Consider the following 115,343-nt stretch of genomic DNA (forward strand, 5'->3'; position numbering starts at 1 on the left):
CGACTACTACTACAACTACGACTCAAGAGCCGACTACTACTACAACTACGACTCAAGAGCCGACTACTACTACAACTACGACTCAAGAGCCGACTACTACTACAACTACGACTCAAGAGCCGACTACCACAACCACTACGACTCAAGAGCCGACTACCACAACCACTACGACTCAAGAGCCGACTACCACAACCACTACGACTCAAGAGCCGACTACTACTACAACTACGACTCAAGAGCCGACTACCACAACCACTACGACTCAAGAGCCGACTACCACAACCACTACGACTCAAGAGCCGACTACCACAACCACTACGACTCAAGAGCCGACTACTACTACAACTACGACTCAAGAGCCTAAGACTACTGTAACTACAACACCTGAGACTCCTCCTACTACAACACCAGAGGAACCAGAAAATCATAATAGTAGTGAGGAAGATACAACAACCACTACGACTACAACTGTAGAACCTAAGACTTCTTCATCTACAACAGAAAATCCAAATAAACCTAGTTATTCTGGTACCACAACGACACCAAATGCGCCTGGTTCAAATGGTGGAAACAATGGTGGAGGTCGCAAACCACTTCTTCCAAATACAGGTGAAGTTGTTGCATCTGGACTTGTCTTCTCAGGAATTCTTGTCTTAGCAGGTGCTGTTGGAATCAAACGGAAATTGACTCGTCAATAATTTCTCAATTAAAAATAGTCAATCTTCTAACGAAATAGACTTTCAATGCATTTTAAAAAATAGTTCAACTAACAAAGAGAGATCCTTTTGGCTCTCTCAGATTGAGAAAAGACCCTAGAATACAAGATTCTAGGGTCTTTTCTTTGTGTAAGCCCTATAAAGATTTGGCTTACACCGGTTCGCCTTCATCTTAAAACATTGGTGAAATAATTAACGAATATCCCTTTTTATTTTCTCTAAATCAGGTTTTTGTATGGAATATCAGATGATAACGAAAATAGTTTCGAAAATACAAAAAGACAAACGTCCAAATGTGACGTCTGTCTTCAAGCTTTTTTCTTTGTTTATGGTAAGATGGCAATGGCACGAACCGGTGAACCAGTTGCCTTGTCCCAATGAGGGAAAGCAATCGAAATCAAGGCACCTACAGCTGGGACTTGATCCAAGTGGTTCAAGACTTCAACTTGGTAGATGTTTTGTTCCAAGAGGTAGTATTCATTGACCAAGCCATGCTCTGCTGCTGGAATACCCGCATCGGTATCAAAGGTTTCATGCCCCACAGCCTTGACATGGCGTTCATGAATCAAGAATTCCAGAGCTTCACGGCTCCATCCTGGGCTTTGTTGAACCCCATTTTCATCAAGGTTGCGCATAGCATCTTGATCCGGCCAACGTTTTGACCAATCACTACGGAAGGCCACAAAGGCCCCTTCTTCAATTTGTCCATACTCTGCTTCAAAGTCTAAGATATCTTGTTTGCTCAAGATAAAGTTTGGATTCACAGCAACTTCTTTAGACTTGTCGATAACATAGAGTGGCAAGAGGAGATCTTTAAGGGCAATCTCATCTAACCAACGTCCACCTTCTACAAAGTGAATTGGTGCATCGATATGCGTACCGTATTGACCAACCACTGTAAATTTTTGAACATGAAAACCATCTTTTAGTGTGAAGAGATCTTCTTGTTGTAAAGCAGGAAGGGCTGGGAAGTGTGGACTTTCCGCATTGATCTGATGACTCAAATCCACCCATTTTTTAGCTTGCAATTCTTTATAAATACTTAGTAAATCTGACATGTTTCTTCCTCCTTATTCGCCCCAAACTTCAGCGACAATTTCTTTAATCAAACCTATTTTTTTCCATTGGTCTTCTTCTGTCAAAATGTTTCCTTCTTCTGTTGAAGCAAATCCACACTGAGTAGACAGGTAAAGATTTTCTAAAGGTACATACTGACTCGCTTCTTTAATACGAGCGATGACTTCATCCTTGTTCTCCAGTTGACCACTCTTAGATGTCAAGAGGCCTAACACCACTCCTTTTCCAGGGGTCACTTCTGCAAGTGGTTCAAAACCACCAGCACGATCGGTATCAAACTCAAGGAAGTACGCATTGACCGCTTCTTCTCCAAGGAGTTCTTTGGCAATCGGTGCATAGCCACCTGATGAAGCCCAGGTGGAATGGAAGTTCCCACGACAAACGTGTGTATTGACGGTCAAACCAGCTGGAACATTTTGGTAGACATCGTTGTTAAAGGTCAAGAAGAGATCAGCGAGTTCCCGGCGAACCTCATCTTTTGACTTGCCTTGAGCTGCTCCCCAAGCCGTCAAGAAATGATCATCTACCAAGACACCCCACGTACAGTCATCCACTTGAAGAGTCCGAAGTCCTGCATCATACAAATCTTGAATCACTTGAAGATAGGCTTGCTTGATGTCTTCACGAACAGCCGCAAAATCAGGATAGATGGTATTCAATTGCTCTACATGTTCTGCATCACGGATCAATTCAAAATAGAATTGCGCAGGTGCTGGAATGGTATATTTAGCCTCTACACCATCTACATCTGCTACAAGATCACGCAAGAACTTGTAATGCTCTACAAATGGATGATTGGCTCCTGTAATTTTTCCAACGACAAGTGCTGAGTCCGCCTTGGTTGTTTCATCATGGAATTGATAGCCTTGAGCAGCTTGGACATGATCAATACCCCCAAAGCCCCAGAAGAAATCCAAATGCCAATAAGCACGGCGGAATTCTCCATCTGTTACTGACTTCAGACCAGCAGCAATTTCTTTTTCAACGAGGTCACGAATCTCCTGATCTTCTACTTTTGTTAAGTCAGCCTGACTGATTTTTCCAGCTGCGAAATCTTCACGAGCTTGAACCAAAACGGCTGGACGAAGAAATGAACCAACATGGTCTACGCGATAAGGTGCATGTGTAGGTGTCAATATGAATTCCTCTTTCCTATAAATTTTACATTAATTCATCAATGCAACCATTATAGCAGTCTAACACTTGATAAACAAGGGTTTGGGATAATCTAATATCTTTGACATCTATATAGTCTTAGACTATAACAAAAAAAGAAGTCCTTGAAGGACCTCTTTTTATTTTAATTTTTAAATGCATCGAGCATAACTTGAAACTCTTCGTTCGTGAGTGTAATGCCTTTCCCCATCTTTGTATGGTCGGGACTCCAGGTCCGGATATCATACTTAGCTGGAGCACCGTTAAAACTTACACGGTTCAATTCCTTGGTCCAACCCTTGTCATTTTCTGACAAGACCAGTAAATGTTCTTCGATTTGGAATGAAAATTCTGCCATTTCACGACTCCTTTCTTGCCTTCTCATCTCTATTATTCGTAAATCATTTACAAAATCGTTGAAATTATCTATAATATATTGTATCAAGTTATGGAGAATTTAGCTATGAAAAAATTTCTCGAGATCGTTAAAGACCGAGCAAATGAATTTTTCAATGGAAAAGTCAGTACCCCTGCCCCATTAGAAGATGAGAGAATTATTGAAATCATTCAACAAGCTTTGCGAAAAAAACAAGGGGTTCATGTTATTTTTTCAAACAAGAGTTTTACAGGTGATATTGTCAAGTATGACCAAGAACGCCGACAACTGATCGTGAAAAATTTTAAAAAGAGTATGTCCACGATTATTCGGATTTCTGAGATCCAGAAAATCAGTTTGGTCCCCAATAATATTCGCATCGCCCAACAAAAAGGAGAGGTTTAACCCTCTCTTTTATATTGAAGACAAACGTCATTTTTGGCGTTTGTTTTTATTACTTTCAATCTCATTTCTATATTTATTAGAGTATCAAAAAAATTCCAGTACATACTACTAGTATTGACGTTGCCTTGATTAAAAAGGTTACCAAATCTTTCGTAATTACATTATCTATTTATAGAAAAATATTAGTAATAAATTACGTAAATTCAATCTAATCTCTAATCACCATAAGTTTGCTCCCATTTTTTCATTTCTTCAACGATACTTCTTAGAGCAATACCTTTTTTTGTCATTTTATATTCAACCTGTGGAGGCGATGTCGGTAAAACTTTTCTTGATAAAATACCTTCTTGCTCGAAATCATGTAACCGTTGAGCTAATATTCTAGGATTAATACCTTCTACACTACGCAAAAGACTACTATAATGTATATTACCATCAATAATTTCAGATAAGATCTCAAGAGTAAATTTACCTTTTAGTAAATTCAAGACCCTTCTTGCTGGACAAATTGATTTTTTCAAAGATTGCTTCATGCAAGTCTCCATTCGTTTCCTCCTTTTTTGATAGTTACTATACTTTTTTTCCCTTCTTGTTTCAGAAATAATTACATGATAAGCTAATTATATCATTTGAAAGGGGAAATTACTATGGATATTATAACTAAGTTTGACCGTATCAAAGATATTCTCGGTTGCGCTGATGGAAGATACTTTGGCACTGGATATACTCAAGTAAAATGTTTTCAGAAAGTTAAATATATTGCTTTTGATTGATAAATGAAAATTGGTTTGATGAAATAACGGAGGAAGCTTGATGAAAAAAACAAATACAAAAGCGCCAGCTTATCTACTTTTTATTCTTTCACTAGGATACATTATGGCGGTCCTAGATACAACCGGAGTGGTTCTTGCTGTTCCCCATATTGAAACAGCTATGAGCGTCTCATTAGAGCAATCCATTTGGATTATTAACGCCTATACACTAGCTTTAGGGTCTTTACTCCTACTTTCAGGAAATCTAACAACAAAATATGGTTCTAAACGAATTTTATTATTTGGAATGACAATTTTTACACTTGCCTCATTTGGGTGCTCTTTTTCACCAAATATTGAAACATTAATTATACTTAGATTCATTCAAGGTTTCGGTGCTTCTTTGTTTATGCCTAGTTCATTAGCACTTTTATTCATTTCATACCCTGATTCTACTAAAAGAGCACGTATGTTAGGAATTTGGACAGCAATTATTTCTGTTGCAACCGGTACTGGTTCTTTTATTGGTGGACTAATTATTAACTACTTCGGATGGAGGGGTATTTTCTTAATCAATATTCCATTGGGAATTTTGACAGTAATTTCTATATTACTTCTCGTGAAAAACAATATTGCCAATCCAAAGACCAGAATTGACATTTTCAGTAATATCTTTCTTGTTGCAACTATCGGAAGTCTAGTTATTTACCTTGTTGAAGGGAATCAATATGGCTATACTAACCTAAATCTTTTATTGTTTCTTCTCCTGTTTTTATTATTTGCTATTGGTTTAGTAGTCCACGATAAAAAAAGTAAAGCACCTATTGTTCCCCACCAACTATTAAAAAATGCTAAGTTTATTGTCTCTAATCTGTTGGGCTTAGTGGTTAATATTTCATTATATGGTATCGTTTTGGTGCTAGGTCTTTATTTTCAAACTTATTTAAACCTCTCCTCAATGATTTCTGGACTCCTCATTCTACCAGGAATGATTGTCTTAATTATTGGTAATTTATTTTATGCACGTGCTGTAAAACGATTTTCCGTGGGGAGCCTAGCTACTGTCTCAATTATTTTTGCCATTGTAGGAGCAGCAGGAATTTTTGGAATGGGAGTCTTTTTTCATGAAATTCAACTATACATCCTAATTCCTTTATTTTCTTTAATGAGTCTAGGTATCGGTGTTTTAACTCCAGCGACTACAACCATTCTTATGGAAGCTGCTGGTCAAGAATTATCTGGAATTGCAGGTGCAACTCTAAACGCTAACAAACAAATTGGTGGACTTTTTGGTACAACAATTATGGGGATTATAACTACTAATTTATCCCATGATTGGAATATGGCCATCATTGTCGCATTTCTTGTTAACGTGATAATGTATATTGCTACTTGGTTAATTGCTAGTCGTTACCTTTATGGAAAAGAATAAAACTAAACAGAATGCATTCAATTTAAAAGTTGATTATACAGAAAAAAACTCTTACAAATGCTATTATGTAGGGATTCAAAGAGTTTTCACTATATGGTAACCAAACTCTATAGGAGAAGTTTTTCTTTTCCTGATAGGATTTGTCTACATTCTGAGAGAGGTTTAACCCTCTCTTTTTTTGTTATACTCGAACAGTTTTACTTGCGCCATCTTTTGAGTAGAGATTGATCAAACCTTCTTGACAAGAACGAATCATATCTCCCGGTTTCACTTCTTGTGGGACAGTGATCGTGAGAAGTTCCATCGGATTTGGTGCGCGATCAATCTTCACTCCATCCTTATCATGTAAGTCTTGGATCTGGCATTCAAAATGTCGGAAGCCTGGTCCGTAGAATTCCACTTGGTCCCCTTCATTGATCACATTCCGTTGACGAATCGTCGCGGTCATGGTAGATGGATCAAAGTCTACTACTTCTCCTACAAATTTGTATTGAGGAATCTTACGACGTGCCCCAAACAATTGTTCATTTTCAGTCGGTGTTTGGTAGTAGAATCCAGTTGCCAATTCACGTTGAGCAACTTTCCACAATTCATTGATCAAATCATCCTTGATGGCATAAAAGGCTTCTGGACTTTCCATATAAGCATCGCAAGCAGCCTTGTAACAGTTGGCAACTGTTGATACGTAATGGACAGATTTCATTCGGCCTTCAATCTTCAAGCTATCAACCCCATTGTCAATCATGTCTGGAATATTCTCGATCATACACATGTCAACGGCTGACATAGAGTATTCTTCTGGGACTTGCCCTTTGATACTCTTACGTTCTTGGCCGAATGGCATGTCGTAAAGGTCGTATTTCCAACGGCAAGATTGAGAACAGCCACCACGGTTGGCATCCCGGTCAGACATGTGGTTAGAAAGGGTACAACGTCCGGAGTAGGAAATACACATCGCTCCATGAACGAAGGCTTCGATCTCAAGATCGGTACGCTTACGAATCTCTGCCAACTCTTCCATGGATACCTCGCGGGCCAAGACGACACGGGTCAAACCATATTCTTTCCAGAAATGGAAGGTCTCCACATTGGTTGCAGAAGCTTGCGTAGACAAGTGAATATTGAGTCCAGGTGCATAAGTTGCACAGATTTCAATCAAGGCAGGGTCTGAGACGATCACGGCATCAAGGCCCATATCCCGTAATTCACGGAACCATTCACCAGCCCCTTGTTCATTTCCCTCATGGGTCACCATGTTTGAAGCAACGTGCACATCTACTCCACGGGCATGAGCATACTCAATTCCTTCACGAAGCTCATCCATGGTGAAGTTTCCGGCACGGCTACGCAAACCATAGGCTTGTCCACCAACAAACACAGCGTCTGCCCCATAATTAACGGCAACTTTTAATTTTTCTAATGTTCCAGCAGGTACCAAAACCTCTGGACGTTTTTTTGTATTTGTCATGTTTTCTCCAATTTACAAGATTGTCGATATGATGAATAGCCTCTTCGTTCCCTGAAAAAGGAAAACTCACAAACGAAGAAGCCCTAGTATTATTTGTTATTTTACACGATCTGGTTCATAATCATAGAAACCAGTATCCAAACCACGATTAGCTGGATGTAATTTGCGGATTTCTTCATCAAACAGATAGGCTTGATCCTGTGTAAATGTTCCTTTTTGAATCAAATCACGGGCCTTGACAAAGTACTCTGTAATCTTGACAAAGTTTTCACCCGGACAGTAGACACCATCGAGTTTCCAATGATCAAAGCCATGTTCTACCAACTCAGACAATTTGGTCATCATATTCAAGTCATTATTTGAGAAGATATGGGTTCCATGTTTGTCCTCATAGACTGAATAATGAGAATTTGGATCTCCTGGTTCTGCTAAGAACAGATCGCGATCTTTGGTCACAGATTCTTCTGTCTTGATGAAGTTGTAATAATTCTGAAGAAGAGGTCGTTTTGAATGGTGAATAATGCTAGCACCATAGACCAATACTTCTGCTGGAATCTGAAGATTCTCAGCCATTACGAATAATTCGGCAGATGGAATCTCACGAGCCAAAACAGCTTCAGAAGCTCCTGCTTGTTTTCCCCAGAAGTTGATCTGGCGGCTAGAAGTGACCATGGTTGAGGCATCGTAAATCGTTTTGAATGGATAGCCATCTCGTTTCAAGACATAAAAAACGCCCGCATCTCCGACAGTAATATAATCAGCCTGAATTTCTTTCAAAAAGTCTAAGAAAGGCTTGATTGAATCCATCATCGATTGGTGCATGAGTGCATTTACAGCCACTGTCAATTCTTTGCCAGCAGCATGGACTAGTTGAGCAATTCGATTTATTTCGTCATAGCTTAAAGTTTGAGGCAATCGTAATCCGTAATCTTTTTCACCGACATAGATTCGGTCAACCCCTGCATCAATCAGGGCTTGCGCTTGCTCAACACTCTCTGCTGTTGCTGTAATAATAATATTTTTCATAGAACCATTATAACAAAAATTCCGATATTCTAGAAAAATTTATTCATTTTGTAAAATTTGTAACATTTTTGTAACATTTATATAGCTGAATTCATGATAGAATAATAGAGTACTGTTAGGAGAGAGAAAATGCCCGTAAGAAATTTAAGACACTATGATGAAGAATTCGATTATATCGAATTAACCAAACAAACCCAAGAAACCCCTATTCAGGACTATGCTCCTGAAGTTGAACCCACACCCCAATTAAGTGAATTGCTATATTTTTTAAATATCGCTGTTTTCTGTGTGTTGACGGTTGTATTTAGTTTTATCTTTTTAGCAACAAAAATGAATACCTTCTTTGCGTTTGCTTTAGCGATTGGTTCTAGCTTTGCTAGTATTCAAGGATTCCGAATTTACTACAATAAACGAAAAAAATAAAAATCAGGTTTTCCTGATTTTTTTATTTACTCGAATTTTTTTAATTGGAATAACAATTGGAAGACAAAACTTAACTGCCAATTGCCATCTTACCTTCCATAAAAAATGAGGCTCACTGAGCCTCATTTTTTTATACTTCTTTTGTTTCTTCTTCAGCTGCTTCTTCAGAATCTTTTTCATCCAAGTCTAACACGATGTCTTCAGATTCTGTTTGTTTGCGAATGGATTGAACCAAGTCATTGCCACTTAGATTTTCTTTTTGAAGTTTATCCTTAAATGAGTGATAGACTTCTTGAGATTTTTCAACCACATCTTGCGTTTTTTCTTTGACAGATTCCAAAACACTTCCTGTCGTAATTTCTCCAGAACCAACTTTTTCTTTGGTTTGTTGGATCACTTCTGCTGCTTGTTTTGAAACATCCTTAGCAGTTTGTTTCACCGATTCATGTACTTCTTGAGGATCTTCTTGATAATCTTTTACGAAGCGCACCACTTTTTTAGTGACTTTCTTTCCTTGCTCTGTTGATAAATAGTAGGCTGCTGAAGCACCTGAAATCACACCAATTAATAAACTAGATAAACGTCCCATATTCTTCCTCGATTCTATTTAAATAATTTTGAAGCCATCTTAATCGCTTTTAATCCGATAGAGGCTTTCACTGTTTTTCCACCAGCTGATACAGCTTTGGAACCTAATTGACGGGCTTGATCATTCAAATCTGAAACAGACTCTGAAAGATCTGCTACAGCTGTAAACAAGGGGTCGATCGTTGCCACTTTTTGATTCAAATCATCCGTTAAAACATTGACTTTTGCCAATAGATCATTGGTCTGATGCAAGGTGACATTGACATCCGATGTTAAGACTTGGATGGTCTTTTGCGTCTCATCTACGACTTTTCCAATCTTTGAGAGGAAGAAAATCAGGTAAATGACTAACGCTACTAAAGCAAGGCCTAAGAGACCGTATGCGATTTCAATAAACATATGTTACTCCTTTTCTTCTACATAATAGGGGGCTTTTTTGTGACGTTGGTAAACGATAATGGCGAGTCCAACTAGAATCAGGATCATCGATAGCCACTGGGAAACACGTAAACCCGCAAACATCAAGCTATCCGTCCGCATTCCCTCGATAATCATTCGCCCAAAACCATACCAAATGAGGTAAAAGGCTGTGATTTCACCTTGCCTCAAAAAATGAGGTTTTCTACGAAAAAGCAAGATCAAGAGAAATCCTAACAGATTCCAACTGGATTCATATAAGAAAGTTGGCTGACGATAACTGCCATCTATATACATTTGGTCTCGAATAAAAGAGGGCAGGTAGTTGAGACTCTTAACAGTAGCTCCATAAGCTTCCTGGTTGAAGAAGTTCCCCCAGCGACCAATGCTCTGGGCAATCATGACGCTTGGGGCCGCAATATCTAAAAAGTCGATCGGTTCAATCAAACGTCTACGAGAGAAAAGATAAAGAACTAAAGCACCCGTTAAGAGACCACCATAAATCGCGATTCCTCCGTTCCAAATAGCAAAAATCTCACCAAGGTGCTGGCTATAATAGCCCCATTCGAAAGTAACGTAATAGAGTCTGGCACCCACAATCGCAAGAGGAAAAGCAATCAGAATGAAATCAATGATGGCATCTGGATCAATTTTCTTACGTGGCGCTTCTTTCATGGAAAGATAAACAGCTAGAATCAAACCAGAGACAATACAAATTGCGTACCAACGAATACTGAACGGACCTAATTGAAGGGCTACTGGATTCATTCCTTCACCTCATTTTGACTAATCAACTGGGACAAACGTTCTTCAAAGGTTTTAGTGGCATCATAGCCCATTTGTTTGGCACGAACATTCATGGCTGCTGCTTCAATCACGACCGAAATATTTCGACCTGTCTTCACTGGAATGCGAATACGAGGAATGGTGACTCCACCGATTTCTAACTCTTCTGCGTTGTTACCAAGACGATCATAAGTTTGGTCCTTAGCATAATTTTCCAGGTAAACGTCGATTTGAACTTGTGAAGAATCCTTCACAGCACTCGCACCGTATAGACTCATGACATCGATAATCCCGACACCACGGATTTCTAGTAGGTGACGTAGGATTTCAGCAGGCTCTCCCCAAAGGGTCATCTCATCTCTCGCATAGATATCGACTCGGTCATCCGCTACGAGACGGTGACCCCGCTTGACAAGTTCCAAAGCTGTCTCGCTCTTACCGATCCCGCTATCTCCTTGGATCAAGACCCCCATCCCATAAATATCCATCAAAACACCATGAACACTGGTACGTTCTGCCAAGCGGCTATCCAAATAACTGGATAACTCACCAGACAAACGGCTCGTCGCAACATTGCTCTTTAAAATAGCCAGCTGCTTCTCTTCCGCAGCCCGTAACATTTCTTCTGGAATGTCCAAATTCCGCGCGACAATGATGACAGGTGTCTCTGGCTGGAACATCTTGCGTAAAACTTGATGTCGGTTGTGAGAGCTCATCTTCACCAGGTAGGACCATTCTTTCATTCCTACAAGCTGAATCCGCTCAGGTGTGTAATAGTCAAAATAGCCCGTCATTTCAAGACCTGGACGTGAGATGTCCGCAGTCGTAATTTCCTTGCTTAAGAGGTTATCATCCCCATAAACAACTGACAGACGAAGCTTTTCCTGTATATCGCGAACAGTAACTGCCATATCATTCTCCCTTTTAAAATTCTCTCTCTATTATAGCAGATTTTCTCTTCAGACGAGAGACTGAAGTGTCATTTGAATGATCCATTTTCAACTCCTTTTTAATGCGACTAAAAAGAGGCCAAGACAAATGTCTCTAACCTCTAGGAAATGATGGTAACATCTGAAGAATGCTCCAGCCTTCAGCCTTGCAAGAAATCTTTAATCATGGATTTGATTCCAGTCGAGACAGCATAGACCACCGCATTTGAAGGAAATGCGATCAAGCCGAGCATAAAGGCGGTAGGTCCTCCCCCCAACAAGGACAAAACCAGGCACAACATCGGCAGAAATAAAATCGAAAACCGATAAATTTGTGGCTTTCTAGCCATTTCTGTTGACAGAAACAAGAGGTAGAAGAGACTATTCCAAATGCCCAGTGGATAAAGGGCCATTCCGATAAAAACTGTTCCAACTCCTTCACCAAAAACACGATTTAAAATGAAAAACTGTCCTATAAAACTGAAGAAGAGATATAGAATAAAAGCAAGGTAATAGAACTTCTGCTTCATCCGGATCTCCTTTTAGAAAAACGGACTATCATTCTGATCATGAATGGGTTCGGCCTCTTTTCTCCGACGAGGTCGAGGGCCATCGTCAAATATTTCCTGCTCCTCTTCGTCCTTATAAGGTAAGGTCGTATCTAACAGCAAGTAGATAATTACACCGATAAAGGCATGAGAGACCGTAAAAAGAATAAACAAGAAGCGTAGCAGCGTTACACTCAGATCAAATTTATCAGCCAGCCCAGCTAGCACACCTGAAACCAGGCGGTGGCGTTTTGATTTGTAAAATGATGATGTCATTTGATTTTCCTCTTTCTAGTTAGACCTATTTTAGCAGAGTCTAACTAGAAAGAGATCCGCCTAAAGACCGATTCTCATTCCTGTCTCATTTCAAGGAGTTGCAGACGACCGTGACAGCGACCGCAAGCATATTTCTTCAGATCGATTTTTCGCTTTCGCCTATACTCTTGTCTACAATGAGAACATCGGTAGAGATAAACTCGCTTTTTTCTCGATTTTTCTGGTAGCGGTGGTGTGAATCGAAGTCCATCCACTTGCTGAAGGAGCTGTTTAAAGGCTAGATCTTTGTGGCGATAGCCTTTTCCTTGGTCGTAAAGATGGTAATGGCAGAGCTCATGGCGGACGATTTTCCGAAAGGTCTCTAATCCGAAAGTCTGGTAAATCTTGGGGTTGAAATCAAGATGCCGATCCTTAGGAAAGAAACGGCCTCCTGTGGTTTGCAGACGCGGATTCCACACTGCTTGATGGCGGAATTCCCTACCAAAATCTTCCAGAGATACCTGGCGTACATAGTCAGTCAGATTCATTCGGTGCTACCAAACTGAGGTTGACTTTTTCACGTTCCACGTCGATCTTCTTCACCCAGACCGTCACTACATCTCCTACAGAGACGACTTGGCTTGGATGCTTGATAAATTGATTGCTCATATGGGAGATATGAATCAAGCCATCCTCGTGAATGCCAATATCGACAAAGGCTCCGAAATCAACCACATTGCGCACAACCCCTTCTAATTTTTGACCAATGTGGAGATCTTTAATATCCAAGACATCCTGACGGAGCACTGGTGCATCAAAGGAATCTCGCAAATCACGACCTGGTTTTAGGAGATCAGCAATGATATCTTTCAGGGTTTCCGGCCCCAGTTCTAGCTGGGTCGACATTTCCTCTATCTTGACAGCTTTTAATTTTTCTTGAGCAGATTCATCCAGTTCGGTAATCCCAAGGAGTTCAAAAAGTTTTTCAACTTCCTTGTAACTTTCAGGGTGGACGCCAGTATTGTCCAAGATGTTTTTACTTTCAGGAATGCGTAAGAATCCCGCTGCCTGCTCGAAAGCCTTGGCTCCGAGACGAGGGACTTTTTTAATCTGCGCGCGTGAAAGGATCATTCCTTCTTCTTCCCGGTATTTCACGATATTTTCAGAGATGGTCTTATTAAGCCCTGCTACATGCGCTAAGAGAGAGGGACTAGCGGTATTGATATTAACCCCAACTTGGTTGACGACCGTATCTACCACGAAATCCAAACTTTCCGTCAATTTTTTCTGATTGACATCGTGCTGGTATTGACCGACACCGATGGATTTGGCATCGATTTTCACCAATTCTGCTAAGGGATCTTGCAGACGACGGGCAATGGAGATGGCCGAGCGTTTTTCAACGGTTAATTCTGGGAACTCATGACGGGCCAACTCACTAGCTGAGTAGATAGAAGCTCCGCTTTCATTGACAATGACATAGCGAACCCCTGGATGGTCATGAAGCACTTCAGCGACGAAGGCCTCACTTTCACGGCTAGCGGTTCCATTCCCGATTGCAATAATCTCTACGTCAAACTCCTTGATCAAGGAGGACAAATCTTTCTTGGCCTGCTCGATCTGAGCTGGTTTTGCAGGGGCAACCGGATAGATAACCTGGGTGGCAAGCATTTTGCCTGTCTCATCGACAACCGCTAATTTGGCACCGGTCCGAAAAGCTGGGTCAAATCCAAGGACCACGCGCCCTTTTAATGGAGGGATAAGCAATAGATTCCGTAGATTTTCAGAGAACAATTGAATGGCACCGTCTTCTGCCACCTCTGTCAACTCTGTCCGAATTCGACGTTCAATCGCAGGTACGATTTTTTTCTTAACCGCTTGCTGAATAACGTCATCGACATAGGCATTTTTGCTTTTAAAACGGGCTTCAAAGATGCGAATGATTCGATCCAGATGGTGCTCAAATCCGACTTTAAGAACCCCCAATTTTTCCCCACGATTGAGAGCCAGGGTCCGGTAGCCCTGCATACTCTTAATCTTCTCAGAAAAATCATAGTAGATTTCAAAGGTTCTCTTAGGATCTAAGCTTTCATCCTTCAAGGTTGACGTCATGAGGGAATGACCATGAATTTCTTGATAGGTAAGGGCCCGCAATTGGGTATCCTCTGAAATAGCCTCTACCAGAATATCCACTGCACCAGTTAAAGCAGCGGTTTCAGTTGGGAAGGTCTCACAGGTAAATTTCTGTGCCTCTACTTCCAAGTTTGGACTATTTTGTAGGATGAGACGTGCCAAGGGGAAAAGTCCTGCTTCTCGGGCAATCGTGGCCTTGGTCCGCCGTTTTTCCTTATAAGGTAGATAAAGCTCTTCGACATCTGCTAATTTCTCAGCAGCTTCAATGGCCTGCTTGAGCGCCTCTGTCAGTTTGCCTTGTTCCTCAATCTTAGCAAGGACGGTTTCCTTTCGTTCAGCTAGAGCTGTTAAGGATTTGTCCCGATCAAAAATAGCCTTGATCGCTACTTCATCTAAATTTCCCGTCATATCTTTTCGATAGCGAGCAATGAAGGGAATGGTTGAGCCTTCTGCGGTCAGACTCAATACGGTATCGATTTGTTTTAAGCTAACACCCAATTCTTGGGCTATTTTTTCATATTTATCCATAGCTTCTATTATAGCATATTTTACCGTAGCCAAGGCTTCTAGCCACCTATTTGCTAGGGTTTTGTAGAAGTTTCCTCCTTGTCTTTTATGCTCTATTTCCCCCTTGATCTTTCCTTTTTGTTATAATGATAGAAAACGAAAAAGGAGGCCCAAAAATGGCTATTAAATTTTCTAAGACAGATGATCTTGATAAAATGTTTGAAAACTTTGCAAGTTTTCCAGATCTAGAAAAAACAGTTGAATTCCCCGAAGAAAAAAAGAAAGCAGAAACGGCTGCTAAAGATGCAAAGAAGGCTAAGTAATGACATTCTTTCAACACTTTCCCTCTAGCGTCTTGCAGGCTGGGGCTATTTTTCTCTCGATTATCATCGAGGCCCTGCCCTTTGTCCTGATCGGAAGTATCATTTCAGGAATGATTGAGGTTTATGTCACACCTGAGAAGGTTTACCGTTTTCTTCCCAAAAATAAATTTGGGCGAATCTTCTTTGGGACCTTTATCGGCTTTATCTTTCCTTCCTGTGAATGCGGAATTGTTCCCATTATCAATCGCTTTCTAGAAAAGAAAGTTCCAAGTTATACTGCTGTTCCCTTTCTGGTGACAGCACCTGTCATCAATCCCATCGTTCTCTTTGCGACCTATTCAGCCTTTGGGAATTCTATTAAGATGGCCCTCTATCGAGCCCTTGGTTCCCTACTGGTCGCAACGGTACTAGGGATCTTCCTTGGCTTTATTCAGACAGATTCAATCCAAAAAGAACATCGCAAGCCTGTGCATGAACATGATTTTAGCGATTTAAGCAAAGGCCAAAAGCTCTTTCAAGTCTTGGTGCAGGCAATTGATGAATTCTTTGATACAGGACGCTACTTGGTATTCGGTTGTCTTTTTGCAAGCTTCGTCCAAGTCTATGTCCCAACACGTATCCTCACTTCAATCAGTGCGACACCGGTTATTGCTATTCTCCTCCTTATGGCCTTGTCCTTCCTCCTCTCACTTTGTAGCGAGGCAGACGCCTTTATCGGCTCCTCTCTTCTGAGTAGTTTTGGAGTAGCGCCGGTGCTGGCCTTTCTGGTGATTGGACCCATGCTTGATGTCAAGAATCTCCTCATGATGAAAAATTATCTCAAGACCCGTTTTATCTGGCAATTTATCGGAATTGTCTGTGGAGTTGTGCTCCTATACTCTTGGATTGTGGGGGTAGCTTTATGATACGATTTTTGATCTTAGCAGGTTATTTTGAGCTCACCATGTATCTTCAATTATCCGGTAAGCTCAATCAATACATCAACTTACACTATTCTTACTTGGCTTATATTTCCATGTTTTTGTCCTTCGTTTTAGCTCTTGTGCAGCTGATTATCTGGGTCAAACAAATGAAAATCCATAGTCATCTATCCGGCTTATGGGCAAAAGTGGCGAGTATCTTCTTGCTCTGTATTCCTTTATTTGTCGGCTTATTTTTCCCAACAGTGACGCTGGATTCTCAAACTGTCTCTGCCAAAGGCTATCACTTCCCAGTGGCAGCAGGTTCTTCCAAAGAAATTCAACAGGATGAAGGGACAACAACCCAGTATCTCAAACCGGATACCAGTAGCTATTTCACTAAGTCCGCCTATGAGTCAGAGATGAAGCAGGCAGCTAAGAAATATGTTGATAAAAAAGTGATCCAGGTGACCACTGAAAATTATATGGAAGTCATGGAAGTCATTTATGATTATCCAGACCAATTTGCGGGAAAGACTATCGAGTTGACCGGTTTTGTTTACAATGACCCTAATAACAAAGACAGTCAATTCCTCTTTCGATTTGGGATCATCCACTGTATCGCAGACTCGGGTGTCTACGGTCTTTTAACAACCGGTGCTCCTCAACATTTTGACAACAATACCTGGATCCATGCAAAAGGAACCTTGTCCATTGAATACCACAAACAGCTCAAGCAAAGCTTGCCTGTCCTCCACATTACGGATTGTCAAACCATTACAAAACCGTCTAATCCTTATGTCTACCGCGTATTCTGATGGAGCTGCCGTTGTAGATCCAAACATCTTATAACTGTTCAAGCTAGAATTCACATTGGTTCTAGCTTTTAGAACGTTGAAAAACTTTATTTGTAAAATGAGTTAAGTGATTTTATTAAGAAAGAAAAATTAGTTCTATTTTTTAATGATCAAGAAAATACTGAAACTTTCCGCCGTGAGAAAAGTGCTTGAACCATTACCATTTCAAGCACTCGGGAGTTTTGAGACCTTAGGCTCAAAACTAAGTCATGGAACTTCGAAGAAGTTCGCTGACGTCCGTACTCACTTAAGGAAAGTTTTTTAATACTTTGTTTTCAACATGAAAGCTAGAACTTACCTGTGTTCTAGCTTTTTCTTTCACCGAGTCACACTCAATTAGAAATTGTGAGGAACTTAGTTTCTGTATAGGAAATCTTGTAGATTTTATGGTAAAATATGGTTAATAAAATAGGAAATAGGTACTTAAATGTCTTCAAAAGTTATTGTAACCATTTTCGGGGCCAGTGGAGATTTAGCCAATCGCAAACTCTACCCATCCCTTTTTAGACTCTATAAATCAGGAAATCTATCTGAACACTTTGCGGTTATCGGAACAGCCCGTAGACCATGGAGCAAAGAATATTTTGAATCAGTCGTGGTAGAATCCATCACAGACCTCGCAGATAGCCCTCAACAAGCCCAAGAATTCGCCAGTCATTTCTACTATCAAAGTCATGATGTCAATGATACCGAACATTACATCGCTCTGCGTGAATTGCAAAATAGCTTGGATGAAAAATACCAAACAGAACACAACAAGGTCTTCTTCTTGTCCATGGCCCCTCAATTTTTTGGAACTATTGCCAAACACCTGAAATCAGAAGGGATTGTCGATGGACAAGGTTTTGAGCGACTGATTGTTGAAAAACCTTTTGGTACAGACCTAGAAACGGCTAGTCAGCTCAACAAGGAATTGGAAGAAACCTTTGATGAGGAACAAATCTTCCGAATTGACCACTACCTTGGAAAAGAAATGATCCAAAACATCTTTGCTATCCGTTTCGGCAATCTCATTTTTGATAACCTATGGAACCGAGACTTTATTGACAATATCCAAATCACCTTTGCTGAACGCTTGGGTGTTGAAGAACGCGGTGGCTACTATGATCACTCAGGTGCCCTCCGGGATATGGTGCAAAACCACACTCTTCAGCTTTTGTCTTTGCTTGCCATGGATAAACCAGCTACCTTTACCAAGGATGCGATTCGAGCTGAAAAAGTTAAAGTTTTTGAGCAATTGCACAATCCAACAGATGAAGAATTAAAGAAATTCTTTATCCGTGGTCAATACCATTCAGGGACCATCGAAGGGAAAAAAGACATCTCTTATCGCAGTGAGCCCAATGTCGACCCTGAATCTACTACGGAGACCTATGCTTCTGGGGCATTCTTTGTTGATAGCGATCGCTTCCGTGGTGTGCCTTTCTTCTTCCGTACCGGAAAACGCTTGACGCAAAAAGGAACCATGGTCAATGTGGTCTTCAAGCAAACCGACTCCATCTTTGGACATAGCTTGCAACCAAATGTCTTGACAATTTATATCCAACCAAATGAAGGTTTCTCATTGAGCATCAACGGAAAAGAGGTCGGAGAAAAATTCAGCATCGCACCAATTTCCTTTGATTATGAAACAGATGCGACTGCAACTGGGGCTTCACCAGAGCCTTATGAAAAATTAATTTTCGACGTTTTGAACAATGACTCAACCAATTACAGCCACTGGCACGAAGTCCGTGCTTCATGGCAATTGATTGACCGGATTGAAAAACTATGGGCCGAAAATGGAGCACCGCTCTATGAATACAAGTCTGGATCCATGGGACCAACTGCATCCGATGATCTCCTTGCAGAATACGGAGCCGAATGGGTTTGGAAACCTGAACCTAAGAATTAAGGAAAGCCACCTTCGGGTGGTTTTTTTGATAGCGCAAGGAAACAAAAAGACAAATTGTCTTTTAAACAATTTGTCTTTTTCTATTTGACTCTTAAATCAAGCCTTCCAAGAGACCTCTCATGAAGTTTTCTGAATGGAATGGTCCGATGTCATCAATCTTTTCTCCAAATCCAATCAACTTCACCGGGATGTCCAATTCTTCACGGATCGCAAGAACAACCCCACCTCGAGCCGTTCCATCGATCTTGGTCAAGACAATCCCTGTCACAGGCGTAATTTTTGAAAACTCTTTGGCTTGCACCAAGGCATTTTGACCAGTTGAAGCATCAAGAGCCAGCAAGGTTTCATGCGGTGCATCAGGCACCACTCGCTTGATAATCCGGCCGATTTTTTCAAGCTCGGCCATGAGGTTATCCTTGTTTTGCAGACGACCTGCCGTATCAATCATCAGAACATCGATATTTTCAGCAATCGCGCGTTCCATTCCATCGAAGACGACACTAGCAGGATCTGATTTTTCAGGACCTGTCACAACTGGAACATCTACTCGGCGCCCCCATTCTGCCAGTTGAGCCACTGCTCCTGCACGGAAGGTATCTGCTGCAACCAACATGACTTTCTTGCCTTCTTGTTTGTATCGGTGGGCTAACTTCCCGATAGAGGTTGTTTTACCAACTCCATTTACTCCGACAAAGAGCATAACCGTGAGGCCATCTTGAAAACGAATGGCTTCATTAAATTGGCCATCCTTTTCATACAAGTCTACCAATTTTTCGATAATCACGCGCTTGAGAGCATCTGGTTTTTTAGCATTTTCCAAACGGGCCTCATAGCGCAACTCTTCGGTTAAATTAGAGGCAACTTGAACCCCAACGTCACTCATGATCAAGAGTTCTTCCAATTCTTCAAAGAATTCTTCATCGACTGAACGGAAATTCGCAAAGAAGGCATTGAGACGTGCGCCAAATCCAGTCCGTGTCTTTTTCAAGCTACGATCATATTTTTCCTGAATAGTTTCTTGCTGAGGTGCGACCTCGTCTTGAATCGGCTCCTCTGCCTCTTCAACAATTCTTTCCTCAACGGCTGATGCAGCTTCTCCTTCAGGAAGTCTGGACTCGGCTTCCGCTACTTCTGAAGTTTCCTCTACTTGAGCGATCGCTTCTGATGCTTCCGGTTCTGGAACCTTCACTTCTGTCGTGCTCACTTCTACTGGCTCAGCGTCAGGTGATGGTGACTCTTCTTCCAGTTTTATAACATCAATCTCATCTGCTTCTTCAACATGTTCAGTTTCTTCCGCTTCAGATTTCACTTCTTCAAGAGGCTCAGTTTCCGTTTCATCAGCTACAGGTGAAGCTTCTTCAGGAGTTTCTTGTGTTTGAGCAGGTTCAAAGACAACCGGAGACTCCTCTACAGGTGCTTGGTCTTCATAAGTCTCTGAAGTTCCAATTTCTTCAACAAGAGGCTCCTCTGATGGCTCTTCTTGAGTGACCTGATGAGTAGCTGCAATTCGCGCTTTGAGCTCTTGGTAATAAGCCTCCATATCAGCGATTTTTTGCTCTTCCTTGTCATTTAAGGTAGCCACTGGCTCCTCTTTGACAGTTTCTTCAACCTCATTACTTTCCGTCACTTCTTCAGAAGACGGAAGCACTTTTTCAGCTTCTTCTTTCTTTCCAAATAATCGATCAAATAATCCCATTTATTCACTCTCCTTTAACACATAATTTTCAATCGCCCATGCGACAGCATCTTGGTCATTGGTCACGGGTGCAACAAGTGCCGCCACCTCTTTCACTGCCGGGACCGCATTACCCATAGCAACCCCTAGTCCAGCCCACTGGATCATTGACAGGTCATTGGCTTCATCTCCACAGGCCATGACTTGATCTGCCTCAAGACCCAAAATAGAAGCCAGTGCCTCTAAGCCCGTTGCCTTATGAACATTTTTGGGGCACCATTCCAACAACATTTCCCTAGATTTAAAAATTTCATAGTCTTGAAATAAGTCCGGCCTGATCTGCTTGATCACCGTATCTAAAAAGTCTTGATCAACGGCTGTCACACACTTGTTGTAGGATAACGTAGATGGCAGGTCTTTAAAATCTGTATCAATAAAGTTCAGGTAGGGATTGTAAAGGGAATAGAGAGACTTTCGCTCTGAATGAATCTCATAAACCGTTCCCTCACTGATCGCATCCAGCGGAAGGCCGAGACGAGCTGTTTCATCATGAATGGTTGCAACATCTTCTGCTGCCAAGACAACTTTTGAGAGGATCTCTCCATTATTTCTCTGCACCAAGCCACCGTTGAAAGTAATTGTATACTCTTCTTTGAGGCCTGCTGTTCCCAATTCTTCCAAAAGAAAATCCATAGCTTTCAAGGGGCGACCAGTGGTTAGAACCACCTTGACACCTTTGGCCTGTGCAGCAGAAAGGGCTGCTCTATTGCGAGGAGAGATCTTTTTTTCAGAATTGAGAAGGGTCCCATCTAAATCCAGCGCAATCAAGGCAATCTGACTCATAGGATTTCCTCCATATAGCGTAGGACAGAACCCGTCTCATGGTGGCCGATGACTGTTTCAGCAATCGCTAAGATTTCAGGACGTGCATTTTCTGGCGCTACAGGATGGCCCACGACTTGCATCATATGGAGGTCATTTAGGTTATCCCCAAAAGCCATCACCTGATCCATCGTGATCCCTAGTTTATCCGCTAAGGCAGTAATCGCCACTCCCTTATCGACATAATCGAGGACAATATCAATCGATTCAAAGCCTGTCGTCATCGCTTTGACACCTGGGACATTCTCAGTGACCCATTGCTCTCCTTCAAGAACAAGAGCTGCATCGAAGTTGGTGGTCATTTTGAAGATTTCATCTTGAATATCGACTAAACTCTTCACTTTTTGAATATTTTCATTATAGTGTTGACTCAAGGCAAGATAGTCAGGATCCACTGTTTCTAGGACATAGCTCCCTTTTTTCCCTGTCAAAAGCAATTTATTGGGGTCTGCATAAGGGGAAGATTTTAGAGCTTCAAAAACACCCAAATAAAAGTCTTTGGACATGGTCGCTTCGTAGAGATCTTCTCCATGAAATTCTACCACACTACCATTTTCAGCAATGAAAATCATTTGGTCCTCAAATCCTTTAAAGAGGGATTTGAGAGAAAGGAGGGCACGGCCACTCGCAGCAGCAAAATAAATGCCTTTTTCTTTGCAGCTGGCTAATACCTTTCCTAATCGTTCTTGATCGTACTGATGTTGGTCATTTAGAAAGGTTCCATCCATGTCCGTAGCAATCAATTTAATATCATTATTCTTCATTTTCTAAGTCTTTCAATTTTACTGAGACGATTTTAGAAACCCCAGATTCCTGCATAGTCACCCCATAGATAGAATCTGCAGCTGACATGGTTCCCTTCCGGTGCGTCACGACGATAAATTGGCTTTCCTTATCAAAGCGGTTGAGGTAGTCTCCAAAACGCTTGACATTGGCTTCATCCAGGGCTGCCTCTACCTCATCCAGAATGACAAATGGAATAGTCTTGACACGAATAATCGAGAACAAGAGGGCCAAGGCAGACAAGGCCTTTTCTCCACCACTCATGAGGTTTAAGGATTGGATCTTTTTACCAGGTGGCTGCACAGAAATCTCAACACCAGCTGTCAGAAGATCCTGCTCTGTCAGAATCAAATCAGCAGAACCCCCACCAAACATTTGACGGAAAGTGACTTTAAAGGATTCACGAATGGCTTCAAAGGTTGATTTAAAGCGTTCCTTGACTTCGTCATTCATATCGTTGATGGTCGACAGAAGCATGTTTTTCGCAGCCAAGACATCCTCCCGCTGGCTAGAAAGGAAATCAAAGCGCCCTTTCACCTCATCGTACTGCTCGATCGCATCCACATTGACTGGTCCCAGTGCCTTAATATCTTTTTCGATGCTCTTGAGCTGACTTTCAGCTGCTGCAAGATTTTCAACAGGTTTGGCCTGCTCTTTGGCTTGGTCAAAGCTTTGCATAAATTCATCGGTAATTTGCGTTAAGAGCTTGTTCAAGCGATCCGCATGCTTTTCACGTGTTGCTTCAGCCTTGGCTTGTTGGCGAATCCACTCTTCGTTTTTCTTGCGCGCTTGTTCCATCTGTTCTGCCACATCTTCGGCCTGGCCTTCCAAATCATCCAGCTCAAAACGTTTCCGAATGACTCCTTGTTCCAAATCTGTCTTCTTGGCTTGCGCTTGTGTCAATTGATTGGATAGCTGCTCCACATCCACTGTCTGAACTTGGGCATCGCCTTGTTCAATCAGTAATTGCAACTGATGCTCTTCTACTTCCAACTGGGAGATCGTTTCTTCCAAGCGACGAGCATCTGTTTGTTCGTAGCTTTGTTGGCTCTTATATTCCGTCTGTTGGAGTCGCAATTCTGCCAATTGTTCTTGCAGGTTTTGTACCTTTTGTTGCAGAACATCTTTGTCCGACTTCATGGTTTCAATGTCGCGGTTCAAGTTTTCTTTATGAAGCTCAATCGCTGCCAATTGCTCAGTAAGGGACTCCAGCTCTTCTTGGAGAGTTTGGGTCGCATCTGTTGCCAATTCTGACTTCAAAGCTTCCAAGAGTTCCTGAATTTCTTGCAGTTGTTCTTGGCTTTGTTGGTAAGCCAATTGGGCCCTCTGTTGCTCCAGACGCGCTTGCTCACCCTGGCTTTGAATAGAGGCCAAGTATTCTTGCGCTTGCTTAAGCAGATTGTCCTTGGTCTCGACCTCCTGCTCTGCTTCTCTCAAACGAGCATCCAGAGCTTGCATTTCCTGTTTTAAACTATCTAATTCTGGTTTGACAAAGACCGTATTTTGGGAGCGATTGGCACCACCGGCATACGATCCTCCGGTCCGCAATTCGGTCCCATCCAGGGTTACCATCCGAACTTGATAGTTGACTGTACGAGCCGCCTCACGCGCATGTTCTGTCGTGTCAAAGATGGCCGTTACTCCAAGCAAGTTTTGAAAAATCTGTTCAAAACGATGCTCATAGGTCACCAAGTCACTCGCAATTCCTAGAAATCCTGGACTGGTTTGAATCAACTCCAGATTACGAGGAGAAAGTTGACGAGCTTTGATTGTCGTTAGCGGGAGGAAAGTTGCCCGTCCCAAACGATTGCGTTTCAAGAAGTCAATCGCTCGCGTTGCCGCCTTTTCATCCTCGACAATGATCTGTTGGCTACTAGCCCCCAGAGCAATTTCAAGCGCTGTCTGGTAGTCTTTTGAGAAGCTCAAATTCTCACTAACAGCCCCACAGATGCCTCCTAGACGTTCTGCTTCTTGTAAGACGCTCTTGACGCCTGCATAGAAGTTACTATGGTTCTTCTGAATGGCTTCCAAGCTATTGATCCGTGCCCGTTTGTTTTTGCTCTCATCCATCAAGTCAAACATAGCCGTTTGAGCCTCTTGGTAGGCAGCTTTGGCCTGATCCACTTTTACCAATTGATCTTGGTATTCTGTTAATAGACCTTTGACCGTCGCTTGTGCCTGATCCAACTCTTCCAATTGTCGAACTTCTTTTTCCTTGGCAGCTTCAAAATTGGATTGCGCCTTGATCAAGTCCTCTTGACGATGACTAGATTCTTGTAGGAGCGCTTGAATTCGGCTCTCAATCGCTGTCCGCTCATTAGATTTTTCGGCTTCTGTCTGTAAGAGCTTCACATACTGCTCACGTAGATGCTCAATGACTTGTTCCGGATCTTCTTCATAGTTGGCTAATTCTTTTTCCAACTCTTCTTGTTGCTGACGGTTCTCTATCAGTCTTTGTTGAAGAGTTGCTAGCGTCTCTTGCTTTTGAGCCAGCTCTTCTTTCGCTTCTTCCAGACGGGCCAAAACAGCATCCAGTCGCTCTAGATTTTCCTTGCGACTATGGGCTGCCTGACTCGATTGCAACTTAGCGACTTCGATTTGCTTTTCCAAATCACTGATCAAACGAGTGACCTCTAGCAAGCTCGCCTGGTCCTCAGCCAAGCTCGCATCCAACTGATGGCGGGCTTTCTTAATACGGAGGTTATCTTCTTCTAAAATCTGACGACGTTGGTAATAAGAGGCCAACTGTTCTTGAATGGCTTTCTCTTCTTGGTCAGCCTTTTCATAAAGGTCCTTTGTCAGATCGACTTGAGCGACCAAAACGTTCAGTAAGAGAACCTGGCGTTCTTGGTCTAATTCCAAGAAACGACGAGCAACCGTCGCTTGCTTTTCAAGAGGTTGGATTTGTCCTTCTAATTCATAGAGGATGTCCTCTAGACGGTCCAAATTCTCCTGGGTTTGGTTGAGTTTGGTCTCGGTTTCCTTGCGCCGTGTCTTAAATTTCAAGACACCAGCAGCTTCTTCAAAGATAGCCCTGCGTTCTTCCGGTTTGGAGTTAAAGATCTCCTCTACCCGACCTTGGGAGATAATAGAGAAGGAATCCCGTCCCAATCCCGTATCCATGAACAAATCATGCACATCTCTGAGACGCACCTTCTTACCATCGATCTTATACTCGCTGTCTCCCGAGCGATAAATATGGCGTTCGACCCGAATTTCTTTACCTGCCTGTTGGATAAAACCACCCTGGTTATCCAAGACAACCGTTACACAAGCATAATTCAGAGGTTTACGCGATTCTGTCCCTGCAAAGATGACATCGGGCATCTTGCCCCCACGCAGACTCTTGACACTGGATTCTCCTAAGGCCCAGCGCAAGCTCTCCGTGATATTTGATTTTCCAGATCCATTAGGCCCTACAACAGCAGTAACCCCTTTGTCAAATACGACTTTTGTCTTATCCGCAAAGGATTTAAAGCCTTGGATTTCAATCTCTTTTAGATACATGGCCCATCATTCCTCGTTTCAACTGCATTGCGGGCTGCTTCCTGTTCCGCTAATTTCTTGGAGCGACCATGGCCGTGCCCTAGGGTTTTACCGTTCACGAACACTTCCACTTCAAACTCCTTTGCATGAGCAGGGCCGGACTCGCTGACCACTTGGTACTGGATCTCCACATCCCCGTGAACCTGCAACAGTTCTTGCAAACGGGTCTTGTAGTCAATAACTTGGGAAAATTGACCCGTTTCCACCTTGGGAATCATAACCTGATAGACAAAGCGCTTGACCGCTTCCACACCTTGATCTAAGAGCAAGGCACCTAAAAAGGCTTCAAATAAATCGCCAAGAATCGTATCGCGGTCCCGACCGCCTGATTTTTCTTCGCCTTTGCCTAGTTTGATATAACGATCAAATTGGCAATCCCGAGAAAAACCAGCCAAACTTTCTTCACGGACAATCATGGAACGGAATTTAGACAAATCTCCCTCAGGTCTGTTTGGGTGTTCCTTGTACAAATATTCGGAAATAACTAATTGAAGAACAGCGTCTCCTAAAAATTCCAAACGTTCGTTATGTGAAATTTTTAAGAGACGGTGCTCATTTGCATAAGAGGTGTGTGTGAAAGCTGTATCTAATAAACTGCTATCTGAAAAAACGATCTGAAACCGTTCCGATAACAGGGCTTGTAATTTCTCCATAGGAAGCCTACTTTCTAATAAATTCATACCTTTAAGTATACCAAAAAAGAAGCACGAACGCACTTCTTTTCCTAGTTCTATGGCCTGATTTCTCCATTTTTAATCAGGATCTTCGTCTGTTTGATTTTCCGGCTTATTGGGGATCACTTTTAAGAGATAAAAGGTGATAAAAATCGTCAAAGCCCCTAAAGCAAGCTTCACCCAAATAATCGGTGCTAGATAAATGGAAATGCCCATCAGAATGTAGATCTGAAGAAGGATCCATTTTTTCCGTTCTTTGGCAATCGATTTGGTCTCTCGATAATCCGCTACATAGGTTTGATAAAGCTTGGTTTGGTAAAGCCAAGTTTCAAAGCGTTTGGAACTTTTGGCAAAGCAAGCCATAGATAAGAGTAAAAAGGGTGTTGTCGGTAAAATAGGCAAAGGAATCCCAATAATTCCTAGTCCCAATGATATAAAACCAATCGTAAGATAAACAAGGCGCATTTTCTTCTCCTTTGTATGTTTCTTTTTTCGTAATCACTCTACAGCGTTCACATCTGACATTTGAAGTGTCATCTTAGAGGGGTCTGACATTCCATCGACAATCGCCATTTGCTCCTCGTTCAATGGTAATAATATCATAGTTGCTGTATGAGAGGGTAATTCTCCACTATCTTTGATGAAATAGCTAACCTTTTGATTCTTAAAAATAGTCTTGCCATCATAAGACCACGTAATTGAAAAATTTAAATCTTTCTTGATATTTACATCTGTCTTATTGACCAACATGAGCGCTGCTCTTCCTTCAGAAATAGCTCCCGTGAAGTAGAGCGCCATATTACCTTCACTTCCGAGTTCAGGATGTTCCTTGACCAATTTTTTTCCTAACTCAATTAGCTCAGATGTTTTACCTTCATACTGAGGTGCAACCACAAATTTCAATTCTTTTTCTTCTTTAGAAGACTCTGATACTTTAGTTTCCTTCGCCGTTTGAGTGGAGGTTGACTCTTTCGTATCTTGCTTAGACTGACTACAAGCTGTTAAAGCAACTAAACTTGCCAGTAATAACATCATCTTTTTCATTTTTCATTTCTCCACTTCTTTGATTGTACAAAACGTGACTCTCATTCAGAATTCGCTCTTTCTTATCATACACAAATTTAGGGCAAAGAGCAAATTCATTAGTAGATGAAGGGATTTTAATCAGAAATAAAAAAAACCACCCGCAGGTGGTTCTCTATCTTATATCTTCGTCAAAGGGGTCGCGGTGTCTGGTGATGTATCCAGCACCTCAAAATCATGACCGACTGCTAGATCTGCTCTGGCCAGTTGGTTCTCCATGGTCATATGGGCCAATTCTTTGATATTGTTCTCCTTTGACAAATGCCCCAGATAAATCTTCTTGGTGCGATTTCCCAAGGTCCGGATCATGGCATCTGCCCCATCTTCATTAGAAAGGTGGCCTAGGTCAGACAAGATCCTTTGCTTCAAACGCCAAGCATACGATCCTGCTCGAAGAATTTCTACATCATGGTTGGACTCAATCAGATAGCCATCTGCATCTGCGACGATTCCTGCTAAGCGATCACTCACATAGCCCGTATCCGTCAGCATAACAAAGCTCTTGCCATCCTTCATAAAGCGATAGAATTGAGGGGCAGCTGCATCGTGACTAACCCCAAAACTTTCGATATCGATATCACCAAATGTCTTGGTTTTGCCCATCTCAAAGATATGTTTTTGAGCATCATCGACCTTGCCTAGATACTTGGTGCCTTCCATGGCCTTCCAAGTGGCTTCATTAGCATAGAGATCCATCCCATATTTCCGCGCTAAAACACCCACACCATGGATATGGTCTGAGTGTTCGTGCGTAATCAGAATGGCATCTAAATCTTCTGGTTTGCGATCAATTTCAGCCAATAGTCCCGTAATCTTTTTCCCTGATAGCCCTGCATCAATGAGCAGTTTTTTCTTTGGTGTCTCAAGGTAGAAAGAATTTCCACTAGAACCTGAAGCTAAAATACTGTACTTAAATCCCTCTTCTGTCATTGACTCCTTATTCTTCCTCTTCTGTATCCCAGTCGTCTTTAATCGCATCTTTGTCGTACGGCAAGACAATGGTAAAGGTAGATCCCTTACCATATTCACTCTTGGCCCAAATAAAGCCTTTGTGTTGCTTAACGATCTCCTTAGCAATGGCTAAGCCCAGACCAGTCCCACCTTGGGCCCGGCTACGTGCCTTATCCACTCGGTAAAAGCGATCAAAAATGCGAGGCAAGTCTTTCTTTGGAATCCCCAAGCCCTCATCTGAGATGGAGATAATCAACTGGGCATCTGTCGTTTTCATCCCTACCTTGATCTTTCCACCGTCAGGTGAGTACTTGATGGCATTGTTCAAGATATTGTCGATCACCTGGGTCATTTTATCCGTATCAATTTCAACCCAGATCGGGGTGATCGGGTATTCCCGGATCAGTTCATACTTCTTAGTATCTTCTTGCGATTGACTCTTGATCTTATCAAACCGGTTTAAAATAAAGGTAATAAAGGCCGTAAAGTTGGTCAACTCGATGTCCAACTGACTGGTTTCATTATCGATTCGTGACAAGCTCAAAAGATCTGTGACCATGCGCATCATGCGGTTGGTTTCATTGAGTGAAACCTTGACAAAATCTGGTGCCACCGGCTCTGACAAAGCGCCATCATCTAGGGCTTCCAGATAGGATTTCACACTGGTCAAAGGTGTTCGCAGTTCATGACTCACATTGGAGACAAAGAGGCGACGTTCCCGTTCTTCCTTGTCCTGTTCTGTCGTATCGTGCAAGACAGCTACCAGACCAGAGATAAAACCTGATTCGCGACGAATCAAGGCAAAGCGCACACGAAGGCTTAAGTACTCCCCATTTTCATCCTGGGAATCGATGGTTAACTCTGGTACTTCAGTAATCAAGCTTCGCAAATCATAGTCGTCTCCAAGCGAAAGCAAATCAAGAATACTGGTATTGAGAACCTCGTCCGGATTGACATTCAATTGCTTGGCTGCCATTTCATTGACCATGATGATCTGACCCCGTCTATTGGTCGCAAGCACTCCATCTGTCATATAGGCTAGAATACTAGTCAGCCGCTTGGTTTCCTGCTCTAAGTTTTCATGCGTCAGACGAATGACCTCAGATAGATCATTGATACTGTTGGTCATATCGGTCAGCTCTGGACTTCCTTGCATGTCAACCACTTCAGAGTAATCCCCAGCAATCAGATCTTTAATTTTGGCGTTTAGTTGTCGGAGCTTGATATTGTCCCTACGGTTTTCTAGGAGAAGCAAGGCAACCACAATGATAAACCCAACCGTAATCAGAACAAAGACAAAGTTCGACGACATGACAAATTGTTTTATTAGATCAATCATTGTTTCTCATATAATATCCGACACCACGGCGGGTCAAGATATATTCTGGACGTCCCGGTGTGTCCTCGATTTTTTCACGCAAACGACGAACCGTCACATCCACCGTCCGAACATCACCAAAGTAATCATAGCCCCACACCGTCTCAAGAAGGTGCTCACGGGTCATGACTTGACCGACATGGGTCGCAAGGTGATAGAGCAATTCAAACTCACGATGGGTCAAGTCCAATTCTTTGTTGGCCTTTTGAACCAAGAAAGCATCTGGAAGAATGTGAAGATCACCAATGATAATTTCCGTATCGGCCTCATTTTCAAGCTGAGGATCAGCCGCAAACTCGGAACGACGTAACAAGGCTTTCACACGCGCTTGCAATTCCCGATTAGAGAAGGGTTTGGTTACATAGTCATCTGCCCCAATTTCAAGACCGATCACCTTATCAAATTCCGTATCTTTAGCAGATAGGACAATGATGGGCACATTGCTGGTCTTGCGAATGGTACGCGCCACTTCCAGACCATCAATCTCTGGCAACATCAAATCTAGAATAATAATATCCGGATTCTCAGCCGCAAAGACTTCCAAAGCTTCCCGGCCATCAAAGGCTGTCAAGACTTCATAGCCCTCTTTTGCCATGTTAAATTTGATAATATCTGAAATTGGTTTTTCATCATCAACTACTAATATTTTTTTCATCTTACATACCTGTTTCTAATGCTTCTTTTCCTAATCAATCTCTATTTTCTTATTATATCAAACTTATGAAGAAATGTGGAGCCTCAATTGCTGGACTTTCCAATAAGAAAGGGTAAAACAGACCGAGAAGTTAAAATCTCAGTCTCAGAAAAAACGAATGTTATGTAGAAGATAAAATCACTTGAGTGATTCTAAAAAAAGTTAATTTCCTACTTGCTAGAAGGAATGAATCATTTATTAAAAACTTTCCGTCGTGAGAAAAATGAGAGTGGGACAGAAATCGGTCATTCGTTAGAATTCGATTTCGTCGTCCCACCTCCGCACAGTTGAGTAGGGCTGTAAAAGCTGATGAAATCAGCGTAGTAGAGCCCACTCAACCACTGCGTCTTGCTCGATAATCCAAAGACAATTGAGAGACTAAAACTTCTGTCCCACTCTCACTCGGGAGTTTTGGAACTTCATAGAAGTTCGCTGACGTTCTTACTCACCTAAGGAAGGTTTTTTAGATTGTTTTATCCTCAATCTTTTTATTTTTTCATTATTTCTCAACACGTGATTTGTTGGCGATATTAGCTAGGATTGCTGCTACAAACTCATCATGTTTAAACATTAAAACGGTATCTACTTTCAGAGGAGATATCGTTTTTCTTCTTCGGATAAGGATACAAAAATTTCTTCCTTGAAAGATCGTAAAATTCTTGATATAGTATGTTGGATGGACTGATGGATATTTAAAGGATAATCTTCAATAGAATGACAGATGAGGATTAAAAATATGTAAGATTGGAAAAAAGTCTCTCTACCATCATCCATGCAGAAACAAAATTATATGAAATAAAAGGAGTAACCAATGACCGGAAACTATTCAACAAGGGAATACCGTGAGAAATTATATGATGACCTTCATGTTCGATTAAGTAATATATTGATTTTAATGTGTTCGATTTTTATTGCCTCTATAGGCCTAAATATGAATTCAACAGCTGTCGTTATTGGAGCTATGCTGATTTCCCCTCTTATGACACCGATTGCTGGACTGGGGTTTGGTTTAGCTATTTTTGATACGCGTTTAATCGAGCAATCTCTAAAGGTTTTATTTACTCAAGTATTGGTCAGTTTGCTTGTATCGGCTCTGTATTTCTGGATTTCTCCCTTATCTTATGCAAGTAGCCAGTTGATTGCACGAACCTCTCCAACCATTTGGGATGTTCTCATTGCTATTGCGGGTGGGATAGCAGGTGTCATTGGTTCAAGGAAAAAAGAAGCAAACAATATCGTACCAGGAGTAGCCATCGCAACAGCTCTGATGCCACCTATCTGCACTGCGGGTTATGGCTTAGCTAGTGGAAATGTACGATTTTTATTTGGGGCTCTTTATCTTTTTTCGATCAACTGTGTCTTTATCATGCTAACCAACATTGTTGGAACAAAAATTATGATGAAAAAATCTGCCTTAAGTTCATTTAAAGAGCTAAACATTAAAATGAAAATTGGCTTGATATCCTTGATTGTATTATTGGTTCTTCCAGCCAGCTATTCAGCAGTCACTCTGACGATGAATGAAAAACGAAAACAAGAGATCAAACAGTTCGTAGGAAAAGAGTTCTCCAATTATACGGTCATTAATCAAGTTTACAAGTCAAAGAAAAATGAATTGGTCTTGACGGTTGTTGGAGATCCGATTTCAGAAGAAGAATTAGAAACCATTCGCCAAAAACAAGCCTCTTACGGTATTGAATCTGTTCAATTGAAAGTCAATCAAGTCCATAATTCGCAAAAATTAGATAGTGAGATGACCAAGGAATTTTATGAAAACATTGACAAGTATATCGATCAAAAACTCTCTGAAAAAGATTCACAAGATGACCTCGTAAAAGAAAATGAAGCAGACAAGGATTGAGGATAGTCAACTTATCTAACTCATGGAAGTAAATCTTGGGAAGAGATCTTATATCCAAAAGTTGGTGGATAGAAACGGATGTTGATGAAAATTCCATTTGTGGTGGTTTGACCAATTACGATACTAGCTCAGGTTAAATAAAATATAAAAAAGCAACAACTGAAATAGTTGTTGCTTTTTCTTACTGAAAAATGTTTCCCAGACTGTGATCGTTTTATTTCTCAACACGAGATTTATTTGCAATATCTGTAAGAATCAATTCTACAAATGCATCTACCGGCATGGTTTCTGTTTCTTTTTGACCATAACGGCGAACGTTTACAGCCTGCTCTTCCATTTCCTTGTCCCCAACGATCAATTGGTAAGGAATTTTTTGAGTTTGAGAAGCACGAATCTTGAACTGCATTTTTTCATTGCGTTCATCCACATCAGCACGAACCCCACGGTCACGGAGTTTCTTAGCCACTTCCCAAGCATAGTCCACGTGTTTTTCGTTAGATACTGGGATGAGAGTTACTTGGTGTGGCGCAAGCCAGGTTGGGAAAGCTCCCTTGTAGTTTTCAATCAAGATCGCAGTAAAGCGTTCCATGGTTGAGATTACCCCACGGTGGATCATGACTGGACGGTGTTCTTCCCCGTCTGCTCCAATGTAATGAAGATCAAATCGTTCTGGAAGCAAGAAGTCCAATTGGATAGTTGAAAGAGTTTCTTCTTTACCAAGAGCTGTTTTCACTTGGATATCCAATTTTGGTCCGTAGAAGGCTGCTTCCCCTTCAGCTTCATAGTACTCAACACCCATATCATCAACGGCTGCTTTCAACATGCGTTGAGCATTTTCCCACATTTCATCGTTATCAAAGTATTTGTGTTTGTCTTCAGGATCACGGTAAGACAAGCGGAAACGGTAATCTGTCAAGTTAAAATCTTCATACACATCGATGATCAATTGAAGGATCTTCTTGAATTCTTCCTCGATTTGTTCTGGAGCCACAAAGGTATGACCATCATTCAGAGACATTTCACGCACACGTTGAAGTCCTGTAAGGGCACCAGATTTTTCATAACGGTGCATCATACCGATTTCAGCGATACGGATTGGCAATTCGCGGTAAGAGTGAACATGGTGTTTGTAAACTTCGATGTGGTGAGGACAGTTCATTGGACGAAGAACAAACTCTTCTCCATCCCCCATATCCATTGGTGGGAACATGTCTTCACGGTAGTGATCCCAGTGACCTGACGTCTTATAAAGTTCTACAGAAGCAATTGGTGGAGTGTAGACGTGTTGGTAGCCCGCAGCGACTTCCTTGTCTACGATGTAGCGTTCCAACTCACGACGGATGGTCGCACCATTTGGCAACCAGAAGGGAAGCCCTTGACCAACTTCTTGAGAAATCATGAACAAATCAAGCTCTTTCCCAAGTTTACGGTGGTCACGCTCTTTAGCTTCTTCACGCATTTGAAGGTAGTTCTTCAAGTCTTTCTTGTCGAACCAAGCAGTACCGTAGATCCGTTGCATCATCGCATTGTCGCTATTTCCACGCCAGTACGCACCTGCCACATTCAAAAGGTGGAAGATTTGGATACGACCAGTTGATGGGACGTGTGGGCCACGGCAAAGGTCAACGTATTCACCTTGACGGTAGATGGTCAAACCACCTTCATCTTCAGAGTGTTCTTCGATCAATTCCAATTTGTATGGATCATTTTTAAAGATTTCACGCGCTTCATCTTTAGTCACTTCTTCACGAATAGATGGGAAGTTTTCTTTAACGATTTTCTTCATTTCTTCTTCGATACGAGGAAGGTCTTCGTTAGAGATTTGACCAGCTTGGTTGTCTGTATCGTAGTAGAAACCATCTTCGATGGCTGGACCGACACCCAAGTGAATATCAGGGAAGAGGCGACGAGCTGCTTGAGCGAACAAGTGAGCTGCTGAGTGACGCAAGATTGGAAGAGCATCTTCGTGATCAGGTGTCACAATTTCGATGCTTCCATCTTCAGTGATAGCACGAGTGGTGTCAATCAATTTGCCGTTGAATTTACCAGCAAGAGCTTTTTTAGCCAAAGAATTGCTGATGGATTGAGCAATGTCAAAAGTTGTAACGCCAGATTCGAATTCACGAACAGCGCCATCTGGGAAAGTAATTTGAATCATGATTTTCTCCTTATAAAGTTTTTAGTAGCTAAATGGCTGAGAGGTGTCTTTGAACATTGGAATCGTCACCCCTTTAGATTTCTTGATCAAGAAATCAAAAAAGCGACCTCCTCGAAAGGACGTCGCAACGTGGTTCCACCTTCATTTATGTTCCTCAAAAAAGAGGGACACCTCTGATTGGCTCTAACGTAGCCACCGTTTTATGTTTGCATAAAAAGTATCTCGAGTAGTCCCAAATCTATCCTCTACGCGATTTCCAGCTCCACGCGCTCTCTATCAGATTTCCTAGATTTGATATGTCTCTGTCAGTTATTATAGCACGATTGAAAAATTTTGCAAGAGAAAGTTTCATTTTCAATCAAAGAAATGCGTAATTTTACGGATTTTCTTCACCTGTTTGACAGACGCCTTCATTATCTTCACAGATCCATTAACCGGAAGAGCAATGACTTTGGTTGGGATTTTCACAATGGTCTTGGACATTCGCTTAACCCGACTTTGTTCTGGGTTCAAGTCATTTGAGAAGTCTTTAGAGATGATTTTATCCAGATAAAATTCATAGACTCGACGGCCGAAGGTTGCAGCAGAAATATCATCGATCTTTTCTGCCCACTTGGTCTCGTCGATTGCAGGCATCTCGTCAATCGCTTCAAGAATCGCTTGGGCCAGATCGCTCTCCTCATAAAAGAGTTTCCCAAACATAGGGTCATCAATCACATGATCGAGATAAGGATTGCCATGAGCGATGATCGGGGTACCACTCGCAATACTCTCTAAATAGGTCAGACCTTGCGTCTCACTCGTTGAAGCTGAAATAAAGAAGTCAGCCGCCTTATAGTAGAGTGCTGTCTCATTTGGCGGGATCATCCCTGTAAAGACAATAGCATCTGATACGCCAAGTTTCGCCGCTTGTTTTTTCAGATCATCCAAATAAGGTCCATCCCCAGCCACAATCAACTTAACTTTCGAATTGACCTGAAGGACATCAGGAAGGGCCGAAATGACAGCCTGAATATTTTTTTCATAAGAGACCCGCGACAGGCTCAATAAAAGCGTTTCATCTTCTGCTACTTCATATTTTTCACGAAGAGCCGCTGTCTCTGTCGGAGTGATTTCTGGCCGGTCAAACTTGGCCAAATCAATCCCTGTCGGAATAATGCGTTTTTCTGCCTTGACCTTGTACTTTTGGAGCAAGTCATAGACGATCTCGCTTGGGCAGATGACGCCGTCCAGATCATTCATATAACTTCTCACAATGTATTTGACCATACTTGGGCGAATGACCATGCCTCTCGCAATATAGCGGACATAGTCCTCATACTGGGTATGGTAGGTATGAATGACTGGAATCCGCAATTCACGTCCAATCCAAACTCCCAAAAGGCCTAGTGAAAACTCAGTCTGGGTATGGATAATATCCAACTGGTATTGCTTGGCAATGGCAAGTGCCTTTGAAAAACCACGATAAGCAACCCGGCGGTCCTTAAAGGCGAAGAAAGGCACACTTGGAATCCGAATAATTTGCCAATCTTCATAGCGGTTCACATCTTTATCCGTTGTCGTAAAGATAAAGACCGTGTGACCTAATTTTTCTAATTCTGTTTTGAGCGTCCGAATGCTGGTCGCCACTCCCGAAACTTGCGGGAAATAGGTATCTGTAAATAATCCTACACGCATCTTACATCTCCAAAACTGTTTGATAGGCTTCGACCAATTGATGAGCCACTAAGTCGATCGAACGACTCTCAGCAACCTTGTAGCCAGCCTCCCGCTTATCTACTTGTCCGTTCAAGACCTTGTTCAAGGAATTCACAAATTCATCCACATTGTGGCACAATTCAGATGAGCTCTCGTCGATCCAGCCATTATATACGGGAATGTCCCGCAAGACCGTATGCTGATGACTAGCCAAGGCTTCTAAAACAACGATTCCTTCCGTTTCTTCATAAGATGGGAAGAAGAAAGCATCTGAACCCGTCATAGCCCCTTGGAAGACCGCTCCCTTGAAATAGCCAGGGAATTCCACATTACTAGGATGATCCTTTTCCACTATACGACGAATCTTACGTGGAATGATCCATTTGTTAATCGATCCAAGCCAAATAAAGCGCACATCGGGCATGCGACGGGCCACTTCTACGAAATCTTCAATCCCTTTGCGTTTAAAATACAGCCCCGCACAGATAACAACTTTTTGGCCTTCTTGGATATTAAAATGCTTGCGAAAGACTTCTTCTTTTTTCGGATCCTTCTTGTATTTTTCCAAATCAATCCCATTGGAGACCGCAATAATCGGAGTTGTCACCCCATAAGACTGAATCAGGTGCTTGGAATACTCAGATGGCGTGATCACATAGTCTGCCTTTTGGTACATGTGAGCCAGATACTTTCCAAACAAGGGCGCAAAAAAGTTCGACCCGATAAAGGAATTTTCAAAATCCTCACGGGTTGAATGACCATGCATGATAACTTTCTTTCCACGACGTTTTGCTGCATGGAGCAAAAGGAAACTCCGTGGGCCATAGGTATTGATATGCACCACATCATAATCTCCTAAAATATCTGTCGTATACGGAATCCCAGCCAAATCAAGCGCATGCATTTGGTGCTGCAAGGCTCGACCAATTCCTGATTTTTGTAATACGGATTTTCCTTCTAAATACAGTAAAACTTTCATACCTTCTATTATACCGAAATAAAGAGTGCCCAGCAAGTCTCTACCTGTTTGCAGTATAAAAAAGAGGCTAGAACAATTTTGTTCTAACCTCTCAGACTAGTAGACACGTCTTCCCATGTCGAGACTCTAGTCTACTAATCCTTATTTTTTGGTCGTTCCACGTTGGTTGATCGTATGAGACAACAACACTTCGCGTTCTTCCAACTCTTCTTTGTGCATGATCTTGGTCAACATACGCATACTAATCGCACCAAGGTCATACAAGGGTTGGCCAATCGTTGATAGATTTGGACGAGTGTAACGTGTTACTTGTGAATCATCACTAGTAATGATTTCAAAGTCTTCTGGTACTTTGATACCATGATCAGACAAGCCATTCAAGAGACCTGCAGCCAATTCATCACCTGTCACAAAAGCAGCTGTTGCTTTTGACGCAATGATGCGTTCTGCCAAGTTGTAACCTTCATCATAACGGTATTTCGATTCAAACACAAGCCCTTCGCTATAGCTCAATTTTTTCGCTTTCAAAGCTTCCTTATAGCCTGACAAACGAATTTTTCCATTAATATCGTCCACCAATGGACCACTTACAAAAGCAATTTTCTTGTTGTGTTTTGCCAACTGTGTAACAGCATCAACGGTCGCTTGCTTGTAGTCGATATTGACACTTGGTAATTGGTGTTCTACATCGACTGTCCCAGCAAGGACGACTGGCGTCCGAGAGCGTGAAAACTCTGAGCGAATCTTTTCTGTCAAGTGATAGCCCATGAAAATGATTCCATCCACTTGTTTTGAAAAGAGATTGTTTACTACTGAAACTTCTTTGTCATCGTCTTCATCGCTATTTGCAAGGACGATGTTGTACTTGTACATTTCCGCAATGTCATCAATCCCTTTAGCCAAGGTAGAGAAATAGCTGTTCGTGATGTTTGGAATCACAACACCGACTGTTGTTGTTTTCTTGCTAGCAAGACCACGCGCAACAGCATTTGGACGGTAATCCAAGCGTTCGATCACTTCTAAAACTTTTTTACGTGTATTTTCTTTAACGTTTTTATTCCCATTTACTACACGACTAACGGTTGCCATTGAAACCCCTGCTTCACGGGCGACATCATAAATTGTTACTGTATCGTCTGTATTCATAAGATTTCCTTTCATTGTTGAAAATTTCGTTTTCACTCTCTAATTAATCCTATTTTATCACTTATTGTAAACACTTTCAAGCATTTTGGTAAAATTTTGTAAACTCTTGCTTTTTTGGGGAAAATTTGACAAAATAGATCCATAGAAAGAAGGTAGCATTATGTCTAAATTAGATCAAATCGTCGATTTTCTTGAAACTGAAAAAACAGATGTCGCTGTTGTATCCGATCCTGTCACCATCAATTACCTGACTGGATTTTACAGTGATCCCCACGAACGTCAACTCTTCTTGTTCGTCTACACTGACCACGAACCACTTCTCTTCGTTCCTGCACTTGAAGTGGAACGGGCGACTGCAGTTGTCGATTTCCAAGTGGTTGGCTATGTGGATTCTGAAAACCCTTGGGAAAAGATTAAAGGGGCTATCGCAAAACCAGATGCTAAAACCGTTGCACTTGAATATGATAACTTGATCCTGACCAAATACAATGGCTTGCGTACTGTCTTTGAAAAGGCTCAATTCACCAACTTGACACCACGGATTAACCGGATGCGCTTGATCAAATCTGCTGATGAGATCCAAAAAATGTTGGTGGCTGGTCAATATGCAGATAAGGCTGTCAATATGGGATTCGACGCCATCTCACTAGATAAAACTGAAACTGATATCGTAGCAGAAATCGACTTTGGTATCAAACGCTTGGGTTATGAAATGAGCTTTGAAACCATGGTCTTGACTGGAAATAATGCAGCTAACCCACACGGAATTCCTGGAAGCAACAAAGTCGAAAACGATGCTCTCTTGCTATTTGACCTTGGCTGTATGGTGAATGGTTATGCGTCTGATATGACTCGAACTGTTGCTGTTGGGAAACCGGATGATTTCAAAAAAGAAATCTACCACTTGACGTTAGAAGCTCAACAAGCAGCCATTGACATGATCAAACCAGGTGTAACAGCACACGACGTCGACCGTGCTGCACGGAGCGTCATTGAAAAAGCTGGCTATGGTGAGTACTTCAACCACCGCCTCGGACACGGTATCGGAATGGACGTGCATGAATTCCCTTCTATTATGGAAGGAAATGACATGGTGCTTGAAGAAGGCATGTGCTTCTCAGTCGAACCAGGAATCTATATTCCAGGTAAAGTCGGTGTTCGTATCGAAGATTGTGGGTACGTCACAAAAGACGGATTTGGACTCTTCACTGAAACCAGCAAAGACTTACTTTACTTTGACTAATCCTTTAGTCTTTTCAATATATAACAAACATCTTGTTTCGTTAATAACTATAAAAAATGAGGCTGGGACAAAAGTCCTAGCCTCTTAATTATCTTTGGATTGTCGAGCAAGACGCAGTGGTTGAGTGGGCTCTACTACGCTGATTTCATCAGCTTTTACAGCCCTACTCAACTGTGCGGAGGTGGGACGACGAAATCGAATTCTAACGAATTACCGATTTCTGTCCCACTCTCTTTTTTCTTATGAAACCGATTCGAGTTTCATTCTTTTCTGCGTATCTTCTACGACGTCTTTTAAAGTGGTTTGGGACATTTCTTTTTCCATAGCAGTCTGAATGTCCTCAAGCTTTCCATCTAAAACATTATGGATATTGTGGCCAATTGGGCAGGCTGGATTCGGATTGTCATGAAAACCAAATAATTGACCTGTCGAACCTAAGCATTCTACTGCTTGATAGATATCCAGCAGGCTGATCTCATCGGCTGCTTTTGCGAGCTCAGCTCCGCCTGTCCCACGCGCTACATGAATCAATCCAGCTTTCTTCAACTGAGACAAGGTCTTTCGAATAATAACAGGGTTCACGCCGACACTTCCTGCCAAAAAATCACTGGTTACTTTTGTTTTCTCTCCTTGTAGAGCAATCATGATCAAGACATGAGTCCCAATGGTAAAGCGACTCGAAATTTGCATAACTTCACTCCTTTCTACCCGTTTTTGAAGGTAGAGTCTATTGAACAACCGTCAAGGGACGACTTTCGTTATTCCTATTATACTCTTTTCAGTTGTAATGTCAACAGTTACACTATTGGAAGAAGTCCTCTAGCCAAGCATCGATTTCTCGATCATGACCTTCTCTCTGCTCAATTTCATGAAGGAGCTCATGATTGTGGGTATGATGAATGCCATTGACCAAACTTTCATAATATACTTGGTAATAAGGAAGATGGAGGTCTTTTGCCAGTTGGAGTTCTTTTTGCACATCATAATCCACCCGTTTAAAATCGATATCTTTTAGCCCCGTTTGATCAAATTCAAGAATAGCATACATGGCCCGAAGGTCCTTGCGAAGATTCTTTTCCAAAAAGAAAGGTTGACCGATCGATCCAGGATTGATAATCAGTTCTCCTCCTGTCCCGTAGCGGAAAAACTGCTGGTGAATGTGTCCGTAGACTGCAATATCACAAGACGGGTTTGTCACCAAGCGATCAAAATCCTTCTGCTCACCAATGTGGATCAATTCGCGACCCCAATTCTTATCAGGTAAGTGGTGGGTAATGCCGATCTTTAAACCTGCGATTTCTCTATGGACCTGCATGGGCATTTTCTGCATGTCTTCAATTTCCTGGGGCGTGATTTCTTCCAGAATATATTGACACTGGCGCATGAGGTAGCGATGACTGGGTCTGGTCTCATCCAACATCCCCCTCATAGCCCGCCAAAGACTATCTTCCCAGTTTCCAAGGACTTTGACCGTAATCGGTAGCTCCTCTAACAGCTCCAAGAGGGCCCGTCTCCCTGTCCCCGGCATCAAACTATCTCCCAAGAGCCAATATTCATCCACCTTGGCTTTTCGACTATCCTCTAGGACAGCTTCCAATGCTGTCGTATTTCCATGAATATCTGAAAGTAAAGCAATTTTAGTCATGATCTTCTCCTTCTCTCCATTATAACAAAGAGAAGAAAAACTTCCACCCAAAGGTGAAAGTTTTATGAACATTCCATGCTACCAGAAATGAAAAATAAGGATAGAGATCTTTATTGGACGATATCAGCCACGGGCTTTGTATCTTATAAACGAACACGCCTCCAACTCTTTGTATCTTAGTCTACTGATTTGAGAGCTTCGAGCATGTCTACTTTTCGGAGATAATGGTCAACATTAATTCCTAACAGGAGCAAGAGAAGGAGCATTCCTCCGACAGGAAAGAGAAAAACGCTAAGTCCCACTTTAGGGTAAAAGAGAATGGCATCTGGTGCAATCATTGCAATGAGGAATTGATGAAGATAATAACCACCCACTAATCCCATGAGGATCCCTATGATAGACAATAAGATGGTTTCGCGGTAAATATAGAGCGTCACTTCCTTATTATGGAATCCTAAGACCTTAATGGTCGATAATTCACGGATCCGCTCTGCCACATTGATATTGGTTAAATTATACAAGATCACGATAGCTAGCAAGATCGATACGACTACTAGAATCATCATAGTGGTGTCCAAAGATTTGGCAACTGAGTTAAAGAGGGAAATCATCGAAGCGTTCTGACTAACCGCCTTCACAGCTGCAAGATTCATCATATCCCGACTAACAGCCTGCACTTGTCGTGTAGAAGGATTTTTCAACTGCAGCAAATAGCTATTTGCTGAAGTCCGCTTTCCGTAGATTTTTTGGTAACTTGCCTGATCCATATAGACAAAATGGCCGACATAATTTTCAGTGATTCCTGCTACCGTAAAAGTATGGCCATCTAAGGTCAGTCGATCACCGACTGTAACCCGGGCTAGTTGTGCTAGTTTACTACTGATGATAACCCCTTTCTTGAGAGACAAGGGCTCTCCTTGCTTGAGAGAACGCAAGCTGACAAAGGGAGAAAAATCTGCACGATTTGTAACCATCATCGTAATGGTCTGCTTGTCGCGTCCACCCTTTAAAGATGCTTCGATGACCTTACTATAGATCGGTCGATAATCTTTGATATCTGATTTTTCCAGACGATTGGTTAGTTCCTTGCTTTCTTGGCTTGATGCATTCGTTTTTTTGGCTACAATCAACTCATATGATAGGATCTCTTGAAATTGGCGTTTGGGAACCCCTCCTACAGAAGATTGAATCCCTAGCCCTGCGAAGAGAAGAGCAACAGAACCTGCCACTCCAAATATGGTCATCAGCATCCGTTGTTTGTAACGAAAGAGATTACGAACAGTGACCTTGTGGGTGAAACTCAGACGTTTCCAAATAAAATGGAGACACTCCAGGAAAATCTTCGAACCAGATACCGGTGGTTTGGGCAGTAATAAAAGATTGGCTTCTTCTTTTAATTCCTTACGCGAAACCCAGTAAGCCGGAAGCACACTCGCGACGAAAGACAGTCCGAGCGCAATCAGAGTCATATCCCCATAAAAATACTCTCTGCTCTCTCCAATCACCATCCCTTGCGTAATAATGTTGGAAATGATCCCCGATAGGAAATAATGGCCCAGCAGGGTTCCTAGTAGGGTCCCGATCGTCCCTGCAAAGAATCCATAGAGGACAAATTTGAGAATGATATCCTTGGTACGATAGCCCAGTGCCTTAAATATCCCTGCATTGGTCCGCTCTTCATCGACAAAGCGGGTCATCGTGGTAAAGGTCACCATGGCAGCTACAAGATAAAGAACGACTGGAAAAATATTTCCGACAGCAGAGATACTACTACTGGCATTGCTATACATCAGGTAACCTTGTCCACCTGGCATGGTCTTGCGGTCATAGACATGATAAGTTGGGATTTCCAGCTGATCTCGCTCGCTTTGGGCTTTTTTCAGCTCCTCCTCTTTTTTTGCGAGCTCCGATTCACCTGTAGTCCAGTCCTTCTTTTTCTGATCCAGTTGTTCTTTGGCTTGATGGAGCTTTTCTTGACTGGCTACTTGCTCTTTAGCTGGCAGAAATGGAGCTAATTTCTTGAGCTGGGCCTCCTGCAAGTCTAATTGTTTTTGAGCCTGATCGATCTGATTTTTAGCTGACTGGAGGGATTCCTTGGCACGACTGAGTTCTTTCTGGCCTTTTTGAATCTGCCCATCCGCCTCCTGCTTGAGTCTTTGATAGCGGGCCTTTCCATTGTCTTTCAGAAGTTTTTCTAACTCTTCTTGATGAGCTTTGAGCCCTTTTTGGTAGACTTGCGAAAAAGAATCTAAAGACTTCAGATCATCAAACTGAATCCGCGCTATCACAGGAAGTTTGGTCGTAAAGACCTCTTTTGAAACTAGTGCATAGGCATCTAGATTTCCACTGCCACTCATGGCAGTGCCTAAATTTTTTTGAGACCACATCTCAGAGGATTGAACAAATCCAACAATGGTGAATTGCTTTCGCTTTAAACTAGAGCGCGTTCCAGCCTTTTCTTCGAGTGTGAGGGTATCCCCTATCTGATAGCGATCCTTCCAAAAACTTGCTAGGGCCAGTTCCCCTTCTTTTTGGGGTAGGCGCCCCTTGGTCACACGAAAAGAAGAAAGACTTTTTGGAGGAGAAAAAAGTCGAATCGCCTCTCCTGTTCCTTTCACTGTCAGATCCAGTAGGGAACCAAATTCGACACGCGCCCCTTTGAGTCCTAAAAGCTCCTCTTGGTCTGCCTGGTCTAATCCCAAGTCCCCCATGACAGCAAGATCTAGCATATTTTGTTGCTGAATAAACTGGTTAGCCGTTCGGTGCATATTTGGAGTAGTCACCTTTAAGCCAACCAAGGCCAAGCTTCCCAACAACATCAAGGTTAAGATGGAGAGAAAACGTCCTTTTGAATGTGTAAAGGAAGCAAATAGATCCTTCCAATAGACTTTTCGTTTCATGCTACCACCTCTTCTAATATTCTAGTGTAGCAATATCTTGAGGAAGCTCATTGATTTCTACCGACTTGACCTTGGCATCATGCATGCGAATCACACGGTCTGCAATCGGAGCTAGGGCACCATTATGGGTTACGATGATGACCGTCGCTCCCTTTTTTCGAGACATATCCTGTAAAATCCCCAATACTTGCTTACCCGTCTGGTAATCCAAGGCTCCCGTCGGCTCATCACAAAGGAGGATTTTAGGATTTTTCGCCACTGCCCGAGCGATCGCCACCCGTTGTTGCTCGCCGCCTGACAATTGAGCAGGAAAATTATGAAGACGTTTGCCAAGTCCTACTTCTCTTAAAACAGCCTCCGGATCTAGAGCATCAGAGACAATTTCTGAAGCCAACTCAACATTCTCCTTAGCTGTCAAATTAGGGACCAAATTATAAAATTGAAAGACAAAACCAACATCATTTCGTCGATAATTGGTTCGTTGATGGGCATTGAGCTTTGCAATATCCACCCCATCAATCAGAACCTGACCCTCGTCATTGGTGTCCATCCCTCCTAAGATATTGAGAACCGTTGATTTTCCAGCACCTGAAGCCCCTAAAATAATGACCAACTCGCCTTTTTCAATCTCAAAGGAAACATCCCGGTTAGCGAAAATCTCTGTCTCTCCACTCGTATAGTGCTTGTAACAGTGCTGCATTTCGATGTAGGCCATTTCCTCTCCTCCCTCCTACTTCCTATCTATATTATAGTCCTTTTCTGATAGATTACAAAGAAATCGAGGTAGTAGAAAACAAGGTTATCCTAAATTATCATGAAGGATTATAAATTTTATGCTATAATTAGAGACAAATTGATTTATTCTTAGAAAGAAGGCTCATCGTGAGTTTACAACAGTTTGAAAGGAAATCACTTCAAGAAATCAACCAGTCTATTGACGTGCCAAAAGGCATCCCCTTTTGGAAGACTCTTCTACTCTTTTCAGGACCAGGAAGTCTGGTAGCTGTCGGCTATATGGATCCGGGAAACTGGATTACCAGTGTGGTCGGAGGGGCCCAATACCGCTACCTCCTCTTATCAGTGGTTCTTCTCTCGTCTTTGATCGCCATGCAGTTGCAACAAATGGCTGGGAAATTAGGGATTGTCCATCGTAAGGACCTGGCCCAAACAACCGCCCATCACTTGCCAAAATGGCTTCGCTATACCCTTTGGATTGTGATCGAGCTTGCCTTGATGGCGACAGATTTGGCGGAAGTCATCGGCTCAGGGATTGCCCTCCACCTCCTCTTTGGTTGGCCTTTGCTCTTTTCCATTCTGATCACCATCTTTGATGTTTTCCTCTTATTGGGCCTTATGCATCTAGGATTTCGAAAGATCGAGGCCATAGTTTCAACCTTGATCCTTACGATCCTTGCAATTTTTGGCTACTTGGTATTCCTATCCAAACCAGATATTGGGGGAATCTTCGCTGGCTTCCTGCCTCAAAAAGAAGTATTGGGAATTGGGCTTCCAAAAGGAAATGAAGCCTTAACCCTGGCTCTTGGAATCATCGGAGCAACGGTGATGCCCCACAACCTCTATCTCCACTCTTCCATTTCGCAAACGCGAAAGGTCGATTACAAAGATCCAGCAGATATCAAACGGGCAGTGCGCTTTATGACCTGGGATTCAAATATTGAATTGAGTTTGGCTTTTGTCGTCAACTCCCTCCTCTTGATTCTTGGAGCGGCCCTCTTCTTCGGACACGGAGATAAGATTGGTGCTTTCTCTAGCATGTACAATGCCCTCAAGGATAACCATATTGCTGGTGCCATCGCTAGTCCTTTCTTGTCCACCCTCTTTGCCATCGCTTTGTTAGCTAGTGGTCAAAATTCAACCATTACTGGGACCCTAACCGGTCAAATCGTTATGGAAGGTTTCTTGCGATTCAGACTACCACAATGGGTGGTGCGTCTCATGACTCGGATCATTGCCCTCCTTCCCGTTATCATTGTCGCAATTTTATTCGGTGACCAAGAACATGTCCTCGATGACCTTCTGGTATATTCTCAAGTCTTCCTATCAGTGGCCCTTCCTTTCTCCATCTTCCCTCTGGTTTATTTCACCTCCAACAAGGAAATCATGGGAGAGCATGTCAATGCGAAATGGAATACCTTCTTAGGCTATCTCGTTGCGATTGTCTTAACCATCTTAAATTTCAATTTGATTGTGACGACTTTTATCAAATAAAGAAACCAGCACTTTAAATCGCGCTGGTTTTTTGTTCATCCCTTCATCTTGTTCCTCCTTTTCCTAAAAATTTCCTGACCATTTTTTTAGGAGGGAATTAATTTAAATCACTAATTATTGTGAGATTTTCACAAAATCTTGTCAATGCCCGTCATTCATAAATTTGTAAAATTTTTGTACACTTTTCGTTATCTGTACAAAAATGAGAATTATTGTCTAATTTATATTTTTGGAGTATAATGCTATTTGTTAGTGTCGTGAAATTATTTAACCTATAAATTATTTCAACATCAAATAAATAGAAACAGATTTATACAACTATAGAAAGGAACATATGGTACGCCAAAGACAAACAACAACCAAGTCAGACTTACGAAATGCGCTCTCAAAACTCCTCTTGCAACAACCTTTTGAAAGCATCACTATTCGACAATTAACTGAAACCGCTGGGATTAACCGCGGGACCTTCTACTTGCACTATGTCGATAAATACGATATGTTTGAGCAAATGAAAATGGACATGATGCAAGAATTGGATAGCCTCTTCGTTGAAGGAAGCCCTGTCAAGGTAAACTTTCTCAATGTCTTGACTGCTATTAAAGAGAATTATGATTTTATTTATGCATTGTCCCAATCCTGCTGCTCAGACTTCCGTAAACTAATAAGAAGTTTTACCCTCCATGCATTAGACGATACTCCCCATGCTGAAGAACACATCATTTCAGACTTTCAAGTTCCATACAAGTATGGTCTAGAAATTTTCATCGCTACGATTGAATCTGTGATTGTGACCTGGTTAGAATCCGGTGCGAAAGAAGAGCCAATCGAAATCGGGACGATTATTCTCAGCGTCTGCAACTTTGCTAACTGGAACTAAATTCCCCAACCTTTTCCTTCCTTTATGGAGAAGGTTTTTCTTTTTGGCAAATGAACAACATATAGATCACCTTGTTCAACTTGTTTGTAGAAAGCAAAAAAGCAGGATGCTAGGCTCCTGCTTTTTCTTTATTTTTTCTTTGCCAACATGGTTGCAAATCGAAGTTGAATCCGATGGCCATTCTCATCTCGACGATGGAGATGGCCAGGATTTTCATTGTACTTGACCAATTCCCAATCCTTGTAATACTCCGCCAATTCTCCTTCTTTAAAGGTGAACGAGAAGGGCATCTGGCAAGGATAATCTTCCGTATCCATGGCACAGACAATGAGATTGTAACCCCCTGGATTGGTATGCTCTTGCATATTGCGGATAATCGCTGGAATCCGATCAGCGTCTAAAAACATGAGGACCACAGTCGATACGATGAAATCATAGTTTTGGGTAAGAGCTGCAGCATTGATATCATAGAGACCCACAGGCATGTCCAGATCTTCCTCAGCGACAATACTTTGTAAGATCTCAAGAGCCAGTTCATTTTGGTCTACTGCTGTCACGTCAAAGCCATGTTGGGCCAAAAAGAGGGCGTTGCGTCCTTGCCCGCATCCTAGATCCAATGCCTTTCCAGCGGGGACAATTCCCACTGCTTCTAGCACTTCTGAATGGACAGGATTGGTGTTGTATTTTTTGGGGAAATAGTCTTTTGGCTCACAGTAAAATTCTAGGTACCACTCCACATCGTCAGTCGCCGCTTCGACACGATGCCAGGCCTGGGGCTCGGCCATGGGGTTCTCTGCTCCTGTTTCAAAGAGGTGGCTCGCGATTTCTTCCCCCTCTTCGGTCAATTCAATAAATCGTAACTGACCTTTTAAAACTGTAATCTTCCCCCAGGTTCCCACCTTGGTATTGTGCTTTCTTTGAAGAGCTTCTGGCATGGTATCCTTGGTCCAGATAGGCATGCGTTTGTAAGCGATCAATTTTTGTGTCATACTGCTTCTCCTTTTTCTTTCAGTACCCTTATCATACAGAAAAAAGACCCTTTTTACAAGTTGGAAAAAGAGGCTCCGCTTTCTAGCGAAACCTCCTTGTTAGGATCTATTCATCCTCTTTATTTTTTGATTTTTTATAAAAGAATCCAGCTAAACTAAATCCACAAACAGCCAATACTCCAAGAAGGACTGAGAAGACCACACTTGAATCTTGGGTTTGGCTAGCCTTTTTAGGGGTATCTCCAAGAGCTTCCTGACAAGTTTCTGGCTTTTTATCAGAAGATTCTTTTTCAGCAGCAGCCATTAAATTCGCTTTGTTATAGCCATCGTAGACAAAGTCAGCTTCCAAGCCCTTTTCCTCACGGATCTTATCTTCCATTTCCTTTTCAGTAGCCTTGATTTGTTTGAAGATTACATCTGCTCGATCCATGGATTCCTTGGTAACTTCACCTTGAAGGGCTTTGGCTTGGTCATCTGTGAGACCACTGTATTTTTTATCCAAAGCAGCTTGTTCCTTGATCCAGCCGGTTTCCATTTCTTTCCATTTATCTTGGATACTGGTACCAAAGAGGTCTGGATATTTCATGACCATTTGGTCGATATGCCAAACAGCCCAATACCATGAAGTTGGATCATACTTAGCAGAGCGGACTTTAAAGGCACCATAGGTGTCATTGACCAAGCCATAGAATGGGACATATGGGGTATTGCGACTTTGAGCGAGACCCAACCAAACGATTCCACCAAATGGACTTGGCAAGTCTTTCTTGATTTGATAGACATGGGCATCAATGACGTTTTCATTCCCTAAAGCATACTTGTATTTCTTGGTATCGACTTTTTTTCCTGGTTCGGCCAAGTCATCTGCTGTAAATTGTTTGAGGTGTTCAAAACGGTTCCGTTGTTCTGCAAAGACATCTTCTAGACTATACTTTTTAGAAGGATCCGTTGGTTTACGAAGCAGATCAAAGTGTTGATCATCATATTTGACATCCGCTTTTGGATCCATCAGGGTAATCCCTGCATAGGTCCGTGAGCGGTTGCGTTCCGTGTATTCATCCGGACCATAAGAGTCCGCAATATGGAACTTGCCATCCTTATCCGTCTTGTAATGGTCGGCTTTCTTAGCTACTGCTTCTACATCTTTTGAAGCAATGACATTGTCCTTGTCCTTGAGATCCACATGTCCCAGATAGTAGGTATTGGCAAAAATCGCATAGCGGTCTTGTGGGAATTTAATGGCCACATATTGATGACCTGAGAGGATTTCCATGTACCAGACCTCATTTTTATCTGCTACGACGATAATGTTCCCTTCAGCAGAACCTTTTTCATCCAAGGTCTTGGCAACAATTTCGATTCCTTCTCGAGCAGTTTTTGCACGAGGCAAGACCAAGTCGATCATGGAAGCTTCTGGTAGGCCATCCTTGACCAAAGGGTCGGCTTTCAAAATCTTGTCATGAGGAGTCGCTGATACCGTCGCTGTCATCGATACGCCCACTTCATTAAAACCATGAGCTCCGAAATTCCCGTTACTTCCATCACCACGCGCAGCATCATAGGTCGCTGTGTACTTCATTTCATGAGTCAAATGTGGATAGGTAAAACCATTAGACTCATCTTCGATCTTATCCCCTTCCTTATAGTCCTTAGCTGGAACTACAACAAAGTTTTGATTGTGGCGCCCGCCATCTGGTGCATAGGGATAGTCCTCTGTACGACCATACAGCATGGAGCCATCCGTGGTTAAGTCCTTCCCTACAATGAAGGCCGAACAAGCTTGTGCGACCTGCACAGGGAAGAGAGCGATCAGCATGAGGCCAAACAGTAGTTTGAATAGGATTTTCTTCATAGTCTTTCTCCTTATTGACTACAAAAGAGGCTAAAAAAACTTTCAAGCCTAAGAAAAGCAACTATACCAACACCCTAATTTTAGTATATAATATAAGCATTTCTTTTGCAAGCGATTACAAGCAGAAACCATAAAAAAGACAGATCTGAAACAAGTTTCAAAACTGCCTTTTTCTTTAACGTGTATTGTATTGTTTCATGACCCGTGCGATGTCCCGGTTTTGTTCCCGACGCTTGATGGATTCACGCTTGTCATAATCATGTTTCCCTTTAGCGAGCCCCAAAAGCAATTTAGCATAGCCATCCTTGAGATAGACCTTCAAAGGCACCAAGGTCATTCCGGTCCCTTTGGTGTCTTGGTCCAGCTTTTGGATTTGCTTTTTATGAAGCAGGAGCTTGCGACGACGGTCTGGATCTTGATTCCAGATATTGCCTTCCTCGTAAGGGGCAATGTGGACATTGCTAAGCCAAACTTCGCCATTTTTCACTTGTGCAAAGCCATCTTTCAAGTTAATGCGTGCTGCACGGACACTTTTGATCTCTGTCCCCGTCAGCACCATCCCTGCTTCAATCGTATCCACGATGGTGTAGTCATGTCTCGCCTTTTTATTTTGCGCGACTACCTTTCCTTCGCCCTTTGCCATGTTTGGCTCCTTTCTTTGCTACTTCCTTGTAAAATGGTTTCTTCCCTTTTTTCTTTTTGGATTTAGAGGAAGAATCTTTCCGCTTGTCATCTTTTCTAGCGGTTGATCCCTTAGAAACTTTTTTGTCCTTGCGTCTGCGATCTCTACGATTGCCATCTCGGTCACGTCCTTTAGACTTGAGGCCTTTTTCGACGACATCCCATTTACTTGGAATATAAGAGAAATCAATCTCTCCTGTCATCTTGTCGGCTCTTTCTACTTTGATCCGGATTTGCTGACCGACACGGAAGGTTACTCCTGATTTTTCCCCGCGAAGGGTTAGATCTCGTTCATTAAAGTGGTAGAATTCAGGGAGATTGGTAATATGGATCAAGCCTTCAACCGTATTTGGCAACTCCACAAAGAGGCCAAATTTAACCACACTGGAAACCACGGCATCGTATTCTTCCCCAACATAGTCTTCCATGTATTCAGCCTTCTTCATGGCTTCTACTTCGCGCTCCGCATCAATAGCCCGGCGTTCCCGACTAGAGGATTGGCTGGCAATGTCTGGAAGGACTTGTTCAAAGTGCTCTGCCACTTCTTGGGATTTTCCGTATTCGCGCACCATTCGATGAACCATCAGGTCCGGATACCGACGGATGGGACTAGTAAAGTGGGTATAAAACTCAGCAGCAAGCCCATAGTGGCCATGGTTGTGCTCTGAATAACGGGCCTGTTGCATCGAGCGCAACAACATCATCGAAAGGACATCCGCATAAGGTTCTCCTTCAACCTTGCGCATAATTTCTTGCAGGGCTTCTTGGCTCATCTCACTAGCCGTTCCGTAGATCTGGATCCCAAAGCTAGAAGCATAGTCGATAAACTTCTGTACTTTTTCTGCCTTTGGATCTTCGTGGATCCGGTAGATAAACGGCAATTTCAGTCGCGTAAAGTGTTCCGCTACCGTTTCATTGGCAATCAGCATAAAGGATTCAATCATCCGCTCCGCAATTCCTCTTTGACGGAGGACAATGTCGACCGGTTTTCCTTCTTTATTGACTAGGATTTTAGCCTCATTGGTATCAAAATTGAGGGCTCCTCGGCGAATCCGCATGCTTTCTAGAATACCGTGCAAGGTAGCCATTTGGTGAATACTTGGGACAATTTTCTTAAACTCTTGAGCCTTTTCTTCGTCGCCTGCTAAGATATCATTGACGTCACTATAGGTCATTCGGAAGGTCGTATTGATGACAGTTTGGGTAATGGTGTGCTTGACGACCTTTCCATGGGGATCAATCTCCATGATGGCAGACTGGGTCAGGCGGTCCACATTCGGATTTAAAGAACAAATCCCATTGGACAAGCGTTCCGGAAGCATGGGTACTACTCGGTCGGTCACATAGACGGAGGTTGCACGATTTAGAGCTTCCTTATCAAGAGCTGAGCCTTCTGTAACGTAATAAGAGACATCTGCGATGTGAACCCCCAGCTCAAAATTGCCGTTCTTGAGTGGCTTAATATGGACCGCATCGTCCAAGTCTTTGGCATCCGCTCCGTCGATCGTAAAGGTAATCTCCTCTCGCAGATCCAACCGCCCCTCTAAATCCTTTGCAGACGGTGCATCTGGAACCTGCTCAGCCTCTTTCAGCACTTCTTCTGGAAATTCTGAGACGATATCCATAGATTCTAGCACTTCCAAGACATCAATTCCAGGATCTGTCACATGACCAACCACATCCCGCACAGTTGCCACAAAATAATTGTGCTTGCGGCTCGGGTATTGATCAATTTCGACCTTGAGGATTTCGGTACCTTCCAATTGGATGGCTGGCTTCTTCACATAGATCAGCTGGCTGATTTTTTGATTTTTCGAACGGATGTAGCCGGCATATTTGGGCTTTTCCTCATCCAGAACAATTTGTCCAACAACCGTTTTGACGCTATGATCCAAGACATCAATAATCTTAGCTTCTGCTGCCGTTCCTTTGTTTCGGTCTGCTACCTTGGTAATGACGATCTCAACAGTATCCCCATCGATGGCGTGGTTGACATCATTTCGACCAACAAAGAGGTCCTCTTCTTCGCCTTCTAAACTGACAAAGCCAAAGCCATTTTTATGGGCATGAAAGATCCCCTTGAGGGTAATGGCTGGTGCCTTCTTTTGAGCCAAACGAAGAGAGCCATCATCCTCGAATTTCAACTCATGACGGCGTTCCATCAGAGAGATGGTTTTGACCAAGTCACGAAAATCCTTAGATCCTTCTTTTCCTAGAGCTGCTGCCAGATCATTGATCTGGGCTTTGTCATGCTCTTGTAAATATTCTTTAATACTTGTTTTCATGAATGTATTTGCTGGTTATCCAGCCTCCTTTTTCCTATCTAAGTGTGTCTTTGTTTTGCAAAATAAAAATAGGCAAAGACATTGTCTGAGCCTATCTTATCTACTAGAAAGTACCATTAAGATCATCGCGATCAATAACCAAAAGAAGATCATAATAGCTGTTAAACGCTGCATCACGGCTTCAAACCCGCGCGCTTTTGAACGTTCAAACAAGTCATTTGAGCTTGCGTCAAAGACGTTGCTCGATTGGTTTTTTGTTGGTTGCATAAAAATTGCGATAATAATCAATACTGATAATACTAGTAAAATAGTTGTTAATGCTCCGCTCATATTCAAAACTCCTTAAAATCCTCACTATTATACCATGAAAATCATTTTGATTCAATATGTAAGGTTACTTTTCTTTCCTTGGGACAATACTTCAAGACCTCGATCTTTTCGGGATGGGTTTTGGTATTTTTACTGGTCAAATAATTCTGACTCCCACAGCTTGTGCAGGTCAATTGAACTTTAATTCGCACGTACGTCTCTCACTTTCAAATACTTTCTAAATAAGAATAAGAGGAAAATCAAATCGGTAAAGGCCAAGAGGGCTGTGCCGTAAAAAACCCAATGATAGCCAAAATGCATGAAAATACTCGATCCCATCATTGGCCCTAACACGCCACCTAAGTAGTAAAAGAGCTGGTTGTAGCTAAAGATCCGAGAGATCCCTTCAGGAGGGGTTAATCGATTCAATAATGCGGAAACTCCTGGTAGTAGGGCTCCTGTCCCGATCCCAAAGAGGAAGCGTAAAATCCCTAATTGAAGGGGTGATTGCGCTTGGGCACAAAGGATATAGAGACAGCCACTATAAAGAAGGGCGATTAATAAGAGCCGGTGATTCCCGATTCGGTCTCCGAGTTTTCCCATCCAACCTGAAAAGAGCATACTAGAGACTCCCATAGCCGAAACAATCATCCCCGATACAAAGATCAGGTTATCTCTTTGTCCCAAAGCTCGCACATAAAGAGGCAGGATCGGAGAAATAGATTGGGCGATCATTTGAATGGTCATGCTGGTCAAAAAGAGTCCCAAGAGGATATCTTTTTGCTGAATGGACATGAGCAACTCCCAACTGGATTTTTGTTCTTCTTTTGGAAGGGGCTCATACTCTTCCTCGATACCCCAGAAGGTTAAGAGGGAAACCAAAAATAAGAAGAAGCCGACCAAGAGAAAGACATTGCGCATTCCTAGATTTTCGGCAATGAGTCCCCCAATCAAAGGGCCCATTAAGGTTCCAGCTACGACACCAGTCGACAAAGTCCCTAGGGCATAGCCGGATTGGTCCTTGGGAACTTGACTGGCAATCAGGGCCGTACTATTAGGGACAAATCCTGAAAAGACCCCATTGAGCAAACGCAGGACCAAGAGCCAAAAAACGGATGGAACAAAGGCAATGCCTCCCATGGTCAGCGTCATGGCAATGGAAGCTCTAAGCATCATAGGTTTTCGACCATAGCGGTCGGCCAGGCTCCCCCAGATGGGAGACATGATCGCAGAAGTTACAGAAGAACTTGCGACGGCTATCCCAGCATAAAAGGGAACAGCCTTGCCCGTAACACCCAACTCTTCCACAAAGAGGGCCATAAAAGGAACGACTAAAGAAAGGCTGGCTCCGATGAAAAAGCACCCGATCCAGGCAATATATAGATTTTTACGCCAATTGATTTCTCTTGTAATAAAATCATCTTCTTTCTAATTGTTGTAGGGCTGCATCTACTTGGGCATAGAGGGCCGTTAGATCGCCATTATTGTCTAAGACCAGATCTGCATGGGCTCTTTTTTCATCTAGCGGCATTTGAGACGAGATGCGTTCTTGGGCCTGCAGTTCCGATAAGTGGTTGCGTTCCATCAGGCGCTTGAGCTGGGTTTCTTTTGATACAGCTACCAACCAGACAGATTCAAACCACTCTTCATAGTGCTGCTCGATTAAGAGAGGAATATCCATAAAAAAGAGATCGGATTGTGCAGCTTGTCTATCTCTTACCTCAGCTAGAGCCTCACGAATAAGCCTGCCTTGGACGCGATTGGACCAGTCTCGTTCAATAGGATTTGAAAAGATCCGCTGACCCAAAGCTAGACGATCCAGCTCTCCTTCTTTGGTAAGGATCTCTCTCCCAAAATGATCCACTAGGACACGGTAGAGGGCTCCTCCTGGTGCTTGCAAATCATGAACCACTTGATCCGCATCAATGACAGGATATCCTTTTTCTTTCAAATAGGAGGTGACAGTGGACTTTCCTGAAGCAATCCCTCCTGTTAATCCGATGATTCTTGCCATCTAGTTCTCCTTTTGGCAGTGGGGGCAAAAATGGGTTCCGCGTCCCCCCAGCTGGATTTTCTCAATCGGTGTCCCGCAGCGCAAACAAGGCTGGCCTGTTTTTCCATAGACCTGGTGTTCTTCCTGCATGGTGCCGTCTTCTCCAAAAGCATTGCTGTAGGAACGAATGGTGGAGCCACCCTTTTCAACAGCTTGAGCAAGCACAGCAATCGTTTCTTTGCGGATGGCTTTGGCTTCTCTAGCAGTCAAGTTTTGACCCAAACGAGCTGGATGAACCTTGGCTCGATATAGAACCTCATCTACATAGATATTGCCCAAACCAGCCACTAATTTTTGGTCTAAAAGAGCTGATTTAATGGGTTTCTTTGATTTTTTAAGGGCTGCTTGGAAGGCTGGCCCTTTAAAATCCGCTTCCGTCGGCTCTGGACCAATCTTTTTCACCCAAAAATAGCTGTCGACAAGCTCAGGTACTAAGACTTCCATGGTCCCAAACTTGCGGACATCTTCATAGACCAGAGTGCTGCCATCTGTAAAATGAAAGAAGACATGGGCATGCTTGCGAAGAGGAACATCGTCTGGATAAAAGAAATACTTGCCTTCCATCCGCAAATGCGAGATGAGGACCAGATCCGTCAGATAAAATAAAAGGTATTTCCCGCGGCGCCCCAGGGCCCGAATTTCTTGACCTGGGAGATCGTGACGAAAAGCATCCAGATCCGTCTGAATCATCTTTGGATACTTTACTTCCACTGACTGGATAGTTTTCCCAAGAATTAATTTCTCAAGACCTCGTCGAACGGTCTCTACTTCTGGTAATTCCGGCATAGAACTCCTTTCAAAAACAAGAAGCAGGCCATCTGCCCACCTCTTCTTAATATTCTTTTTCGTTGTATCCGAAATCGGCAAGATCCAATTTCTTATCCCGCCAATTTTTCTTGACCTTGACCCAAGTTTCTAGGAAGACCTTGTCCCCTAGCATGAGCTCGATATCCTTCCGCGCAAGGGTTCCAATCTTCTTAAGCATGGCCCCGCCTTTTCCGATGACAATACCTTTTTGGCTATCGCGCTCGACCATGATGGTTGCACGGATATGGACCTTATCTGTCTCTTCATCCCGCTTCATAGAATCCACTACTACTGCCATAGAGTGGGGAATTTCTTCCCGCGTTAAATGCAAAACCTTTTCACGGATCATTTCAGAGACCAAGAAGCGCTCTGGATGGTCAGTGATTTGATCGGCAGGGAAATATTGGAAACCTTCTTCTAAGTTTTCGCTCAAAATGTCAATCAAACGCGAAACGTTGTTCCCTTGAAGGGCTGAAATCGGTACAATTTCCTTGAAATCCATCTGACTACGGAAGTCATCGATTTGCGCCAAGAGTTGGTCAGGGTGCACCTTGTCGATCTTGTTGACCACCAGAATAATCGGCACCTTAGCAGCCTTGAGGCGTTCAATGATCATATCATCACCCTTGCCACGCGCTTCATCTGCTGGCACCATAAAGAGTACGGTATCGACTTCCCGAAGGGTACTATAGGCTGACTCCACCATGAAGTCTCCAAGGGCTGTCTTGGGTTTGTGAATCCCTGGGGTATCGATAAAGACGATCTGTTCCTTATCCGTCGTATAAATCCCCATAATCTTATTGCGCGTTGTCTGCGCCTTGTCACTCATGATGGCAATTTTTTGCCCCATGACGTGGTTCAAAAAAGTTGACTTCCCAACATTGGGACGTCCTAAAATGGCTACAAAGCCTGATTTAAATGTCATAGTTTCCTTTCACGAGGGCATACTCCCTCTTATCCAAATACCAAGGCCCAGAATTTGGGCACAAAAATCACCAGTCCTGTCAGTAGGGCAAAGCCTGATACGACCAGGACTGCTCCAGCTGCCATGTCTTTGGCATTCTTTGCCAACATGGAGAAATGGTAGTTACTCGCTAAATCCACCACATTTTCAATGGCTGAATTCATAATTTCAAAAGCAATCACCAAGGTGATGCTGAGCAACAAAAAGAGCCATTCTGTCGCAGAAATCCTAAATACCAAACCAGCAAGAATTGCTACGAGGGCTGATAAGGCATGCTTGCGCATATTGCGCTCTTCTTTGATCGCCGTGAAAATTCCTGTTATCGCAAACTCCAGGCTTGAAGTGAAGTCCCGATTTTTCCATTTTCGCTTATTGTCTTGTGAGTCCATAGGCTGTCAAAATCTCTTCCTGTAAGCCAAACATTTCCTTTTCTTCTTCCGGCGTATAGTGATCATAGCCATTGATGTGAAGAAAACCATGCACTGCTAAAAATCCCATTTCGCGCTCAAAGCTGTGGCCATATTCTTCAGCTTGCTCACGCGCCTTATCAATTGAAATAAAGAGCTCACCAATATAGGTATCGAATTCAGCCATCATCTCTGCCAATTCTGGATTTTCTGCAAGGTCTTCCTCGTCAAAAGAAATCTCCATCTCCGGCTTGTATTCTAAACTGATGACATCCGTCGGACGATCCGTATCACGGTATTCAAGATTTAGTTCATGACTGCGTTCATTGGTTACAAAAGTCACAGCCATTTCCTTGTCTTCTTTCCCAATTTTTTGAGCAGCAAATTCTAAAATTTCTTGCGTTTGTTTTAAGATTTCGTCAGAGACTTGACCAGTCTCATCTACCATTTCAATATACATCTGGATCACCTCACTATTATCACTTCATTATAGCATAAAACCAGCCTATATACTAGATACAGGCTGGTTTTCAATCTTTTTCTTTGCAGGACAATCTTACACCACTGTTTGCTGGATGGCATTCATCTGAGCATAGATCCCGCCTTGTGTGACTAGTTCCTCGTGTCTACCACGCTCCACAATGCGTCCTTCGGATAAGACTAAGATCTGATCCGCATCTTGGATAGTGGACAAGCGATGGGCAATGATAAAGGTGGTCCGGCCCTTTTGCAAGACTGCCATAGCCTGTTGGATGATTTCTTCTGTTTCCGTATCGATGTGAGAAGTTGCCTCATCCAAAATCAGAATTTGCGGATTCATATAGAGCGTCCGCGCAAAGGAAATCAATTGGCGCTCACCACTTGAAAAGGCGGATCCTTTTTCTACGACTGGATGGTCGATTCCCTTTTCAAGGCGCTCTACAAAGGGCCAAGCCCCGACTTTTTTCAAGGCATCTTGGACCGCATCCCGATCAATGTGATCCTGATTCATGGCCACATTACTAGCAATGGTCCCCGTAAATAGATAAGGATCCTGCAGAACAATCCCCATGTGGCTTCGCAGGCTCTCACGAGAAACTTGGCGAATATCTTGACCATCGATCAAAATCGCCCCTTCTTGAGGATCATAAAAACGATAGAGCAGGTTCATAATCGAAGACTTACCCGATCCAGTATGGCCCACCAGAGCGATGGTTTGACCTGGACTAGCCTGAAAGGCAATATCCCGCAGAACTGGCTTGCCTTCTTCATAAGCAAATTGAACGTCGTCAAACACGACTAGAGCCTTTTCTATCTTCAGTTCCGATGCACCATCGGCCTCTAAGGGTTGGTCTAAGAAGGCAAGGACGCGGCTCCCCGTTTCTAAGGATCGCCGAATATTTGGGAATTGACGACTGAGATTGGCCATGAGATCAAATAGATTAATGACATAGTTAATATTGATAAATAAGAAACCAGCCGTCACACCGATATTACCCTCTAGGAAAGAAATCCCAGCGATGGTCAAAATGCCTGCAATCACTAAAAACTTGAGCAATTCCGTCAAGGTCCAAGAAGCAATGGAATCGGCTAAGAGGATTCGATCATTGGCTCCTAACATCTTCTGGGTAGTGGCTTCAAACTCCTCCACCACACCAGGCTCTTGATGATAGAGCTGGATCATACTAGCACCATGCAAAAGTTCATTGACCTGGGTATTGACCTCGCTTCTCGCATCAAAGAAATCCTTCATAGGCTGGTCCGTCATGACCTTGTAGAGATACTGAATCCCATAGAAAATCGGAAAGACCAAACACAAGAGAAGGCCCATCATAGGACTCAGGTAAAAGAGAATCCCTAGGATAAAGAGGAAACGCACCAAGTAGATGACTAAAATCATACAAGAGTTATAAAACTGGGTCCGCAAGGTCTCCGTATCATTGACAATTCTTGTCGCGATCTTCCCAGCCGGCTTATCATCAAAATAAGAAATAGGCAGTCCTTGCATGACTTGAAAGGCTTGGTCTCTCAGACTAGCGGTTACTTGATTACTTCCATGCAGTAAGATCCGATTCCCCATGTAGCTAATCAGCTGCCCCAGGCTCAAGACCAAGAGATAGAATCCTCCCATCTGAAGCAAGTCCCCTTGCCCGCCACCGTGGGTCAATGCAGTCAAAGGCCCATCGATCATCTTTTGGAGAAGAAAGGGTGACAATTCAGAAAAAATGGTGGCTAGTAAGAGGCAAATAAAGCCAGCAAGAAAGACAGTTGGATAAAGCGTGATCCTCGATAATAATCGTTTTAAAACTTTCATCTTATTCTCCTTCCTGTTTTTGTTGCCGTTGGTATTGTTCATAATACCAGCCCTCTTGAGCTAATAAATCACTAGCCCTGCCTTCTTCTACAATCTGCCCTTGATCCAAGACGATGATCCAATCCGCCTGATGAACAGCCGACAAGCGATGGGAAACAATGATGGTCGTCTTGTCTTTTCGTTCTTTTTGAATCGTGTCAATAATGGCCTGTTCAGTCTTCGCATCCACCGCCGAAAGGGAATCATCTAACAGCAAGAGCTCTGCATCTCTTAAGAAGGCACGCGCCAAAGAGATCCGTTGTTTTTGACCTCCTGATACAGAGACCCCTTTCTCACCGATCAGGGTGTCCATTCCATGAGACATCCGCTCGAGATCATCCGCAAAAGCAGCTTGGGCTACTGCTTCCACCAAGTCTTCTTGGTTGGCTCCTTTTTTACCAAGCGCTATATTCTCACGGATAGACTTGGAGAATAAAATATGTTCTTGGGAAACATACCCAATTTTTTCTTCGATGGAGTGTCGGTTGTAGTCCACGATCGGTTGCTGGTTGACCAAGAATTCTCCCTCACCAACTGGGTACTGCCGCAAGAATTGTCGAACTAGGGTAGTCTTTCCTGCACCGGTACGACCAACAATCCCAACCGTCTGTCCTTTCTGAATGGTCCAATCAATGCCTAACAGGCTCTTTCGCTCAGCACCGGGATAGCTGAAAGAATAGTCCTTAAACTGCACCAAATCAATCTGCTCTAAGTAGTGAGGACCATCTGGCTCCAGATCATCCGTTTCATCAATCACTTCTTTTAATTTTTTATAGGACATTTGCCCTGTCTGGTAGACCAAGATCAGGTCCGCCATCATCCACATAGGCTCAATTAAAAAGACCAAATACAGCTGTAAAGCCAATAATTTCCCAAGACTCAATTGCCCGCTTGCCAGGGACTGGCCTCCAAATAGCAGGAGCAAGACTGTCGAGAATCCAATAAACAACAGGGCTAAAGGTCCAAAAGAATACTGGATAGAGGCAATTTTATCCCCCGTTTTGGAGAGACTGGCCGTTTTTTTCTGAAACTGTTTGACCTGCTGATCCCGTCTACTATAGGCCCGCATGACTCGGATCCCTTCGATCGACTCCAAGACTTCATCGTTCAACTGAGCGACCGCTTCCCGGTTTTGCTCAACATACTCCTCCTGCTTTCTACTCAAAAAATAGGTAGAGACGACGAGGAAGATCATAGGAATAAAGGAAATCAAGGTTAATTGCCAAGAAATGAAAAACATGGTCGGAATAATAAAGGCAAACAAGCCACCGCCAAACAGGAGCACCATCATCCCGTAACCCGCCATATCAGCCATCCCATCCACATCTGTCGTAAAGCGCGTCAAGAGATCTCCTGAACGGAATTTCTCAAAAAAGGGACGCCGCATGGCTACTAGCTTACGAAAAGCTTGTCCCTGAAGGGTCGCCTTGAAATGGACTGACGACTGAAAGAGTCGCAACTGCCAATAAAAAGCCGTTAGGTAATTGAGGATGGCTGATCCTACCAAGAGGACCATATCCCATACAAAGTTGGATTGCGTCAGCGTCCGCTGACTCAAATGATCCACTAAGCGCTGGATGACTTGCGTCGGGATCAATAAAGTGTAATCATAAAGAATCAGGACCATAGCGATCTTTATATATCGCCACTTGCGCTCCCTGATATACTCCCAAATAGCTCTAATCATATATTCTCCTTTTCAAAATGGCACAGAAAAAACCCAAGCAAGGAGCTGAGTACGTGCTCAGTCCACACTTGGGCCTTCTGATGCCTGTCACCAATTCAGTTAAGGCAGGTAAAAATGCATACAAAAAACCCAAGACAGACTCCTCCATCTTGGGTTCCATTTATAGTTTACATCGAACTCAACTGAGATTGGAGAAGCTGTGTATTCAATTGTGTCATCAAGAATGCTACTTTGTTCATGATGGTTTTCTCCTTTCTCTTTGTTGTTCTAACTTTACCACGTATTTCCTTGCTTGTCAACGTTTTTTTGAAAATTGTTGAAAAAAGCCGGACTTTTAAAGATGGACTTGCAAAAAAAAGAAGCCTAGATCTTCTCTAAGCTTCTCTCTTCTGCTATGCTAGTTGCCGGGATTGAACCGGCGACCTCATCCTTACCATGGATGCGCTCTACCGACTGAGCTAAACCAGCAGTACCTATCTACTATATCATGGAGATAGGTCTTTTGTCAATATCCTGACTCATTTTTCTGCCAAATATTCTTCCTTCGTGAGGACATAATGAACTCTCGTCACCATTCTCCCTTCTTCATGCAAGTCTAGCATCGCGTAGGGCTCCTCGTGAGAATATTTCATCCCTGATTTGGCCATCACCCGTCCAGAAGCTGGGTTGTCCTTATCATGAACAGCAATGAGCTTGTTCATCCCTAACTGTTCAAAAGCCAAGGCAATGACTGCCTTGGCAGCCTCTGTCGCAAGACCTTGGTTCCAATAATCTTTATTCAGAACATAGCCGATACTCCCCTTCTTCAGACAAAGATCCAAATCCAGCAAATCAATCGTCCCGATAAATTTTCCATTTTCTTTGAGTTCGATCCCCCATCTTCCAAGTGGGCTCGCTAGGTAAAAGAGGGCAATATTATTACGCGTCTCTTCTATACTTTGATTGGTTGCAAAGGTATAGCGCGTAACTGTCTCATCAGAAGCATACTCAAACATAGCTGGTGCATCATCAAGAGTGACCGGACGCAAGTGCAAACGCTCTGTCTCCACTTCACGATAAGCCGCTAACTTCACATATAAATTTTCCATTTGACACTCCTTCTTTAGGAATTAGTTTAGCAAATAACCTAAAGGAAGGCAAGCTCAAATTTTTCTTGCTTTTTAACCCACTTTTCTATACAATAAAATCTATCAAAACAATCGGATAAGGAGTGAAAAGGTCATTGAGTCAAGAGAGCAATCTTACACCAATGGCCTTTTTACACCTAAATCTGAGCAAGGAGGCAAGAATGCTTATTGGTATTCCTAAAGAAATTAAAAACAACGAAAATCGGGTCGGTTTGACACCTGCAGGAGTACAAAGCTTGGTCAAGAAAGGGCATCAAGTTTTAGTAGAAACAAATGCCGGACTTGGTTCTGGCTTTGCAGATGAAGATTACGCCAAACAAGGAGCGACTATTGTTGCGACTGCTGCAGAAGCTTGGGCCGCTGAGATGGTGGTCAAAGTCAAAGAACCTCTTACTGAAGAATACGGCTTCCTTCGCGAAGACCTCTTGCTCTTCACTTACTTGCATATGGCTGCCGCACCTGAATTAGCGGACGCTATGGTCTCAGCTAAAACAACTGGGGTGGCCTACGAAACGGTGCGTGACCTTGATGGACAATTGCCTCTCTTGGTGCCAATGAGTGAGGTGGCTGGACGGATGGCCGTGCAAATCGGTGCTCACTTCCTTACCAAACAAGAAGGTGGATCAGGAGTCCTCCTAGGTGGGGTACCTGGTGTTCCTAAAGGGAAAGTTACCATCATCGGTGGTGGGGTCGTTGGAACCCACGCAGCTCGTATCGCCCTTGGACTTGGTGCCCAAGTGACCATCTTAGATATCAGCGCTAAGCGTTTGGCAGTTCTGGAAGATGTCTTTGGTCACCAAATCCAAACCCTTATGTCCAACCCATTTAACATTGAAGCCAGCGTCCGTGATGCCGATGTTGTCATCGGTGCTGTCTTGATTCCTGGTGCTAAAGCTCCTAAATTAGTGACAGACGATATGGTTAAACAAATGCGTCCCGGTTCTGTCATCGTGGACGTGGCCGTTGACCAAGGTGGTGTTATCGAAACAGCGGACCGTGTCACAACGCATACGGAACCAGTTTACGAAAAACATGGCGTGCTCCACTATGCCGTTGCCAATATCCCAGGGGCTGTCGCTCGTACCTCTACTATCGCCCTTACCAATGTGACCCTTCCTTATGTCGAATCCCTAGCTGACAATGGCTTCCACAAGGCAATTGCCCTCGATGAAGGCTTGCGCCAAGGTGTCACTACTTACCAAGGCCATATCACAAGCCAACCTGTTGCTACTGGTTTAGAGCGTGACTTCACACCAATCGATGAATTGGTATAATTACTGATATTTAAAGGCTGGGCACAAAGTGTCCAGCCTTCGTTGTATGATACAAATAACTACATGACGCAGTGGTTGAGTGGGCTCTACTACGCTGATTTCATCAGCTTTTACAGCCCTACTCAACTGTGCGGAGGTGGGACGACGAAATCGAATTCTAACGAATTACCGATTTCTGTCCCACTCTCTTTTATTCTGCTTCTTCCACATCCGGTTTTTCTTTGAGGACTGGATTTGGAATGGGCTCGTAGGCCCGGATAATCTCTGCTACTACTGGATGACGAACGACATCCTTGGCAGAGAAATGCACAAAGTCAATTTGAGAAATGTTCTTCAATTTCTCCTGGGCATCAATCAAGCCGGATTTAACATTTCGAGGAAGGTCAATCTGGCTGGTATCACCATTGACAATCATCTTAGAGTTAAAACCAAGACGGGTCAAAAACATCTTCATCTGCATGATGGTGGTATTTTGCGCTTCATCGAGGATGACAAAGGCATCGTCCAAGGTCCGCCCCCGCATATAAGCCAAAGGCGCAATCTCGATAATCTCCCGCTCCATCATCCGAGTGGTTTGGTCTTTCCCTAAAATTTGATAAAGAGCATCATAGACCGGACGTAGATAAGGGTCTACTTTTTCTTTGAGATCTCCTGGAAGGAAACCAAGGCTTTCTCCGGCTTCCACAGCTGGACGCGTCAAAATAATCCGCTTGACCTGACCACGCTTGAGGGCGGTCACGGCCAAGGTCACTGCTAGGAAGGTTTTCCCAGTCCCCGCTGGTCCAATCCCAAAAGTGACATCATGGTTCTTGACACTATCGACATAGATCTTTTGACCAAGCGTTTTAACCCGAATGGGCTTTCCGTAACTATCCTTGATAATCTCTTCTTCATAGAGAGCGATGAACTTATCCAATTCCCCATTTCTCACCATGGTAATGGCAGTCACCACATCCGGCGTACCAATGGTCATGCCACGGTTAACGAGGACCAAAAGAGCCTGGATGACTTGACGAACCTGCTCGCAGCTTTCTTCTTCCCCAATGATTTGGACGATTTCTGTCCGGGCATGAATAGTCACCCCAAATTCTTGCTCCATCAAACGAAGATGGCGTTCGTTAGATCCAAACAAATGAAAGAGATCGTCTGGATGCGTTAATGTAATTTCAACTGAATGTTCTTGCAAATAAAGAACCTCTCTACCTGTGTTTTTCTATTATTATAACAAAGAGGCCGAGAAAAAACCATCCTCGACCTGTCCTTTTCTAGTGGGCTTGGTATTCTTCCCAAATCGCATCAAAATCGCCAAGATTAAAGGAAAAGCTCGCATGCTCTTCTAGATAGCGACTGACCTCGTCGAAGTCATCTGTATGCTTGGGAAAAGCAGACTCGTGAAAAGCAAGATCTGCTAGAATGGCTTTAGGAGCATTGCTTTTAGGATTGCGCTCCGTCATCAGCCAAGTATAAAACGATTTTCGCATAAGCCTCCTCTTAGATTAACTCTGTTCCAAACTGGTCCTGCTTGATTTTTTTGGCCTTCATCAAACCACCCAAAGCCTTTTTGAACTGACCTTTTGAAATCCCAAAAGTTGCCTTGATCTCTTCTGGAGATGACTTATCATTCAGGGTCATAAAGCCTCCATTGGCTTCCAAATAGGTCAAAATCATTTGGGCATCGTTTTCCAACATCTCAAAGGAGCGTGGCTTCAAAGATAGGTTCAAGGTCCGATCCACTTCACGAAAACCAATAACGCGAGCATTTACGACCTCTCCCAAACGAGGTTCTGCATAGCGCTCACTTGGGTGGATAAAGCCCAGCATATTGTTCTCTGGAAGGTAAACAAAGGTTCCAGACAATTTCAAGCGGTAGACAATGGCTGGCCAGTTTTGGTTTTGCATATTGTTGTAGGCTGGACGAGCCAAACGCTGGAAATCTTCCTGGTAGGCCAAGATCCCCCAAATCCGATCTTTCTTATCGACTTCTAAACGAATATAGAGACGATCGCCCTTTTTAGGCCATAGATCTTTGATCTCCGGTAGGATATCTAGTGAGACAACAATCTGCTTATCTGGAAGCCCTGTATCCACGAAGACTCCCAAATCCTTGCGCACCTCCGTAACCGTTCCCCAGCCAAAGCTTTCTTGAGTTGCAGTGACTTCAAGTGTCGTGAGTCGGAGCTTTTGCTTCATATCCGTATAGGCAAAGCCCTTGACACTTTCTCCGACTTTGTGTGGGCCTTCTGCTTTATCAAGCGCGTAGGTCTGGCCATCTTTTTGAACAAAATAGAAGTGATCATTTTCATCAATAACCATTCCCATGATGTAGCTTGCTAGATTCGTATTCATGTTTCCTTCTTTCCTCTTGCTTCTTCACAAGAATAATGGAAATAAAACCCAGCCAGCAGTGCCAACTGAGTCTTTCTTTCCTGTAATGGTTGGGATGGATTAAACTTCCATCAATTCTTTTTCTTTGTGCGCTGTCATTTCATCCACATGCTTAACAGCATCATCTGTAACTTTTTGGATCTCTTTTTCAAGACCTTTCAATTCATCTTCTGTGATTTCTTTTGCTTTTTCTTGTTTCTTCGCTTCATCCATAGCATCACGACGGATGTTACGGATCGCTACTTTAGCATTTTCACCCACTTTTTTCACTTCTTTTGCCAAGTCACGACGAGTTTCTTCTGTCAAAGCTGGGATAACCAAGCGGATAACAGATCCATCGTTGGCTGGAGTGATGCCAAGGTCAGAAGCATTGATGCTGTGCTCGATGTCTTTCAAAGATGATTTATCAAATGGTGTGATCAACAAGACACGCGCTTCTGGAATAGTGATAGATGCCAATTGGTTCAAAGGAGTCTCTACTCCGTAGTATTCTACGAAAATACGATCCAAAAGACTTGCATTTGCACGTCCAGCACGGATGCTACCAAATTCACGTCCCAAACTTTGGTGAGACTGGGTCATTCTTTCTTTTGCTTTTTCTACGATTGGGTTTGCCATAATCTTCCTCTATTTTCTATTATTTTTCTACGTTATTCGATACGGTTGTACCGATATTTTCACCAAAGACAACGCGTTTGATATTGCCTGGTTCATTCATATTAAAGACAACCAAGTCAATGTCGTTGTCCATGGAGAGAGTAGAGGCTGTTGAGTCCATGATGCGAAGACCTTTGTTGATCACATCACGGTGAGTCAATTCCTCAAATTTCACAGCTGAAGCATCTTTTTTCGGATCGGCATTGTAAACACCATCGACCCCATTTTTGGCCATGAGAATGGCATCTGCTTCAATCTCAGCTGCACGAAGGGCTGCTGTCGTATCTGTTGAGAAGTAAGGAGAACCGATCCCTGCACCAAAGATCACGATCCGATCTTTTTCAAGGTGACGAAGGGCACGACCACGGATATAAGGTTCTGCGACTTGTTGCATGGCAATCGCTGTTTGAACACGGGTATCCACGCCAACTTGTTGAAGCGAATCAGCCATCACAAGAGCGTTCATGACAGTACCAAGCATACCTGTGTAGTCTGCTTGAACACGATCCATCCCTGCTTCAGCAGCAGGTTCTCCACGCCAAAGGTTTCCCCCTCCAATCACCAAGGCAATTTCAATTCCAAGTTCATGAACTTCCTTGATTTCTTGGGCCATATTTTGGACAGTTTTGATATCGATTCCGACACCACGTTCGCCAGCAAGAGCCTCACCAGATAGCTTGATTAAGATACGTTTATACTTAGGTTCTACCATTTTCTCTCTCCTTTTTTGATCTGTATTATTTTACCATAAATTACGTTTTTTATATAGTCATATCCATCAAAATTTTCTTTTTTCCATCCGATTAGTTTTACCAACTGTAGCAAATAAAAATGGAGTACAAAAAAAGCTACCCGAAGGCAGCTTTTCATTTCAATTAAAGTGAGTTAACATCCACTTTGATACCAGGACCTTGAGTTGTAGTCAAAGTCAAGCTAGTTACGTAAGTACCTTTAGCTGTAGCTGGTTTTGCTTTTTGGATTGTGTCGTTGAAAGCTTTAAAGTTTTCAACCAATTTAGTATCATCGAATGAAACTTTACCGATGATCGCTTGAACGATACCTGCTTTATCAGCACGGTAAGTGATTTTACCACCTTTAGACTCTTCAACTGCTTTCGCAACATCCATTGTTACTGTACCAGTTTTAGGGTTTGGCATCAAGTTACGAGGTCCAAGGACACGTCCAAGACGTCCAACAAGAGCCATCATGTCAGGTGTAGCGATAACTACGTCGAAGTCCAACCAACCGTCGTTGATTTTCGCAACAAGGTCATCTTCACCTACGAAGTCTGCACCAGCAGCTTTTGCTTCTTCAGCTTTTGCACCACGTGCAAATACAAGAACGCGAGCTGTCTTACCAGTTCCGTTTGGCAATACCATTGCACCACGGATTTGTTGGTCAGCTTTTTTCACGTCGATGTTCAAGTTGTAAGCAACTTCTACAGTTGCGTCAAATTTTGCAAAGTTAGTTTCTTTTGCAAGAGCTACAGCTTCTTCTACGCTGTAGACTTTTGTGCTGTCGATTTTTTCAAGAGCAGCACGAAGTTGTTTGCTTTTTTTAGCCATTTTATCTTTCTCCTTGTAATGTGGTCATATCGATTTTCATCTCCCACGTCACTCGTCATTTGATCAAGTGTATTGCGGGCAAATAGGATTGTTACAATTAGTCAGTAACAGTGAATCCCATAGAACGAGCAGTACCTTCGATCATACGCATTGCAGACTCAATGTTTGCAGCGTTCAAATCTGGCATCTTAGTTTCAGCGATTTGTTGTACTTGTGCACGAGTTACAGTTGCAACTTTTGTTTTGTTCGGTGTACCTGAACCTTTTTCAACACCTGCAGCTTTTTTCAAAAGAACAGCAGCTGGTGGTGTTTTTGTAACGAAATCGAATGATTTATCTTCATAAACAGTGATAACAACTGGGATGATCATACCAGCTTGATCAGCTGTACGAGCGTTAAACTCTTTAGTGAATCCCATGATGTTGATACCTGCTTGACCAAGCGCTGGACCAACCGGTGGAGCTGGAGTAGCTTTACCAGCAGGGATTTGCAATTTTACAAGTTTTTCGACTTTTTTAGCCATTTCTTAAATCCTCCTTTGTGGTTTTGGCGGTAATTACAGATTTTTACCTCCCACAAGTATGCTTTGTGCATACCTTTCTATTATACACGATTTCTCTTTTTTTGCAAGAAAAAATTAAAATATAGTAAACTTTTTTTTCATTTTATGATAGAATGAAGCTATGTTAATCAAAGTTGCTTCTGTATTATTTATTTTTTTAACGCTGATTCTGAGTGGCATCATTGTTCACCTCTTTAAGCTTCAAAAAAGAGGATGGCGATCGACCGATATTGCCTTTCCTTTATTTGCCCTAGAGTACTACCTGATCTCAGACAGCGCCTTTTATCACAGCCTCTTACCACTGCTAGCTTTAAGCCTTTCGCTTTTAGCCTTGGGGCTAACGATTTATTTCTTAAAAAAGAAAAAGTGTTTTTATTACCCTAGATTTATCAAATACTTCTGGCGTGCTGGATTTCTAGTCACCTTCTTACTCTATCTAATCTTAACAGCTAGTTTGTTTATTTAATACCAAAAGGAGGCTGGGACAAAAGTCCTAGCCTCTTAATTGTTTTTGGATTTTCGAGCAAGACGCAGTGGTTGAGTGGGCTCTACTACGCTGATTTCATCAGCTTTTGCAGCCCTACTCAACTGTGCGGAGGTGGGACGACGAAATCGAATTCTAACGAATTATCGATTTCTGTCCCACTCTCTTTCTTTTATTTCTTCCGATGAAAGAACCAGCCCACTAACTTCTTGAAGAGTTGAATCAAGATGAGAGCGAGAACCGCCATGATGGCGCAGATAAGCAGCGTTTGAAGTCTCAAGGGGCTCATGTTAAAGAATTTCCCTAGGATACTACTTGAAACCAGAAAAGCTAGGATATTTCCTAGAAGAACCAGTCTCTTGTAGTGATTGAGAGGCTGGGATTCTTGATAGATGATGGTAAAACCAACGAAGGCCATCAAGCAGATGGCTGCACTCGAGAGTTCTTCCGACTTGATGTCAAATGCTGAAGAGAACAGTACCAGACTAAAGATCAGTATAAAATCCGTCAAGGCAGCAGGCAGTGCATTTTTAAAGACCGTTTCGATAAAGCGTCCTTTGATGCGCTCGCTATTGGGCTCAAGCGCTAGGAAGAATCCTGGAATTCCAATTGTAAAACCACTGATCAAAGACATCTGTGACGGCATGATGGGATAGGTAAAGGCTAAGAGCGTCACTGAGATAGCCAACAAAATGGAGAAGATATTCTTGATCAAAAAGAGACTGGCTGATCGTTGAATGTTATTGACCACCCGACGACCTTCTGCCACGATAGACGGCATCTTCCCAAAGTCAGAATCCAGTAAGACCACTTGTGCCATCTTTTTGGTCGCATCATTTCCAGATTCCATCGCAATACTACAATCCGCTGTTTTGAGGGCCAAAATATCATTGACCCCATCTCCGGTCATAGCGACCTTGTGTCCTTTTGCCTGCAAGCCTTCTACAAGGCTTTTCTTTTGCTCTGGGGTCACCCGACCAAAGACTGTATACTGGCTCGCCGCTTGGTGCAAGTCTTCTTCCGTCTGCAAGGTTCTGGCATCGATCAGATCTTCAGCTCCTTCAATTCCTGCTTTTTGTGCAATAGCTGAGACGGTAGCAGGGTTGTCCCCTGAAATGACCTTAATGGTTACACCTTGTTCTTTAAAGTAGGCGAAGGTTTCTTTGGCATTTTTTCTCAAAGGATTGGAGAGAATGATCCAGGCTACCAAATCCACAGGAGCCTCTAACGTCTCTCTAAGGTCTTCTCCCCTATATTTTCCAAAGGCCAAGACCCGATTACCTGCCTGCGTAGCAGGGGCGATCTCTTTTTCAAGCTCAGAGAAGCTCTCTCGTAAAACAAATTCTGGAGCGCCTAATACATAGATCCCCGGTTCAAAGGCAATGGCCCCATACTTTTTCTTGGACGTAAAGGGCAGTATTTCAAGAGGCTTCCAAGGACGGCTGACTGGCATCTTGTGGAATTTTCGGATCGCATCCATGGTATCGTTTTGATCCATACTAGCTTCTACATACTGAGCTAGAGCTTCCAAGTCTTGAGCGCCTTTAACCGGACGAATCTCTGTCACTTCCATACCAGGCTCTGTAATGGTCCCTGTCTTATCGACACAAAGGACATCCACGCGCGATAAGGTCTCAATCCCCTTCATGCTATTGAGCAGAACCTTTTCCTTGGCTAATCTGACAGCGCCCAGAGCCAGTGCCAAGGTCATCAAGAGATACAAGCCTTCTGGAATCATCCCGATCAAGGCTCCGACTGTTGAAGTCACACTGAGTTTGAGGCTATCGCCTAGGCTGATATAGCTGCGAAGAAAAAGGAGCGAACCTAGTGGAATGATAAGGAGACCAATGATCCCCACGATTCGGTTGACCGCATGGACCATGTCAGACTCCTCATGAGACTTGACTTGCTTAGCTTCCAGGCTCAATTGGTTGATATAGGAGTCGTTCCCAACTTTTTCCAATTGCGCTAAACCTTGACCAGCGATCACAAAACTACCTGACATGAGCGCATCTTGCGCTCCTTTTTTGACCTCATCGGCTTCACCTGTCAATTGCGACTCATCGACTTTTAGCTCGCCCTCCAGCAAGACCCCATCCGCATAGATCTGATCTCCAGCTTGAAAGCGAACCAGATCGCCCTCCACCAGTTGATCGATAGGTAGAGCGACTTCTTTTCCTTCGCGAAGAACGACCGCCTCACTCATATGTAAAAATTGCATCTGACGCAAGATCCGTCTAGAGCGGACTTCCTGCACAATTCCTACCAAGGAGTTGACCACGACGACCGGAACAAACAAGAGATTGTTCCAAGACTTCACTGCTACCAGCAAGACTGCTAAGACCAGGAAAATCAGATTAAAGTAAGTAAAGACATTGTCTCGAATGATCTGCCCAATACTTTTTTCTGTCTTGACCGTGACCTTATTTTGCTTGCCCTCTTGGATCTTTTTCGCTACTTCTTCCTGACTGAGTCCTTCTAATCTAACCATTGCTTTCCTCACTCATGTATTTCCAAGGGCAATCCTTCTGGATCGAAGAAAAATGCCATCTTCTTGCCATCAAAATCGTCATAGCGAAGGCCTGTATTCTCAATACCTAGCTGATCCAATCTAGCTAGATAGGCCTCTACATCGTACACTTGAAAGGCCAGATGACGCAGTCCCGCATGCTCGGGCAAGGGGAGCTTCGGACGTTCTGGGGCCGTCGGTTTGATAAAGAGTTCTAAAGTCAGCTGCCCCTGACGGAGATTGATCAAGATATCTCCCCGTTCGGGACGGTCATACTCACTGACAATCGCAAAGCCCAACTGCTCCACATAAAAATGCAACATAGCGTCGCGATCCCGTCCAATGATGGCAATATGATGAATCGTATCTAACTTCATCTGGTCCTACTTTCTATTTTCTATAAAAAGAAAAGGGAGTGGGGCAAGTGCCCTCTTCCCCCTAGACTTATTGTTGCAATACTTTTCGAGGTTTGGTTCCTTCAGCTGGTCCAATCACACCCGCTGCTTCCAACTCTTCCATGAGGCGAGTCGCCCGGTTAAAACCAACCGATAAGCGGCGCTGGATCATCGAAGCACTGGCTTTTTGGGTCTCGATGACGAGCGCTTTGGCCTCTTCAAAGAGAGGATCACCTTCATCAGAGCCACCCATACCTCCATCAAAGTCTGACTCCGATACTTCTCCTGGATCGAAGGCATCATCATAATCAGCTTCTGCCTGCTCTTTGACAAAGTTGACAATCCGCTCCACATCGTCATCTGAGATAAAGGATCCTTGTAGACGGATCGGATGATTTTCATCGATCGGTTTAAAAAGCATGTCTCCACGACCGAGCAATTTTTCTGCCCCATTTTCATCCAAGATGGTCCGTGAGTCGGTCCCAGATGATACCGCAAAAGCGACACGGGAAGGCACATTGGCCTTGATCAAACCTGATATAACGTCAACCGATGGCCGTTGGGTCGCAAGAATCATGTGAATTCCTGCTGCACGTGCCTTTTGTCCAAGGCGAATAATAGCATCTTCCACTTCTTTACTTGCCACCATCATCAAGTCTGCCAACTCGTCGACAATGACCACGATCAAAGGAAGGGGCACTTGCTTCATCTCAGACTGGGCATTGTACTCAGCCACCTTGGCATTAAAGCCAGCAATATTGCGAGCCCCCACTTTTGAAAAGAGCTCATAGCGATTTTCCATCTCATCGACAACTTTTTGCAGGGCCCGACTAGCCTTGCGTGGGTTGGTCACTACTGGAATCAAGAGGTGAGGAATATCATTGTAGACAGAAAGCTCCACCATCTTTGGATCGACCATCATAAACTTGACTTCGTCCGGACGAGCCTTCATCAAAATACTCGAAATAATTCCATTGACCGCTACTGACTTACCAGATCCAGTAGAACCCGCTACCAAGAGGTGGGGCATCCGAGCCAAATCAAAGGTTCGTGCCGAGCCATCTACAGCCTTCCCAAGAGGAATCTCAAGGAGTTTAGCTGGGTCTGTTTTGGACTGCTCCCACAATTCACGGAAGGAAACAGTCGCAATCTCTGAGTTGGGCACTTCAATCCCGACCAGAGACTTCCCTGGAATCGGTGCTTCAATCCGCACATCCTTGGCTGCTAGTGCCAAGGCCAAATCATCTGCTAGATTGGAGATGCGGTTGACCCGCACACCGACAGCTGGCTTGACCTCATACTTAGTGACAGAAGGACCGATTTCTGCCCGCTCCACTGTCGCCTTGATATTGAAGCTTGCAAAGGTCTCTTCCAAAATGCGGATATTCTGACGAACGATGTTTTTCTCTTTGGATTGATTTTTCGGCTTGTCAGGTGCGAAGAGATCAATGGTTGGAAGTTTGTATTGAAGGAGTTCCTTAGGCGTGAAATCCACTTGAACTTCTTCCCCATCGTCCTCGAATTCTTCGGCTTCCGGAAACTCTTCGTATGCTTCAGGCCATTCTTCATCTGGCAGGTAGATCTCTGGTGTGGCTGGTGCAACAATTTCTGCTTCTGGGAAGGTCTCTGTGAACGGCTCTTCCGCCAGCACCTCTCCCGTTTCAGGGTCTACAGGATGCCCTTCCATTGAAAGGGGAGTTGGAAGAACTGCACTTGCTTCTTCTTGCTCTCGTTCAGCTACAGCAGCTTCCTCAGCAGCTCTCGCTTCCTTTTCAAGGAACTTCTGCTCGCGACGTTCTTTACGTTTTTCCATAGAAGCGTGGAAGGCTTCCGATCCCTTTTCAAACAAATCATAGATGGAGTAAGGACTCATCAAGAGAATCCCCAATCCAATAAAGAGAAGGCCAATAAAATAAGAGCCAATATTTGAAAAGAGGAAGGAAATCGGAGCATAAAGAAGGGCACCGATCATACCACCACCGGCAAAGCTCTCCACTCGCAGATGAATCAAGTCTGCCATGATTCTTGAAAAGGTGACCTTGATTCCATTATTGTCTAAATGAAGGGAGGATACAAAGAAGGCCTGAAACATCAAGAGAACCCCAGCAAAGAAGCTTAGGAATCCTGAAATAACCCCTTCGTGTTTGTCCAGCCATTTAAAGGCATAGAGGTAGAAAAAGGTCGCTAAAATAGCCAAATAGGCTAAACTTCCAACAAAGAGTCGGATTAAGTTGTAGGCCAAGACCCCTACTGCCCCCAATTTCAAGGCTGCAAAGACTAAAACCAGACTAATGAGAATGGTCGCAATCATGCGATGAATCGCTTTTTTTCTTTCTAATTCTGCTTTGGACAGTCGTCTCGTCGACCGTGTTTTTTTTGATTGATTATTGTTTGCCATAACCTTTATTATATCACATTTCCAAGCTAGTTCTCTAGTAAAATCTCTTCCACAAATTTGTAGCAGAAAGCAGAAAAACAGCACCGAGTGGGCACTGTTCTTTAGAGCTGTTTAGAACGATATTCAATGATGTTCAAATTCCAAAATGGTTCTTACTCAGATTTTTTATCCTCCGGTGTGATGGTATCTAGAACTTGGTCGACTTTTTGCTCTCTTTCCAAGTCATGATCCGTTTGAATCATATCAATTTGATCTTGTAAATTTGTCTGCTGGACTTGTGGTTTGAATGACGAAGCAAATCCTACTCCAATTACCAATAAACTCGCTCCAAGGACGCAAAGTCTCTTGACATGCCAAGCCATCGGCAAGGGAATTTTCGCTCGAATACCTGATTTCTTGACCCAATCCGGATGATCTCGCATGACACGATTAGCTGCCATCAGAGGCATCAGGTAGCCAAAGAGCGCAATGACCGTTGTCAAACCAATAACCCGAAAACGATTCTGATTAGATGGAGAAACATGGTTCACTTCCATCAGGACCATGCCCGTAATCACCAAAATAATGACCAGTAATAAGCCCAAAGATCCCCATAGACCTTCCCTACGGTAGCATTTCAATTCATCAAATGACATCTCGTTAAAATTCTTATTCATTCTCCAATAACTCCTTGTGTTTTTTCAGGCTCTTTCAATTAATCTCTATTTTGATCGGAGGATTTACAGATGCCTGCCTTCATCCTTCAAGTATTGCTTAGCCTTTCGAACGATATAGAGTGACTCATCTTCTGAGATTAACTTGTGAAAGAGATCATTGGCTCTGTGCTGATCACCTTTAAGAGTAGCATTCAAGGCTTGGTAGTAGATAATTTCCAACTGCTGGTACTTGAAATCATTGCTTAAATCTTCGAAATAGTCATTGCTTTGGTGTGCAATGGTTAAATCATAAAGAGCGAGACAGACTTTTTTTGTTTTCTCAGCTAGTGTAGGGTCTGTGATAGTCAATTCATTCAACCGATCCTCCAGCTCTTCCCTAGACAAATCAGTATCTGTCAGCACGATCGAGCGAATAAGATAACTCTCAAAAAAATTCTTATATTTCTGCGAATAATCCGTCTGACTAAGTGCTTCCCTAGATTCTTTTATGACAGTATCAAAATCTCCCATCATAAAAGAATAGGCAACCGATGTCAGCTTAATATCTATCTGTGAAATAGCTTTTTTCACATTCTTGTTCAACTGAAGGTATTGCTGCCAAAAAGCTAAATCTAAGTCTACATGGAGCAAGGTGTTGCACTTGTTGGTGTAGCTTTTCTTGAGCAATTGGATGAATAAAATCAAGCATGCAATAACCAATAAAACGCCAGCAGTCTGAAGAAGATTATCCCTGACCACTAATCCAATGCAAAAGATCAGAAGCATTGCTAACAAGCCTGCAGATCTAATATAGAGTCTATAGTTTTTGCGTAGAGTTTTATAATCCAATTTGTAGCCTCCTATTCATGATACGGTTTTTGAGGGAATTCGTTCATTTTCAAACAAATTAACATATCTCCCATCATACCGAATTTTCCATCTATACGCAACTTCCTTCTTAATTAGTGATTTATCAAATGTTATCGGTCTTGAAACAACCTCAGAAAATAGAGAATCCCGTCCAGATTTGAAAGTATTGCAAAATTAAGGTACAATAGAGAAAGACAACTATGTTGGAAAGGAAGAATATGAAAAAATTAATCGCACTACTATTATTTTCCGGCTTGGCTTTGACAGCTTGTTCGTCTAATAAGACTGACGCTAACTCTTCAAGCTCAAGCAAAGAAAAGACAGAGCAGACAGCAACTTCTAGCTCTAGTGAAAAAGATCAAAAGAAAATTGAACAAGAACAAAAGAAATTAGAGCAACTGCGCAAAGATTTTAACGATGCCATGACCAATGAAAATGCAGTTTTTCCACAGCTCTCAAATGAAGTGGCTGAAGACGAAGCAGAAGTTAAAATCACAACAACTGAAGGCGACATCACTGTCAAGCTCTTCCCTAAATATGCCCCACTTGCAGTTGAAAACTTCTTGACCCACGCAAAAGAAGGCTACTACAATGGCTTACTTTTCCACCGTGTCATTAACAACTTTATGATCCAAACTGGGGATCCTAAGGGAGATGGTACTGGTGGCGAATCCATCTGGAAGGGCAAAGACAAATCCAAAGATTCAGGTACTGGTTTTGAGAATGAGTATTCTCCATACCTTTACAACCTTCGTGGAGCCCTTGCCATGGCCAATTCTGGTCCAAATACCAATGGTAGTCAATTCTATATCAACCAAAATAAGGATGATATTTCAAGTAAACTCCCAACTGACCGCTTCCCAGCTAAGATCATCGATGCTTATAAAAATGGTGGAAATCCAACCCTTGATGGTGGCAACTACACTGTCTTTGGACAAGTCGTCGATGGTATGGATGTCGTCGATAAAATCGCCTCTGCCGAAACTGATGATAAGGACAAACCAAAAACAGACATCAAGATTGAAAAAATCGAGATCTTAAAAGACTATAATTTCAAAAAATAATGAAAAGAGAACCGCGCGGTTCTCTTTTTAAGATATTGATAAAATATTTTACATAAAATTACCTAATAGATTCATTGGTACATAAAATCAATTATAATTATTTAAAACATTCATCTACTGAAACTTTCCGCTGTGAGAAAAGTGCCTGAAACAATACAGTTTCAGGCACACGGAATTATTGAGACCATAGGCTCAATAATTAGTCATGGAACTTCGCAGAAGTTCGCTGACGTCCGTACTCACCTAAGGAAAGTTTCTAAGAAGAATCTGAAAAGAGAACCATGCGGTTCTCTTTTTGTCTTTAAGTCAATTCATTAAAGTCCCAGATTTGGTCCATCCAGCCTTCATAGAAGTCTGGCTCGTGGCAAACCATAAGGATCGATCCCTTGTATTCTTTCAGGGCCCGTTTCAATTCATCTTTAGCATCCACATCCAAGTGGTTGGTCGGTTCGTCCAAGACCAAGACATTGTTTTCACGATTCATCAAGAGACAGAAACGTACCTTGGCTTGCTCTCCACCGGATAAGACCTGGATTTGACTTTCGATATGCTTGGTGGTCAAGCCACAGCGGGCAAGGGCTGCACGGACCTCTGCTTGGTTGAGAGCCGGAAAGGCATTCCAGACTGCTTCAAGTGGCGTCTGACGATTGCCTCCTTCGACCTCTTGCTCGAAATAGCCAAGTTCTAGGTAATCTCCACGTTCTACTTCTCCAGCGATCGGTGGAATGATTCCTAGCAAGCTCTTCAAGAGAGTGGTTTTCCCGATCCCGTTGGCACCGATGATGGCTACCTTTTGACTGCGCTCAAACGTTAGGTTCAAAGGCTTGGTCAAAGGATGGTCATACCCAATCTGGAGATCCTTGGCCTGGAAGATAAAGCGTCCCGGAGTACGGGCATTTTTAAAGTCAAAGGATGGCTTTGGTTTCTCACTTTGCAGTTCAATGAGTTCCATCTTGTCCAGCTTTTTCTGACGAGACATGGCCATATTCCGTGTAGCTACACGCGCCTTATTACGGGCTACGAAATCTTTCAAATCAGCAATTTCTTTTTGCTGACGCTCATAAGCCGCTTCTAATTGCGACTTCTTCATTTCATAGACTTCAAGGAATTGGTAGTAGTCTCCTGAATAGCGGGTTAACTGCTGATTTTCCACATGGTAGACGATATTAATCACATCGTTCAAAAATGGAATATCGTGGGAAATGAGGACAAAGGCATTTTCATAATTTTGCAAATAGCGCTTGAGCCAATCAATGTGCTCTGAATCCAAGTAGTTGGTCGGCTCGTCTAGTAGCAAGATATCAGGTTTTTCAAGGAGGAGTTTGGCCAAGAGAACCTTGGTCCGTTGCCCACCTGACAAGGAGGTCACATCCGTCTCCATCCCAAAGTCCATGACCCCAAGAGCACGCGCCACTTCATCGATCTTGGCATCCAAGGTATAAAAATCACGGCTTTCTAGACGTTCTTGGAGTTCTCCAACCTCTTCCATGAGAGCATCGACATCAGCTCCCTCTTCTGCCATGGCCATATAGAGGTCATTGATCCGAGCTTCAGCTGTGAACAACTCATCAAAAGCCGTCCGCAAGACATCGCGCACCGTTTGTCCTTCTTTTAGGACAGCGTGTTGGTCCAGGTAACCAGCAGTCACATACTTAGACCACTCGACCTTTCCTTCGTCTGGCTGCATCTTACCGGTCACGATGCTCATGAAGGTCGATTTTCCTTCACCATTGGCCCCGACAAGGCCGATATGCTCTCCCTTTAGCAAACGGAAAGACACATCCTCAAAAATCGCACGGTCCCCAAAACCGTGACTCAAATTTTTCACTTCTAAAATACTCATGCTTGACTCTCTTTCATTGATTTCACTCGTATGATTATATCATCTTCAACTCAAAATGAAAAGGGAGCCCAACTCCCTTTAGAATATATAAAAATAAATTATAAGTAAAATAGGTTACGCGATTTTGTCAAGAAATCAAAATAAGTTCTAACTTATGAATTTCATAAAGAATATACTGAAACTTTCCGCCGTGAGAAAAGTGCTAGAAACAATAATGTTTCTAGCACTCGGGAGTTTTGAGACCTTAGGCTCAAAACTAAGTCATGGAACTTCTTTGAAGTTCGCTGACGTCCGTACTCACCTAAGGAAAGCTTCTGGCATAATTTTATTATAGATCTGAAGAAAATCCAACTCCCTTTTCATTTACAAATCCAAGTCTGCGTATGGTTTCCGGTAGCCCACTTGAACCACTTTTCCGTCTTTAACAAGTAGGGGGCGCTTGATCAGCATACCATCTGAAGCAAGGAGATCCGCCGCTTCTTTCACCGTCAGTTGATCCACCTTATCTTTCAAACCGAGTTCCCGGTATTTCATCCCGCTGGTATTAAAGAAAGACTTGATTGGTAGGCCAGATGCTGCCATCCAGTCCTGTAATTCTTGACTAGTCGGTGTTTCGGTTACAATATTTTGGCTCTGAAACTCACATTGAAGACCGTCCAATTCTGATTTAGCTTTTCGACAAGTCGAACATTTTGGGTATTCAATAAATGTATACATCGATTTTATTTCTCCTTCCAGGTAATTCCTTCGTGTTTTAAAAGCCAGCGTTTGCGATCAAGTCCAGACGCATAGCCCGTCAGTTGTCCATCTTTTCCCATCACACGGTGGCAAGGGACTAAGATCGTCAAGGGATTGCGTCCAACAGCCTGTCCTACGGCTTGGGCTGAACCACAAGAAAGATCCTGGGCAAGCTGGCCATAGGTCTTGGTCTCACCATATGGGATCTCTCGCAATAACCGCCACACCCGCTCTTGAAAGGCTGTCCCTTGCGGTGCTAATGGAAAGCTGATAGCGATTGGATCCCCAGCAAAATAGTGGTCCAACCACTCCTTCACCTTCTCATGGTAGGGATGGACCTGTTCCAGCGCCCCATAGGGATCAGGCGCCTCTTCTTTCGGATCATAAAAATCAAGCTCAACAAGGCCTTCTTCACTGACAACGATCGAAAGAAGCCCCATAGGGCTTTCATAAAATTGTTTAAGATAGAGAGTCATTGTAGGCTGCTTCCGCTCTTTGGTCCCAGCGGTCCTCTTCTGAGACCACTTGGAATAGACTAGTTTCTGCTTTTCGTTTGATCTTTTGATAAGCCAGACGGACTCCATCAATAGGGACCTTTCCACAATAATGGTAGCCCAATTTTTCAAGCAAATGTTGCATGACCAGATTATCCGGGTGCGTATCGCAACGGAAATCTGGGCCTTTTTCTCCTTCGATTAAACCTTGAAGGAAGGTCTGAGCCACCCCTTTGCCAGCAGCTTCTTTGGCTACAGCGACACGGTGAAAAGTGACATACATATAGTTGTCATGCTCCCACTTGCCATCATAAATCTCATTATAGGCCGCTTCATTTCCCTTGTGGACGGCTGCATAGGCGACGACTTCCTGATCTTCAACCGCCACATAGCCTCGACTTTCTAGAATATCCTCAAAAATGATCTCTTCATCTGGATAGCCATCCTGCCACTGGTCGACCTGTCTTTGAGCCAGGCTTTCCTTGGCATCTTGGATGATTTCCATAATTCGCTTAATCTCATTGGGATAAGCCATTCTAATTTCCATCCTGCTTCCAACCTTTCCTAGTCTTGATGGTAACGAGCATAGAGCTCACTCTTTTGCTGGCCGTATTGTTTGGCGACCTGTTTAATTGCTTGATTTTTCTTCATGCCCTCTTGGACCAAGGTATCGATCTCTTGGATCAAGTCGACCTCTTCTAGGTCTAGCTCTTCTTCCTTGGCTCCTTCGACAATCAAGAGGCACTCCCCTTTGAGAGGATTTTCTTCAAGAAATGCGACTAACTCAGAAATACTGCCGCGAGTATATTCCTCATAGATCTTGGTTAATTCACGAACCAATACAACCGGACGATCCCCATAGACAGCCAACATATTCTCTAGGGTTGCCTTCACTCGATGGGGCGACTCATAAAAGATCTGAGTCTCAGGGTAGGCCACTTTTTCTTGGAAAAATGCCTTCTGTTGCCCCTCTTTGCGAGGCAGAAATCCATAAAAAATATGAGGTTGAGGGGCTAGGCCACTGGCAATCAAACCCGTTATACCTGCACTAGGACCAGGCACAGCTACGACAGGAATCTCGCGTTCAATCGCTGCCTTGACCAAATCATGACCAGGGTCAGAAATACTAGGGAGTCCTGCATCTGAGACTTGCGCCACATCCTTTCCGGATTCTAAATAGGCGATTAGATCTGGAATTTTCTCCATGGCATTGTGCTCATGAAAGCTAGTCTGGGGTGTCGCAATCTCAAAATGCTTGAGTAAGAGTCCTGTATTTCTAGTATCCTCAGCTGCGATCAAGTCCACATCCTTTAAGGTCTGGACCATGCGGTAACTCATATCCTCCCGATTACCGATCGGTGTTGGGACCAGGTAAAGCACCCCAGTTTTCTTTTCCCCTTTAAAACTTCGTTGGATCTGCATGCTTACTCCCTAAATAACAACTCGTCACAAAACATACACTCTTCATCGTTCTCACGGCGTTGACCGTAGGAATAAGTGCAGATATGAAAACCGTCATTGTAAATACGTTGCAAATTTTCACGACCATGGTGTTGGGACTTTGCGGATGAAGTCTTCTCAACTTCCCCCAAACGCTCTCTCAATTTATCATTTTCTAAGCGAAGAGCTGTATTTTCTTCGATGACTTGTTTCAAATTTTTCTTGATGGCTTCGACTTCAGCCAAGGTGACCAACAAATTCTGAGAAAAGCCGTCTAAAGCATCAAATAATTCTTTTTTATTCATTCTGACTCCTTAACTTTCTAAGCTCAAAACCATATATTCTAGAGCATTTTGAAAAGAAACATTGGCCTTCCACATCCTGCGAGCAAGACTCAAATTCTCAAGCAACTGCTGGGATCGACTCAAGTACAACTGCTCCTCTAAAGCCAACTCCATCAAACGAAAGGCCTGGCTTTGTTTTTCCTTATCATCTGCTAAGCTCACCAATCGAGTCACTTCCAAATAGGCGCGATTCAAATTGGATTGACACCGTTCGATGAATTGATCACAAACTTTTGCCAGTTCAAAAAACGTAGCATTCTTTTTTTGCTGCTCTGCCTCTTCGAGACTAAAACTAAAACGAGCTACTAGACTTGCCTGTGATTTGATCAAGCCTTCTTTTTCTAGCAGTTCGGTTAGGTAGGCTTGCTTTTTAGGAAAATGGACCTGCTGGGCCCGACTCTTGATGGTCGGTAAGATCAAGTTTTCATCGGATGTCAACAAGAAGAGATAGATCTCACTCTGGGGTTCTTCCATAACTTTTAAGAGAGAGTTGGCCGCATTGGTATGCATCTTATCCGCATCTTGGACGATAAAGACCTGCCGGCTTCCTTCAAATCCTGATTGAGAAAAGTCTTGAACCAGCGAACGAATGCGGTCCGTCTTAATAATCTGGTTGACTGGACGCACGATCTTTACGTCTGAGAATTCTTCTTCTGCAATCAAGCGGCAGGAACGGCATTTACCACAAGGCCAGACTCCCTGCAAATCTTCGCAAAATTGACTTTGAGCTAGCAAGAGGGCCATCTCAAAACTGGCAAAAGAACCCGTAAAGAGATAAGCATGACTGAGCTGTTTGTGTTCTAAGATCTGGGTAAAGCGCTCCACCAATTCTGGCTGAAGCTGTTGGATCTCTTCTAGCTTCATTTCAATATCCCCAAGCGATTTTCTAAAACAACCAAGACATCCGCAAAAACTGCTTCAAAGGATTGACTGGCATCGATTTTCACAATGCGCTCTGGTTCCTTTTCATACAAGGCCAAATAACCTTGTCTGACTTTTTGGTGAAGCTCCAATCCTTCCAAATCCAAACGATTGACTTCCCGCTCTTGGTTTTTCGCAATTCGAGCGAGCCCTTCTTCGACATCCAGATCAAAGTAAAGGGTGAGATCTGGTTTAAGACCATCTGTCGCGAATTGATTGAGCCACTCGATATCTTCCACACTCAGACCGCGACCATACCCTTGATAAGCGACCGAGCTATCAATAAAGCGGTCCATCAAGACAAGCTTCCCAGCTGCAAGGGCTGGCAAGACACGTTCCACCAAATGCTGGCGGCGACTAGCAATATAGAGCAGCAACTCGGTCTTGGCATCCATACTAGTATGGTCTGGATCTAAAATGACTTGGCGGATCTTTTCTGCAATGTCTACACCGCCTGGTTCACGGGTTGTAATAAAAGGAATTCCTTTTTCTTCAAGTAGAGGCAAAACGGCTTCTAGGACCGATGATTTTCCCGCTCCTTCTGGACCTTCAAATGAAATTAATGTACCGTTTACCATAGTATCCTCTTTCTAGTTTTCTACTTTTTATTTTACCAAAAATAAGGGTAAAAATCTTGTATTTTAGGAGAGAAAATTTTTCAAAGTCATTTTCATTTTTTCACTTTTTTGTTACAATGATCTTATAAAGTTTTAGGAGACAACCTATCATGTTTAAATTTAAAGATATTCTGGCTATCATCTTGGGGGCCGGCATTTTTTCATTTGGGATCTATTTTTTGGTCATTCCCTTTCACTTCTATGAAGGAGGAGCAACAGGGATTACCTTGATCACCTATTACCTCTTAAAAGTCCCCGTATCCCTGATGAACTTACTGATCAATATCCCTCTCTTCATTCTGGCTTGGAAGCTGCTGGGTAAGAAATCTCTTTATCTAAGCTTACTGGGGACCTTTTCGGTTTCCGCTTGGATGGCAATTTTTGAGGCCATGCCCCTCAGTCACCGCTACCATCACTTCATCTTTGAAGCCTTTAAAGGAGATATTCTGCTTGCCTGTATTGCCTCAGGGGTTGTGCTTGGTTTGGGGCTAGGGATCATCTTCAATGCTGGGGGAACTACGGGAGGAACTGATATCCTCGCTCGCATCTTTAACAAATACACTTCCCTCAGCATGGGAAAACTCATGTTGATTGTCGATGCCATTGTTCTGATAACTGTTGTCGTAGTCTTCCAAGATGTCCGTACAGCTATGTATACCCTCTTCTTTATCCTGATTGACACCCTTGTGATCGACTTGATTGGGGAAGGTGGTTTTGCTGGAAAAGGCTTCCTTATCGTCACCTCTAAACCAGAAGAAATTGCCAAAAAAGTATCTGACGATCTGGGTCGCGGGATTACCTTTATCCGCGGGATGGGCTATTACAGCCGTAAGGACCTGGATATCGTCTACTGTGTCGTTTCACGGAATGAGATGAAACAAATGAAAGACATCATCAATCAGATCGATCCATTCGCCTTCATCACCATTTCTGAAGCCCATGAAATTCTCGGCGAAGGCTTCACTTTAGATAAAGAAAAACAACCCATTACCCGTTAATAGAAAAAATAAGGCTAGATTCTCATCTAGCTTTGTTTTTCTATTTACGATTTTCCTTAGGTGAGTACGGACGTTAGGTGAAATTATCCAGTGGATGATTTCAGCAATCCAGGAAGTTCCATGACTAAATCAAGATACAAAGGGCGCCTGCGGATAAAGTCAAAATAGGAAGTTTGACGAAGAATCTTTAGATTCTAGGAAGACTTATCTTTTTGACACAATCCGCAACCTGTGTTCAATTTGTATTGAGCCCCTTCGCTTTTTAATTTCTAAGCTCAGGCTAAAACAGTTCCCCAAACTGTTTTACTCTCAAAAATTCCGAGAGCATGAAACAAGTATGTTTCATGCTCTTTTCTCACGGCGGAAAATCTTAGAATACACGTCATAATTAATAAAATCATAATTATTTTTACAGAATTTATTAAGTTACTTTATACAAAAATCAGACTGGATGATCATCCAGTCTGATTTTTTCTATTAAATAGCTTTTGCGGTTGTTCGAGTGATTTCATCAACTTTCAAACCGTTGGCTTCAAATTTACTACGGATTCCTTCTAGATCTGTCACCCCATCAATTTGGACTTCGATAACCACACGATCGTCTTTGGTTGGGATATTGACTGTATTGGCGATGTTATACCCTTCTTCTACAATCAAGTGAATGATTTGTTCTAGAACGCCAACCTTATCTTCTGTCACAAAGCGAACACGAACTCCTTCTTCTCCATAGCCCGATACTTCAAGGAAGGCACGGAAAATATCACGGTCTGTGATGACACCGGATACTTGGTCATTGTCCACGACTGGAAGAATTCCCACCTTGTTCTTGTACATGAGGTAGGTCGCATCTTCTAAGCTCGCAAATTTAGAGACGGTAATGACATCGCGAAGCATGACATCTTTAACCTTAGTCTTGTTCAACAGATAGTTCATCTCGAAAATAGACAAGCTTGTTGCTTTAGATGGACTTGCTTCTGCAATCGTACCTTCTGTCACCAAACCAACCAATTTATCGTTTTCAATGACTGGCAAACGGTGCAAACCTTGTTCGCGCATCAAATCTGCCGCGTGGGCAATTGTAGTATCTGGACTAATGTAAACCACTTTACGTGTCATAAAATCTTTAACAGCCATAACAAGTTCTCCTATGCTTTTATTAGTTTTATTATACTTGATTTTAAGAATGATTTCAAACGCTTTCAGCAGTTTTCTCTTGTTTTCAAAATTTAGAAAAATCAAACAAGAGAGATGAAAAAAGAAAGGTCCAATTGACCTTTCTTTTTAATATTCTAGTGAACTTTAGAAATCTTACCCACCAAGGTAGGCCTTGCGGACTTCTTCTGAGGCTAAGAGTTCTTTTCCTGTTCCGGTAAGAACGACTTTCCCTGTTTCCAAAACATAACCGCGGTCTGCGATAGCAAGAGCCTTATTGGCATTTTGCTCGATCAAGAGAACAGTTGTTCCTTGTTTTTGGATATCTTGGATGATATCAAAGATTTCTTGGATAAAGATTGGAGCCAATCCCATAGAAGGTTCATCCAGAAGCAAGAGTTTTGGCGTTGACATAAGGGCACGACCCATTGCTAGCATTTGTTGTTCCCCACCAGATAGGGTTGCTGCATCTTGGTTCTTCCGTTCTTCCAAACGTGGGAAACGGGAGAAGACTTTCTTCAAGTTAGCTTGATTTTCTTCTCGATCTTTCTTCAAGAAAGCTCCCATCTCCAAGTTTTCCATAACAGTTAAGCCCGGAAAGACGTGGCGGCCTTCTGGAACTTGAGAGAGTCCTGCTGCTACAATCTTTTGAGCAGGAACCTTTTGAATCTCCTGACCCAAAAACTCGATTTTCCCAGCACTTGGACGCACCAAACCTGAAATGGTACGAAGAATAGATGTTTTCCCAGCACCGTTAGCACCGATAAGAGAAACAACTTCCCCTTCATTTACCTCGAAACTGACATCACGGACAGCCTGGATCATGCCATAGTGTACAGAAAGATTTTCAACTTTTAACATAGACATTAGGCTTCACCTCCTAGATAGGCTTCGATTACGCGTTTGTTGTTCTTGATTTCATCTGGCGTTCCATGAGCAATCAAGCGACCATATTCCAATACATAGATCCGTTCCGTTACTTCCATGACCAAACTCATATCGTGCTCGATCAGCATGATCGTAATATTGAATTCTTTTTGAATGCGACGGATCAATTGGGTCAATTCTGCTGTTTCTTGAGGGTTCATCCCTGCAGCAGGTTCATCCAAGAAGAGGATTTTTGGCTCTGTAGCAAGGGCACGAACGATCTCCAAGTGACGTTGTTGTCCGTAAGCTAAGTTTTTGGCCAAGGTATCTGCTTCTTTTTCCAAACCAAAAATGGCTAACAATTCAAGAGCTTTCGCTTTCAAAGCTTCTTCATTCTTGTAATAGCTTGGCAAGCGGAAAAGACTCGCAAAGACATGTGGTTTGTGGTGATTGGCAAAGGCAATCAAGACATTGTCCAAAACGCTCAAATCTTTAAAGAGACGAATATTTTGGAAAGTCCGTCCCAGACCACCAGCAGCGATTTTATAAGGTGCTTTACCATTTAGTAGCTGACCATCTAAGGTAATGGTCCCTTCACTTGGTTCATATACCCCTGTTAGGAGGTTGAAGAGGGTTGTTTTACCGGCACCGTTGGGGCCGATCAAACCAACCAATTCTCCTTCATTGAGTTCCATGGTCACATCCCCAACGGCTGTCAAACCACCAAAGTTTTTTGTTAAGTTTTTTACTTCAAGAAGTGCCATTAGTTAGCCTCCTTTTTTGAGAGTAGTTTTTTCAAGCTGAATTCCCATGTTCCAAGAAGACCACCTGGACGGAAGATCATTACGAGAATCAAAGCCAATGAGTAAATGATCATACGTACACTTGAGAAGTCTTGAAGCACCATGTTCAAGATACCCAAGACGATGGCTGCCACAACTGTTCCTGACATGGATCCCAAACCACCAAATACGACAATGATCAAGACATTAATAGTATTGGTGAAAGAGTAATCTTTAGGGACAACAGAGCCGATAAAGCCGGCTTGGAGAGATCCAGCAATCGCCGCTGTGATCGCACCAAATACAAAGGCGATGACTTTGACTTTGGTCGTATTGATCCCAACAGATTCTGCTGCGATTTCATCTTCACGAACAGAAAGGGTAGAGCGTCCAATTGGACTACGTAAGAAGTTAATCGTAAAGATCGTTGTAATGACAACAAAGAGGTAAACCAATTGCCAAGTTGTAAAGGCTGGCAAACCAAGGATCCCAGCAGCACCATTGGTGAGGGTACCCCCATTGACGATCAAGATCCGGATGATTTCAGAAACCCCAAGTGTCGCAATCGCGAGGTAGTCCCCTTTCAAACGAAGGGTTGGAACCCCAACGATCAAGGCAACGACACCAGCAATCAAAGCACCTAAAACCATCGCGCCAAAGAAAGCCCCATAGGTTGGTGATTTGGAACCGAGAATGGCTGCAGAATAGGCACCAATCGCCATAAATCCGGCATGCCCGAGTGAGAATTGACCTGAGAAACCAACAATGAGGTTCAAGCCAACTGCAAGGATAATATTAATTCCAATTTGTTCTAAAATTTGGATATAGAAGAGGTTGAGCACACCCGCTGCAACCAAGACTTGGATCAAGGCAAAACCTGCGACCAAAAGACCAAGCCAGACTAAATTCACTTTTAAATTTTGTTTCATGGCTTACACCTTCTCTTTCACATTTTTACCGAGGATACCTGCTGGACGGATGAGCAAGATCACAATCAAGATGGCATACACAATGGCATCACGGAAGTCTGAAAGACCGATCGCTGTAGCGAAGGTTTCCAACAAACCGATAACAAATCCACCTAGGGCAGCACCTGGAATGATTCCGATTCCTCCAAGAACGGCTGCGACAAAGGCTTTGATCCCTGGTGTCATCCCCATCAAAGGCTCGATCGAGTTGTAATACAAACCAATCAAGACACCACCAGCACCTGCCAAGGCTGATCCCAAAGCAAAGGTAAAGCTGATCGTACGGTTTACGTTAATCCCCATCAATTGAGCGGCATCACTATCGACAGATACAGCCCGCATGGCTTTCCCCATCTTTGTCTTTTGAATAATAAATTGAAGAGCAACCATCAAGAAAACAGACACTCCCAAGATCATCAACTGAATATTGGAGATTGAAATAGGACCGAAGTTGTAACGAACCGTTTTAATCACTTGCGGGAAGGAACGGGTATTGGCACCGACGAAGAAGACCATCCCATATTCGAGCAAGAAGGAAACCCCGATGGCTGTGATCAAGGCTGCAATCCGAGTCGAATGACGAAGCGGACGATAAGCCAGGTATTCAATTACAACCCCTAAAATAGCTGTCCCAACCATGGCTAGGAGCAAGGCTACAAAGAAGTTCACTTTCCACGAGTTCAATAAGAAATATCCCATAAAGGCACCTACCATGTAGATATCCCCATGGGCAAAGTTGATCAATTTGATAATTCCATACACCATGGTATAACCAAGGGCCAAGAGTGCATAGACACTTCCCAAGATTAGACCGTTCACTAATTGCTGGAGCATTTGAACCATCCTTTCTAACAATAAAGAGCGAGGCCAGGAATTTTCATTCTCCCAGCCTCTTGTACAAACAACAAATGATAATTATGGTTTAACAGACTCAACTGATTTGACTTTACCATCTTTCAAGCCAATCATAAGAGCTGATTTAACCGGGTTGTGGTTCTTGTCAATTGACATTGTACCAGTCACACCTTCCAAGTCTTTCAACTTCGCAAGGTTATCTTTCAATTCGACAGAGTTCTTAGCACCTTTAGATGCTTCGGCAACCATGTAAACTGAATCATAGGCCAAAGCTGCGAACATTGAAGGTTCTTCATTGTATTTCGCTTTGTAGGCTTCTACGAATTTCTTGGCTTTATCAGTCATTTCACCTTCAGTAGAGAATCCAGCTACGTAGTAGATGTCTGTAGCTGCAGCAGGTGTTGCTTGTTCAACGAACTTAGCATCGCTAAATCCATCACCACCAATGATTGGTTGTTTGATTCCCATACCACGCGCTTGGTTTACGATCTTACCAGTTTCTGTGTAGTAACCTGGAAGAACAATCGCATCGAAGTCTTTATCTTTGATTTTTGTAAGAGCAGCTTGGAAGTCTGTATCCTTAGATTGGAAGGTTTCTGTTGCTACGATTTCACCTTTGTAAGATTTCTTGAAGGCTTCAGCAATCCCTTTCGCATAGTCAGATGAGTTATCGTAGTAAAGAACGACTTTCTTCGCTTTCAAGTTATCCGTTGTGTATTTAGCAATGATTTTTCCTTGGAAGCTATCGATGAAGGTTGCACGGAAAAGGTAATCTTGACCTTTTGTCAAATCATCTTGAGTTGCAGATGGTGTAACCAATGGCACACCTGCTTTACCAGCATTGGCAACGGCTGCTGCAGTAGCACCTGAAGTTGCAGGTCCTACAAGAGCGTTCACTTTTGATTGGGTTACAAGGTTTGTTGTGACTGTAGCTGCTTCAGCTGTTTCAGATTTGTTATCTTTATCTGTGACAACGATCTTCTTACCGTCAGCTCCACCCTTAGCGTTGATTTCATCAACGGCCAATTGAGCACCTTTTTGTTCAGCGCTACCGTAGGCTGCTACTTCACCAGTTTTTTCAAAGTTAAAACCGACTTTTAGTTCTTTGCCGATTTCGTTACCAGTTGTGTTTGAACCTGAAGTAGAAACTTCACCACAAGCAGCAAGAAGAGCGACACTTGCAATGGTTAAAAATGAAAGAGCAAATTTTTTCTTCATTTGTAATGATCTCCTTAAATGAATCTTAAAATAAATACATTAAGAATATACCGAATTATCTGACAATTGTCAATAAAAAAAACGCAATCCATCAAATGATTGCGTTTTCTAACTTTCTGTGACCACAGATGGGGTCTCCAATCGTTGCAAACTCCCCACAAAATCTGTATCTAAATCTTTGAGATGGCAAGGCAAGACCTTTTTGACATAACGTTCTTTCTTTAAGTCTTCCATGACTTGATCGGCCTTGTCACTGTCCACATACAATTGGACATAACGGCATTTCTTAGAATGGTACAAGACATCTCCGACAGATTGTAATTTTTTCCCGTCTCGATTGTAATACAATTTAACAATTAAGCCTGTTCTTTCTTGTTTCTCAAACATGGTCAATCCCTTTCTCGTTCTGTTACTAGTATATCAAATTTCAAGAAAAAGAACTACTCTTTTATGAGAGCAAAAAAGAGAGTGGGACAGAAATCGGTAATTCGTTAGAATTCGATTTCGTCGTCCCACCTCCGCACAGTTGAGTAGGGCTGTAAAAGCTGATGAAATCAGCGTAGTAGAGCCCACTCAACCACTGCGTTTTGCTCGACAATCCAAAAATAATTGAGAGGCTAGGACTTTTGTCCCAGCCTCTTGACGGACCTTCCCATCGGATGGTTTAACCCAATTTATTATTGGCCATGATTTCATCAATAAAGCCATATTCAAGTGTTTCTTGTGCGCTCATCCAATTATCACGTTCCGCATCAGCATGCACTTTTTCGATCGGTTGACCTGAATTTTCCGCAAGGATTTTTTCCAAGTTGTTCCGTGTTTTGAGCAAGTGTTCTGCTGCGATCGCCATATCGGTTTGTTGGGTACCACCACCAGTACCACCCATTGGTTGGTGAATCATGTACTCGGCATTTGGCAACATGAAGCGTTTGCCCTTCGCACCACTTGAAGCAATGATAGTTCCCATAGATGCTGCCATCCCCATAACAATGGTTTGGACATCTGACTTGATAAAGTTCATAGTATCTACGATGGCAAGACCTGCTGAGACAGAGCCACCTGGGGTATTGATATACATATAGATATCTTTTGTATTATCTTGGGCATCCAAGAAGAGCAATTGAGCGATAATGGAGTTAGCCATTTGGTCCTCAACTGGTCCTGTTACCATGATAATTCGATCTTTCAACAGACGGGAATAAATATCGTAAGAACGTTCTCCACGACTGGTTTGTTCAATAACTACTGGAATCATCTATTCTTCTCCTTTAGTATCCATTCATTCTCACGATTCGTGAGGTTCAAAGTATATGTGCTATTATAAACCAATGGTCAAAAAAGGTCAAATCTTAAGCACCTTTCGTACGAATCATGAATGGCTTCTTATTTGGTACCGAATAAACGGTCACCTGCATCTCCAAGACCAGGAACAATGTAGCCATGTTCATTCAAATGATCATCGAGGGCTGCTGTAAAGATATCAACATCTGGGTGAGCTTCTTGAAGAGCTTTCACCCCTTCTGGCGCTGATACTAGGCAGACAAACTTGATATGGCTAGCGCCACGTTTTTTCAAGGAATCAATCGCTAGAATAGCGGATCCACCCGTAGCAAGCATCGGGTCTACTACAAAGATACGACGTTGATCAATATCTTCTGGCAATTTCACCAAGTATTCAACTGGTTTCAAGGTTTCTTCATCACGGTACATCCCGATATGGCCAACCTTAGCAGCTGGTACCAAACTCAAGAGACCATCAACCATCCCAATCCCTGCACGAAGAATTGGGACAATAGCCAACTTCTTCCCTGCGATTTGTTTTTGAACCGTTTTAGTAATAGGAGTTTCAATCTCAACATCTTCAAGAGGCAATTCACGCAACACTTCATAGCCCATCAACATAGCAATTTCATCGACCAATTCACGAAAGGCCTTCGTAGAGGTATCCGTGCGGCGGAGAATAGACAATTTGTGTTGAATCAGTGGATGTGTAATAACTTCTAATTTTCCCATTTTGAGATCCTTCTTTCTAAGCTGTTATTATTCAAAAAAGAGCTATGATAAAAGCGGAGTCAAGCTCTACTCTTTCTTTCAGTCCCTCTTTGATACTCACAGCACATGGAAATCTTCATTTCCAACTTTACATTCTTCTTATTATACCAAATTTTACAAAAAAAAGAGAGCCCTTACACTTAATTTTTTAAGTTTGGACTCACTCTTTCTATCAATCAATTACAACCATTCTTTGTATTTCTTAATATAGATACGTTTGACAACCGTCACACTAAGCATATAGAGGACGATAATAGCAAACAATAGAACAAAGTACAATCCATTGAGTTGGCTCAACTTCAAGATAGGGGCCAAAGGACTATATGGAAGGGAGGTCACAAAGATGGCTGCTGCTAGGGTCGTCACCACAACTGAGAAGGCTGGACGACTTTGGATAAATGGCAATTTTGGTGAGCGCAACATATGAATAACCATAGTTTGCGACCACATGGATTCGATAAACCATCCGGTTTGGAAAACCATGATAAAGGCTGCTGCATCTGCTACTCCATGGTTGTAGCCATGACCTAAAATCATTGGGACAACAAGGAAGTAAAGAAGCATGTAGGTAATAATATCAAATACGGATGAAATTGGACCGATCCAGGCCATGAAGCGCATAATAGAATTGGCTTCCCAGATACGAGGTTTCTTGAGGAATTCCTTGTCGACATTGTCAAAAGGAAGGGCGATACAAGAAAGATCATAGATAAGATTGAGCACAATCAAATGAACGGGAGCCATTGGAAGGAAAGGCAAAAAGATGCTGGCAAAGAGAAGAGAGAAGATGTTCCCGAAGTTAGAAGAGACCGTCATCTTGATGTACTTGGTCATATTGGCATAGACCTTGCGGCCTTCGACCAAGCCTTTTTCAAGAACCATCAAGTCCTTATCTAGAAGGATGACATCTGCTGTTTCCTTGGCAATATCCACAGCGGTATCCACAGAGATCCCAACGTCTGAGACCTTCATGGATGGAGCATCGTTGATCCCATCTCCCATGTAACCAACCTTGTGGCCATTATTCTTGAGGCAGAGGATGATCCGCGCTTTTTGATCTGGTGATAGTTTGGCAAAGACCGTTGTTGTTTCCACAACTTGTGCTAACTCTTGGTCTGTCATCGTATCGATTTCGCTTCCCAAAAGAATCCGCTCGACATCTAGTCCTACTTTTTCACAGACAGCTTGGGTGACCTTTTCATTGTCCCCAGTTAAGATCTTGGTGGTTACCCCATACTCTGCAAGAGCTTTGATCGCTGGAGCTGCAGAAGGTTTTGGTGGATCAAGAAAGGCAAGGTAACCAGTTAGGATCATGTCTCGTTCATCTTCAACACTAAAGATGTCATTTTCGTCCAAGTCGGTTTTGTAGCTAACACCCAAAACACGAAGTCCTTGTTCATTTAACTGAGCAACTTCAGCGAGGACCTCTTGACGAACTTCATCTGTCAGGCGTTTAATCTCACCTTTGTATTCAACATAAGTCGATACAGAAAGCATTTCTTCCAAGGCACCCTTGGTCACCATGCTGACCACACCGTCTTCGTCTTTGACAATGACACTCATGCGACGACGTTCAAAATCAAAGGGCAATTCATCAATCTTATGGAAGGTTTGATCCAGGTCGCGAACAATTTCATGTTTCTTGGCTTCTTTCTGGGTCCGATTGATAATCGCTCGGTCCATCAAATTTTTTAGCCCGGTTTGGAAATAGGAATTCAAGTAAGCCCGGCGAAGGACTGATAGATCCAACTCGCCATGGATATCAAGCGGATACTCCAAAACGATTTCATCTTGGGTCAAGGTTCCTGTCTTATCAGTACACAAAATATCGATAGCGCCGAGGTCTTGGATGGCATTGAGTTTTTTGATAACGACTTTTTCTTTTGCCATGATGATGGAGCCCTTAGCAAGACTCGCTGTAATAATCATCGGCAGCATTTCCGGAGTCAAACCAACCCCAACGCTGAGGGCAAAGACACCCGCTTCTAACCAGTCACCATCTGTGAGGCCATTGATCACAAAGACAATGGGCACCATCACTAACATGAGCCGAATCAAGAGCCAAGAGATGGTATTCATTTCTCTCTCAAATGAGGTTGGTTCGTCATAAGTGTTGATGGTTTGCTCAATAGCTCCCATCATGGTTTCATCTCCCACGACCAAGACCAAGGCTGTCGCCCGTCCGGAGATGACATTGGTCCCCATAAAGGCCAAACTTTCACTTTCCAAGAGACTATCTAGATTTTGACTGTCGGCTTTTCTGAGACAAACCTTTTCAACAGCATCACTTTCCCCCGTGAGACCAGATTGTTGGACAAAGAAGTCACGGGAATCAATCAAGACCACATCTGCTGGGATCATATCGCCAGCACTCAGTTTGATCACATCACCTACGACGATTTCATCGATCGGAATTTCTTGTTCCGATCCATCACGCAGAACGGTCGCTGTATTGACAATCATACGTGATAGGTTGCTAGCTGCTTTGTCGCTCCGCAATTCTTGAATGAAGCGGATACCACCAGAGATCAAGACCAAGGTCACAATGATGATGGAGGTCGTTGGATCCTGTTCACCTGGTTTTGCTAGCCAGACATTGGTGATGAAGGAAACCAGCGCAATGACCAACAAAATCACCGTAAAAGGATTGATGATCGATTCGTAGATCTTTTTGATCATGGAATCTTCTTGACCTTTTGTGATGACATTTTCGCCATAGGCATCGCGGTTTTCTTCTACTTGATCGTCAACTAAACCAAGGGCGCTGGTTTTGTAGGTGGCAAAGGTGCTTTCAAGTGGTTCTTGAAGAGCAGCAATGAGTCTTTCTTTATTTGTTTGCATTGGTATCTCCTTTTTCAATCAGGAGCCAATCACTTTTGGAGTCCCTACGACACAAATCAGCGATTGGCTGGTTCGGTGCGGTTCGGGATGATCGTCGATTTGTATCATAGCTCTCTCCTTTCTCTTTTCTTGGTAAGGTATCAAAAAGAGTCCTACCCTCGATCGGTAGGACTCATGAAACTCGTCATTAATTTTTCAATCAAAACTCTCAAAAAACTGACCGTCCAAGCTTTAGCTCCACAAGGCAATGAAATGAGCTTAGTCTTGACCTTTGCGATCAGGACTGTTGACCAACGAGTAGTGTCTCCACTGCTTTGCGGTAGCCATCCGTATCCTTGTGGTAGCCTCACCTACCGTATTTCGAGTTTATTGTACTCCTTCACTTACAGAAAGTCAACACTTATTTGTGAAAAGTTTCCACCAAGCGTTTGGTAATTTCTTCAATCAGGGTGAAGGGAGCTGCCACATTGAGGCGGGCATGCAAATTTCCTTCTTTTCCAAAATCTGTTCCACGGTTCAAAATCAATTTGGCTTGGTCATGAATATTAGCGTGCAGCTCATCATCGGTATAAGGATAGGCTGAAAAGTCCAACCAAAGAAGATAGGTTCCTTGGGGTTTCATGACACGGATTTTGGTCTTTTCATGCAATTCATCTACTACATAGTCAATGTGTTTTTCAAAGACTTGCTTGAGCTCTGTCAACCAAGGTTTACCATGGCGATAGGCTGCTTCTGTTGCAATATAGCCCAAGCCTGAGATTTCATGTTGGTTATTAGCCAATTGCCGTTGTTTAAAAGCCGTACGAAGCTTTGGATTTTCAATGACCACATAGGAATTTTTTGTTCCTGCAATATTGAAAGTCTTGGTTGCACTGGTTAAGATCAAGCTGAAGTCTTTAAAGCTTGGATCAACTGTGTTAAAGCTGGTATGACGGTGGCCAAACAAGGCCAAATCTTGGTGGATCTCATCTGAAACGAGAAGGACACCATGTTTTTGACAGAGGTGGCCAATTTTTTCCAAGACTTCACGATCCCATACACGGCCTCCAGGATTGTGCGGATTACACAAAACATAGAGTTTCACCTCTTGCTCCACAATGTCTTTTTCCAGCTGATCAAAATCAATTTGGAAAAGACCATCCTTTTCAACTAATGAATTTTCGATCAATTTTCGACGATTGAGTTTGACACTTCGGGCAAATGGAGGATAGACCGGCGTATTGATTAAGACAGCATCCCCTTCCCTAGTAAAGGCTTGAATAGCTGTTGAAATGGCTGGAACAACACCTTCGATAAAGACAACAGCTTCCTTGTCAAAGGAATAGCCATGTTCTTCTTTTTCCCAATCAAGGATAGACTGGTAGAGGCTATCTGAGGCATAGGTGTAGCCATAGACCATTTGGTCTGCATAGCCAATCACTGCTTCTCGTACTTCTGGAATGACATTAAAATCCATGTCCGCGATCCAAGCCGGGATGATTTCTGGATCTGTCTCTGTTTCTTTCCACTTGTAGGTATGGTGGGTCAAGCGATTCGGTAAAGTCGTGAAATCATATTTGGTCATCTTAAGCCTCCAATGCTTGTTTCAAATCTTCAATCAAATCATCCGCATCTTCGATTCCGATGGACAACCGAAGAAGATCATCTGTCAAACCGTATGAATGGCGAACTTCCGCAGGAATGTCCGCATGGGTCTGAGTGGTAGGATAAGTGATCAAGCTTTCAACTCCGCCAAGACTTTCTGCAAAGGTAAAGACTTGAAGGGAATTCAACAAGTTAGGAATTTTTTTCTCATCTTGAATTTTAAAGGAGACCATTCCACCTTTTCCAGTGTAGAGGACTTCTTTGACCTGAGGGGATGTTTTCAAAAACTCGACTACCTTGCGGGCATTCTCTGTGGAGCGCTCCATCCGGATAGAGAGTGTCTTGAGACCACGGATCAACAGATAGCTGTCAAATGGGGAAAGAACAGCACCTGTCGTATTCAAATTGTAAAAGAGCTTGTCATACAAGTCTGCATCATTTGTCACGACAACACCAGCCAAGACATCATTGTGACCAGCCAGGTACTTGGTTGCTGAATGTAGGACAATATCCGCTCCCTCTTCAATTGGGCGTTGATAGATAGGGCTATAGAAAGTATTGTCCACCACGACTTTGGCACCTTTTGCATGGGCCAATTTGGCTAAATGAGCAATATCAAATTCCAACATCAATGGATTGGTTGGTGTTTCAATATAGAGGACATCCACCGGATCATTATCTAGATGGTGGATCAGTTCTTCTTCTGTATTGGCATAGGTGAAAGAGAAACGACCTTCTTGCTCTTGTTGGTTAAACCAGCGGAAAGAACCTCCATAAAGGTCACGAACAGCCAAGACTTTTGAACCAACTGGGAAAATGCTAAAAGCTAGCACAATGGCTGACATTCCAGAACTTGTCGCCAAAGCATAATCTGCACTTTCGATAGCTGCCAAAGTCTTCTCAGCTGTTGCGCGTGTTGGATTTTTCGTACGGGTATAGTCAAAGCCTGTAGACTGACCAAATTCTGGGTGTTGGTAAGTCGTAGAGAAATGCAAAGGAGTCGTCAAAGCTCCCGTTGCTTTATCCGACTTGATTCCTGCCTGTGCCAAAATCGTATTGATATTGCGTTTTTTACTCATATTGCCCTCCGATAAACATTCAATCTAACTGCTTACTATTTTATCACTATTATGAGGAGAGCGGTTTTCCCATTTTCAAGACCTAGCTATAGTTTCAAACTATAAGAAAAGAGAGTGGGACAGAAATCGGTAATTCGTTAGAATTCGATTTCGTCGTCCCACCTCCGCACAGTTGAGTAGGGCTGTAAAAGCTGATGAAATCAGCGTAGTAGAGCCCACTCAACCACTGCGTCTTGCTCGACAATCCAAAAATAATTGAGAGGCTAGGACTTTTGTCCCAGCCTCTCAGGTTTATTTAATCCGAAATTTTTGTCTAAGACGTGTAGCTTGACCTCCGATAAAGCGGTCAAAATACCGTAGCCATAATCCTAAGGCTCCATAGATAACAACCCCTAATCCGCCAATGACGATGATATAAATCATGCTCGATACACGGCCATTTGGTGGGAAAATCCAGCCCAAAATCAAACCGGCGATCAAGACTCCAAGTAGCATCACCACAGTCAGGATAGAACCAAGTAAGGTCCGCTTGAAGATGATGGTTCGATTAAACTGAGTAATGGTTTGGATCTCCCGATACATGAGGACGATTGGCACCATTAAGGCAATGGTCGTTGACAAAAGCGGCCCATAAGAACGAAAGACCAAAATAAATGGAATTTGGAGGACCAATTTCACCACTACCCCATAGAGAAAGTAACGAATGGCTTTGCGGTTTTGGAAGAGAGCTTGAATCATTGGCGATAAGACCGTGTAAAGACCGAGAATTACGGTCTGCAACATCGCTACGATGAAGAGTCCTAAGGCCAAGCCATCTGGTTGCCCATAGAAAACCGTATAAAGTGGTTTTGCGACTGCTACTGCACCAAAGGTGGCTGGAAGCAAGAAAGCTAGCAACATGGTCAAGTTATCCTGTACGAGCTTCCCAGCTGCTTTTAGGTCCCCCTTGACATAATTCTCTGTCAACAGAGGAATCCCAACTCCCCCAATCGAAGTCGCTACCGCAATCAAGATCATGGTGATTTTGTTTGGATTAGCAGAGAAATAACTAAACATGACCAAGAGCTGCTTTTGACTATAATCTGTGAACCAAGACATGACATTGATAAAGGTCATCTGGTCAACAATTTGGAAGAGCTGAATCGCGGAACCAGTGATAATAAAAGGAATGGCCTCACGAATCGTATCGATCAAGAGAGCCCGAGTGTCAATCCCTTCACTTCCCTCTTGCTTTCTAAAAATAGAAGAGAGCAAACCTGTCTTTGCAAGGTAATAAAAGAGCACCAGAAGGCTCGCTCCCATCCCGATAAAGGCCGCAAAGGTCGACTGCGTCACAGCCTGCACGTAATCACCTGAGCCAATCTTCATAATGAAGAAGGTCGTGAGCAACATCCAGATGACCCGGATGACTTGTTCAGCGATCTGGCTAATGGCGTAAGGCTTCATGTTGTTAAAACCTTGGAAAAATCCCCGAATGACACTCATCGAAGGAAAGATCAAGACAGCCCAAGAAAGGCTCTGCATGATCGGAATCAACTCTTTTCCCCCACCTGAAAGACTCGCAAAGACAGGAGACATAAGATACATGAGAATGGCAAATCCTAGGCCTAAAATTCCCATAAATTTCAAGAAGCCTCGAATCAAAGCAAAGCTATGATCGGCTTGGTCCCGGGTATTGTACTTGGCTACTTGCTTGGCAACAGCTACGGGCACTCCAGCTGTCGAAATCAAGAGAAACCAAGCATAGATATTGTAGCCCATTGTAAAAAGACCATTGGCTTGTGGCCCATATTTCCCCATCCAAATATACCAAGGAATAATATAAGCGGCTCCTAGCAAACGGCTGATAAAGTTGCTGGCTGTCATCCAGGCAGTCCCGCGTAGCATCTGGGCTTGCTGGTCATTTTGTTCGTGACTCATTGGTGTCCTCTTTCGTTTCTTCTTCTCTTCATTATAAACTTTTCCATGACACTTGTAAAATAGGGACTTTAGGTTTACAATAGTTTTATGATTACAATTGAACAAACCCTCAACATTTTAAAAGATGACCAAAATTTCCGAGAAGTTCTAGTAAATGGTGAATACTACTACCATCTAGAAGGAACAAGTTTTGATGCTATTAGCTATGATAGCCGTAAGGTTTCTGCTAGTACCCTCTTTTTTGTCAAAGGGGCCAACTTCAAAAAAGAATACCTGGAACAGGCTATTTCTAATGGACTCGGCTTTTATGTCTCTGAAAAAGATTATGAAGTTGGTATTCCTGCCATCCTCGTCAATGATATCAAACAGGCCATGAGCTTAATCGCCATGGAGTTTTATGGACACCCTGAGAAACAATTAAAACTATTGGCCTTCACAGGGACTAAGGGAAAGACAACCGCGGCCTACTTTGCTTACCATATTTTGGAACAAAGTCACCGACCAGCTATGCTGTCGACCATGAATACAACACTGGATGGTAAAAACTTCTTTAAATCGACCCTGACAACGCCAGAGAGCTTGGATCTTTTTGCCATGATGGCTGAGGCAGTAGCCAATGATCGGACCCACTTGATTATGGAAGTTTCCAGTCAAGCTTATCTAGTGAAACGGGTTTACGGTCTGACCTTTGACGTTGGTGTTTTTCTCAACATCAGTCCTGACCATATTGGACCGATTGAACACCCAACTTTTGAGGATTATTTCTACCACAAACGTCTCCTCATGAAGAACAGCCAAGCCGTTGTCATCAATAGTGATATGGATCATTTCCAAGTTTTAGCGGACCAAGTCGCGAACCAAGACCACGATTTTTATGGAAGCCAGTCTGAGAATCAAATTGAAAACTCTAAGGCCTTCAGCTTCTCAGCCACTGGTAAATTAGCTGGAAACTATGAAATCCAACTGATTGGACATTTCAACCAAGAAAATGCTGTGGCTGCAGGTCTTGCCTGCCTTCGCCTAGGTGCGAGCCTCGAGGATATCCAAAAAGGGATTGCTAAGACGCGCGTTCCAGGCCGAATGGAAGTCTTGACTCAGCAAAACGGCGCTAAGGTCTTCATCGACTACGCCCATAATGGTGATAGCTTGAAAAAACTACTCTCTGTTGTCGAAACCCATCAAACAGGGACGATTTCACTGGTCCTTGGATCAACTGGTAATAAAGGAGAGAGCCGCCGCAAAGACTTTGGCTTACTCTTAGAAGACCATCCTGAGATCCAAGTCTTCCTCACAGCGGATGATCCTAACTATGAAGATCCTTTGGCTATCGCTGAAGAGATTAGTAGTTTTATCACGCGCCCTGTCGAGAAAATCGCAGATCGCGAAGAAGCTATTCAAGTGGCTATGGCAACAACCAGCAAGCCTGAAGATGCCGTCATTATCGCCGGAAAAGGAGCGGATTGCTACCAAATCGTCAATGGCGTAAAAGAAGAGTATCCAGGTGACGCCGCCATTGCTGAACGTTATCTATAATCAAACGAAACAAGGCTAGGAAATTTTCCTAGCCTTGTTTATTATTTGATAAACATCAGTCTTTCCTTGTCCAAGTCCACTGCTAATTCATATTTGCCTTCAGCATTTTTGCGGATATAGCCTAAGACTTCTAAACTATCGACAAAGATGTCCTTGCGCTTTTGCTGGACTACTTCTTTTTTGAGGAACTTGAGCAAAAAGCTGGTCATATACTTGAGAGCATACTCAGGATTGACATCTCCCAAGATAGCATAGAGCTTTTCTTGCTCCTCCGTCAATGGATATTGGTGTTTCACCTTGTAGAAGTAATTGGAAAGGGTCTGTGCATTTCGCGCAAAGTCCGTCTCCTCCACCAAAATCGCTTCATTGGTACTATTGCGAAGTTCCGTTTGGAAGATCCTGGCTTTTAATTCTTGATAAACTGCACTGTCCTCTCGGACAAAGACCTCCTGATCCAAGTCAACAAGATCAGCTGACTCCAAGAAGGGCAGGTTGAGGGTGTAGCGTTTATTTTCTCGAAGTATGAAGCCCGCTTTGATATATTCCTCCATCAGCTTATCCACTGGTTGATCCGGAAATTGGGCCTTAATTTGCCGCAGGATCACATCGTCATGCTGATCCAAATAGTTGATCAAGTCCTTGAAAAATGGCTGACGTGTCAAACGTGTGGGATTAATGATTGTAATCATAAATAGGTCTCGTTTACTGTTTTATCGGTTCGTTCTTATTGTAACATAAAAATTAGTTTAAGCGAAATCAATACCAAAGGACAAAATCTTCAATTTATGGATAGGCAGACAAGAGGGGAAAATAAGGCAATAAAAGAACTTAGTCTTTTCAATCCAAGTTTACTGTAGAAGCCCCATAAGTTATTCCAACTCATTTCATTTCTATTATTTTAAAAGAAATAAAATCAGTCAGTAGTTGCTTAATGCGTTCTGGACATTCTTCATTGTCCCTACTGTAGATACTCACTAAGCCATGTAAAAAAATAAAGATTCCACTACGAATATTTAGCGCTTCTGCATCAGATAAGTCTTTCGGTAAAAAGACATCAATAGCTTCTTCCAATAAACGATAACTTTTCATTCTCAATTGCATCAACGGTTGCGAACAATCGCCTGAATCTTCATGCTCTCCACGGTAAAAAATCAATAATTCATAAAAATTACGTTCTCTAAACCCAAAATCCACGTATGTTTGACAGATTTGAAGCAGTCGTTCCTTATCATTCTGCTTGGAATGACTGATTTCTAAGCAAGTATGATAGAGGTGAGTTAACGGTTTTTCCGCTACTGCATATAATATATCCTCTTTCTTTTTAAAATACTGATAAATAGCTGTATGTGAACATCCTGCAGCTTGAGCAATCTGCCTAATTCCCACCTTCTGGTAAGGTTCTTTTCGGAAAATTTCCTCTGCTACTCTGATAATTCTGGACCTTGTATCCTTTGCCATTACAAACTCCCTTTAAACCCATCCGATGCCTCAAAATCTCGTACTGCATCTTTTACCTCACTACCATGACAAACACTAACAAGTGCCTGTGAATAATCCTTGAGAATTCTTTCACCACTAGCTAAAGCCTGTCTCATATCTGCTGTATATCCTTTCATTGGTGGACGCAACTTTCCATTTCTCGTAGCTGTAAAAAGATCTCCAGCAATTAAAACTTGATCCTCTTCATGGTAATAAACAACATGACCAGGGGAATGACCAGGAGAAAATAGTGGTTTTAGTCCTGCACTACTTATCAAGTCTTGACCTTCTTGACTTTCAACAGTTATAAAAGTAGCCGGATCAAAAATCACTTTTTCCGTCTCTTTTCTATTAGGAAAAGGTTCTTTGCCTGAAATATAGGGGAATTCCTTCTCACTGATTAAAGTCGGGATGTTCCCAAAGTGCTGTCTAAGATAGGGCAAACCTTTGATATGATCTGGATGTCCATGGGTCAGAAAAATTGCTTCAATTTTTTGTGGGAGTAAAAACTGGGCAGCGTACTTCTCCATTCCTCGCATTCCCGTATCAATCACATAAAAGCGACCAGATGATTCAACTAGCCATATGCTGACAACAAAAACACCCAATTCGAACTCAAACTTTCTTATATGTGGACTGATTTGTTTTGTACGTGTTAATAAACGATACAAGAAAGACATATTTACTTCCTCCTTTGATTTCCATCAAAAACTAACCAGTGGTTAGTTTTTTTGTGAAGTATATCATATTTTATCTGTCTAAACAAGAAACATCCAGAGGATATTAGAAAAAAATACAACTTTTACAAGTTGTATTCGAAGGTAGAACATATTTTTAAAATATTATTTTTCTTTAGTTTGATGTAACTCTTATAAACTGTATCAAAGATTCAGATTGTTGTTTCATGAATCCAAATCATCCAAATACCTTTCTTTAAACTGTAGCTGTGGTGATTGGGCTAACTGACTCGGGTTGGTCCCGGGCTGATCTAGAGGAACGGCTAGGCCAAGCTCCTTGTAGTAATCCAGCCAGAACGGACTAATCTCCTGCTCCTTATCTCCAAACTTCATTGGAATGGTATCAAAAATAGGAAGAATTTCTGCTACAAACTGGGAACAATAGAAACCATCTCCATCTGGATAAAAGGAAGCATTGTAGGGAGAACCCAAAAGGTTTTCCGACAACTTTTTGACCTCTTTGAGATCGATTTTCGGATAGCGATAAAGGTCATAGACTTTTCCAGCTTCGAAGAATTCCTCAGGGGCCTGGGCAATGACACCGCCTTCCGTAGTTGCATGATAGGCCTGTCCGTCCAAAAAGATAGCCACGTGACTGTAGTTACCTGTAGAAGCCTGGATAGCCTGCCCCATTTCTGTATCTTCTCTCACAAAAATCAAATCGCCATTTTCTAACATACTTCTCTCCTAGCAAAAAAGGAGCCGAAACTCCTTTTTAACAATGGGCATCCCCATCTATGATTATGCATTAAAGCTTTCAGTCAATTGTGGTACCACTTGTTTCTTACGTGAAACAGCACCTGGAAGGAAAGCGTGGTTGTTTTCAAGTTTGAAGTTGAAAGCTGCTTCTACCTTGTCCATGTTGGCACCAAGAGCCAAAATTTCTGAGTTTGAGTTGACGATGTCTGTAATCATCAAAACAAAGTCAGAGTAGCCGTTAGCTGCATTGGCAGCTTGGATAGCTGCTTCGATTTCAGCTTGGCGTTCCAAAACTTCCGCAATATCAACTGTGTTCACTTGAGCCACACGAACGTTGTTTCCGTTCAATTCAAAAGTCTTAGCATCGATATCGATCAATTCTTCTGCTGATTTGCTTGCCAAGTTAGTACCAGCCTTGAGCATGGCAAGACCGTATTCTTCTAAGTTGACACCAGCCAATTCAGCCAATTCAGGCGCAATCACTTTATCAGATGGGTGTGTTGTTGGAGATTTCAAAAGAAGAGTATCTGAAATCAAACCTGAAAGCATCAAACCTGCCAATTCTTTTGGCACTGCTACACCGTGTTCTTTGAACATGCGGTAAACGATAGAAGATGCTGATCCAACTGGTTCCAAACGCATGTAAAGTGGGCTAGCAGTTTCGAAGTTAGCCACACGGTGGTGATCCACTACACCATAAACTTCTACTTCAGCAATATCTGAAACAGATTGTTGGAATTCATTGTGGTCCGTCAAGATGACTTGTTCTGCACCTTCTGCTTTAGCTGATGTGATGACGCGTGGTGCTTCCACACCAAAATAGTCCAATACGAAAGCTGTTTCTTCATTTGGAGTTCCAAGAGCCACTGCTTCTGTATCCAAACCATAAGCTTCTTTTGCAAGATAAGCAAAAGCTACAGATGAGCCGATAGCATCTGAATCAGGATTTTGGTGACCAAAAACGAGAATTTTTGACATGTTTCTACCTCTTTATTTCATTTATAGATTCACTCTATTTTAGCACGTTTTGCCATTTAAAGAAAGGGAATAGTTGTGCATTTCAATAGAAAAGACAGCTGGAGTGACCAACTGTCTATACTTTTTATCCTTTGACCCGTTTCAGGTAATCTTGGTAACTTTCTGTTTCCATCAAATCTTTTGCATTTTGGACACGTTCTTTTGTCGGTGGTTTCACACCCTCCAACTTGTACGGAATGCCCAATTCACGCCATTTGAATTCCCCCATAGTATGGTAAGGAAGGATCTCAAATTTATCGACATTTTTAAGGGTTTTAACAAATTTTCCAAGTTCGATCAAGTCATCATCTCGGTCTGTCAAACCTGGCACCAAAACGTGACGAATCCAGACTGGTTTTCCAATATCAGATAGGTACTTGGCACAAGCTAGAATCGTTTTATTGGTATGGCTGGTCACAATTTTGTGACGTTCATCATTGATTTCCTTGATATCAAGAAGCACCAAGTCTGTCACTGCCATCAAGCGGTCAAATTTTTCCAAATAACGAGGCGTATTCCGGAAAGGAAGAGCACAGGTATCCAAAGTACAATGAATGCCCAACTCTTGAGCCTTGGTAAAAAGTGCAATCAAAAAGTCAATCTGCAAGAGGGCTTCTCCACCACTGACAGTGATTCCCCCTTTTTCGCCCCAAAATCCACGATAACGGAGGGCTTCTTCTAAGACATCATCCACCGTCCGCTCACGGGACTTGTTGGTTTCCATTGCCCAAGTATCTGGATTGTGGCAGTATTGACACCGCATTTGACAGCCTTGAAGGAAGACAATAAAGCGGATCCCAGGTCCGTCTACTGCACCAAAACTTTCTGTTGAGTGTACCATTCCTGTTACTTTTCCATAGTCAACTGTTTCATTTTCCATTGAGGAACCTCTTCTCTTGAAAACGTTTTATGATTTTATTATAACACGATTCCATCTATTTTAAAGAGTTTAAGCTTCTTTTTGAAAAGAAACTGTTCTTTTCAGTAGTTTTCATTGTCCTAGTACAGTTTCCAATATGGGACTATCTGTCCTGTATTTTAGGAGAAAAAAAGAGCCAGCGACTCCTTTTTTAGATCTTTCTTTAGAAAACGTTAGTAAGTCTTTTTCTTCTTATACCAGACAAGACTCATCGTAGCTATTGCCACTCCAAAAAGAGCTAGATAGCTTGTTTCTTGTCCAGTAGATGGGAGGATTTTCCGTTTTCCTGGTGTCTTCGTTTCTGTTGCTGCCTCTTCCTTGTCGTCTTGCTTCTCATCTTCGTTCTTGCCCTTCTCTTTGCTTTCAGATGGTGAACTCTTTTGTTCATTGGCTTGAGCCTGATGAGGGACTAGTTGAGATCCTGTATTCGATGAGGAAGGGATGGTTTGATCCGTTGGTTGTCCTGTATTCCCTTGTTGATCATCCGTCGGCGTTCCTGGAGTTTGTGCTCCACTAAAGTCGATTTGGACCAAGACAGGATCATGGTCTGATGCACGACCATGTTCCTTCATAAAGGAAGCATTGATATGGACGGGTTCAAACCTTGCTTTGGCTGCCATGTTGTTTGAGATAAAAATGTTATCCAAAACTTGATTGCTTCCACGGTAGAAATAAGAATAGCGATCGCCTGCATCATGTTGAGCCATTAAGTTGGTTAGTTCACTACCCGCAAGGATCTGTGCCGTGGTTGAGAAATCGTAGTCATTAAAATCACCCGTCAAAACAAAGGTGGTCTTAGGATTTTGCTTCAAGCCTTCTTGAACGAATTGATGGATGACACTGGCTTGTGCTTCACGAGTTGGCAAGGTATGTTCCACTGCTGGTTGACTTGCACCATAAATAGCATCATCTCCGATTTTTGATTTCAAGTGATTGGCAATCACCACAACTGGTTGGCCCTTGAATTCAAACTCAACAGCTAAAGACTTGCGAGTATGATCAAACGATGGGTCATTTGGGGCAATACGAGCTGGATTTTTAACCAGGTGTCCCTTGTCAAATTGCGCTGCCTCGTTGCTAGTTGCTGCCTCTTTTTTGGCTAAGGTTACGAGTTCTGGATTGTAGAGGATTCCCAAACGAATATTGGAACCAGGCTTTCCTCCGTCAGCGCCATCTACTGGAGCAACCTCCGTATACTCATAGCTCTTACCCCCCAATTCCTTGATCCGATTGGCTAGTTTGCGTCCACTTTCAACACCACTGGTCGTTCCGTCATCCACACTACCATTATTGTCCTGCACTTCGATCAAAGTAATGATGTCTGGATTGTGAATTTCATGGATAAAGGAATTGGCAATCAGCGTCACCTTATCCTCTGGGGTTTCATTTTTGGCATTGTTGGCCGAGAAATTTTCAATATTGTAGGAAGCGATGGTCAGCTTGTCCTCACTTGGTTGCGTTTGAGCTGCTTGACGCTGCAAGCCACCATCTTGGACCGTCAACTGTTGAGTGGGCTCTAATTTATAGAAGCTATTTCGATACGTTACCACTCCTGTCACATCTTCTGTAAAGTAATCCTTAGCTTTTGCGACAAACTGATTCCCAACATAAATCGGGATCGTCGCTGTATTTTGCGCATGTGGCCGTAGATTCAGACCTCCAATATTGTTTAAAGGAAGACCTGTGAAATCTTCTCCCAAGACATAGATATCTCCTTTGTACTGGGGACCAAGGACATGCGGTTTCTTCACCACCGTGAGCATTCCTTCCAGGCTTTCCCAATAATCGAGGGCATCGGTTTCTGGAGCATAAGCAGTCGGATTAGGCTTCACATCTGCTGGCATGCCCGCAGTGATATTCACAGCTTCTGGAAGAGGGGCTGTCCCATCTTTTGTGATCCAAGCATCGACCAGCATGGTCACTGTTAAACTATTCGTTGGTTCCTTAAAGGTCTTCCCTGCTCCCAAGGTAACCTCTTCCATATAGCCTTCCTTGACGGTACCGGTGATTTTCACCTTGTCGCCGACTTTCACCTTGTATTTGGAAACAACATAAATCCCATCTGAAGTCCGACTATTGCCATCCGATTCAATATCTTGGGCATAAAAACCATAGCGGTCTGTCTTGGTCACCACTGCATTTTGGATGGCCACTTTTTGGCCTTCCAGTGGAGAGCGTTGCGCTTCCCCTTGAATGTCCCCGATCTTAACCGTTTTCTCCTCAGTATCGTCTGAGGAACTGCTAGATGTCTCTTCTTTATCACTTGAAGCTCTCGTCGTAGCTTCTGTAGTTGTTGTTGTAGCGGAAGTCGAATGATTTGTCGAGCCTTCCTCGCTACTAGTGTTCGTCACAAGCGCTGGCTCTGAAGTCGAAGCTGTGGTCTCGTCTGCAACTACCGTGAGGGCACTGCTAAAGACCCCCAACTGACTAGCCAATAAGGTGGCTACTCCCAGTAGGCGAATCTTTTTACCGTTTTTTCTCATGCGTTTCTCCATCCCTAAAAAGTTTTCCTCTTTTATTATAAGGGAATGACTTTGCATTTTCAAGCGCTTTCAAAAATATTTTTCAAAAAGAAAAACACTTCGACCCAAAAAGATCGAAGTGTCAAGAACTTAAGCTAAAATTGCCAGTGTCTGATACGGTTTCAGAATTACTTTTTCAGAAAGCTTTACATTCTCATAGTTGGACAAGAGCACGCGCCATGCTTGGTAGTCTTCTGGAATCGCTACTTCAACTTCACTTCCATAGAAATGATTGAGTACCAAGAGTTTTTGACCGTCTAAGTGGCGTTCAAAAGCATAGACTTCTTGACTATCTTCCAGTGCTGGCTGGTAGCTTCCTTCTGAAATGATCCGCATTTCTTTGCGCAAGCGAATCAATTTTTTATAGAAGGTAAAGATTGGTCCATCCATCTCCTTTTCAACGTTGAAGTCTTTATAGGACTTCCCAACTTTCAACCATGGCGTGCCTGTTGAAAAACCGGCATTTAGAGAAGCATCCCATTGCATGGGCGTACGTGAATTATCACGTGACTTAGCTTGGATAATCTTGAAGGCTTGCTCAGGTGACTTGCCTTGGTCCAAGAGCATTTGGTAAGCATTGATGGACTCCACATCCACGTAATCTGCCATCGAATCATAGTCTGGATCAATCATGCCGATTTCTTCCCCCATATAGATATAAGGGGTCCCACGTGACAAGTGAATGCTAGCTGCGAGCATGGTCGCTCCTTCATTGCGGAAGTTCTTGATATCTACAAAGCGATTCAAAGCACGAGGTTGGTCATGGTTATTCCAGAAAAGGGCACTCCAACCACCACGTTCACTCATTTCCTTGCCCCAAGTATGATAGAGACGTTTGAGCTCTTGCAGGAAGAAGGCTTTATCGAGACTGTTCAAGGGATGGGGTCGCAAATTTGTAGGCAAGCACACTTTGACTTCCCCGTTTCCCAATTAACCAGCTATCAAGAAATCGTCAAAGCTTCTGGTCTTCGCTCAGAAACCAATGTCATTCGTTTGGAACAAATCAGTATCGATGAAAAAGGAGCTAAAAAGACAGGTTTCCCTCTTCACCGTTTGGTTTGGAAAGTAACCCGGCAACGGGTAGTGGATGGTGTCGCTTCTGTCTTAGATATTGATTACCTAGACAGAGAGCTGATCCCTGGCCTGAGCAAGGAAATTGCCCAGCACTCTATCTACCAATATATAGAAGAAGACTTGAAATTGCAGATTGGCTATGCCAAAAAAGAAATCTTGATTTCACCAATCGATAATCGTGACAAAATCTTATTGGATCTTGGAAAAGACCAACACGTGGTGACGGTCCGTTCCCAGGTTCACCTAGCAGACGGACGGCAATTCCAATTCACCGAAAGCCGGCACAAATTAGACAAATTTCATTTTGTCGACTATGCAGAGCGGAGGAAATAAAGGAGGCTGGGACAAAAGTCCTAGCCTCTCAATTGTTTTTGGATTGTCGAGCAAGACGCAGTGGTTGAGTGGGCTCTACTACGCTGATTTCATCAGCTTTTACAGCCCTACTCAACTGTGCGGAGGTGGGACGACGAAATCGAATTCTAACGAATTACCGATTTCTGTCCCACTCTCATTTTATCCTAATACCAATTCATCACTAACCAGGGTTTCGCCACTGTTTTGTTGGAAGAGGCGCATCAAATCTTCAACTGTTAGATTTTTCTTTTCTTCTCCTTTGACGTCGACAACGATCTTGCCTTGGTAGAGCATGATCAAACGGTTGCCGTATTCAATTGCATGGTTCATATCATGCGTAATCATCAAGGTTGTCAAATCATGGCTTTCCACGATCTTTTGTGTCAATTCCATGACCATTTCACTAGTTTTAGGATCGAGCGCTGCGGTATGTTCATCCAGAAGCAAGAGTTTTGGTTTGACCAAGGCTGCCATGACCAAGGTCAAAGCTTGACGTTGCCCACCAGACAAATATTGGGTATCCACCTTGAGACGGTTTTCTAAACCGATATTCAGTTCCTTCAAGGCTTCACGGAATAATTCGCGATCTTTCTCTCGAACTCCCCAGCTCAAACCACGAGATTTCCCCCGACGTTGGGCAATGGCCATATTTTCTTCAATGGTCAAACGGGAAGCTGTCCCCATTTTAGGATCTTGGAAGACACGCGCAATATCTTTCGCACGCTTACGAACACTCGTATTTTTGATAGAGTTACCTTCTAGCAAGATATCTCCTTCATCTACGACCAGATTTCCTGCCAAGATGTTCATCAAGGTTGATTTCCCAGCTCCATTTCCACCGATGACCGAAATGAAGTCCCCTTCTTCTACTTGGAGATCCAAGCCTTTTAAGACATGGTTTTCATTGACTGTTCCTGCTTCAAATGTCTTATGAATACCTTCAATTGATAATAATGTTGCCATACTTTTCTCCTACTTATTTCCTAACTTCAATCCACGAACACGAAGACGTTTTTGCGCCTCAGGAGCGAACAAGACAATCGCGAGCAAGATCGCATTGAAGAGACAAACCATATTTTGATCGAGATTTGGGATCTCGTAAATATTTAAGATAATCAAACGGTACACAATAGCTCCAACCCCGATGGAAAGCAAGCGCCAACCAATGGTCAATTCGTGGATCAAAACTTCAGCGATAATCACCGCACTCAAACCGACTACGATCGTCCCTGTACCAGAAGTCACATCTGAGAAACCATCATTTTGTGCAAACATGGCTCCACAAAGGGCAATCAAGCCATTGGAAATCATGTAGCCCAACATCTTCATGTTATCTACATTGACCCCATTGGCCTCACTCATTGGAATGTTATCACCAGTCGAGCGCAAAACCAAGCCAAGTTGCGTCTTCATTAAGAGGGTCAATAAGATACAGACGATGATCAAGCACGAAATACTAATCAAAAAGACAGCTTCTTCATTGGACAAGCCCAATTTCATGACACTTTTGAAAATGGTACTGGCATCGCCAATAGAGAGGTTGGGTACTCCCCCCATGATTTTAATATTGATAGAGTAGAGACCGGTCAAAGTGACAATCCCTGTCAAGAGGGCTGGAATTTTCATTTTTGTATGGAGAATTCCAGAAACCAATCCTGCGATCATCCCTGCTAGGAAGCCCAACAAGGTTGCAAGCCAAGGGTTTCTTCCTGCTTGAATTTGGGAAGCTACAACTGCTGCCCCAAGTGGAAAGGCTCCTTCTGCCGTCATATCGGCAATATCTAAAATTCGAAATGTTAAGTAAACACCGATCGCCATGATCGACCACAATAAACCTTCTGATAAACTTGATAAAACGAAATTCATCTCAAACCTCCTATTTTTCTACCTTCAACGAGCTAATATCAATTCCAAGCTCTTTAGCCATCTCTTTATTGGTGTGCAATTCTAATTTTTCAGGTGTTTCAACTGCGACTTTTCCAGGTTTCTCGCCCTTCATGATGCGAATAGCCATCCGAGCAGCTTGTCTCCCCAATTCCTCATAATCGGTACCAAAGTTGTACAAACCACCAGTGGCCACCATCTCAGCAGATCCACCAAAAACGGGCACCTTATGGCTGATAGAAACCTGTTTGACAGTGTCCATTGTAGAAGAGATAATATTGTCCGTCGGAACAAAGACGATATCTGCCTCTGACATGATGCTGTCTGCTGCAGCTTTCACATTGTTACTATCTAGAATTGTTTTTTCAACCACTTGATAGCCTTTAGCTTCTAGGATCTTCTTCGCATTGTCTTTTTGGACGACGGAGTTAGGCTCACTTTGCGTATAGAGAATCCCAACTGTTTTCGCCGTTGGAAGCACTTGCTTAATCATGTCTACCTGTGTAGCGATCGCATCTTCTGACTGGTCACTTGTCCCTGTGATATTGCCACCTGGTTCTTTCAGGTTTTTCACCAATTTCGCTGCCAAAGGATCTGTGACAGCTGAGAAAACAATAGGTGTTGATTTAGTGGTATTAGCCAAACTTTGTGCAGAAGGGGTTGCAATCGCAAAGACTAGATCACTTTCTTCTGCCAATTGTTTAGAAATATTTTTCAGATTTCGTTGCTCCCCTTGAGCATTTTGGAAATCGATCTGAATATTTTTCCCATCTACATAGCCCTCTTTCTTCAACTCCTCGATAAAACCTTTTCGTGTCGCATCAAGCGACTTATGGGTGATGTACTGGGAAATCCCAATTCGAAAGACATTGTCTTTTTTAGTATCCTTTAGGTGGTGTAAGGTCACCAATGATGTTAACAGAAGTCCTACAACCAGGACAGGTGCTAGCAATTTTTTCACTACTTTCATTTTTTGACTCCTTTTCTTCAAAATAAACAAAAAATCCGCTTAGATGATTCTCTAAACGGATGCTTGAAATTCTCCAACAAGTTACAAAACCTCGGTCCATTTAGATACTAGCTCTATGGACCATCATCAAAAATCTTAGCCACATAGATACAAACAAATTGCTTGGGTTGTTTGCATCCATGAGATCATGTCTACAAACACTATCTAAAGTAGCTAAAGTAAAATTTTTGAGTTGAAATGGCTTGTTGCTTCATGTTTATTTTCTGCTTTCTTTTTTTATGGGTATTATCTTACCTTAATTTTTTTTGGCTGTCAAGACTATTTCAGAAATTTTTGAAATTTTTTGAAAATTCAACTGGTCCTGACAAGAAAAAAACAGAGGCTGGAACACGTCCAGGCCTCTATTTTCTAATCTTCTTTTGATTTAGTTTCTTCATCTTCCTCGACGATTTCAGAAATTTCAACTTTCACCTTGGTCACACGACCATTTTTTACTTTGTCATTTGTCAAAATGAGGTGTTTCTTTTGACTATCGACTTCACAGCTGAGTCGCTCTTTCAAGGTTGGAATTCGCCCAACCTCTGTCAGATAATACCCTGCAATGGTATCCACATCATCACTTTGCAACTCAACATCAAAATATTCGTTAAAGTCATTTAGTGACATGGCTCCTTGTACGACATAGGTATTGTCCGCAATTTCAAAGACATCAATTTCTGCTTTGTCAGTCTCATCGTCAATTTCACCAACGATTTCTTCCAAGAGGTCTTCAAGAGTAACCAAACCAGACATCCCACCATATTCATCAAGCAGAATGGCCATTTGATTTTGGGTATTGCGCAATTCCTTCAAAAGATCATCCACAAAAATAGTCTCTGGAACAAACAAAGGTTCTTGTAAAATCTTTCTTAAGACAATATTATCAAAGCCATTGATAAATCCTTCGTTCAAGAGACGTTTGGTATGGATGAGACCGATGACATTGTCCTTGTCATCATCATAGACAGGAATCCGTGAAAAGTTTTGCTTAAGGATACTTTCAATGATTTCTTTAGTATCATCATTGATATCAACCATGAAGGCATCTGTCCGTGGCACCATGACTTCACGCGCTACCATTTCATCTAATGAAAAGATCCCTTGGAGCATCTCAATCTCGTCCGCATCTAGTGTTGCTTCACTATTGGTCAGCATATACTCGATTTCATCCCGCGTCATCTTTTCATCCGGATCATCGAATTCCATTGGCGTGATACGGCTCAAAAGGTTGGTCGACGCTGAAAGCAACCAAACAAAGGGGCTAACAATTTTTCCTAATAAAATGACAATCGGAGCTGTTCGAACAGCTAACTCATCTTTCAGGTTCATAGCGATTCGTTTCGGATAGAGTTCCCCAAATACGATCGAAATATAAGTCAAAAACGCTAGAGATAAAAAGCTTCCAGCTGCAAGAGCCGTTTTAGTATTGCCCATCCATCCAGCAATAACATGACCAAGGCTATCTGCAAGACTCGCCCCAGATAAGATGGTAATCAAGGTGATCCCCACCTGAATAGTGGATAAGAAATGGTTGGGCTGTTCCAAAACGCTAAGAAGACGAATGTATTTTTTATCCCCTTCTTCTGCTTTTTGCACTACACGAGAACGATTCAACGATACCATTGACATTTCGGTTGCCGAGAAAAAGGCGTTCAATAATGTCAAAACAATCAATAAAATAAATTCCAGTAAAATTTCCTGACTGCCAGGGTCTTCCATGGATAATTTCCTCCAGTATATAATA

108 protein-coding genes, 1 tRNA gene, 3 pseudogenes and 1 riboswitch are annotated in these 115,343 nt (G+C 42.8%); of the genes and pseudogenes, 18 read left to right on the top strand and 94 right to left on the bottom strand.

The window, feature by feature from the left end; all coding sequences use genetic code 11:
• The coding region (locus QM351_RS04425; RefSeq protein WP_414326723.1) for an LPXTG cell wall anchor domain-containing protein at positions 1–698 on the top strand (698 nt) is incomplete at its 5' end.
• A gap of 344 nt (positions 699–1,042) precedes the next feature.
• On the opposite strand, the gene QM351_RS04430 is transcribed toward QM351_RS04425, so the two are convergent.
• From QM351_RS04430 to QM351_RS04440, 3 genes are all read right to left on the bottom strand, one after another.
• Positions 1,043–1,774 (bottom strand): cyclase family protein, encoded by a 732-nt coding sequence (locus tag QM351_RS04430; RefSeq protein WP_155199976.1) that lies wholly within the window; start codon positions 1,772–1,774, stop codon positions 1,043–1,045.
• Positions 1,775–1,786: 12 nt separating this feature from the next.
• Positions 1,787–2,929 (bottom strand): 5-methyltetrahydropteroyltriglutamate--homocysteine S-methyltransferase, encoded by a 1,143-nt coding sequence (locus QM351_RS04435; RefSeq protein WP_155199975.1) that lies wholly within the window; start codon positions 2,927–2,929, stop codon positions 1,787–1,789.
• A gap of 164 nt (positions 2,930–3,093) precedes the next feature.
• A complete protein-coding gene (locus QM351_RS04440) occupies positions 3,094–3,306 on the bottom strand; it encodes a YdbC family protein (protein WP_003002541.1) in 213 nt (70 codons plus the stop codon).
• 90 nt (positions 3,307–3,396) lie between these two features.
• Here QM351_RS04440 and QM351_RS04445 point away from each other — a divergent pair, with 90 nt between their 5' ends.
• A complete protein-coding gene (locus QM351_RS04445; protein ID WP_013903885.1) occupies positions 3,397–3,729 on the top strand; it encodes a hypothetical protein in 333 nt (110 codons plus the stop codon).
• 215 nt (positions 3,730–3,944) lie between these two features.
• Here QM351_RS04445 and QM351_RS04450 read toward each other — a convergent pair whose 3' ends face one another.
• Complete coding sequence (locus QM351_RS04450; RefSeq protein WP_037607991.1) at positions 3,945–4,274, bottom strand: winged helix-turn-helix transcriptional regulator; 330 nt, start codon at positions 4,272–4,274, stop codon at positions 3,945–3,947.
• 268 nt (positions 4,275–4,542) lie between these two features.
• On the opposite strand from QM351_RS04450, the gene QM351_RS04455 reads away from it, so the two are divergent.
• On the top strand, positions 4,543–5,913 hold the full coding sequence (locus tag QM351_RS04455) for an MFS transporter (protein ID WP_320909888.1): 1,371 nt from the start codon (positions 4,543–4,545) through the stop codon (positions 5,911–5,913).
• A 181-nt stretch (positions 5,914–6,094) separates the two neighbouring features.
• On the opposite strand, the gene QM351_RS04460 is transcribed toward QM351_RS04455, so the two are convergent.
• Positions 6,095–7,381: a peptidase U32 family protein gene (locus QM351_RS04460; RefSeq protein ID WP_003002878.1), complete on the bottom strand. Its 1,287-nt coding sequence runs from the start codon at positions 7,379–7,381 to the stop codon at positions 6,095–6,097.
• Positions 7,382–7,477: 96 nt separating this feature from the next.
• The gene (locus QM351_RS04465) at positions 7,478–8,407 is read right to left on the bottom strand and encodes a peptidase U32 family protein (RefSeq protein ID WP_045759685.1); all 930 of its coding nucleotides are present in this window, start codon (positions 8,405–8,407) and stop codon (positions 7,478–7,480) included.
• 129 nt (positions 8,408–8,536) lie between these two features.
• Between QM351_RS04465 and QM351_RS04470 the strand changes: the two genes are divergently transcribed.
• On the top strand, positions 8,537–8,830 hold the full coding sequence (locus tag QM351_RS04470) for a DUF3270 family protein (protein WP_201036687.1): 294 nt from the start codon (positions 8,537–8,539) through the stop codon (positions 8,828–8,830).
• A 130-nt stretch (positions 8,831–8,960) separates the two neighbouring features.
• On the opposite strand, the gene QM351_RS04475 is transcribed toward QM351_RS04470, so the two are convergent.
• From QM351_RS04475 to QM351_RS04510, 8 genes are all read right to left on the bottom strand, one after another.
• Positions 8,961–9,419 carry a YtxH domain-containing protein gene (locus tag QM351_RS04475; protein WP_414326724.1) on the bottom strand — a complete coding sequence of 153 codons (459 nt, stop codon included), beginning with the start codon at positions 9,417–9,419 and terminating at the stop codon, positions 8,961–8,963.
• A 14-nt stretch (positions 9,420–9,433) separates the two neighbouring features.
• The gene (locus tag QM351_RS04480; protein ID WP_414326725.1) at positions 9,434–9,817 is read right to left on the bottom strand and encodes a DUF948 domain-containing protein; all 384 of its coding nucleotides are present in this window, start codon (positions 9,815–9,817) and stop codon (positions 9,434–9,436) included.
• Positions 9,818–9,820: 3 nt separating this feature from the next.
• A complete protein-coding gene (gene lgt / locus QM351_RS04485; protein WP_414326726.1) occupies positions 9,821–10,603 on the bottom strand; it encodes a prolipoprotein diacylglyceryl transferase in 783 nt (260 codons plus the stop codon).
• Positions 10,600–11,532, bottom strand: a complete 933-nt coding sequence (hprK, locus tag QM351_RS04490) for an HPr(Ser) kinase/phosphatase (RefSeq protein WP_150906381.1) — start codon at positions 11,530–11,532, stop codon at positions 10,600–10,602. The genes lgt and hprK overlap by 4 nt, the downstream gene beginning before the upstream one ends.
• Before the next feature lie 179 nt (positions 11,533–11,711).
• Positions 11,712–12,080: a hypothetical protein gene (locus QM351_RS04495; protein WP_414326727.1), complete on the bottom strand. Its 369-nt coding sequence runs from the start codon at positions 12,078–12,080 to the stop codon at positions 11,712–11,714.
• Positions 12,081–12,092: 12 nt separating this feature from the next.
• On the bottom strand, positions 12,093–12,374 hold the full coding sequence (locus QM351_RS04500; protein ID WP_414326728.1) for a PspC domain-containing protein: 282 nt from the start codon (positions 12,372–12,374) through the stop codon (positions 12,093–12,095).
• A 74-nt stretch (positions 12,375–12,448) separates the two neighbouring features.
• Positions 12,449–12,901, bottom strand: a complete 453-nt coding sequence (locus tag QM351_RS04505) for a SprT family protein (protein WP_414326730.1) — start codon at positions 12,899–12,901, stop codon at positions 12,449–12,451.
• Complete coding sequence (locus tag QM351_RS04510) at positions 12,888–15,014, bottom strand: Tex family protein (protein ID WP_414327016.1); 2,127 nt, start codon at positions 15,012–15,014, stop codon at positions 12,888–12,890. Before QM351_RS04510 ends, QM351_RS04505 begins: the two co-directional genes overlap by 14 nt.
• 155 nt (positions 15,015–15,169) lie before the next feature.
• On the opposite strand from QM351_RS04510, the gene QM351_RS04515 reads away from it, so the two are divergent.
• The 4 genes from QM351_RS04515 (at position 15,170) to zwf (ending at position 18,966) form a co-directional block, all read left to right on the top strand.
• Positions 15,170–15,316 carry an SPJ_0845 family protein gene (locus tag QM351_RS04515; protein WP_009731407.1) on the top strand — a complete coding sequence of 49 codons (147 nt, stop codon included), beginning with the start codon at positions 15,170–15,172 and terminating at the stop codon, positions 15,314–15,316.
• Positions 15,316–16,221: a permease gene (locus QM351_RS04520; RefSeq protein ID WP_414326732.1), complete on the top strand. Its 906-nt coding sequence runs from the start codon at positions 15,316–15,318 to the stop codon at positions 16,219–16,221. Before QM351_RS04515 ends, QM351_RS04520 begins: the two co-directional genes overlap by 1 nt.
• Positions 16,218–17,033: a TIGR03943 family putative permease subunit gene (locus QM351_RS04525; protein WP_021153598.1), complete on the top strand. Its 816-nt coding sequence runs from the start codon at positions 16,218–16,220 to the stop codon at positions 17,031–17,033. Before QM351_RS04520 ends, QM351_RS04525 begins: the two co-directional genes overlap by 4 nt.
• Positions 17,034–17,499: 466 nt before the next feature.
• Positions 17,500–18,966 carry a glucose-6-phosphate dehydrogenase gene (gene zwf / locus QM351_RS04530; protein ID WP_414326734.1) on the top strand — a complete coding sequence of 489 codons (1,467 nt, stop codon included), beginning with the start codon at positions 17,500–17,502 and terminating at the stop codon, positions 18,964–18,966.
• Between the two features lie 91 nt (positions 18,967–19,057).
• Here the strand turns inward: zwf and ftsY are convergent, their stop codons facing one another.
• The 10 genes from ftsY to yycF all read right to left on the bottom strand — a co-directional run bounded on the left by ftsY (position 19,058) and on the right by yycF (position 30,593).
• Complete coding sequence (gene ftsY / locus QM351_RS04535) at positions 19,058–20,662, bottom strand: signal recognition particle-docking protein FtsY (RefSeq protein WP_009731411.1); 1,605 nt, start codon at positions 20,660–20,662, stop codon at positions 19,058–19,060.
• The gene (locus QM351_RS04540; RefSeq protein ID WP_009731412.1) at positions 20,663–21,484 is read right to left on the bottom strand and encodes a Cof-type HAD-IIB family hydrolase; all 822 of its coding nucleotides are present in this window, start codon (positions 21,482–21,484) and stop codon (positions 20,663–20,665) included.
• Positions 21,481–22,287, bottom strand: coding sequence for a Cof-type HAD-IIB family hydrolase (locus QM351_RS04545; RefSeq protein ID WP_009731413.1), 807 nt, complete (start codon positions 22,285–22,287; stop codon positions 21,481–21,483). The genes QM351_RS04540 and QM351_RS04545 overlap by 4 nt, the downstream gene beginning before the upstream one ends.
• Positions 22,277–25,813, bottom strand: coding sequence for a chromosome segregation protein SMC (gene smc, locus QM351_RS04550; RefSeq protein ID WP_414326738.1), 3,537 nt, complete (start codon positions 25,811–25,813; stop codon positions 22,277–22,279). The genes QM351_RS04545 and smc overlap by 11 nt, the downstream gene beginning before the upstream one ends.
• Complete coding sequence (rnc, locus tag QM351_RS04555; protein WP_009731415.1) at positions 25,804–26,505, bottom strand: ribonuclease III; 702 nt, start codon at positions 26,503–26,505, stop codon at positions 25,804–25,806. The genes smc and rnc overlap by 10 nt, the downstream gene beginning before the upstream one ends.
• A 99-nt stretch (positions 26,506–26,604) precedes the next feature.
• The gene (locus tag QM351_RS04560; RefSeq protein WP_061591308.1) at positions 26,605–26,991 is read right to left on the bottom strand and encodes a YbaN family protein; all 387 of its coding nucleotides are present in this window, start codon (positions 26,989–26,991) and stop codon (positions 26,605–26,607) included.
• 33 nt (positions 26,992–27,024) lie between these two features.
• Complete coding sequence (locus QM351_RS04565) at positions 27,025–27,570, bottom strand: hypothetical protein (protein WP_414326741.1); 546 nt, start codon at positions 27,568–27,570, stop codon at positions 27,025–27,027.
• 159 nt (positions 27,571–27,729) lie between these two features.
• A complete protein-coding gene (locus tag QM351_RS04570) occupies positions 27,730–28,539 on the bottom strand; it encodes an MBL fold metallo-hydrolase (RefSeq protein ID WP_023918725.1) in 810 nt (269 codons plus the stop codon).
• 7 nt (positions 28,540–28,546) lie between these two features.
• Positions 28,547–29,899, bottom strand: a complete 1,353-nt coding sequence (gene vicK / locus QM351_RS04575; RefSeq protein ID WP_195424568.1) for a cell wall metabolism sensor histidine kinase VicK — start codon at positions 29,897–29,899, stop codon at positions 28,547–28,549.
• On the bottom strand, positions 29,892–30,593 hold the full coding sequence (gene yycF / locus QM351_RS04580; protein ID WP_414326743.1) for a response regulator YycF: 702 nt from the start codon (positions 30,591–30,593) through the stop codon (positions 29,892–29,894). The genes vicK and yycF overlap by 8 nt, the downstream gene beginning before the upstream one ends.
• 850 nt (positions 30,594–31,443) lie before the next feature.
• On the opposite strand from yycF, the gene QM351_RS04585 reads away from it, so the two are divergent.
• A complete protein-coding gene (locus tag QM351_RS04585) occupies positions 31,444–32,493 on the top strand; it encodes a DUF389 domain-containing protein (RefSeq protein WP_414326745.1) in 1,050 nt (349 codons plus the stop codon).
• A gap of 214 nt (positions 32,494–32,707) precedes the next feature.
• On the opposite strand, the gene thrS is transcribed toward QM351_RS04585, so the two are convergent.
• The 5 genes and pseudogenes from thrS to ccpA all read right to left on the bottom strand — a co-directional run bounded on the left by thrS (position 32,708) and on the right by ccpA (position 38,474).
• Positions 32,708–34,651, bottom strand: coding sequence for a threonine--tRNA ligase (gene thrS, locus QM351_RS04590; protein WP_414326747.1), 1,944 nt, complete (start codon positions 34,649–34,651; stop codon positions 32,708–32,710).
• A gap of 86 nt (positions 34,652–34,737) precedes the next feature.
• Positions 34,738–34,868, bottom strand: a pseudogene (locus tag QM351_RS04595) (AAA family ATPase); the annotation flags it as partial.
• Positions 34,869–35,005: 137 nt separating this feature from the next.
• Complete coding sequence (locus QM351_RS04600) at positions 35,006–36,328, bottom strand: glycosyltransferase family 4 protein (protein ID WP_414326749.1); 1,323 nt, start codon at positions 36,326–36,328, stop codon at positions 35,006–35,008.
• A gap of 1 nt (position 36,329) precedes the next feature.
• Positions 36,330–37,328, bottom strand: coding sequence for a glycosyltransferase family 4 protein (locus tag QM351_RS04605; RefSeq protein ID WP_414326751.1), 999 nt, complete (start codon positions 37,326–37,328; stop codon positions 36,330–36,332).
• A 141-nt stretch (positions 37,329–37,469) separates the two neighbouring features.
• The gene (gene ccpA / locus QM351_RS04610) at positions 37,470–38,474 is read right to left on the bottom strand and encodes a catabolite control protein A (RefSeq protein ID WP_003015564.1); all 1,005 of its coding nucleotides are present in this window, start codon (positions 38,472–38,474) and stop codon (positions 37,470–37,472) included.
• Between the two features lie 160 nt (positions 38,475–38,634).
• On the opposite strand from ccpA, the gene QM351_RS04615 reads away from it, so the two are divergent.
• A complete protein-coding gene (locus QM351_RS04615; protein WP_003005548.1) occupies positions 38,635–39,717 on the top strand; it encodes a M24 family metallopeptidase in 1,083 nt (360 codons plus the stop codon).
• A 240-nt stretch (positions 39,718–39,957) separates the two neighbouring features.
• Here the strand turns inward: QM351_RS04615 and QM351_RS04620 are convergent, their stop codons facing one another.
• The 4 genes from QM351_RS04620 to QM351_RS04635 all read right to left on the bottom strand — a co-directional run bounded on the left by QM351_RS04620 (position 39,958) and on the right by QM351_RS04635 (position 44,977).
• Positions 39,958–40,407, bottom strand: a complete 450-nt coding sequence (locus tag QM351_RS04620) for an Rrf2 family transcriptional regulator (RefSeq protein ID WP_031576605.1) — start codon at positions 40,405–40,407, stop codon at positions 39,958–39,960.
• Positions 40,408–40,519: 112 nt separating this feature from the next.
• Complete coding sequence (locus QM351_RS04625; protein WP_414326754.1) at positions 40,520–41,362, bottom strand: metallophosphoesterase family protein; 843 nt, start codon at positions 41,360–41,362, stop codon at positions 40,520–40,522.
• Between the two features lie 176 nt (positions 41,363–41,538).
• Positions 41,539–44,262: an FtsX-like permease family protein gene (locus QM351_RS04630; RefSeq protein WP_414326755.1), complete on the bottom strand. Its 2,724-nt coding sequence runs from the start codon at positions 44,260–44,262 to the stop codon at positions 41,539–41,541.
• A 13-nt stretch (positions 44,263–44,275) separates the two neighbouring features.
• A complete protein-coding gene (locus tag QM351_RS04635; RefSeq protein WP_368397926.1) occupies positions 44,276–44,977 on the bottom strand; it encodes an ABC transporter ATP-binding protein in 702 nt (233 codons plus the stop codon).
• A 167-nt stretch (positions 44,978–45,144) separates the two neighbouring features.
• On the opposite strand from QM351_RS04635, the gene QM351_RS04640 reads away from it, so the two are divergent.
• Entirely contained in the window at positions 45,145–46,491 is a 1,347-nt protein-coding gene (locus QM351_RS04640; protein ID WP_037608002.1) for an Nramp family divalent metal transporter, read from the top strand.
• Between the two features lie 334 nt (positions 46,492–46,825).
• A complete protein-coding gene (locus tag QM351_RS04645) occupies positions 46,826–47,368 on the top strand; it encodes a TetR/AcrR family transcriptional regulator (protein WP_227223606.1) in 543 nt (180 codons plus the stop codon).
• A gap of 128 nt (positions 47,369–47,496) precedes the next feature.
• On the opposite strand, the gene tehB is transcribed toward QM351_RS04645, so the two are convergent.
• The 16 genes from tehB to QM351_RS04725 form a co-directional block, all read right to left on the bottom strand.
• Entirely contained in the window at positions 47,497–48,357 is an 861-nt protein-coding gene (tehB, locus tag QM351_RS04650; protein WP_414326756.1) for an SAM-dependent methyltransferase TehB, read from the bottom strand.
• A gap of 106 nt (positions 48,358–48,463) precedes the next feature.
• Positions 48,464–50,209: a C69 family dipeptidase gene (locus QM351_RS04655; protein WP_414326757.1), complete on the bottom strand. Its 1,746-nt coding sequence runs from the start codon at positions 50,207–50,209 to the stop codon at positions 48,464–48,466.
• A 175-nt stretch (positions 50,210–50,384) separates the two neighbouring features.
• The gene (gene smpB / locus QM351_RS04660) at positions 50,385–50,852 is read right to left on the bottom strand and encodes an SsrA-binding protein SmpB (RefSeq protein ID WP_003005443.1); all 468 of its coding nucleotides are present in this window, start codon (positions 50,850–50,852) and stop codon (positions 50,385–50,387) included.
• Entirely contained in the window at positions 50,815–53,175 is a 2,361-nt protein-coding gene (gene rnr / locus QM351_RS04665) for a ribonuclease R (protein WP_414326758.1), read from the bottom strand. The genes smpB and rnr overlap by 38 nt, the downstream gene beginning before the upstream one ends.
• A gap of 96 nt (positions 53,176–53,271) precedes the next feature.
• Positions 53,272–53,505, bottom strand: a complete 234-nt coding sequence (gene secG / locus QM351_RS04670; protein ID WP_003008189.1) for a preprotein translocase subunit SecG — start codon at positions 53,503–53,505, stop codon at positions 53,272–53,274.
• Positions 53,506–53,546: 41 nt separating this feature from the next.
• A complete protein-coding gene (rpmG, locus tag QM351_RS04675) occupies positions 53,547–53,696 on the bottom strand; it encodes a 50S ribosomal protein L33 (protein WP_003005699.1) in 150 nt (49 codons plus the stop codon).
• A complete protein-coding gene (locus QM351_RS04680; RefSeq protein ID WP_414327018.1) occupies positions 53,686–54,885 on the bottom strand; it encodes a multidrug efflux MFS transporter in 1,200 nt (399 codons plus the stop codon). The genes rpmG and QM351_RS04680 overlap by 11 nt, the downstream gene beginning before the upstream one ends.
• A gap of 16 nt (positions 54,886–54,901) precedes the next feature.
• A complete protein-coding gene (gene coaE, locus QM351_RS04685) occupies positions 54,902–55,498 on the bottom strand; it encodes a dephospho-CoA kinase (RefSeq protein WP_414326759.1) in 597 nt (198 codons plus the stop codon).
• The gene (mutM, locus tag QM351_RS04690) at positions 55,499–56,323 is read right to left on the bottom strand and encodes a DNA-formamidopyrimidine glycosylase (RefSeq protein ID WP_414326760.1); all 825 of its coding nucleotides are present in this window, start codon (positions 56,321–56,323) and stop codon (positions 55,499–55,501) included.
• Positions 56,324–56,369: 46 nt separating this feature from the next.
• Positions 56,370–57,269, bottom strand: a complete 900-nt coding sequence (era, locus tag QM351_RS04695; RefSeq protein ID WP_414326761.1) for a GTPase Era — start codon at positions 57,267–57,269, stop codon at positions 56,370–56,372.
• A 29-nt stretch (positions 57,270–57,298) separates the two neighbouring features.
• Complete coding sequence (locus QM351_RS04700) at positions 57,299–57,697, bottom strand: diacylglycerol kinase family protein (protein ID WP_003008202.1); 399 nt, start codon at positions 57,695–57,697, stop codon at positions 57,299–57,301.
• Positions 57,678–58,175: an rRNA maturation RNase YbeY gene (gene ybeY / locus QM351_RS04705; protein ID WP_003005431.1), complete on the bottom strand. Its 498-nt coding sequence runs from the start codon at positions 58,173–58,175 to the stop codon at positions 57,678–57,680. Before ybeY ends, QM351_RS04700 begins: the two co-directional genes overlap by 20 nt.
• Positions 58,176–58,271: 96 nt before the next feature.
• On the bottom strand, positions 58,272–60,008 hold the full coding sequence (gene tetB(46) / locus QM351_RS04710; RefSeq protein WP_414326763.1) for a tetracycline efflux ABC transporter Tet(46) subunit B: 1,737 nt from the start codon (positions 60,006–60,008) through the stop codon (positions 58,272–58,274).
• 1 nt (position 60,009) lies between these two features.
• Positions 60,010–61,734 carry a tetracycline efflux ABC transporter Tet(46) subunit A gene (tetA(46), locus tag QM351_RS04715; RefSeq protein ID WP_414326764.1) on the bottom strand — a complete coding sequence of 575 codons (1,725 nt, stop codon included), beginning with the start codon at positions 61,732–61,734 and terminating at the stop codon, positions 60,010–60,012.
• Positions 61,735–62,129: 395 nt separating this feature from the next.
• Positions 62,130–62,202, bottom strand: a tRNA-Thr gene (locus QM351_RS04720).
• A gap of 50 nt (positions 62,203–62,252) precedes the next feature.
• The gene (locus QM351_RS04725) at positions 62,253–62,822 is read right to left on the bottom strand and encodes a GNAT family N-acetyltransferase (protein WP_347112433.1); all 570 of its coding nucleotides are present in this window, start codon (positions 62,820–62,822) and stop codon (positions 62,253–62,255) included.
• 200 nt (positions 62,823–63,022) lie between these two features.
• Between QM351_RS04725 and ald the strand changes: the two genes are divergently transcribed.
• The gene (gene ald, locus QM351_RS04730) at positions 63,023–64,135 is read left to right on the top strand and encodes an alanine dehydrogenase (protein ID WP_195424148.1); all 1,113 of its coding nucleotides are present in this window, start codon (positions 63,023–63,025) and stop codon (positions 64,133–64,135) included.
• 190 nt (positions 64,136–64,325) lie between these two features.
• Here the strand turns inward: ald and QM351_RS04735 are convergent, their stop codons facing one another.
• From QM351_RS04735 to rplK, 7 genes are all read right to left on the bottom strand, one after another.
• On the bottom strand, positions 64,326–65,321 hold the full coding sequence (locus QM351_RS04735) for a PhoH family protein (protein ID WP_414326766.1): 996 nt from the start codon (positions 65,319–65,321) through the stop codon (positions 64,326–64,328).
• Positions 65,322–65,400: 79 nt separating this feature from the next.
• A complete protein-coding gene (locus QM351_RS04740; protein WP_003005127.1) occupies positions 65,401–65,616 on the bottom strand; it encodes a YozE family protein in 216 nt (71 codons plus the stop codon).
• Positions 65,617–65,626: 10 nt separating this feature from the next.
• On the bottom strand, positions 65,627–66,481 hold the full coding sequence (gene cvfB, locus QM351_RS04745; RefSeq protein WP_061455029.1) for an RNA-binding virulence regulatory protein CvfB: 855 nt from the start codon (positions 66,479–66,481) through the stop codon (positions 65,627–65,629).
• 99 nt (positions 66,482–66,580) lie between these two features.
• Entirely contained in the window at positions 66,581–67,138 is a 558-nt protein-coding gene (frr, locus tag QM351_RS04750; protein WP_003005165.1) for a ribosome recycling factor, read from the bottom strand.
• A gap of 19 nt (positions 67,139–67,157) precedes the next feature.
• Positions 67,158–67,889, bottom strand: a complete 732-nt coding sequence (gene pyrH / locus QM351_RS04755; RefSeq protein WP_003005706.1) for a UMP kinase — start codon at positions 67,887–67,889, stop codon at positions 67,158–67,160.
• A 163-nt stretch (positions 67,890–68,052) separates the two neighbouring features.
• Positions 68,053–68,742 carry a 50S ribosomal protein L1 gene (gene rplA, locus QM351_RS04760; RefSeq protein WP_003005355.1) on the bottom strand — a complete coding sequence of 230 codons (690 nt, stop codon included), beginning with the start codon at positions 68,740–68,742 and terminating at the stop codon, positions 68,053–68,055.
• 97 nt (positions 68,743–68,839) lie between these two features.
• Positions 68,840–69,265 (bottom strand): 50S ribosomal protein L11, encoded by a 426-nt coding sequence (gene rplK, locus QM351_RS04765; RefSeq protein WP_003005369.1) that lies wholly within the window; start codon positions 69,263–69,265, stop codon positions 68,840–68,842.
• Positions 69,266–69,425: 160 nt separating this feature from the next.
• On the opposite strand from rplK, the gene QM351_RS04770 reads away from it, so the two are divergent.
• Entirely contained in the window at positions 69,426–69,770 is a 345-nt protein-coding gene (locus tag QM351_RS04770) for a DUF3397 family protein (RefSeq protein WP_049474322.1), read from the top strand.
• Positions 69,771–69,960: 190 nt separating this feature from the next.
• Here QM351_RS04770 and QM351_RS04775 read toward each other — a convergent pair whose 3' ends face one another.
• The 5 genes from QM351_RS04775 to QM351_RS04795 all read right to left on the bottom strand — a co-directional run bounded on the left by QM351_RS04775 (position 69,961) and on the right by QM351_RS04795 (position 76,574).
• Positions 69,961–72,279 carry an HAD-IC family P-type ATPase gene (locus QM351_RS04775; RefSeq protein WP_414326769.1) on the bottom strand — a complete coding sequence of 773 codons (2,319 nt, stop codon included), beginning with the start codon at positions 72,277–72,279 and terminating at the stop codon, positions 69,961–69,963.
• Between the two features lie 8 nt (positions 72,280–72,287).
• Positions 72,288–72,674, bottom strand: a complete 387-nt coding sequence (locus QM351_RS04780; RefSeq protein ID WP_414326771.1) for a VOC family protein — start codon at positions 72,672–72,674, stop codon at positions 72,288–72,290.
• Between the two features lie 67 nt (positions 72,675–72,741).
• Positions 72,742–75,090: a DNA translocase FtsK gene (locus QM351_RS04785; protein WP_414326773.1), complete on the bottom strand. Its 2,349-nt coding sequence runs from the start codon at positions 75,088–75,090 to the stop codon at positions 72,742–72,744.
• A gap of 152 nt (positions 75,091–75,242) precedes the next feature.
• Positions 75,243–75,746 carry a hypothetical protein gene (locus tag QM351_RS04790; protein WP_118227925.1) on the bottom strand — a complete coding sequence of 168 codons (504 nt, stop codon included), beginning with the start codon at positions 75,744–75,746 and terminating at the stop codon, positions 75,243–75,245.
• 63 nt (positions 75,747–75,809) lie between these two features.
• Positions 75,810–76,574: a hypothetical protein gene (locus QM351_RS04795; protein ID WP_182280159.1), complete on the bottom strand. Its 765-nt coding sequence runs from the start codon at positions 76,572–76,574 to the stop codon at positions 75,810–75,812.
• Between the two features lie 239 nt (positions 76,575–76,813).
• Between QM351_RS04795 and QM351_RS04800 the strand changes: the two genes are divergently transcribed.
• Positions 76,814–77,659 carry a peptidylprolyl isomerase gene (locus tag QM351_RS04800; protein ID WP_227223622.1) on the top strand — a complete coding sequence of 282 codons (846 nt, stop codon included), beginning with the start codon at positions 76,814–76,816 and terminating at the stop codon, positions 77,657–77,659.
• A gap of 301 nt (positions 77,660–77,960) precedes the next feature.
• Here the strand turns inward: QM351_RS04800 and QM351_RS04805 are convergent, their stop codons facing one another.
• The 8 genes from QM351_RS04805 to tmk form a co-directional block, all read right to left on the bottom strand.
• Positions 77,961–79,502 carry an ABC-F family ATP-binding cassette domain-containing protein gene (locus QM351_RS04805; RefSeq protein WP_414326776.1) on the bottom strand — a complete coding sequence of 514 codons (1,542 nt, stop codon included), beginning with the start codon at positions 79,500–79,502 and terminating at the stop codon, positions 77,961–77,963.
• A gap of 363 nt (positions 79,503–79,865) precedes the next feature.
• Positions 79,866–80,219: an arsenate reductase family protein gene (locus tag QM351_RS04810; RefSeq protein ID WP_031576371.1), complete on the bottom strand. Its 354-nt coding sequence runs from the start codon at positions 80,217–80,219 to the stop codon at positions 79,866–79,868.
• Positions 80,220–80,224: 5 nt separating this feature from the next.
• A complete protein-coding gene (locus QM351_RS04815) occupies positions 80,225–80,716 on the bottom strand; it encodes a methylated-DNA--[protein]-cysteine S-methyltransferase (protein ID WP_195326741.1) in 492 nt (163 codons plus the stop codon).
• The gene (locus QM351_RS04820; protein ID WP_031576369.1) at positions 80,700–81,281 is read right to left on the bottom strand and encodes a GNAT family N-acetyltransferase; all 582 of its coding nucleotides are present in this window, start codon (positions 81,279–81,281) and stop codon (positions 80,700–80,702) included. The genes QM351_RS04815 and QM351_RS04820 overlap by 17 nt, the downstream gene beginning before the upstream one ends.
• Positions 81,282–81,298: 17 nt before the next feature.
• Entirely contained in the window at positions 81,299–82,156 is an 858-nt protein-coding gene (rsmI, locus tag QM351_RS04825) for a 16S rRNA (cytidine(1402)-2'-O)-methyltransferase (RefSeq protein WP_414326780.1), read from the bottom strand.
• A 2-nt stretch (positions 82,157–82,158) separates the two neighbouring features.
• Positions 82,159–82,479 carry a DNA replication initiation control protein YabA gene (yabA, locus tag QM351_RS04830; RefSeq protein ID WP_003005416.1) on the bottom strand — a complete coding sequence of 107 codons (321 nt, stop codon included), beginning with the start codon at positions 82,477–82,479 and terminating at the stop codon, positions 82,159–82,161.
• Between the two features lie 9 nt (positions 82,480–82,488).
• Complete coding sequence (locus QM351_RS04835) at positions 82,489–83,382, bottom strand: DNA polymerase III subunit delta' (RefSeq protein WP_373102435.1); 894 nt, start codon at positions 83,380–83,382, stop codon at positions 82,489–82,491.
• Positions 83,379–84,017 (bottom strand): dTMP kinase, encoded by a 639-nt coding sequence (gene tmk / locus QM351_RS04840; protein WP_373102434.1) that lies wholly within the window; start codon positions 84,015–84,017, stop codon positions 83,379–83,381. Before tmk ends, QM351_RS04835 begins: the two co-directional genes overlap by 4 nt.
• Before the next feature lie 149 nt (positions 84,018–84,166).
• Here tmk and QM351_RS04845 point away from each other — a divergent pair, with 149 nt between their 5' ends.
• Positions 84,167–85,054 (top strand): YitT family protein, encoded by an 888-nt coding sequence (locus QM351_RS04845; RefSeq protein WP_414326782.1) that lies wholly within the window; start codon positions 84,167–84,169, stop codon positions 85,052–85,054.
• Positions 85,055–85,531: 477 nt separating this feature from the next.
• Here the strand turns inward: QM351_RS04845 and QM351_RS04850 are convergent, their stop codons facing one another.
• The 13 genes from QM351_RS04850 to QM351_RS04910 form a co-directional block, all read right to left on the bottom strand.
• Positions 85,532–86,188, bottom strand: a complete 657-nt coding sequence (locus tag QM351_RS04850; RefSeq protein ID WP_003005183.1) for a CBS domain-containing protein — start codon at positions 86,186–86,188, stop codon at positions 85,532–85,534.
• 174 nt (positions 86,189–86,362) lie between these two features.
• Positions 86,363–87,073 (bottom strand): ABC transporter ATP-binding protein, encoded by a 711-nt coding sequence (locus tag QM351_RS04855; protein WP_003005434.1) that lies wholly within the window; start codon positions 87,071–87,073, stop codon positions 86,363–86,365.
• Positions 87,073–87,837, bottom strand: coding sequence for an ABC transporter ATP-binding protein (locus tag QM351_RS04860; protein WP_049491216.1), 765 nt, complete (start codon positions 87,835–87,837; stop codon positions 87,073–87,075). The genes QM351_RS04855 and QM351_RS04860 overlap by 1 nt, the downstream gene beginning before the upstream one ends.
• Entirely contained in the window at positions 87,837–88,784 is a 948-nt protein-coding gene (locus QM351_RS04865) for a branched-chain amino acid ABC transporter permease (RefSeq protein ID WP_003008278.1), read from the bottom strand. Before QM351_RS04865 ends, QM351_RS04860 begins: the two co-directional genes overlap by 1 nt.
• Positions 88,785–88,787: 3 nt before the next feature.
• Positions 88,788–89,657: a branched-chain amino acid ABC transporter permease gene (locus tag QM351_RS04870; RefSeq protein ID WP_021153669.1), complete on the bottom strand. Its 870-nt coding sequence runs from the start codon at positions 89,655–89,657 to the stop codon at positions 88,788–88,790.
• Positions 89,658–89,738: 81 nt separating this feature from the next.
• On the bottom strand, positions 89,739–90,896 hold the full coding sequence (locus QM351_RS04875) for an ABC transporter substrate-binding protein (RefSeq protein WP_023918808.1): 1,158 nt from the start codon (positions 90,894–90,896) through the stop codon (positions 89,739–89,741).
• 108 nt (positions 90,897–91,004) lie between these two features.
• A complete protein-coding gene (locus QM351_RS04880) occupies positions 91,005–91,283 on the bottom strand; it encodes a DUF2129 domain-containing protein (protein ID WP_368385657.1) in 279 nt (92 codons plus the stop codon).
• Between the two features lie 277 nt (positions 91,284–91,560).
• A complete protein-coding gene (locus QM351_RS04885) occupies positions 91,561–92,151 on the bottom strand; it encodes an ATP-dependent Clp protease proteolytic subunit (RefSeq protein ID WP_070662483.1) in 591 nt (196 codons plus the stop codon).
• A gap of 128 nt (positions 92,152–92,279) precedes the next feature.
• Positions 92,280–92,909 carry a uracil phosphoribosyltransferase gene (gene upp, locus QM351_RS04890; protein WP_003005574.1) on the bottom strand — a complete coding sequence of 210 codons (630 nt, stop codon included), beginning with the start codon at positions 92,907–92,909 and terminating at the stop codon, positions 92,280–92,282.
• Between the two features lie 219 nt (positions 92,910–93,128).
• Complete coding sequence (gene mgtA, locus QM351_RS04895; RefSeq protein WP_414326786.1) at positions 93,129–95,789, bottom strand: magnesium-translocating P-type ATPase; 2,661 nt, start codon at positions 95,787–95,789, stop codon at positions 93,129–93,131.
• A gap of 207 nt (positions 95,790–95,996) precedes the next feature.
• Positions 95,997–96,154: riboswitch (M-box (ykoK) riboswitch) on the bottom strand.
• A 35-nt stretch (positions 96,155–96,189) separates the two neighbouring features.
• On the bottom strand, positions 96,190–97,353 hold the full coding sequence (locus QM351_RS04900) for a MalY/PatB family protein (protein WP_414326787.1): 1,164 nt from the start codon (positions 97,351–97,353) through the stop codon (positions 96,190–96,192).
• Position 97,354: 1 nt separating this feature from the next.
• Entirely contained in the window at positions 97,355–98,452 is a 1,098-nt protein-coding gene (locus QM351_RS04905; protein WP_061591024.1) for a cystathionine gamma-synthase, read from the bottom strand.
• A 291-nt stretch (positions 98,453–98,743) separates the two neighbouring features.
• A complete protein-coding gene (locus QM351_RS04910) occupies positions 98,744–100,372 on the bottom strand; it encodes a putative polysaccharide biosynthesis protein (protein ID WP_414326788.1) in 1,629 nt (542 codons plus the stop codon).
• 87 nt (positions 100,373–100,459) lie between these two features.
• Between QM351_RS04910 and QM351_RS04915 the strand changes: the two genes are divergently transcribed.
• Complete coding sequence (locus tag QM351_RS04915; RefSeq protein WP_414326790.1) at positions 100,460–101,905, top strand: UDP-N-acetylmuramoyl-L-alanyl-D-glutamate--L-lysine ligase; 1,446 nt, start codon at positions 100,460–100,462, stop codon at positions 101,903–101,905.
• 41 nt (positions 101,906–101,946) lie between these two features.
• On the opposite strand, the gene QM351_RS04920 is transcribed toward QM351_RS04915, so the two are convergent.
• From QM351_RS04920 to QM351_RS04955, 8 genes and pseudogenes are all read right to left on the bottom strand, one after another.
• On the bottom strand, positions 101,947–102,594 hold the full coding sequence (locus QM351_RS04920; RefSeq protein ID WP_023918819.1) for a DUF1803 domain-containing protein: 648 nt from the start codon (positions 102,592–102,594) through the stop codon (positions 101,947–101,949).
• A 190-nt stretch (positions 102,595–102,784) separates the two neighbouring features.
• Positions 102,785–103,363 carry a TetR/AcrR family transcriptional regulator gene (locus QM351_RS04925; protein ID WP_070595302.1) on the bottom strand — a complete coding sequence of 193 codons (579 nt, stop codon included), beginning with the start codon at positions 103,361–103,363 and terminating at the stop codon, positions 102,785–102,787.
• On the bottom strand, positions 103,363–104,064 hold the full coding sequence (locus tag QM351_RS04930) for an MBL fold metallo-hydrolase (protein ID WP_023918823.1): 702 nt from the start codon (positions 104,062–104,064) through the stop codon (positions 103,363–103,365). Before QM351_RS04930 ends, QM351_RS04925 begins: the two co-directional genes overlap by 1 nt.
• Positions 104,065–104,286: 222 nt before the next feature.
• A complete protein-coding gene (locus tag QM351_RS04935) occupies positions 104,287–104,799 on the bottom strand; it encodes a YiiX/YebB-like N1pC/P60 family cysteine hydrolase (protein ID WP_414326792.1) in 513 nt (170 codons plus the stop codon).
• 63 nt (positions 104,800–104,862) lie between these two features.
• Positions 104,863–105,798 (bottom strand): manganese-dependent inorganic pyrophosphatase, encoded by a 936-nt coding sequence (locus tag QM351_RS04940; protein WP_003005572.1) that lies wholly within the window; start codon positions 105,796–105,798, stop codon positions 104,863–104,865.
• A 124-nt stretch (positions 105,799–105,922) separates the two neighbouring features.
• Positions 105,923–106,717, bottom strand: coding sequence for a pyruvate formate-lyase-activating protein (gene pflA / locus QM351_RS04945; RefSeq protein ID WP_003005017.1), 795 nt, complete (start codon positions 106,715–106,717; stop codon positions 105,923–105,925).
• 212 nt (positions 106,718–106,929) lie between these two features.
• The gene (locus tag QM351_RS04950) at positions 106,930–109,239 is read right to left on the bottom strand and encodes an endonuclease/exonuclease/phosphatase family protein (protein ID WP_414326794.1); all 2,310 of its coding nucleotides are present in this window, start codon (positions 109,237–109,239) and stop codon (positions 106,930–106,932) included.
• A gap of 129 nt (positions 109,240–109,368) precedes the next feature.
• Positions 109,369–110,133: pseudogene (locus QM351_RS04955) on the bottom strand (alpha-amylase family glycosyl hydrolase); the annotation flags it as partial.
• Between QM351_RS04955 and treR the strand changes: the two are divergent.
• A pseudogene (gene treR / locus QM351_RS04960) lies at positions 110,107–110,685 on the top strand (trehalose operon repressor); the annotation flags it as partial. The pseudogenes QM351_RS04955 and treR sit on opposite strands and share 27 nt — an antisense overlap.
• A 180-nt stretch (positions 110,686–110,865) precedes the next feature.
• On the opposite strand, the gene QM351_RS04965 reads toward treR, so the two are convergent.
• From QM351_RS04965 to QM351_RS04980, 4 genes are all read right to left on the bottom strand, one after another.
• On the bottom strand, positions 110,866–111,669 hold the full coding sequence (locus tag QM351_RS04965; RefSeq protein WP_003005034.1) for an ABC transporter ATP-binding protein: 804 nt from the start codon (positions 111,667–111,669) through the stop codon (positions 110,866–110,868).
• Between the two features lie 9 nt (positions 111,670–111,678).
• The gene (locus QM351_RS04970; RefSeq protein WP_414326797.1) at positions 111,679–112,572 is read right to left on the bottom strand and encodes an ABC transporter permease; all 894 of its coding nucleotides are present in this window, start codon (positions 112,570–112,572) and stop codon (positions 111,679–111,681) included.
• Positions 112,573–112,582: 10 nt separating this feature from the next.
• Entirely contained in the window at positions 112,583–113,560 is a 978-nt protein-coding gene (locus tag QM351_RS04975; protein WP_037608032.1) for an ABC transporter substrate-binding protein, read from the bottom strand.
• A 408-nt stretch (positions 113,561–113,968) separates the two neighbouring features.
• Positions 113,969–115,318, bottom strand: coding sequence for a hemolysin family protein (locus tag QM351_RS04980; RefSeq protein ID WP_414326799.1), 1,350 nt, complete (start codon positions 115,316–115,318; stop codon positions 113,969–113,971).
• Positions 115,319–115,343 lie beyond the last annotated feature (25 nt).

This window comes from Streptococcus parasanguinis (genome assembly GCF_047465465.1).
GTDB classification, from domain to species: domain Bacteria; phylum Bacillota; class Bacilli; order Lactobacillales; family Streptococcaceae; genus Streptococcus; species Streptococcus parasanguinis_AI.

What these genes read in the sequence shown, in the direction of transcription:
- QM351_RS04430 (WP_155199976.1), bottom strand. Translation starts at nt 1,774, where the DNA reads ATGTCAGATTTACTAAGTATTTATAAAGAATTGCAAGCTAAAAAATGG.
- QM351_RS04440 (WP_003002541.1), bottom strand. Translation starts at nt 3,306, where the DNA reads ATGGCAGAATTTTCATTCCAAATCGAAGAACATTTACTGGTCTTGTCA.
- QM351_RS04445 (WP_013903885.1), top strand. Translation starts at nt 3,397, where the DNA reads ATGGAGAATTTAGCTATGAAAAAATTTCTCGAGATCGTTAAAGACCGA.
- QM351_RS04450 (WP_037607991.1), bottom strand. Translation starts at nt 4,274, where the DNA reads ATGGAGACTTGCATGAAGCAATCTTTGAAAAAATCAATTTGTCCAGCA.
- QM351_RS04455 (WP_320909888.1), top strand. Translation starts at nt 4,543, where the DNA reads ATGAAAAAAACAAATACAAAAGCGCCAGCTTATCTACTTTTTATTCTT.
- QM351_RS04460 (WP_003002878.1), bottom strand. Translation starts at nt 7,381, where the DNA reads ATGACAAATACAAAAAAACGTCCAGAGGTTTTGGTACCTGCTGGAACA.
- QM351_RS04465 (WP_045759685.1), bottom strand. Translation starts at nt 8,407, where the DNA reads ATGAAAAATATTATTATTACAGCAACAGCAGAGAGTGTTGAGCAAGCG.
- QM351_RS04470 (WP_201036687.1), top strand. Translation starts at nt 8,537, where the DNA reads ATGCCCGTAAGAAATTTAAGACACTATGATGAAGAATTCGATTATATC.
- QM351_RS04475 (WP_414326724.1), bottom strand. Translation starts at nt 9,419, where the DNA reads ATGGGACGTTTATCTAGTTTATTAATTGGTGTGATTTCAGGTGCTTCA.
- QM351_RS04480 (WP_414326725.1), bottom strand. Translation starts at nt 9,817, where the DNA reads ATGTTTATTGAAATCGCATACGGTCTCTTAGGCCTTGCTTTAGTAGCG.
- lgt (WP_414326726.1), bottom strand. Translation starts at nt 10,603, where the DNA reads ATGAATCCAGTAGCCCTTCAATTAGGTCCGTTCAGTATTCGTTGGTAC.
- hprK (WP_150906381.1), bottom strand. Translation starts at nt 11,532, where the DNA reads ATGGCAGTTACTGTTCGCGATATACAGGAAAAGCTTCGTCTGTCAGTT.
- QM351_RS04495 (WP_414326727.1), bottom strand. Translation starts at nt 12,080, where the DNA reads ATGAAGCAGAAGTTCTATTACCTTGCTTTTATTCTATATCTCTTCTTC.
- QM351_RS04500 (WP_414326728.1), bottom strand. Translation starts at nt 12,374, where the DNA reads ATGACATCATCATTTTACAAATCAAAACGCCACCGCCTGGTTTCAGGT.
- QM351_RS04505 (WP_414326730.1), bottom strand. Translation starts at nt 12,901, where the DNA reads ATGAATCTGACTGACTATGTACGCCAGGTATCTCTGGAAGATTTTGGT.
- QM351_RS04510 (WP_414327016.1), bottom strand. Translation starts at nt 15,014, where the DNA reads ATGGATAAATATGAAAAAATAGCCCAAGAATTGGGTGTTAGCTTAAAA.
- QM351_RS04515 (WP_009731407.1), top strand. Translation starts at nt 15,170, where the DNA reads ATGGCTATTAAATTTTCTAAGACAGATGATCTTGATAAAATGTTTGAA.
- QM351_RS04520 (WP_414326732.1), top strand. Translation starts at nt 15,316, where the DNA reads ATGACATTCTTTCAACACTTTCCCTCTAGCGTCTTGCAGGCTGGGGCT.
- QM351_RS04525 (WP_021153598.1), top strand. Translation starts at nt 16,218, where the DNA reads ATGATACGATTTTTGATCTTAGCAGGTTATTTTGAGCTCACCATGTAT.
- zwf (WP_414326734.1), top strand. Translation starts at nt 17,500, where the DNA reads ATGTCTTCAAAAGTTATTGTAACCATTTTCGGGGCCAGTGGAGATTTA.
- ftsY (WP_009731411.1), bottom strand. Translation starts at nt 20,662, where the DNA reads ATGGGATTATTTGATCGATTATTTGGAAAGAAAGAAGAAGCTGAAAAA.
- QM351_RS04540 (WP_009731412.1), bottom strand. Translation starts at nt 21,484, where the DNA reads ATGAGTCAGATTGCCTTGATTGCGCTGGATTTAGATGGGACCCTTCTC.
- QM351_RS04545 (WP_009731413.1), bottom strand. Translation starts at nt 22,287, where the DNA reads ATGAAGAATAATGATATTAAATTGATTGCTACGGACATGGATGGAACC.
- smc (WP_414326738.1), bottom strand. Translation starts at nt 25,813, where the DNA reads ATGTATCTAAAAGAGATTGAAATCCAAGGCTTTAAATCCTTTGCGGAT.
- rnc (WP_009731415.1), bottom strand. Translation starts at nt 26,505, where the DNA reads ATGGAGAAATTACAAGCCCTGTTATCGGAACGGTTTCAGATCGTTTTT.
- QM351_RS04560 (WP_061591308.1), bottom strand. Translation starts at nt 26,991, where the DNA reads ATGCGCCTTGTTTATCTTACGATTGGTTTTATATCATTGGGACTAGGA.
- QM351_RS04565 (WP_414326741.1), bottom strand. Translation starts at nt 27,570, where the DNA reads ATGAAAAAGATGATGTTATTACTGGCAAGTTTAGTTGCTTTAACAGCT.
- QM351_RS04570 (WP_023918725.1), bottom strand. Translation starts at nt 28,539, where the DNA reads ATGACAGAAGAGGGATTTAAGTACAGTATTTTAGCTTCAGGTTCTAGT.
- vicK (WP_195424568.1), bottom strand. Translation starts at nt 29,899, where the DNA reads ATGATTGATCTAATAAAACAATTTGTCATGTCGTCGAACTTTGTCTTT.
- yycF (WP_414326743.1), bottom strand. Translation starts at nt 30,593, where the DNA reads ATGAAAAAAATATTAGTAGTTGATGATGAAAAACCAATTTCAGATATT.
- QM351_RS04585 (WP_414326745.1), top strand. Translation starts at nt 31,444, where the DNA reads ATGACCGGAAACTATTCAACAAGGGAATACCGTGAGAAATTATATGAT.
- thrS (WP_414326747.1), bottom strand. Translation starts at nt 34,651, where the DNA reads ATGATTCAAATTACTTTCCCAGATGGCGCTGTTCGTGAATTCGAATCT.
- QM351_RS04600 (WP_414326749.1), bottom strand. Translation starts at nt 36,328, where the DNA reads ATGCGTGTAGGATTATTTACAGATACCTATTTCCCGCAAGTTTCGGGA.
- QM351_RS04605 (WP_414326751.1), bottom strand. Translation starts at nt 37,328, where the DNA reads ATGAAAGTTTTACTGTATTTAGAAGGAAAATCCGTATTACAAAAATCA.
- ccpA (WP_003015564.1), bottom strand. Translation starts at nt 38,474, where the DNA reads ATGAATACAGACGATACAGTAACAATTTATGATGTCGCCCGTGAAGCA.
- QM351_RS04615 (WP_003005548.1), top strand. Translation starts at nt 38,635, where the DNA reads ATGTCTAAATTAGATCAAATCGTCGATTTTCTTGAAACTGAAAAAACA.
- QM351_RS04620 (WP_031576605.1), bottom strand. Translation starts at nt 40,407, where the DNA reads ATGCAAATTTCGAGTCGCTTTACCATTGGGACTCATGTCTTGATCATG.
- QM351_RS04625 (WP_414326754.1), bottom strand. Translation starts at nt 41,362, where the DNA reads ATGACTAAAATTGCTTTACTTTCAGATATTCATGGAAATACGACAGCA.
- QM351_RS04630 (WP_414326755.1), bottom strand. Translation starts at nt 44,262, where the DNA reads ATGAAACGAAAAGTCTATTGGAAGGATCTATTTGCTTCCTTTACACAT.
- QM351_RS04635 (WP_368397926.1), bottom strand. Translation starts at nt 44,977, where the DNA reads ATGGCCTACATCGAAATGCAGCACTGTTACAAGCACTATACGAGTGGA.
- QM351_RS04645 (WP_227223606.1), top strand. Translation starts at nt 46,826, where the DNA reads ATGGTACGCCAAAGACAAACAACAACCAAGTCAGACTTACGAAATGCG.
- tehB (WP_414326756.1), bottom strand. Translation starts at nt 48,357, where the DNA reads ATGACACAAAAATTGATCGCTTACAAACGCATGCCTATCTGGACCAAG.
- QM351_RS04655 (WP_414326757.1), bottom strand. Translation starts at nt 50,209, where the DNA reads ATGAAGAAAATCCTATTCAAACTACTGTTTGGCCTCATGCTGATCGCT.
- smpB (WP_003005443.1), bottom strand. Translation starts at nt 50,852, where the DNA reads ATGGCAAAGGGCGAAGGAAAGGTAGTCGCGCAAAATAAAAAGGCGAGA.
- rnr (WP_414326758.1), bottom strand. Translation starts at nt 53,175, where the DNA reads ATGAAAACAAGTATTAAAGAATATTTACAAGAGCATGACAAAGCCCAG.
- secG (WP_003008189.1), bottom strand. Translation starts at nt 53,505, where the DNA reads ATGAGCGGAGCATTAACAACTATTTTACTAGTATTATCAGTATTGATT.
- coaE (WP_414326759.1), bottom strand. Translation starts at nt 55,498, where the DNA reads ATGGCAAGAATCATCGGATTAACAGGAGGGATTGCTTCAGGAAAGTCC.
- mutM (WP_414326760.1), bottom strand. Translation starts at nt 56,323, where the DNA reads ATGCCGGAATTACCAGAAGTAGAGACCGTTCGACGAGGTCTTGAGAAA.
- era (WP_414326761.1), bottom strand. Translation starts at nt 57,269, where the DNA reads ATGACATTTAAATCAGGCTTTGTAGCCATTTTAGGACGTCCCAATGTT.
- QM351_RS04700 (WP_003008202.1), bottom strand. Translation starts at nt 57,697, where the DNA reads ATGGACTCACAAGACAATAAGCGAAAATGGAAAAATCGGGACTTCACT.
- ybeY (WP_003005431.1), bottom strand. Translation starts at nt 58,175, where the DNA reads ATGTATATTGAAATGGTAGATGAGACTGGTCAAGTCTCTGACGAAATC.
- QM351_RS04725 (WP_347112433.1), bottom strand. Translation starts at nt 62,822, where the DNA reads ATGGAAAATTTATATGTGAAGTTAGCGGCTTATCGTGAAGTGGAGACA.
- ald (WP_195424148.1), top strand. Translation starts at nt 63,023, where the DNA reads ATGCTTATTGGTATTCCTAAAGAAATTAAAAACAACGAAAATCGGGTC.
- QM351_RS04740 (WP_003005127.1), bottom strand. Translation starts at nt 65,616, where the DNA reads ATGCGAAAATCGTTTTATACTTGGCTGATGACGGAGCGCAATCCTAAA.
- cvfB (WP_061455029.1), bottom strand. Translation starts at nt 66,481, where the DNA reads ATGAATACGAATCTAGCAAGCTACATCATGGGAATGGTTATTGATGAA.
- frr (WP_003005165.1), bottom strand. Translation starts at nt 67,138, where the DNA reads ATGGCAAACCCAATCGTAGAAAAAGCAAAAGAAAGAATGACCCAGTCT.
- pyrH (WP_003005706.1), bottom strand. Translation starts at nt 67,889, where the DNA reads ATGGTAGAACCTAAGTATAAACGTATCTTAATCAAGCTATCTGGTGAG.
- rplA (WP_003005355.1), bottom strand. Translation starts at nt 68,742, where the DNA reads ATGGCTAAAAAAAGCAAACAACTTCGTGCTGCTCTTGAAAAAATCGAC.
- rplK (WP_003005369.1), bottom strand. Translation starts at nt 69,265, where the DNA reads ATGGCTAAAAAAGTCGAAAAACTTGTAAAATTGCAAATCCCTGCTGGT.
- QM351_RS04770 (WP_049474322.1), top strand. Translation starts at nt 69,426, where the DNA reads ATGTTAATCAAAGTTGCTTCTGTATTATTTATTTTTTTAACGCTGATT.
- QM351_RS04775 (WP_414326769.1), bottom strand. Translation starts at nt 72,279, where the DNA reads ATGGTTAGATTAGAAGGACTCAGTCAGGAAGAAGTAGCGAAAAAGATC.
- QM351_RS04780 (WP_414326771.1), bottom strand. Translation starts at nt 72,674, where the DNA reads ATGAAGTTAGATACGATTCATCATATTGCCATCATTGGACGGGATCGC.
- QM351_RS04785 (WP_414326773.1), bottom strand. Translation starts at nt 75,090, where the DNA reads ATGGCAAACAATAATCAATCAAAAAAAACACGGTCGACGAGACGACTG.
- QM351_RS04790 (WP_118227925.1), bottom strand. Translation starts at nt 75,746, where the DNA reads ATGAATAAGAATTTTAACGAGATGTCATTTGATGAATTGAAATGCTAC.
- QM351_RS04800 (WP_227223622.1), top strand. Translation starts at nt 76,814, where the DNA reads ATGAAAAAATTAATCGCACTACTATTATTTTCCGGCTTGGCTTTGACA.
- QM351_RS04805 (WP_414326776.1), bottom strand. Translation starts at nt 79,502, where the DNA reads ATGAGTATTTTAGAAGTGAAAAATTTGAGTCACGGTTTTGGGGACCGT.
- QM351_RS04810 (WP_031576371.1), bottom strand. Translation starts at nt 80,219, where the DNA reads ATGTATACATTTATTGAATACCCAAAATGTTCGACTTGTCGAAAAGCT.
- QM351_RS04815 (WP_195326741.1), bottom strand. Translation starts at nt 80,716, where the DNA reads ATGACTCTCTATCTTAAACAATTTTATGAAAGCCCTATGGGGCTTCTT.
- QM351_RS04820 (WP_031576369.1), bottom strand. Translation starts at nt 81,281, where the DNA reads ATGGAAATTAGAATGGCTTATCCCAATGAGATTAAGCGAATTATGGAA.
- rsmI (WP_414326780.1), bottom strand. Translation starts at nt 82,156, where the DNA reads ATGCAGATCCAACGAAGTTTTAAAGGGGAAAAGAAAACTGGGGTGCTT.
- yabA (WP_003005416.1), bottom strand. Translation starts at nt 82,479, where the DNA reads ATGAATAAAAAAGAATTATTTGATGCTTTAGACGGCTTTTCTCAGAAT.
- QM351_RS04835 (WP_373102435.1), bottom strand. Translation starts at nt 83,382, where the DNA reads ATGAAGCTAGAAGAGATCCAACAGCTTCAGCCAGAATTGGTGGAGCGC.
- tmk (WP_373102434.1), bottom strand. Translation starts at nt 84,017, where the DNA reads ATGGTAAACGGTACATTAATTTCATTTGAAGGTCCAGAAGGAGCGGGA.
- QM351_RS04845 (WP_414326782.1), top strand. Translation starts at nt 84,167, where the DNA reads ATGTTTAAATTTAAAGATATTCTGGCTATCATCTTGGGGGCCGGCATT.
- QM351_RS04850 (WP_003005183.1), bottom strand. Translation starts at nt 86,188, where the DNA reads ATGGCTGTTAAAGATTTTATGACACGTAAAGTGGTTTACATTAGTCCA.
- QM351_RS04855 (WP_003005434.1), bottom strand. Translation starts at nt 87,073, where the DNA reads ATGTCTATGTTAAAAGTTGAAAATCTTTCTGTACACTATGGCATGATC.
- QM351_RS04860 (WP_049491216.1), bottom strand. Translation starts at nt 87,837, where the DNA reads ATGGCACTTCTTGAAGTAAAAAACTTAACAAAAAACTTTGGTGGTTTG.
- QM351_RS04865 (WP_003008278.1), bottom strand. Translation starts at nt 88,784, where the DNA reads ATGAAACAAAATTTAAAAGTGAATTTAGTCTGGCTTGGTCTTTTGGTC.
- QM351_RS04870 (WP_021153669.1), bottom strand. Translation starts at nt 89,657, where the DNA reads ATGCTCCAGCAATTAGTGAACGGTCTAATCTTGGGAAGTGTCTATGCA.
- QM351_RS04875 (WP_023918808.1), bottom strand. Translation starts at nt 90,896, where the DNA reads ATGAAGAAAAAATTTGCTCTTTCATTTTTAACCATTGCAAGTGTCGCT.
- QM351_RS04880 (WP_368385657.1), bottom strand. Translation starts at nt 91,283, where the DNA reads ATGTTTGAGAAACAAGAAAGAACAGGCTTAATTGTTAAATTGTATTAC.
- QM351_RS04885 (WP_070662483.1), bottom strand. Translation starts at nt 92,151, where the DNA reads ATGATTCCAGTAGTTATTGAACAAACCAGTCGTGGAGAACGTTCTTAC.
- upp (WP_003005574.1), bottom strand. Translation starts at nt 92,909, where the DNA reads ATGGGAAAATTAGAAGTTATTACACATCCACTGATTCAACACAAATTG.
- mgtA (WP_414326786.1), bottom strand. Translation starts at nt 95,789, where the DNA reads ATGCAAACAAATAAAGAAAGACTCATTGCTGCTCTTCAAGAACCACTT.
- QM351_RS04900 (WP_414326787.1), bottom strand. Translation starts at nt 97,353, where the DNA reads ATGACCAAATATGATTTCACGACTTTACCGAATCGCTTGACCCACCAT.
- QM351_RS04905 (WP_061591024.1), bottom strand. Translation starts at nt 98,452, where the DNA reads ATGAGTAAAAAACGCAATATCAATACGATTTTGGCACAGGCAGGAATC.
- QM351_RS04910 (WP_414326788.1), bottom strand. Translation starts at nt 100,372, where the DNA reads ATGAGTCACGAACAAAATGACCAGCAAGCCCAGATGCTACGCGGGACT.
- QM351_RS04915 (WP_414326790.1), top strand. Translation starts at nt 100,460, where the DNA reads ATGATTACAATTGAACAAACCCTCAACATTTTAAAAGATGACCAAAAT.
- QM351_RS04920 (WP_023918819.1), bottom strand. Translation starts at nt 102,594, where the DNA reads ATGATTACAATCATTAATCCCACACGTTTGACACGTCAGCCATTTTTC.
- QM351_RS04925 (WP_070595302.1), bottom strand. Translation starts at nt 103,363, where the DNA reads ATGGCAAAGGATACAAGGTCCAGAATTATCAGAGTAGCAGAGGAAATT.
- QM351_RS04930 (WP_023918823.1), bottom strand. Translation starts at nt 104,064, where the DNA reads ATGTCTTTCTTGTATCGTTTATTAACACGTACAAAACAAATCAGTCCA.
- QM351_RS04935 (WP_414326792.1), bottom strand. Translation starts at nt 104,799, where the DNA reads ATGTTAGAAAATGGCGATTTGATTTTTGTGAGAGAAGATACAGAAATG.
- QM351_RS04940 (WP_003005572.1), bottom strand. Translation starts at nt 105,798, where the DNA reads ATGTCAAAAATTCTCGTTTTTGGTCACCAAAATCCTGATTCAGATGCT.
- pflA (WP_003005017.1), bottom strand. Translation starts at nt 106,717, where the DNA reads ATGGAAAATGAAACAGTTGACTATGGAAAAGTAACAGGAATGGTACAC.
- QM351_RS04950 (WP_414326794.1), bottom strand. Translation starts at nt 109,239, where the DNA reads ATGAGAAAAAACGGTAAAAAGATTCGCCTACTGGGAGTAGCCACCTTA.
- QM351_RS04965 (WP_003005034.1), bottom strand. Translation starts at nt 111,669, where the DNA reads ATGGCAACATTATTATCAATTGAAGGTATTCATAAGACATTTGAAGCA.
- QM351_RS04970 (WP_414326797.1), bottom strand. Translation starts at nt 112,572, where the DNA reads ATGAATTTCGTTTTATCAAGTTTATCAGAAGGTTTATTGTGGTCGATC.
- QM351_RS04975 (WP_037608032.1), bottom strand. Translation starts at nt 113,560, where the DNA reads ATGAAAGTAGTGAAAAAATTGCTAGCACCTGTCCTGGTTGTAGGACTT.
- QM351_RS04980 (WP_414326799.1), bottom strand. Translation starts at nt 115,318, where the DNA reads ATGGAAGACCCTGGCAGTCAGGAAATTTTACTGGAATTTATTTTATTG.